This is a genomic window from Halopiger djelfimassiliensis, from assembly GCF_000455365.1.
Lineage (GTDB): Archaea > Halobacteriota > Halobacteria > Halobacteriales > Natrialbaceae > Halopiger_B > Halopiger_B djelfimassiliensis.
Genome location: NZ_HG315685.1, coordinates 717,794 through 811,573, shown reverse-complemented (window position 1 = coordinate 811,573; position 93,780 = coordinate 717,794). Strand labels below are relative to the sequence as shown.

Sequence of the window (93,780 nt, the reverse complement as noted above, 5' to 3'; positions counted from 1 at the left end):
TTCGACCATGTGCCAGGCCTCGGTGACGTCGGCCTTTCCTTCGCTGATCTCCTTGCCACACTCCTTGCTGACGATCTCGCCGAGTTCCTCGTGGCGCTCGCGCAGCTCGTGGTAAATATCCCACAGGTACTCCGCGCGATCGATATACGAGAGGTCGCGCCACTCCTCGAACGCGTCCTCGGCCGCCTCGAGGGCGGCGTCGACGTCGGCTTCGGTCCCGCGCTGGAACTCCGCCAGCGGTTCCCCCGTCGCCGGGTTCTCGCTCTCGAACGTTTCCGAGCCGGTACCCTCAGTCCATTCACCGTTGATGTAGTGGAGGTTGACTCCACTGTCTGTCGATCGACTCACGTTCGAACCTTCTCCTGACGGGCATATAATTGTTCATCTTTGCCGTAGCTTCCTCGAGCGGTGAAATCGAATATCGGCAGAAATTATTTGATATATTCATACTATCTGGGCCGGTCGATGAGACAGCCTCGGACACCGACCATCGGCTCCAAAAGCGTCCAATATCCTCGAGAAGCATATTTTGCCTGTATCAGAGTAACTGCTCCGGGAGGCATTTACACATGTACAGCTGTAACGTGTCTGGCCGATATTGGTTTGATATATTCAAACTACGTTTTGATGGTCGTTGGACGACCTAAATGTAACGATCCCAATTCGCCGAACGACACCGGCGAAATCGACCGACGCGATCGGTCACCGGCACTTGTTCTCCGAAGCTCTGACACTTGATATCAGCCATGGAAAATTTTATCATGGTCTACGATTGACTACGGCTTATGTCTGAGTTCGGGATATTATCCCTCGTACCACCGCTGTTGGCGATCACGCTAGCGGTCGCAACGAGACGAATCATTCTCTCGTTATTCATCAGCATCTGGGTCGGGGGGGTTATCTACACCGGCGGACTCGGTATTGGCCAGACGTTCGACTGGATCATCGCGTCCATCATCGCCGAAGATGGATTCAACGCGGAGATCCTCGTTTTCACCCTGTTGCTCGGATCGGGCGTCGCGCTGATCTGGCGACTCGGCGGCGCTATTGCCGTTCGAGAGTGGGGGAGTAAGCACCTTCGGACCAGGCGGATGACGGCGACGATGACCTGGATCCTCGGGCTTGTCCTCTTTTTCGACGACTACGCCAACACGGCGATCGTCGGCAACACGATGCGGGAAACAGCGGACAGGATGCGCATCTCGCGCGAAAAACTCTCCTACATCGTGGACTCGACGGCCGCGCCCGTCGCGACGATCGGCATTTCGGGGTGGGTTGCGTTTCAGCTGTCGATCGTCAGAGACGCGTTTGACAGTCTCGAAACTGATCCGGGCGTCGAGACACCGGACGCGTTCTTCGTCTACCTCCAGTCGATCCCGTACAACGTCTACGCCATTCTCGCGATCGTCATGGTCGGCGTCATCGTCGTCACCCAGCGAGATTACGGCGAGATGCTCGCGGCCGAACACCGCGCCCGAACGACGGGGAAGGTCAACGACGACGACGCGGAACCGCTTCAGGAGGTCGAAGGCAACCTCAGCGATCCGATCACCACGCGGCCGATGCTTCGGACGTTCGTCCTCCCGATCGTCGTCCTCGTCATCGTCACGATCACCAGCGCGGTCTGGACCGGCTACGACGGACAGGCGGTGCTCGAGCCGCTGTCCAATCAGGAGTTCGGTACGTTCCTCGAGGAAGCGACGTCCGTCGCCGGCAACGGGAAGTGGACGACCGCGCTCGTCTGGGGTTCGTTCTCGATGGTCGCGACGGCGTTTACGCTCGGGATCGTATACGACCTGTGTGACCTCGATGAGGGTGTCGACGCGATCCTCGAGGGGTTCGACCTCATGCTGACCGCGGTGACGATCCTCATTCTCGCGTGGTCGATCAGCACCGCCGCCCAGGCGCTCGGAACCGGAGACTACGTTGCGACGCTCGTCGAAGGCACGATTCCGGTCGCGTTGTTCCCGCTGGTCGTCTTTTTCACCGCGACGTTCATCTCGTTCACGATGGGATCGTCGTGGGCGACGATGAGTCTGCTGACGCCCACCGCGATCTCGGTCGCGTTCAACCTCACCGGGGATTTCACCCTCGCGCCCGTCGTCGTGGGCACGGTGTTTTCCGGAGCCATCTTCGGCGACCACACGTCGCCGATCTCCGACACGACCGTCCTCTCATCGACGTTTACCGGTGCCGACCTCGTCGACCACGTTCGAACGCAGGCCTACTACGCGACCACCGTCGCCGCCGTCGTCATCGTCTGTTATCTGCTGTACGGCTTTGCCGGCGTTGGACCGCTGGTTTTCCTGCCGGTCGGACTCGTCTTGCTCGTCGGGCTGGTGTATGCCCTCTCGGAACTCGACGCTGCCAGACGGGGCATCGACCTGGATGAATTCCGGCGCGAGACAGCGTTCCCCGATCAGGACATCGAGTCAGATCCTTCCAACGCACCGGAAAGCACCGACTGACGACCATCGCCGTCCGGTTCGCGCTTCTCGAGCCGCTTTTCGCTGTCCCGGTTTCCGAACCGGCCGTTCGCGCCGATGAGAAGCGCCGACGGCACGGATGTCGGGAAGGGGAGATCCTAAGTACCTGGTTTACGAGGACAACGTATGGACGTCAGTCGAGCAGTAATCGAGCGTTTGACGAGCAACGGGATCGATACGATGTTCGGGATTCCGGGCAAGCAAACGCTCCCACTGAACGAAGCGATCGGTGCTCGAGACGACATCCGATTCGTGGTCGCACGCCACGAAACGGCGGTTTCTCACCAAGCGTGGGGGTACGCCGAGACCAGCGGCACGCCCGCGGCGACGGCCGTGGTTCCCGGTCCGGGGGACATGAACGCGATGAACGGGCTGAAAAACGCGCTCAACGACTGTACGCCGCTCGTCCACATCGCCGTCGAGACCGAACCCGAGATCCGCGGCGGCGACGGGATCCACGAGACGCCGCCGGACACCTACGACAACGTCGTGAAGGCGAATCTGCTCGTCGAACGGCCGGAGAGTACGGCCGCCGTCGTCGAGGAAGCGATCGCCATCGCGGAGACGCCGCCGAAGGGACCGGTCCGGATCGGCATTCCGAAGAACTTTCTCTCGATGGACGTCCCACTCGCGACGCCCGGCGAGTACAGCCGAACGCACGTCGACGGCGTCGCCGACGCGGACATCGAGGACGCCGCCGCGTTGCTGGCCGGAGCCGACCGGCCGGTGATCGTCGCCGGTGGCGGCGTCCGCGCCGCGAACGCGAGCGATTCGCTGCGACAGGTCGCCGCTCGACTCGAGGCACCCGTCGTCACGACCTACAAGGGCAAGGGCGTGCTTCCCGACGACCCCGCCGAGTACGTGGCCGGGACGCTCTCGGGGAGCGCGTCCCCGGAACTACTGGAGTGTCTCGCCGACTCCGACGCCGCGCTCGCGGTCGGCACGGACTTCGACGCGGTCGCGACCCGGGCCTGGAGCGTCGACCTCCCCGACGACCTCGTCCACGTGACCCTCGACGCCGACGACCTCGGGAACGGCTACGACCCCACGGTCGGGATCGTCGCCGATGCCGGGCCGGCGCTCTCGGCGCTCGAGACCGCACTCGCCGACTATGACAACCCGGACCGCGACGGGACGGACCGTGCGCGGGCGGTCCGGGAAGCGACGAGCGACCGCGTCGAGGACCTGCGCGTCTCGTCGTCGCCGCTTACGTCGGTGAGTGCGCTCGAGACGGTTCGGAAAGCGATCCCGGACGACGCGGTCGTCGCCGTCGACGCCGGTGGCTTTCGCGTCTGGGCGCTCAACGTGTTCGAAGCCGCCGGGCCGCGGTCGTACGTCAATCCGGGTTCGTGGGCGACGATGGGGACCGGACTCCCGTCGGGGATCGGCGCACAACTGGCCAACCCCGACGAGGACGTCGTCGTGCTCACCGGCGACGGCGGGCTCATGATGTGTATCCACGAACTCCACACCGCTGTCGCGGAGGACCTCCCGATAACCGTCGTCGTCTTCGCCAACGAGGATTACGCGATCATCAGCGATCAGGCCGGCCGGGACTACGAACTCGCCGAAGGCGAATACAACTGGAGCGACGCGCCGATCTCGTTCACGGCGCTTGCGGGGAGTATGGGCATGCGAACCGAACGCGCCGAAGCACCCGCCGAAATCGAATCGACGCTCGCGGATGCCGTCGCGGCCGAGGAACCGATCCTCGTCGAAATCCCGACCGATCCGGCCGAACCGCAAGCGAGCGACTGGATGAGCGAATAAGGCGCTTTCGCTACCTGTTTTTGGGTTTACCGGTCGCAACCGGGTTCAAAAGACTCGTCTCGTCGATGCCGGTTCCGCGTTCAGTTCGGCGTGGTATCGAGTTCGGCGACGGTGACGCCGGTTTCGTTCTCGATCGTAACCCGGTAGCCACAGTAGGTAAACTCGACGCAGAAATCGCCGTTCGCCGCCGATTCGACGAGTCGCTCCAGGGCATCGGGATCGATGATGTCGTACAGGGGGGGTAACGCCGTCGGATCGGTTCCCTCGAGGGACGCGACTCTGTTGACGATCATAGCAGTACAGCCGTATTCTACACATGGCTCTTCGCAGCTCATCTCTCTACCGAACCACCGGTGTCCAGCTAGTAAATTGTTTCCCTATATAGAGGACAAATTACATAATAATATCCGAAAGTGCATCTAGTGTACAGATATAGGTAGAACTTCCTGTGTATATTAGCTGAAATTGGCCGTATGTCTGATGATATCGGTCAGTCTCGATCGGGAACGCGGTTGCGAACTGGATTTCCCGGACTCGTGCTCTGACTCGGACAGCCGACTCGACGCTCTTTTTGTCCGATAAAATATCATTCGAGAACCGCCTGAGAGGTTCGTTCGAGACGGGACAAAAGCGGTTCCAGCAGTGATCGGTTGAGAGTATAGACAGAGTACAGAGGGATACCGATTGGAATCCGTTCCTAGGAAATATGGGACGGACACTGCCCCTATAGCCGAAGTAATCCTCGTGATTCAGAGTTAGGGATTCGAATACGGAGCTCCGCCTATCGGTACTATCGGGCGGTTTGTGGGACCAACCCCAGTCAGTGCCGGCAGAAACACCTCTATTGAGTATATATCTAGTCGCATAGTACAGGTAGCTGGAATTCGACAGTGATTTCTGTCACGCTGACTCGAGCGATTCGATCCCCGCCGGACTCGGCGCGGTTCTCCCGGAGCCGTCGGGTTGCCGTATATTTAAGGGGGAACTGCACACTATTCGGTGACATCACAACCGATGTCGCCCACTGCCCCGTCGCTTTCGGGATCCTGCAAGCTCCTCCCTGCACCGAGCGGAACCCTCCTCGAGACCGTCGCCGACGAGTACGCCGCCCTCGCCGACGAGTACGGCCCCCGAAACGTCCTCGTCCTGAAACGGCACCCGTCGGGCCTCGAGACGGTGGCCGAGGCGCTGGCCGATGCTCGGACGGCGACCGACACGCCCCGGTCGCCGCGGGTCGAATCCCTGCCGGAACACGCCTCGAAGGTGCTCGAGGAACACGATCCGACGCTGGATCGACTCGAGTACGAGGAACGGATCGAACTCATCTCGCTCGTGATCGACGGTGCGAGCCGCGAGGTTCCGGACTACCTCGAGCGGGCCGCGGCACACGAAAGTTTCGGCCGCGATGTCGGGCAGTTGTTGCTCGATGCGACCCGCCAGCGGCTCCGACTCGAAGATCTCCGGGCGCAAGGCCGTGATCCCCACGAGTGTCTCGCCTTCCTCTACGCGATGAACGACCGGTTTCACGCGGAACTCTCCGATCGCGGGTTCGTCGAACGGGCGGACGTGATCCCGCGGGCCGTCGACCTGCTCGAGGCAAACGCCGACGGGCTTCAAAGCCGTGTGACGGCCTCGTTCGACGCCGTTCTCGCCCTCGAGTTCGAGGAGTTCCGTCGGCTCGACCGACGGTACCTCGCGACGCTCACCGCCGACGCCGACCTGGTCTGTCTCGGCGAACGCCACGCCAGCGTCGAACGCACACGAGTCGAGCCAGGGTGTGTCGAGGATATCGCCGAACGCGCGGGGCTCGACGCCGAATCCCTCGAGCGTTCCCCGTCCCCGGCCGGGACCGGGCCGCCCCACCGCGGGATCACGCGGTTTCTCGCGACCGGAGCCACGGATGCGATCGGGACGGCCGACGCGGCCGGCCGGCAGACCGGGACGGCACGTCGAATCCGAACCGACACCGCCCGCGAACAGCGCCGGGCCGTGGCGACCGAGATCCAGTCGCTGCGGGAACGACGCGGCTGGTCGTACGACGACATCGCCGTCGCGGTCCCGCGGGTCGAACGGATCCCCGAAACCAGAACGCGGCTCCGGGAGGCCGGTATCCCGACGGCGACGGTCGGAACCCCCTCGCTCGCCGAGGATCCCGCCGTCAACGAACTCTACGCGTTCGTCACCCTCCAGTGGGCTCGAGAGCGGACGGGGACCGAGACGGACCGTGCCGACGAGGCGAGTCGTCCCGGTCACGTCGACGACCGCGAGGCCTCCCGGACTCATCTCAGCGCTCGCGTCGACGAGTTCTCGCCCGCGTTGCTCGAGGCGTGTGCCGACTCGAGCGTGGCTCGCTCGCTCCGGGAGTGGATCCGGCGAACGGACCTCAAGGGACGGATCGCACGTGAGGAGGCGTGGGTCGATGCCAGAGAGCAGTACGAGAGCGTCCGGCGGGTGCTCGAGATCGCCCGGTTCGTCGAGGAGACGGACCTCGTCGGGCCTGACTGGCGGGGACTGCGCCGGATGCTTCGGCGGACGATCCGGTACGACGCGCCGTACGTGCACGCGGTCGAAGCCCAACCGCCGACCGGCGGGGTCGCGGTGTGTGCCGTCGACGACCTCAAGTACGACTCCCGGGAGGCGGTCTTTCTGCTCGACCTGATCGACGATGCCTATCCGGGCGAACAGTTTCTCACCCAGTTGTTCCCGACGGCGTGGCTCCGGGAGATGCCGACCTACCCCGCCGTCACCGACCCGTCGCCGGCCGAAATCACCGAAACGTTCGCGACGGTCTCGCCCGCCGACGTCGGCGATCCGTTCGAGACCTACCACGCCCAGCGGTCGCGGCGACGGCTCGCGCTCGGCGCTCGTGCGGCCGAGAGCGTCCTCTACTGCTGTTCGTACGAGCGCGGGTCCGGCGGCCTGCGCCGGAGCTACGACGAGTCACGGTACCTGAAACTGATCGCGGCGACGGACGGCCTTTCGCTCGTCGACGTCGACGCCCGCTCCGGGGCGCGGATTCACGGCGAGACGAACGCGCTCGAGGCCCTGCTCGACCAGCCCCGCGGCGAACTCGAGCGCGTCCTCCGTGAAGCGAGTACGGGCGGGACGGCGAACCTCGCGACGACGGAGGAACTGTTCGAGGAAATCGCCGTCGTTCTCGCCGAGGGGGATATCGACGACGACCTCGCCGAGGCGGTCCGCTCGCAGTTCGAGTTCGCCGCCGGGGAGGTGGTGCGGAATGACTGACGCCACGGAGCGGTCCCCGGAATCCGCCGCCGGACGGTCGGTCTCCGTCGACGGCCTCGCGACCTACCTCCGTTGTCCGCGCCGGTACGAGTTCGCACACGTCCACGAACTCGAGGGCAGCGACGACTCGGACGTGACCGCCGATCGCGCCGACCTCCTGCGGCGGGCCATCTGTGCGGCGCTGCGAAGCGGCGAAACCGACGTCGACGGTCTCTTCGCGGTGGGTCGAGAACGCCTGTCAGCGCTGTGGGACGACCACGACGAGCGGTTTCACTCCCGCGCGCAACGGCGACACGAGCGACGCGTCCTCGAGGCGACGCTGCGGGCGTATCTCGAGCGCGTCGGCGTCGAACACGCCGCGGGGATCGAGCGGCTGGCGGCGGACGCGACCGACGCGGAACCGGTCGGCCCGTCGCTCTCGGTTTCGAGTACGGTTTCGGTCCCCGAGAACACCGACCCCGTTCCGGTCGAGGCGACCGTCGACTACCTCTACGTCGACGGGTCGTCTTTCGTGGGCGTTCGGTTCGTGCCGACCCTCGCGCCGCTCGGTCTCCTGCGGTACCGGTCCGACTGGGACGGCGACGTCGCCGATCTCTTTACCGATCACTTCGACGCTGATGCGGACGTCTTCGAGCCGGGCGCGGTCAGCGCACTCCTCGAGACGGCCGTCGTCCTCGAGGGCCTCCGTGCCCGTCGGGACCGCCTCGGTCTCGAGGACCGGACCTGTCGATACCTTCGTATTCCACTCGCCGATCGATCGAAGGCGACGGTCAACTGGATCCGCGGGACCGTCGAGACGAGCCTCGAGGTGATGGATCTGACCGACGTGTACGTCGACCACCTGACGTACGGCATGACACACGAACACCGAAACGAGACGGTCGACGATCGACTCGCCGACGTCCTCGGGAGGCTGGTCACGGGATCGTTCGATCCGTCGGACCGGTGGGACCGGATCGAATCGCACGCCTGTCCGTCCTGTGAGTACACCGTCTGCTGTCAGGAGTACATCGCCCGGGAGGTGGCGTTCGATGGATAACGACGACGGCCGCCTTGCCGGGCGATCGGATCGCGACCCCGACGGGGATCGCCTCGACCCAACCGAAAGTCAGCGGGCCGTCATCGACAGCAGGGCGGCCTGTACCTCCGTCGACGCCGGCGCGGGAACCGGCAAGACGACGACGATGCTCATGCGGATCGAACGCGCCATCGAGCGCGGCGCGGTCGAGCCGGACGACGTACTGGTGTTGACGTTCGCGAACGAGGCCGCCGGCAGCATCCGCGACGCGGTGTCCGAGCGCCTCGATCCGGACGCCGCCGCGGCGATCGACGTCTACACCTACCACTCCTTTTGCTATCGGCTGGTCCGCGAGTACGCCTACTACCTCGGGTACTCTCCCGAGTTCGACGTCGTCACCCGGCGAAGACGCCGCCGGATCGTCGGGCGGCTCCTCGCGGAGAACGACTACGGCTTCGCGGCCGCGTGGCCCCGCGGCGACGGCTCGGCCGCCGATCTCACCGACGCAGTCGATCGGTTCATCCGGACGATGAGCCGGGAGGGGATCGGTCCCGACCGGCTCAGGGAAGCACTCCCCGCGGTTCGAACCCTCGAGTTGTGCACCGAGTTCGTCCTCTGGCTCGAGCGAACGGCCGCCGAGGACCTGTCGTTCGAGAACGAGGCGCTGCGATACTTCAACGATGACGACCACCTCACGGCAGCCCGGGAGTCGCTGGTCGAGTACGGGAAACTCCTTTCGTACTGTCGCGAAAAGATCGCGGAGGCACCCGACCCGTTTCGAAACGACGACGTGGTGTGCGATATCGACCGCTACCTCCGGGTGCTCCAGACGTGCGTGACGAACACGATCGAGACGCTCTCGCTCGAGGAGCCGACCACGAAACACCTGCCGCGTGCCCTGTTTGGCAACGAGATCAGGGGTGCGACGACGGGACGGATCGAACAGAGCCCGCTCGGGCGGTTGAAACACTACGTCGAGTTCCTCCGACTCGCGCGCCACTACACCGACGTATACGCGGACTATCACGACACTCTCGAGCGCGAACGGACGCTGGATTTCGACGAACTGGTGCGGACGGCGACCGATCTGGTTACCGACGAGGGGGTCGCGGCCGAGATCACCGACCAGTGGCAGCAGGTGTACTGCGACGAGTTTCAGGACACCGACGAGACCCAGTTTACCCTGCTTACCGAACTCACGGACGGTCCCGACCGGCCGGACTTGCTCGCGATCGGCGACAAGGACCAGGCCATCTACGGCTGGCGCGGCACCGATCGTGAGGGGCTCGATCGACTCGCCGACGCCTACGACGACCACGAGTCGATCGAACTCGAACTCAACTTCCGGTCGCGACAGGAGATCCTCGAGCTGACGAACCACTGCGAGTACGGCTCCCAGTCCTCGAAGACGCTCCGTGAAAACGAGCGAACCCGGGGCGAGTACGCCGTCGGCAGCGACGGGATCGAACCGTCGCTGCCCGATCGAGTCATCAAAATCGAAAGCGACGATATCGACCGCTCGACGGCAAAACAGGTCTCGACGACCGTCTCGCGGCTGCTCAACGGCGAGGCGGAGAACGTCCCCCAGCGGACGGTAGCGGACATCGCGGTCATCGTCCGAACCAACCGCCACGCACAGGCGGTCGCGGACGAACTTCGGGAACGGCGGATCCCCTACGAGGTCTCGGGATCACCGCGCGGCGAGGTGTCGCCCGGAATACGGACGGTCCTGTCGTATCTCCGCGTACTCGTCGATCCGGACGCCGACGCCCACCTCCGGCGCGTACTGCTGTACCGGTATCGGTTCTCGGAGGCGGATCTCGAGACGCTTCAGCGTCGACCCGAATCGCTGTTCGATGCGGTGTTCGACGTCGATCCCGAAACGCTCGAGAACCCCACACGACTCGAGCGAGCGCGCGATCACCTCGACGAGCTTACGACGCTGCAGGCGAGCGTGCCCCTCTCGGGTTTCCTCCGGCGGTTCCGGGAGGTGACGCGTCTCGAGTGGTTTCTCACGGGCGAGGAGCGGCCGGAACTCGACCGGCTCGAACGGTTCGTCGAGAGCTACGAGCCCGACGCCGTCGTCCGGACGCTGACCGGTGAGTTCGTCGATGCGCTCGAGCGGACACTGAGGGGTGATGGAAACGAGCGCACGCGGGGCACCCGATCGTCGGACTGCGTGGACGTGATGACCGTCCATCAGGCGAAAGGGCTCGAGTTCGATACGGTACTGGTCCCGTATCTCTCCGACGAGGAGTGGTGCGTCGAGACCGACTACGCCGATCGCGCGCGGTATCGGTTGCTCGCCGCGACGCTGTCGAGCGAGGTCGATTCGCCGCTGTGTGCGGATCTGGCCGCCGATACCCTCGGCGAGGAGTGGCGGGTTCTCCACGTCGCGCTCACCCGGGCTGCGAATCACCTGTTCGTCTTCGGTGCCGAGTACGACTACGACGGAGCGGCGGACGAACTCGGGGCCTCGACGGCCGACGCGTGTCTCGCGGACGAGATCGAGTGGTCGGTCACCGGCCAGCGGATGGAGCTGTGGTCGTCCCTCCGGGGGAGCTTCGAGCGGGTTCGGGAAACGTATCCCGAAACCGTCGTCGATCGGACCGCGGAACTCGAACGCGCCACCGCCACCGGTTCGGGGACGATCACCTACGACGCCGGGGCCGTCGATCGGCCGGCCGAATCCCTCGGGGCGAAGGCGGCGGTCGAAACCGTCCATCGGCTCGGGCGGTTGCTCCGTACCGAAACCTTGCTGCCCGCTGCCGACGCGGCGAGCCACGGCGCGTTCGAGGGGGCGGACTCCGTGGGTCCGGTTCCGGCCGAGCGCCGCCTCTCGACGCTGACGACCGAAACCGTCCGGTTTCCCATCGAGACGCTCTCGGCCGCGACCGACCTCCCGGTCGCGATGCGACACAGCTACACGGCGATGGAAACCCACGCCACGTGCCCGCGAAAACACTACCTCGATCACGTCGTCCGAGCGGTCGACGATCCGACGGGCACGGGTGGCCGCTCGAGCACAATCGGCGCCGGATCGCGGCTCGTCGGGACCGTCTTCCACGCCGTCGCCGAGGAGGCGTTCTACCGGGGGTATCGAACCCGTGAGGCGTGGCACGAGGCCGCGCAGCGACAGCTTACGGCGCGGAACTGCCGCGAGCACCGCGAGGCCGTCCTCGGCTGCATCGACCGGTTCTTCGAAGCGACTGCCCCCGGATTCGACCAGCCCGTCGCCGACTGGGAACCCCTCGCGGCCGAACTGTCGTTCTCGCTGGCGGACGTCACCGGCGTGGCGGGCGACGTCGTCGGCGTTATCGATTCGGTTCGGCGGACGCCGGCCGGGGAACTCGTCGTCCTCGACTACAAGACGACCGCCGAGCGAATCGCGCCGGCCGATGCGACGCAGCTTTCGCTGTACTTGCAGGCGTTCGAACGGCAGTTCGATGCTGCCGAGCCGATTTCGAGGGCGGGATACGTCTACGTCGGCGACGGTACCGGTCCGTGCGTGTCCCTGTTCGATCCCGACGAACTGCCGTCGTGGGCGTCGGTCCTCGAGACGCTCACCGCGGTCGACGATCCCTCGTACGACGAGACGACGCCGGGCGAACACTGCCGGTACTGTCCACACCGGTCGCTCGGCTGTGGACCCGACGAGTACGCCGGCCCGGTCGACGACGGGGTCGGCGACGGCTGACGCCCGACGGCCGTCGAACGCCCATCCTTTATTTTCGGGCGCACCAACGGGCAGCTATGATCGAGGCGACGCTCTGTTTTCCGCTGCGAGGCGACGGCGGCGACACGGGCGGATCCGTTGCCGACTGTAACGAAGTATTGTTGATCGAGAAACGCCGCGGACTCGGCGAAGGGTTGTACAACGGTCCCGGCGGCAAACTCGAGCCCGGCGAAACGCCCCGCGAGTGTGCCGTCCGCGAGACGCAAGAGGAGGTCGGACTCGAGATCGCACCGACGGATCTCGAGAAGGCGGGCGAGCTCACGTTTTTGCTCGACGGAGAGTGTCACACGTCCTGTCACGTCTACCGAACCGAAACGTTCGCCGGTGAACCCACCACCTCCGACGAGGCGCGGCCGGAGTGGTTCGAAATCGACGCCGTTCCCTACGACCGGATGTGGGAGGACGATCGACTCTGGCTACCACGCGTTCTCGAGGGGGAGACGGTCGTCGGCGAGTTCGAATTCGAGGGCGGCGAACCGCTAGACGAGGCCACGTTCGTCGACTACGATCTCGAGTGCGGCGTTTCGTTCGAGGCGACCACGGCGGAGTGAAAGCCGACGTTCACCCGTGTGAACGTTGGTTACGATCGCGTTCGATCGAAACGGACAAAAAAGCCTACATCACTTTCACCGGAAGCGATGAATAGGTATGTCCGAGGCGAGACCGACTCGCAGACGGCTTCTCGAGGTCGGTAGTGCTGCGTTGCTGACCGCCGTTGCTGGATGCACGCTGCCGTCGGCCAACTCTGACGGTTCTGGCCGGACTCCGTCGACTGCTGCGGCGGACAGTCCGTATGCGGCGGTCTATCGGGACGCGATCGATTCGGTGGTGCTCGTCGAAACCGGACAGGGGCAGGGAACTGGGTTCGTCTTCGACGAGACACACGTCGTCACGAACGCCCACGTCGCCGGCCAAGCATCGACGACGGCGATCCGTTTCAACGGAGGACACTGGAGCGATGGCGACGTCGTCGGAACGGACCCCCACAGCGACCTGGCCGCGATCGCGGTCGACGACGTTCCGTCGGAAGCGACCCCGTTGCCGTTCGTCGACGGGACGGTCGCGATCGGACAGGAAGTCGTGGCTATCGGCAACCCGTTTAACCTCAATGGCACGGTCACGACGGGAATCGTCAGCGGAACCGATCGGTCGATTCCGGCCCCGACGGGCTACCGGATTCCGGACGCGATCCAGACCGACGCCGCGGTCAACCCGGGTAACAGCGGCGGCCCGTTGATGACCCTCGACGGCCGCGTCGCGGCCGTGATCAACTCCGGCGGCGGCGACAACATCGCCTTTGGCATCTCGGCGGCGCTGACACAGCGCGTCGTCCCCGAACTCATCGAAACCGGGTCGTACGACCACGCCTACTTGGGTATCTCGTTCACCGACGTCACACCCGCGATCGCGCAGGCACACGACCTCGAGGACCCGCGGGGGCTCCTCGTCGTCGAAGCGACGCGGGGTGGGCCCGCCGATGGCGTCTTGCAACCCACCAACGACGTTCGCCTCATCGACGGCAAACGCGTTCAGGTCGGCGGGGACATTCTGCTGGCCATCGACGGAACCGAGATCACGACGTCGGAGGATCTGGGGAGTCACCTCGCGTTACAGGCACGACCCGGAGAGACCGTCGAACTGACCGTGCTCCGTGACGGGAGCGAACGCACCGTCGAACTCGAGTTGGGGACGCGTCCCGCGTAGGGACTGCGTCGGCGGTTTCGATTCGCTCCCGGACACAGTGGATATACAAACGTGGTTCCCGTACTCGCAACGATGGCGCTTCTCGGAAACAAGTGGTTGTGGCTGTCCGTTCTGGGGGTTTTCCTGTCCGGTGGATTAATACTCGTCGCCGTCGGGTATCTCGGGTTACTCGTGTACTCGGGGCTGGTCAGCGAGACACCGATCGTGACGCTCTTGCTCGATATCGCGATCCCCGTTGTCGTGGGTATCGCCGTCCTGGTCGCACTGTTAGCGGTGTCGTGTGTCGGGTTGCTCTGGGTGCTGGTCCGAAACGCGTCGCTCCCGCGAAACGACCGGATCGCAACGATCGCGGAGCGACTCGAACGCGAGTACCCGCCGCTACGAAGCGTCGGGCTGTCGGAACTGTTCACGCCGCCGGAACCGTCGGCGGAAGAGCAGGCCGAACGAGCGCTCGCGGAGTTGAAACAGCAGTACGTCGACGGCGAAATCACCGAACGGGAGTTCGAACGGAAGGTCGACCGACTCGTCGCGAACGATTCGATCGACGAAGCGCGCGCGGCCCACGAACGGAACCGAATGCTGGACGACCGGCCGAATCAGGACTGAGAGGGTCGCTTTCGGCACGCACGCGATTGCGATCACCGTGTTGACCCAAAACGGACTTCGGGAACGGGCGACCCGACGGCACGACCGTCGTTCCGTCGCCGATCAGGGCGTCAGTACGACTTTGCCGGAACTCTTGCGATCCTCGATGTACTGGTGGGCCTCGGCCGCGTCCTCGAGTGCGAACGATTCGCCGAGGATCACTTCGAGATCGCCGCTGGTCAGTCCCTCCGTGAGGTCGGGGACGGCCTGCATGACCGTGCTCGGATCGTGCGTGGACGCCTGTCCGAGATGGAACCCTTTGACGGTCTTGTTCTCGAACAGTAGCCGTCGGTTCTCCACCTCGGCGGGAACGCCGCTTGCGACGCCGTAAGTGACCATCCGGCCGAAGTGGGCCATCGCGTCGAGACTGCGCTCGAAGACGTCGTCGCCGACGCTCTCGAGGACGAGGTCGACCCCCTCGCCGTCGGTCTCCTCGTCGACGACCTCGCGGAAGTCCGTCTCGGTGTAGTTGATCGGGTGGTCACAGCCCAGATCCGCGGCGAGGTCGAGTTTTTCCTGCGTGCTCGCGGTGCCGAAGACCTCCGCGCCGGCGTTCGAGGCGAGTTGGACGGCGGCCGTCCCGACCCCACCCGCGGCGGCCTGAATCAGGACGGTCTCACCTTCCTCGAGGCCGCCCCACTCGAACAGACAGGAGTGTGCCGTGAGGAACTGCACCGGGAAGCCGGCCGCTTCCTCGAAGCTCATCCCCTCCGGGATGGGGAAAAGCAACTGGGCGTTCGCAACGGTGTACTCGGCGTATCCGCCGGTATCGAGCATCGCGACGACTCGGTCCCCCTCGTCGAGGTCGACCCCCTCGCCGGTCGCGTCGATCGTCCCCGCGGCTTCCATGCCGGGAACGTAGGGCGCGTCGGGACCGCCCGGATAGACGCCACGGCGCTGCATGATGTCCGCGAAGTTGATCCCCGCCGCTTCGATCTCGATGCGGACCTCGCCCGCGCCGGGTTCGGGCAGTTCCGCGTCGGTTACCTCGAGTTGCTCGCTGTCGCCGTATTCGGCAACTTCGATCGTACGCATATTCCCCCTAACGTGTGCGAGTCGCATAAGGCTGCGAGAACCGGAAACAACACTCCAGAGGTTTTCGATCCGCTTCGAGTCAGCCGTCCGACCTTCGCATGGTTTAAGACCGCGCTGACTGCATGTCGTACCAATGAGCGACGAGAGCCAGGAACTCGGCATCACCGAGTCGAAATCACACAAACCCGGCGACTGGTACGCCGAGGTCGTCCAGAAGGCCGGCCTCGCGGATTACGCCCCCATGGGCGGGTTCATCGTCACGAAGCCACGCGGATACGCGCTCTGGGAGCGCATTCAGGACGCACTGGACGGCTGGTTCAAAGACACCGGCGTCCAGAACGCGTACTTCCCGATGTTCATCCCCGAAAGCTACCTCGAGCGCGAGAAGGACATCGTCGAGGGGTTCGACCCCGAGGTCGCGTGGGTGACCCAGGGCGGCCACGACGAACTCGAGGAGCGACTCGCGGTACGGCCCACCAGCGAATCGATCATCGCGCCGTTTATGTCACAGTGGGTCCGCAGCCACCGGGATCTCCCCTTGCGGTTGAACCAGTGGTGTTCCGTGGTTCGGTGGGAGGCGACCGAGACCAAGCCGTTCTTCCGGACCAAGGAGTTCATGTGGCAGGAAGGCCACACCGCCCACGCCACCGACGAGGAAGCCTGGGAGGAGGTCTGGACCCGTCTGAGCCAGTACGAACGCGTCTACGAGGAGGTGCTTGCGATCCCGGTGTTGCGCGGCAAAAAGCCCGAACACGACAAGTTCCCGGGCGCGGATACGACCACGACGGTCGAAGCGCTGATGCCCGACGGAAAGTCGGTCCAGGGGGGGACCAGCCACCACCTCGGCCAGAGCTTCGCCGAGGCGTTCGACATCACCTTCGTCGACGAGGACGAAAAAGAGCGCACCGCCTACACCACCTCGTGGGGCCTCTCGTGGCGGGCACTCGGCGCGCTCATCATGACTCACTCCGACGATCAGGGACTCGTCCTGCCGCCGACGATCGCACCCACGCAGGTCGTCATCGTCCCCATCTGGCAGGAGGACACGAAAGAGGACGTCCTCGAGTACTCCGCGGGGATCGCCGACGATCTCGAGGACGCCGGCTTCCGCGTCGAACTCGACGACCGCGACGAGCGCAATCCCGGCTTCAAGTTCAACGAACACGAACTCAACGGCGTGCCGCTGCGTCTCGAGATCGGGCCTAACGAGGTCGACGACGAGGAGATCACGCTGGTCCACCGCCCCGACAACGAGCAGTCGGTCGCGGACCGCGACGGGATCGTCGACACTGTCGACGACCACCTCGAGACGATCTTCGACAAACTGTACGATGCGGCCGCGGAAACGCTCGATGAGAACGTTCGAGAAGCCCACAGCCCGGAGGAAATCCTCGGGACGCTTGGCAAACACGGCGGCTACGTGAAGACCCCGTGGTGTGGCGACGAGGCCTGTGAAACGGCCATCAAGGAGAAAATCGCCGCCGAGATCGTCATGCAACCCCTCGAGGACGAGGGCGGCCAAACTGCCGGCGAGGTTCCCGAACCCGACCACGACGAGTGTGGCGTCTGTGGCGATCCCGCCGACGAGATCGCGTACTTCGCGAAGTCGTACTAGGGGTTCGAGGTCACCGGTTTTCGGGATTCGATTACGGGTTCTCGGCTCGCTTTCGGTTCAACGCGAGAACCATCTGTCGGTAGTAGCACGGCTCACGGTAGCGGTTATCACTCGAACCTAATCGTTTAACCCCAGATTGCTTATCAGTGGCGACGAAACGAATACTTGGTGTTCACTCTGGTGAAGTGAGCACTGCGTGCCTCTGACAATTCTGCCCGTCACCGTAGCTCCGCCGCGAGCGTTCGGGTGCCCCGAACTCGGTCGCTCGCGGACCCACTCCCCCACTGTTGCCGTCGACTCTCACTGTTGCTACCGGTCGGTGACCAATCCATTATATCCATATATATGTGTTTATAATACCCTTAGCCATTATGGATCACCCTCTTATAGTTGTTCTCGCTATCGTGGACCATGTCACAGCCACACATGTCATCCACCGAGCGTTCGCAGGGGCTCGCCGACCCCGACGACGCGCGGTCGAACTGTGGCGTCGGCGTCGTTATGGATCTCGACGGGGAACCGGGCCACGACGTCGTCGCCGACGGGCTCGAACTGCTTCGAAACCTCGAGCACCGCGGAACGACCGGGGCGGAAAAAGACACCGGCGACGGGGCCGGGATCATGCTCCAGACGCCCGACTCGTTCTTCCGCGACGTGCTCGAGACCGAACTGCCGGACGTCTACGCCGTCGGCTCGCTCTTTCTCCCGCAGGACGATACGAGCCGCGAGACGATCGTCTCGATCGTCGAATCGACCCTCGAGACGTACGAACTGGAGGTGCTCGAGTGGCGGTCGGTGCCGACGAACAACGACGGTCTCGGGACGACGGCCGTCGAGTCCGAACCCGTCGTCCAGCAGATCGCCGTAGCCCCCGTCGACGACGTCACCGGCGATGACTTCGACCGCCGCCTCTACGTCGCTCGCCGCGCGCTCGAGAGCGCCGTCGAGAAACGCGCCCGCGAAGACGACGATCTCGACGGGATCGGTCGGTTCTACGTCTGCTCGCTCGACTCGAAGACGGTCGTCTACAAGGGGTTGCTCAAGGGCGAGCAGCTTCCCGCCTACTACCCGGATCTGACCGACGAGCGCCTCGAATCGACCTTCGTGATGGTCCACGAGCGGTTCTCGACGAACACGCTCGGTGCCTGGCACCTCGCGCATCCGTACCGGAACGTCATCCACAACGGCGAGTTCAACACTATTCGGGGCAACGTCAACTGGATGCGCGCCCGCGAAACCGATCTCGAGAGCGACGTTCTGGGGGATCTCGAGGCCGTCAAGCCGATCATCGACGACCCCGAGCAGTCCGACACCGCAAGCGTCGATAACGCTCTGGAACTCCTGTTGCAGGACGGCCGCGACCTCGCTCATGCCCTGCGGATGCTCGTCCCCGAGGCCTGGCGCGGCGACGACGAGATGGACCCGGACCGCAAGGACTGGTACGACTTCCACGCCTCGCTGGTCGAGCCCTGGGACGGCCCCGCGCTGGTCGCGGCGACCGACGGGGAACGGGTCGGGGCCGTCCTCGACCGCAACGGCCTGCGCCCGTGCCGGTACGACGTGACGACGGACAACCGACTGATCATGGCCAGCGAAGCCGGCGCGCTCGAGACCGAGCCCGGTGAAATCGAAACCCGGGGGCGTCTCGAGCCGGGGCAACTGTTCCTCGCCGACCCGAACGAAGGCCGGGTCATCCCGGACGCGGAAGTCTTCGACGACCTCACCGACGACCGTTACGGCGAGTGGGTCGAGCAGGAACAGGTCCACCTCGACGAAATCCGGCCGACCGACGACGGCTCCCCGCAGCGGGAGGTCCCCGCCCTGCGGGACTACCAGGCTGCGTTCGGGTACACTCACGACGAACTCGAGAACCTGATCGAGCCGATGACTCAGAAGGGGAAAGACCCCGTCGGCTCGATGGGCGACGACACGCCGCTGTCGGTGCTGACGGAGTTCAACCGGCCGCTGTTTTCCTACTTCAAGCAACTGTTCGCGCAGGTCACGAACCCGCCGCTGGATTACATCCGCGAGGAACAGGTCACCTCGATGGAGTCGCGGCTGGGCTACCAGCGCAACCTGCTCGACGAATCGCCGGCCCACGCCCGCCAACTCGTGCTCGACTCGCCGGTTTTGACCGATGCCGAACTCGAGGCGATCCGCGAGTGTACGGTCAACGATATTACCGCGGCGACGGTCGACATCACCTACGAGCCGACCAGCGACGAACCGGGGGTGGACCTCGAGGCCGCAATCGAACGCGTCCGGGCCGACGCTGTCGACGCCATCGAAGACGGCCACGACGTCCTCGTCCTCTCGGACCGGAACGTCGACGAGGACCGGGTCGCGATCCCGAGCCTGCTCGCGACCGGCGGCGTCCATCACCACCTCGTGCGAAACGGATTGCGCAACCACGTCGGGCTGGTCGTCGAGTCCGCCGACCCGCGGACCGTTCACCACTTCGCGACGCTGATCGGCTACGGTGCCGGCGCGGTCAACCCGTACCTCGCCTACCGGACGATAGCGGACCTTACCGCCGGTCCCGACGGGGCCGACACCGAGGTCGCAATCGACGCCTACGTCGGCGCTATCGAGGATGGGATCCGCAAGACGATGGCCAAAATGGGCATCTCGACGGTCGAGAGCTATCAGGGTGCACAGATCTTCGAGGCCGTCGGCCTCGATTCGGATCTGGTCGCGGCGTACTTCGAGGGGACGGAAAACCGCACCGAGGGCATCGGCCTCGCCGAGATCGAGCACGACCTCCGCGAACGTCACGCAACCGCCTTCGGCGACGCCGACGACGCGGCTCTCGACCGGCACGGCGAGTTCGAACACCGGTCGGACGGCGTCCACCACCAGTGGAACCCCGAGACGGTCGGGACGCTCCAGCAGGCCGTCCGCTCGAACGATTACGAGCGCTACCGTGAGTTCGCCGACGCGATCAACGACCAGAACCGGACCCTCCAGACCCTGCGGGGTCTCCTCGAGTTCGACGCCGACCGCGATCCGGTCCCGATCGAGGAGGTCGAACCGATCGCGGACATCGTCGAGCGGTTCTCCACCGCGGCGATGTCGCTTGGATCGCTCTCGCCCGAGGCCCACGAGAACAACTCGATCGCGATGAACCGGATCGGCGGCAAGTCAAACTCCGGCGAGGGCGGCGAACCGCCCGAACGGTTCGGAACGGAACGGGAGTGTACCGTCAAGCAGGTCGCTTCCGGCCGGTTCGGCGTCACCTCGACGTACCTCGCCAACGCCGAGGAACTCCAGATCAAGATGGCTCAGGGATCGAAGCCCGGCGAGGGGGGCCACCTGCCGGGCTCGAAGGTCAACGAGATGATCGCCCACGTTCGCAAGTCCACGCCGGGCGTGGGGTTGATCTCCCCGCCGCCGCTGCACGATATCTACTCGATCGAGGACCTCAAGCAGTTGATCTTCGACCTGAAGGCCGCAAACGAGGACGCCGACATCAACGTCAAACTGGTCTCGGAGGCCGGCATCGGCACGGTCGCCGCGGGCGTCGCCAAAGCAAACGCCGACGTGGTCCATATCTCGGGTCACTCCGGAGGAACGGGCGCGTCGCCGCGTACCTCGATCAAAAACGCCGGTCTCCCGTGGGAACTGGGGCTGGCCGAGGCCACTCAGATGCTCCGTGCGACCGGCCTTCGGGACCGCATCCGCGTCTCCGCCGATGGCGGTCTGAAGACCGGCCGTGACGTGGCCGTCGCCGCCCTGCTTGGAGCCGAGGAGTACGTCTTTGGCACCGCCTCGCTCGTGAGCAGCGGCTGTGTGATGGCCCGACAGTGCCACAAGAATACCTGCCCGGTCGGCGTCGCCACCCAGCGTGAGGACTTACGGAAGCGATTCCCCGGGGAACCCGAGCACGTCATCAACTACATGACCTTCATCGCGCAGGAACTGCGCGAGATCATGGCCGATCTCGGCTTCCGTACCCTCGACGACATGGTCGGCCGGGTCGACGTTCTGGCACAGCGCGACGACGTCGACCATCCGAAAGCCCGCACTGTCGACCTTTCGGCGGTGCTCGCCGAACCCGACGGCGACGTTCGCCGGAAGCTCCGCGAGCAAGACCACGAACTCGAGGATCAACTCGACCGCGATCTCATCGAGGCCGCGGCCGACGCTATCGAGGAACAGGAGCCGGTGATGCTCTCGGCCGCAGTCAGCAACGTCGATCGCGCGGTCGGTGCCATGCTTTCGAACCGGATTACCAGCCGGTACGGCGAGCCCGGCCTCCCCGAAGATACGATCACCGTCGACTTCGAGGGGACCGCCGGCCAGAGCTTCGGCGCGTTCCTCGCAAGCGGCGTCTCCATGCACCTAGACGGCAGCGCCAACGACTACGTCGGAAAGGGGCTCTCCGGCGGCAAGCTCGCGATCCGCACGCCCGAGACGGCCGCCTACGAGCCGACCGAGAACGTCTCCATCGGCAACGTCGCACTCTACGGCGCGACCGGCGGCCAACTGTACGTCAACGGGGTGGCCGGCGAACGCTTCGCCGTCCGCAACTCCGGGGCCAAGGCCGTCGTCGAGGGCGTCGGCGATCACGGCTGTGAGTACATGACCGGCGGCGTCGTCGCCGTGCTCGGCGAGACCGGCACGAACTTCGCCGCAGGTATGAGCGGCGGCGTCGCCTACGTTTACGACCCCGACGACGAGTTCGAGGCCAGGGCCAACACCGGGATGGTCTCGCTCCACGAGGACCTCGAAGAGAAAGACAGGGAGATGCTACGACGGCTCGTCGAGAACCACGTCGCCTACACGGGCTCCGAACGCGGGCAACTGCTGCTCGAGAACTGGGACCGCGCGCTCGAGTGTTTCGTGAAGGTCATGCCCGAGGCCTATTCGGCGGCGATCACCGAACAGGACTCCGACGACGTCCGCAACGAACTCCCGGGAACGCCGGAGACCGCCATTGGCACCGAATCGACGAACTTCGTCGCGAGCGACGACTGAGTCGGGTCTGCTGTTTTTCAGTCGGCCGTTCGTTCTGGACCTAGACCCCGATATCGGCCCGCCGATCCCGACGGACCTACCAAAGCGATGTGGACGATCGGGCCGCTGGCCGTGGGCCGGCACACCCCGTCACCGGAACCACAAAGACGACCCAGCTAGTCGCTTCGGGTCACCGTGGGCACCATTGGATTAGACAGCTCTAAAAATCCTATTCGATAGTAACAACTTTATGCTTTGGTGATTCACTGTGGAGTGTCTACGGATCAATGAACGTCATACGAGATAGACCCGACACGCTGGCGGAAACCAGCAGCCGTCCTGATTTCAAAACACCACCTCTCAGTGTCGTCGTAACGCGACAGGAGGGCCAGTTATGACCGGACTCTTGCTTCTCGGCGGACTGTCCAGTACACTCGGCTTTACGCTCGAGGAAGCGATCGACATCCTGCTCGTCTCGCTGCGCGACGGCTTCGTGCAGGTGAGCGCGTTCGTCGCGGCCACCGTTCTCATCTTCAGTTACGTCCAGTACCGCACGGGTGGGCGGATCGTCACCTACCTCGAAAACAACGAACGCATGCAGCCGCTTGCAGGTGCGTTACTCGGCCTTACGCCCGGCTGTGGCGGGGCGATCATTGCAATGCCCCTCTACATTCGGGGGACGGTCAGTTTCGGTACGGTCGTCGCCGCGCTCGTGGCGACGGCGGGCGACTCGGCGTTCGTCATCCTCGCGCTCGCGCCCGAAGCCGCGCTGTACGCCTACGGGATGGCGTTCGCCGCGGCCGTCGTGTTCGGGTACGCGATCGACCGCTGGGGGCTCGGCGTCGGTCGCGTCGACGATGCGGTCAGCCAGATCGGACGGCCGATGACCGACGGCGGGCTCGCGACGACGAGCGTCGCCAGCGGCGGCCCGAGTCTCCCCGAGTACGGTGACGAGTGTCACTGCAACGATCACACCCACACCGCCGATGACGGCGGCGTCATGACGACGATCAGCCACGGCGTCCACGTCCTCTGGTGGGTCGTCGCCGCAGCCGGGCTGGTCGCGGGCGTACTGTACCTCGTCCGCGGCGCGCCCGAGGTTTCGCTGGAGGTCGGTCCGACGTTCTTCGGACTGTTCACCGTCTCCGGGCTCGTCGGGACGAGCGCCTCGTTTTACCTCCACTTCGTCGGCCGCCGGTTCATCGGCGAGGGCGAGGTCGGTCGCATCCGCGACGACTTCACGAGCACCTACGAGACGTTCCAGCACGCCGCGATGGAAACCAGCATGGTCACCGTCTGGGTTATCGCGGCCTACCTCATCTACGAGTACGGCATCCTCATCACCGGGGTCGAGATCGCCACCGTCGCCGCTGCCGTGGGCGTTCTCGCACCGATCGGTGGCGCACTCCTCGGTCTTATCCCGGGCTGTGCGCCCCAGATCGTGTTCGCACAGATCTACGCCCACGGCGGTATCCCCTTCTCCGCGTTGACCGCAAACGCCATCAGTCAGGACGGCGACGCGCTCTTCCCGCTGCTGGCCTTCGACATGAAAGCCGCCATCGTCGCCACCATCTACACGACCATCCCCGCTTTGATCGCGGGCGTGGCGCTCCACTACGTCTGGCCGTACGCACAGTTCGGCTTCGGAGTACTCTGAGAAGGTTCGAGCGAGTCACGTCCCCATAGACCGTCCCGAGCACGCGGTAACCACAGTCTCTTGTGCGACCGAGATAGCGGGAGAACGACGCGGCTGTATCCGTCCGCGACGTGATCGGACGAACCCGTACACGGAACACAGCACACACTGAGTAGCGGTGAGGGTTCCACTCGGAACGGACACGTTCGGTACGCAACGAGAAGAGACAGCGTCGACGTCGAGAACAGCGGGCGGCTGTTCACTGCAGGAGCTCGACCGTCGATCCGTGACCACGACCCTGACTGACCACGTGGGACACCGTGACGACGCGTCCGGGTATCTACCACGGGGAGCGTGACACCTAGCACGATCGTTCCCGTTCGTGGTCACGGTCTATCGCATCGTGTTTCGTTTCGCTGATTGATCACCTCCGTGCTGCAACTGGTCATTCGGTACATACTAACTTAATCTTTAGCCCTGTCTAAAGATTGGCCGGTACGGAAAACGGGATCGCCCACCGGCTCCGGGGGATACCCCCCTACTCCCGGCCGAGCGTGTGAAACTCTTCGTTGGGACGCATATCTGCGAACATCGCCATCCGGTTGCTCAGGTTGTAAAAGGCCGTCACGGCCGCGATGTCCCAGATAGCTTCCTCGCTGAACCCCGCCTCGCGCAACGCTTCGAGGTCCGCCGGCTCGAGTTCGGTCGGCCGCTCGGTGAGTGTCACCGCGACGTCGAGCATCGTCCGGTGGGCCTCGCTGATATCCGCGGTGCGGTAGTTCGCGACCAACTGGTCGGCCAGCGTCGGATCCTCGGCGTAGATTCGAACGAGCGCCCCGTGAGCGACGTTACAGTAGTAACAGTGGTTGACGCCCGAGACCGCGACGACGATCATCTCGATCTCCTCGCGCTCGAGGGCCGTGTCCTCGACGAGCGCGTCGTGATACTGGAAGAACGCCCGGAAATGGGAGGGTTTGTACGCGAACGCGGCGAAGACGTTCGGCGTAAACCCGGACCGTTCCGTCTCTTCCTCGATTCGGTCCTGAAGGTCGTCGGGGAGGTCCTCGAACGCCGGCACGGGAAACCGGCCCATCGCGTCGTCGCTGAGTTCGGGATCGGTGCGTGACTCGGCGTCGGAACCGGAGTCGGACATACGTCCGAGTTCGCGAGCCGGCGTAATAATTCAGTGGTCCGGGTCGGCGGATGGATCGTCGACGACGCCGCCGGCGTCGACCGCCGCTTCGACGACGGTTTCGGCCGCCGGCACCGCGAGCAAGTGGGCCGGACAGTCGCAGTCGGAGGCTCCGAACTCGGCGACCGGCTCCCCGGGAAGCCGGCCGGCCAGTTCACACTCCCGGTCGGCGTCGGGAAACGTGACGACCGACTCGAGGCTCGTGGCGGAGTGACCGAGCACGTAATCGATGTGCCAGTGCCGGACGTCCCGCTCGCCGCACGCGAGTTCGCGGTGCCGGTCGACCCGTGCGAAGCCACCGGGGCCGAACGCACTCCCGACGTAGGCGTACGCCCCGGCGGGAAACGCGCGGTCGCCCAGTGCGCCGACCTCGATCGTCGTCGATCGCGCCACGTCCAGCACGAGAACGTAGGTTCCGCTCATACGTGGGGTTCGGTTTCGCCCCCGCAAAAGGGACCCCGGTTTCGGTCGCAGAAGCGATGTCGTTCGAGGACCGCACTCCTCGAGACGCTGGAACGACCGGATTCAGCGGGTGCGTTACTCGTCGCGGTTCCGACTCCCGGTCGGATCGCGCTCGTGGACGTGCCGACGGGTGCTCATGTCCTCGTCCCGACGGTGCCGGGCTCGCTCGTCGCTCGAGCCCCGATCGGACGTCGACCCTTCGGTCCAGTCACCCTGTTCGGATCGCCGTCCCTGCTGGCGGTACTGGAGTCCGCCGCCGGACTGCTGTCGCGGCGTCCCGTCGGTGTCCTGCTGGCCTTCGGAACCCCACCGATCACGCTGTTCCTGCTGGCCCTGTTGCTGCTGGTGGCGTCGACCTTGCTGCTGGCCACCGTGTTGCTGCTGGCCGCGCCCCTCGAACCCTTGACTTCGCTGGTGTCGTCCGGACGGAGGCTGGCCCTGTCGCCGCTGGTTCTGCTGGCCGCCCTGCGTTCCGCGCTGTCCCTGCTGGCCGCCGCGATCGGACTGCTGGCGCTGTCCCTGTTGTTGTTCGCGGTGTTGCTGGATCTCGCCTCGCGGCCATCGCTCCTGCACGCCGCGTCGCTCCCCGCCTTGCTGGCTGTACTCCTGCTGTCCTTGCTGGTGACGCTGGCCCTGCTGTCCTTGCTGGTGACGCTGGCCCTGCTGTCCTTGCTGGTGACGCTGGCCCTGCTGTCCTTGCTGGTGACGCTGGCCCTGCTGTCCTTGCTGGTGACGCTGGCCCTGCTGTCCTTGCTGGTGACGCTGGCCCTGCTGACCGCCGTGTTCCTGTTGTCGGCTTTCCCATCCTCGTCGCTGGCGCTGTTGGCCCTGCTGGCTTCGCTGTTGCCGTTGTTGTCCCTGCTGCCCGTGGCCGTACTCTCGTCGAGCCTCGCCGCCGTACTCGAGGTTCGCTTCTTCGGTGGCGTCCGTGCCGAAGTCGCGTTGCTGACTACGACCGCCCTGTTGCCCGCGCTGGCCTCGCTCTTGCCCACCGCGGTGGTGTTCGCGGCCGCCTTCGCCGCGACGGCTCCCCGAACCCATGCCTTCGGTCGTTCCTCGCTGTCCCCGTGACCCGCGTTCACGGCGCTGTCCGCGATCGCCGCTGTCGCTTCCTCGCTGGCTCAACGTTCCGCGCAGCCAGCCGCGTTGCTGGTCGCTTTCTCCCCCCTGTTCTCCGCGGTCGCTCGAGCGCTCGGTGTCCCGATTCCGTTCGTGCTCGCGTTCACGTGTCCGTCGGCTCTCGTTGCGGTCGTTCATGGCTGGAAACTGTGAGTGGTGAATCGACTGTGGAACAGTCGTCGCGCTATGCGTTCGATTACGGCACCGTGTGACCGTTCCAGCGCCGGACGCTACACCGAAGGGCAAGATAAAACATGAGCGCGCGTTAGCGTGCAGACGGCCCAGCCCGTTGCCACCGGAGATAACGTCCCGCCACGGGAGCGTCCCACGGATCAGGGACGATACTGTCGCTCCCGACGCGTTCCGCCCCGGCTCTCGAGGTCGTAGACCTGACTGGCGTCCGTCGACGGGCCGAACGCGAAAAGGCCGCGAGCGGGCTCGTACTCGTAGGTTACCCACTGGGGCAGAAACTGCGCCCCGATCAGTTTGCGGATGCTGAGCTGTTTGAGGCGAGCGTCCGGCGTCAGTCGGTCGGTCAATCGGAGATCGACGATCCCGTCGAACGCGTACTGGGTGTCCGGATCGCCGTTCGCCGTCACACAGGCAACGATCGGCACGTACCGGGCCTTACAGACGGTCGCGCGAACGTCGGTGACGAAGTTGTGGACGATGTGCCCGTCCAGAAGCGCCTCGAGTTCGTCCAGCGAGTCGATCGCCACCAGCCCGGTTTCGGTCATCTCGAGGTCGTCCAGCGCCCCGTCGAGGCTGTTTGCGACCTCCCTGACGTCGCTCGGGTCACGGACCGGCACGAGCGCGTCCGCGGCGGCTTCGCCGACGAACGTCGTCCATTCGTTTCTGGTCTCGAGGAATCCGTCCCGGTCGTCGAGCCGGTGGGTGAAACAGTCGATGACGCACAGCCGATCGTTCTCGAGGGCCGGAAGGACGTTCCAGCCGTTCTCGAAGAACCGCTCGAGCGTGCTCGTCGGCGGATTCGCGTACGCGACGATCACCGCGGGTTCGCCCCGCTCGAGCGCACGCCAGACGAGTTCCGTCATGAGTTCGCTCCGACGGGTCCCTTCGTCGCCGGACAACAGGACGAACGAATCGGCCGGGACGCCGTTCGGGATGAGAGAATCCAGCGGTTCGACCCCCGTTACGATGCGCTTGTAGGCGTCCGGATCGGGCATCTCCGAATCGGCTTCGGCGGCCTCCCGGCAGGCCGTCGAACAGAACCGCCCGCTTTCCGTCTCCGCCGGCTCTTCCGAGATCGGGTAGTGGCAGTGGTCACATTCGAGCGGATACTCCTGTGTTCGCTCCGTCCACAGTTGCTCCGTCATGACAGCGCGCCCTACCACGACGGGTAAAAAGAATCCCGTTCTCGAGCATCGTGACTGTTCGGCACGGAAACCGATCGGGCGGTCCCGTGTCGCATCGACCCGTGGGTTCGCCACCGTTTTCTCCCCGACCCTCGAGAACTGAGACGACCCATGGACAGCGCACTCGTCATCGGCGGAACGCGGTTTATCGGCCGCCACCTCGTCGAGGAGTTGCTCGCGCACGACTACGCGGTGACGATCTTCAACCGAGGGACCCACGACAACCCGTTCGAAGACGACGATCGCGTCGAACACGTCGAGGGCGACCGGACGAACGACGCCGCGCTCGAGGCCGCCGCGACCACGGTCGACCCGGATGCGGTCTTCGACTGCGTCGCCTACCGGCCCAAAGACGTCCGCGAAGCGACCCGAATCTTCGCGGACTGTGACGCGTACGTGTACATCTCCAGCGGCGCGGCGTACGGTCGCGAGGAGATCCCCAAACGGGAGGACGAAACCCCGCTCGAACCCTGTACGGCCGAGCAGGCGGTCGACGACACCCCCGAGACGTACGGCAACCGGAAAGCCGAGGGCGACCGCGCGGTGTTTGCGGCCGCCGAGGACGGCATCGACGCGATGTCCGTCCGGCCCCCGATCGTCTACGGCCCCCACGACTACACCGAACGGCTGGACTTCTGGATCGACCGCGTGAACCGCTTCGACCGCGTCATGGTGCCGGGCGACGGCACCAACGTCTGGCACCGCGTCTACGTCGAGGACGTCGCGAGCGCGCTGCGGATCGTCGCCGAACGCGGCGAGCCGGGCGAGGCCTACAACGCGGGCGACCGCCGTCTCGTCACGCTCGAGGAGATGCTCGCGTTGATCGCCGACTGTCTGGAGACGCCGGTCGACGTCGTTCACGCCGGCCCCCGCGAACTCGCGGCCGGCGGGATCGATCCCGACGACTACGTGCTCTACCGGGAGTACCCCCACATCATGGCAACCGAGAAGCTCACGGCGCTTGGCTGGGAGTCGACCCCGCTCGAGGACGCCATGGCGCGCTCGGTCGAGGCCCACCTCGAGAGCGACCGCGACGGCAGCGAACACGGACCGGACCGGGAGGACGAAGAGCGCGTGCTCGGCGTTCTCGATACGATCTGACCGCCACAGCGGCGGTTCTCGAGTCGCTGCCGGTGAGGTAGCGGAGGAAACCGTCGCTCCAACGGCCGGCGACGAGGAAAAACACGTATATTTCACTGGTGAGTCAGATGAGGTATGTTCGAGAAGTCGAAGTGGATTCGACTGCCGCGAAACGTCGTCGTCGGGAATGGCGTTCGATCGGCGGTCGTCGAGGTCGTCGACGACCTTCACTTGCAGGGTCGGCCGCTGTTCGTCACGAGTCCCACCCCGAAGGAGATCGCCGCGGACCCGATCGCGGCCGATTTCGAAGCCGCCGGCATCGACCCCGCGATCGTCACGGTCGAGTCCGCGTCGTTCGACGCCGTCGAGGCCGTCATCGAGGCCGCGGAAGCCGAGGAAGCGTCGTACCTCGTGGGTATCGGCGGTGGCAAGGCGATCGATATCACGAAGATGGCGAGCGATCATCTGAACGCCGGGTTCCTCTCGGTGCCGACGGCCGCAAGCCACGACGGCATTCTCAGCAATCGCGGCTCGGTCCCTGACGGCGATACGCGCCACAGCGTCGCCGCCGAACCGCCGCTCGCGGTCGTCGCCGACACGGAGATTCTGGCCGAGGCCCCGTGGGAGCTGACGACCGCCGGCTGTGCGGACATCATCTCGAACTACACCGCGGTCATGGACTGGCGGCTCGCGCAGCGGCTGAAAGACGTCGAATACTCCGAGTACGCCGCCGCGCTCTCGGAGATGACCGCCGAGATCCTCGTCGACAACGCCGACGTGATCCGACCCGGGCTGCAGGAGTCGGCCTGGGTCGTCACCAAGGCGCTGATGTCCTCCGGCGTCGCGATGAGCATCGCCGGATCCTCCCGACCGGCCAGCGGAGCCGAACACCTCTTCTCACACCAACTCGATCGCTTAGCGCCCGGCGCGGCCCTGCACGGCCACCAGGTCGGCGTCGGCTCGATCATGACCGCCTACCTCCACGGCGGCGACCGGGGCATCTGGCGTGACATCCGCGACGCGCTGGCGAGCATCGACGCGCCGACGACCGCGGCGGAACTGGGTCTCGACGACGAGACCGTGATCGAGGCGCTAACGACCTGTCACGAGATCCGCGATCGATACACGATCCTGGGCAACGGGATGAACGAACGGGCCGCTCGAGACGTGGCGACGAAAACGGGCGTGATCGGCTGAGAGCGACCGCCGATCCGTCAGCCCAGATCGGCCCGGTTGAACCGCCACAGACCGAGCACGGCCGGCACGACGAGCCAGGCGACGAGGATGGCGAGGGCGACTTCGGGCGCGAGGTAGGCCGGGGCCGAGGGGTCCACGTTCGCCATGAACGTCCCGATGTCGCTCGGCACGACGAGCGGGAAGGCTTTTCTGAAGGCGATCGTCGGACTGAGCATGCGGAGAAACTCGAACAGGTGATCGGAGAGCCCTAGCTCGAGCCGATTGTTCAGCACGTACTCGAGCGCGGTGACGATCGAAAGGGTCGGAAGGAGCATCATGATATTACTGACGATGTAGAATCCGATCGAGCCGGCCATCGCCCGCGACCGCGACCCCGTCGCCGCGGAGATGCTGATCGCGACCGAGACGTGCGCTAGCGTCAAGAGGACGGTCAGACCGGCGACGCCGGCGAAGACGGTCGGTTCGAGCGACGGGTACCAGAGAACCGCCGTCACCGCGCCCACGCCGAACGCAACGAGGATCACACTGGCACCGACGGCCCCCCGGGAGAGGTACTTCCCGAGGACGACGTCCCGTCGCGTGTTCGGAAGCGAAAGCAGGTACCTGATACTTCCAGACTCCCGTTCGCCGGCGATCGCGAGATACACCATCATGAGCGCGATGATCGGAATAAACGGCAGTCCGATGGTGGAGAGGTTCGACAACTGATAGACGACGTTCGGTTCCGACGTTCCGCCCCGTCCGAGGTAGAAGACAAACACCACGAGCAGCGCGTACAGCACGCTGACGATCCAGACGCTCTTCGACCGTCGGACGTCGAGGAAGTCCTTTTTCGCCACGGAGAGGACGCTCATGCCGACACCCCCGTCTCGACGTCGGCGAGACCGGCGTCGACGTCACCCTCGCCCGACTGCTCGCCGTTCGTGTAGGTGTTGAACAGCCGTTCGAGGGAGGTGTCCTCGGAAACGATGTCGAGGACGGTCGTCGCCGCACCGACCTGGGTCACGACGTCGTACTTTACGGGCGTCGTGGCACAGGAGACCGTGATCGTCGATCCGTCGACGGTCACCGAGTGGACGCCCTCGTGGTTCTCGAGGTCGGCCACGAGCGCGTCGGGGACGCGCTCGACGTCCAGCGAGATCGAGGCGTCGAAGTCGAGGTTCTCCCGCAGCGCGTCGAGGGTCCCGGTCGCGACGAGTCGGCCGTCGTTCATGATCCCGACGCGGTCGCAGACTGCCTCGACCTCGCCGAGGATGTGGCTCGAGAAGAACACGGACGTGCCGCGGTCGGCTTCGGCGGTGATGATCTCGCGCATTTCCTGCATCCCCGTGGGGTCGAGCCCCGACGACGGTTCGTCGAGGATCAAGAGGTCGGGATCCCCGACCAGCGCCATCGCGAACCCGAGCCGCTGGGCCATCCCCTTCGAGTAGCCGCCGGCCGATCGCGCCGCGGCCTCGGGTTCGAGGCCGACCCGTTCGAGGAGTTCGTCCGGATCGTCGTCGCTGTCTTTGTTGTCGATGAACCATTCGAGGTGTTCGCGGCCGGTCAGCCGTTCGTACAACGTCGCGCCTTCGGGGAGGACGCCGATGCGAGAGCGGATCGTTTGCGGCTCTCGCTGGACGTCGTGACCGAGCACCGTCGCGGAACCCTCGGTCGGGCGGACGAAATCGAGCAACAGGTTGATCGTCGTCGACTTCCCGGCCCCGTTGGGACCGAGGAACCCGAACACCTCTCCCTCTTCGACGGTCAGGTCAAGGTCGTCGACGGCGATGACGTCCTCGCCGTATCGTTTGGTCAGGGCAGTCGTTTCGATAGCGGGCATACGTGAGATAGCCCTGCCGCGGCAAATATAAGTCCTGCTGAAATTAAATCATAAAAATACTTGTAGATTGAAAGGATGTCGACGGCGGTCCGGACCGATCAAACGTGTTCGTCGAGGAAATCGGCGATCGCCGAGTAGGCCTCGATGCGATTCTCGAGCTTCGAGAAGCCGTGGCCCTCGTCCTCGAAAATCAGTTTCCGGACGGGGACGCCCTGCCGTTCGGCCTTCTCGGCGATCTGCTCGGCCTCGCCGACCGGCACGCGGGGGTCGTTCTCGCCGTGGAGAACGAACAGCGGCGCGTCGATGTTTTCGATGTTGTTGATCGGCGAAACCTCCTCGAGGAACTCGCGGTCCTCGGCGAGCGAGCCGTACTCGGCCTCGCGGAGTTCGCGCCGCCAGTCGCCGGTGTTCTCGAGGAAGGTGACGAAGTTGGCGATGCCGACGACGTCGATCCCGGCCGCCCAGAGGTCCGGATACTCGGTCAGCGCGGCGAGCACCATGAACCCGCCGTAGGAGCCGCCCTTAGCGGCGATCCGGTCGGGGTCGACCGCGGGGTGGTCCTGCAGCCACTCGACGCAAGCCCTGACGTCGGCGACCGAGTCCATCCGCTTCTCGACGTCGTCGAGCGACGCGTATTCGGCCCCGTACCCCGACGATCCCCGCACGTTCGGTTCGAAGTAGGCGTAGCCCCGATCGAGGAAGTACTGCTTGACGCTCGAGAACGACGGGCGGCGCTGGCTCTCGGGGCCGCCGTGGATGTCGACGATCACGGGCGTGTTTCCGGGCTCGTGATCGTCGGGGAGGGTGAAGAAGCCGGGCACCGAAAGGCCAGCGTGGGACTCCTCGGGAGTCCCACGAGCGGACGGGCTACGCCCGTCAACGCCGAAGCTCTCGACGTGGACCAGTTCCGATTCGTCGAACGATTCCGGCGGAATGCCGGCCGTCGGCGCGTCGGTCCACCGTTCGGCCTCGCCGGTTTCGACGTCGACGACGAAGACGTTCGTGTTCACCGCGTCGCCGGTCGTCGACAGCGCGAACCGCTCGGCGTCGGGGCCGAAACTCACGCCGCCGGAGACGCCGCCCGGCAGGTCGGGTTCGGGGAACGTCTCGAACGCGGTCGGATCGGCCGCGTCGAACTCCCCGACGGTCACCTCGGTGTACCCCTCGACGTTTTCCGAGTAGACGAACCGGCCGGTCTCGTCGTCCAGCGCGATGCCGTCGACGTTCCACTCGCCGTCGACGACGGGCTCGAGGTCGCCCGTCTCGAGGTCGAGATAGGCGAGATAGAGCGTGTCCGCCTCGCCCTCGTCGGTGACGAGATAGATCCCGTCGCCGTCGGGTGCCCAGTTTGCGCTTTGGTAGCGAACGTCGCCATCGTGGGGCGTGAGGTGCTCGAGCGATTCGGTCTCGAGGTCGAGCACGTACAGGTCCTGATCGAAGTTCGAGTAGGCCTGCGAGACCAGCAGCCGGGAGTCGTCGGGGCTCCAGCCCGACAGCGTGAGCCAGCCGTCGCCCTCGTAGACGAGCCGAGCGTCGTCGCCGGTTTCCTCGCGGCCCTGAACGTAGATGTCGAACACCGCCTCGTCGCGTCGGTTCGAGGTGAACGCGAACCGGTCGCCGTCGTGGCTCCAGCCGCCCCAGCGGTGTTTGGCGTCGGGCATCGCCGTCAGGTTCTCGATCACGCCGGTCTCGGCGTCGAGACGGTGGAGTTGCGCCCGCTCGTTGCCGCCCTCGTCCATGCCGAAGATCAGCTCCGGCCGTTCCGGCGACCACGAGGCGAAGGTCACCCGCTCGTCGTAGAAGGTCCGCTGTTCCGGCCACTCGCGCGGCCCCGCGAGCGTCCAGACCTGTGCCGTTCCGGTCGTGTTCATCAGAAACGAGAGGCGCTCGCCGTCGGGGCCGAACGACGCGCCGTAGGCGCTTCGAATGTTGAGATAGCGTTCGATATCGTAGCTACCCATACCAGCAGCGTCTCGGCTCGAGCCGGTAGTCGTTTGGGTTCCGGAGAACGACGGGCGTCGCGGAGACAACAGCGATGGCACGGTCCCTGCCTCGAGTCCCGAATCCGCCCGCCGGGCCGGCGTGGGCCGACCATCGGGCCGCGGGATCGTGGCGGGAGCGTGGGGTTACTCGCGATTACCGTTCAAGCTGCTCTCGTCGCCGTTCCAGTTTCGATCGGCGTCGTTCACGCCGGGTTCGTCGCGTCCGTCGTCGGGTTCGTCGTCGTTCCCGTCGTCAGTCTCGCTTACGACCGATCCGGGGGCGACCCGACAGCCGCAGGGACCGGCGACGGCGTCGATCGGACCGATGACCGAGACGTTCGCCACGGGCTGGCCGCATCTGGGACACGCCGGCAACGTCGGCGATTCGCCCTCGCCGGACTCGGGATCGTCGCTCATCGGATCACCCGTGTGGCGGCGCTGATTCGGCCGGACTCCGGCGGCGTGGCTGCTCGAGGAAGGCGATACGACTGCCGTGCGGGACGTTTATATCCCGGTAGAATGTACGCAATCATGGCTTCAAGCCGGGATGGCTTGGAAGCCACGCCTCGGGTGTTTGGGCACCCGGGGCATTTCGGCGCAGCCCCCTGCGTCGGATCGGAGGCGTCGCTTCCATCACTAATTGTCGCCGCGAGATGGCTTATAACTAACTACTACCGCGTGGAACGAGCGGGAGCGGTCGATCGGCGACGGCCGTTCCGGCCGCGGACTGGCTCGAATTCGAAGGTCGTGTTCTCGAGAGAGCCGCCACGAAACGGACTGGAGAGGGCCGAAAAGAGTCAGCCGAGGACGTACTCGAGGGCGGGGTAGCGCTCGATGAGTTGCTGGCCGCCGATCTCGTACCGTTCGATGTAGGCATCAAGGCCGAGGATGCGGCCGGCACCGAAGGCGGCGACGGCGAGGAACACGAGCATGTACGCGAAGTCGCCGTTGATCACGCCGTGGGCGACGTCCCAGTTCCCGAAGTAGAACAGGGCCATCATGAACGCGCCGAAGAACGCCGCGAGGCGGACGAACGCGCCGACGAGCAGTCCGAGACCGATGAACAGTTCGCCCCACGGGACGGCGACGTTCGCGAACTCGACGAACCACGGCGTCGCGGCCATCCAGGCGAACGCGTCCGCAAGCGGGTTGCCGTTGGTCGCCGCGACGTTAGCGAGGTAGCCGCCCGAACTGAACGGTTCGGCCGCGACGAGTTTCGTGAACCCGGAATAGGCGAACGCCCATCCCATCATGAGTCTAAGAGCGAGGACGAACCAGACGGAGAGGCTGTGTGCGCGGCCGCCGACCGTGTAGCCGCCGATCGTGCTTTCGAACGTGTTGCGAGCGTCGTGGGAGAGTGTGGATGCAGTCATGGTGAAGGAAAGAACTTCCTACTCCTCTAGAGGACGAGCGAGTATATAGCGCTATTTGAACAGGTGATAGCATGGATCTCGATACGTTATCGGAATATAGGTGGCGGTCACTGGTCGCGTGTGCACTCGGGCGCACGATAGAACGGAGCACACGAGGGCCGGGGGAGGTCCACCGAACGGAACAGCAAACGATACACCGCTGGGATCGACAGCAAGCAGCCATGCCACTCATCGCGGAGTTCGATATCAGTTGTGAGCATCTCCCGTTCGTCGGGGTTGCCGGAACGGTTCCGGAGGCGACGCTGCTTCTCGACCTGCAGTTCAACCACGGCGAACTCCCGCTTTTCATCCTCTCCGTAACCGACGGGGACCGGGACCTGATCGAGCAAGCGTTCGCGGATGCCGGTGAGGTCGGCGAGTACACCGTGGTCGGCAAGGCCGGTGACACCCGCCGGTATCAGGTTCGACCCGGCCGGAGTCTGGAGGAACACCTCGGCCCGCACCTCGACGAGCTGTCGGGATTGAAAGCGCTCGCCACGACCGACTCGATCATCGATCGGATCGAAGTGCTTCCAACCGGGTGGCGACAGACCGGTTGGTTCGCCACGCGAACTGCGTTCGATGCGTTCCGCGAGTTCTGGCAGCGAAACGGTGGGTTTCGACTACGCCGGCTCACGAGAGAGGGGGAGCCGAAACCGCCCGGTGACGGGCTGACGGACTGCCAGCGGGAGGCGCTCCGGACGGCCTACGAACTCGGCTACTTCGATATCCCCCGACAGGCCTCCCTCGAGGAGATTGCGGCGGAGTTAGACATTTCCGCGTCGTCCGTCTCGGAGCGACTGCGGCGCGCCCAGACCCAACTCATCGAAGAGACGGTCGCAACGACGTGGCCGTCACTGCCGGACTGATGGGCCACTTCGGCCGCCGACTTAAAGCGCCGGACGATTGAGAGACAGCAATACCCCGGGCTGGTGCCAATCGATGGGTCCAACGATGCAGACAGCTACGTCACCCGATGGCACCAGTATCGCCTTCCAACGGCACGGCGACGGCCCGCCGCTCGTTCTGTTACACGGCGCATCGGCAACGCGGCACACGTGGCAGCCGCTCCGGAGCCACCTCGCAGACGCGTTCACGCTCGTCGTTCCCGACCGACGAGGCCGGGGTGGGAGCGGCGATGCCGACGCCTACGCCCTCGAGCGGGAGGTCGAGGACCTGTGTGCGCTCCTCGACGAGATCGACGGCGATCCGACGGTGTTCGGACACTCGTTCGGCGGGCTCGTTGCGCTGGCAGCCGCCGACCGGCGGGCCGTCGATCGTCTCGTCCTCTACGAGCCGCCGGTCCTGACCAGCGACGGCGAGGGTGACCTCGCCGATCGGATGCAGGCCCGACTCGACGCCGGGCGGCGGGAAGCCGCCATGAAACTGTTCTACCGGGAGGGTGCCGGCATTCCAGCCCCCGAGGAGTTACCGATCTGGCCCGACCGCGTCCACTTCGATCTGGTCGAAACCGTCATCCGGGAAAACCGCGCCGTCGAGACGTACGAGCTTCCCGAGGACCACGCCATCGACACCCCGACGCGTCTCCTGACGGGCGAACGCGGTCCCGAGGAGCTGCGGGATGCCGTTCGGTCGCTTCACGCACGACTCCCACGGAGCGAACTCGTCGAACTCGATGATGTCGGTCACGTTGGCATTCAGTCGGCACCCGACGAGGTCGCTGCCGCGGTTCGGGCGTTCTGTCGCCGGAACGAGACGCGATAGCGCACGTTCCGGCCTGTCGGGCCGGGCTGAACGCAGTCTCGAGAACCGGAGTAAAAACGGCGGTGTCGCCGGTGACCTGCCGGAAACGACCCCGAGGAACGAGCCGCGTTCGATACCGGGACGCCCGCCACACTCCCGCTGTAATCGACGCATATCGGGCTAACCGCACCCTACACCGGTGCCGGAACCCGTGGGCGCTTCGTGCAGCGATCGTGCGGCGTCGCTTCTCGTGGTCGATCGTACGCAGTGTCGCGCCACAGTGGGCCGTTAACAAAGCCGAACGGACCACAACTCCCCGACGATGCCAGACGAGGCGGCGACACGCGACCGACGGGGTTCCGTTGGCCTTCTCCTTGCGACGATTCTGGTCGTGATCATGGCGGTCGGGCTCACGCTCGCCGCCGTCGCTCCCGAGTTCGTGACCGACGCGACCGACGATCCGCTCGAGACGAGCGGCGAGGGCGACGGGACCGTCCCCGACTCGGCGGGCGACGACTCGAACGCGGGGTCCTCGAGCGATGCGGACACCGAACCGACCCGGTCCGACCTCGAAGAAGAGAGCGACTCCGACGGTGACCAGAGCGGTACCGAGGACGCCGAAGACGCTGAGGGGACGGACGAACGCAGCGATGAGGACGACGGCGATGAAAACGGGGCTGGCAACGAGGAGACGGAAGAGACGGACGATAGCGAAGACGAGGAGACGGAAGCGGAGAACAGCGAGGGTGCAGAAGACGACGCTGACGAACCCGAAGCGGACGGCGAGGACGAGGACGACAGTGACGGTGCCGACGACGAACAGGAAGCGGACGACGAGACGGCTCTCCTCGAGCGGGTCGGATCGCTCCTCGAAGACGACGAGCGCGATGCGTGAGACCGTGACCGTCGCCGATCGTCGAATCGGGGCTCGAGCGGGGCCGGAGTGCCGATCGATTCACAGCCATACTCCCTCGTTTCCCGGACCGACGGCGGGGCGAAACGGTCGTCGAACGCGGCCCGGATCGTTGCATCGATCCCAATACCGACTTGCGACGCGGAAGACCGGTCGCGTTCGGCTGTGTGGTGTCGATGCTGAGCGATCACCATCCGCTGCGTGTTCGACCGGTGTCCGACGACCATAACAAAGGGGACGGACCGCGTTCGGTGGATCCGAATGAGAGACAGCACACTCCCGCTGGCGTCGGCTCCGTCGGCGCGAGCGGGCGCGGCAATCCTGCTATTGCTCGCCGTTGCCGTCGCTGCGACGGTCACGGCCGCGGGGGGACTCGGCGGAACGGTGACAGAAATGACAAGCCCGAACGATCAGCACGACCGCGAGACGCTGCCCGTAACGACCACGTGTGAGAACGAGACGAACGCCGTCACCGTCGGGAATCCGACCGACGAACCGGTCACCCTGTCGGTAGCGTGGACCGACGAACAGCCGTCGATCCGACTCCAGAGCGAGGACTCGAGCGACATCTCGCTCCGGACTGAAAGCACGACGACGACGACCGACGGAGAGACGGAACAGGTCACGAACCACACGCTCACGACCGAACTCGACGCGACCGAACGCGTGACTATCGTCGGACTCGCGGACGGAACCTACGAGCTTTCGGCGACCGCAGACGGGACGGAGACGCCGCTCGAGCGCTCCGAACTGACCCTCGAGTGCGAAGGTTCCGGGGCCGACGCGGAGCCGACGACGATCACTGTTCGGACGGCCGACGGGGTTGACGACGGGTAGGACGCGAGACCGGCGTCGAAACCGGTGACCCCCAGCCGATGGGGTATACGGCGTAATTCGAACGCCGTGTGACGACGGGGCGACAGCCTCACGCTTCGGGGCCGTGTTCGGTGACTCGCGGTGTCTGGATTCTCAAGGTATTGTGTTATGTTGCCATACACCATGATTGATGCTGAGGTGGGACCGATGGCAGAAACCACAGTCGACCCGAAACGGCTCGTCAACGAGTACGTAGAGATCTGGAACACGAAGGACTTCTCGAGGCTGTCCGACGTCGTCGACGAATCGTTCACGTTTACGTCCCCGACCAGTGGCACGATAGCGGGGCGTGAGAACGTCCGGGCGTACGCCGAAGAGGTCGAAGACGCGTTTTCGGACTTTCGGATAACCGTCAACGAAATGGTCGCCGGCGAGAACGTGGTCATAGCGGAAAGCACGCTTGCGGGGACCCACGAGGGGGAGTTCGACGGCATTCCACCGACCAACGAGACCTTCGAGATCCGGGATATGGCGAGGTTCGTCGTCGAAGACGACAAGATACAGGAAGAGCGTGTCGTTTTCGATCGACACGACTTCTTCGATCAGCTCGGTCTTCTCGAGGACTAACGCCGTCCTCGTTCGTCGTCTCCTCGGATTTCCGACGGGCGGCGGACTCGCTGTTGCCACAGCCGCATTCCGGGACCGCGGAATCGGCTGTCGCTAACCGAAAGAAGTGATTTTTTATCCCACCGCTGCGTCCCGACGGCATATGCGCGTCGCGTTCGTCTCGTCCGAAACGGTCCACCACCGCGACACCGAGACGAACCGGCGACTCCGGACCATCGTCGAACTCCTTCGGGATCAGGATCACGACGTTCACGTGTTCTGTCCCCAGTTCTGGGACGGCGAGCGGTCGATACTCGAGCGAAACGGCATCACCTACCACGGCGTCTCCGTCGGGGCCGAGGCCCGGCCGTCGTTTCTGGTACGGCTTCCGTTCGTGCTCGCGGCCGCGAGACCCGACGTCGTCCACGTCGGCGAGAGTCCGCCGGCGGAGGTGATCGCGGCGAGTTGGGGGGCGACGCTCGCCCGCGTCCCGATGGTGCTCGAGTGGTACGGCGACGAGGGGATCACCAACGACCGGTGGACCAGTTGGGCGGCAAAGCGTCCCGACCGGATCATCAGCCCCTCGGAACTGGTCGCCACGTGGGTGTGCGAACTCGGCGTCGGAACCGACGCCGTCGACGTCGTGCCGAACCCGATCGATATCGAGCGGGTCCGGGACGTTCCGCCCGGCGACTCCGTCGACGTAATCTACGCCCGACAGCTCGACGAGGGGGCGAACCTCGAGAGTCTGTTACTGGCGCTGGCCGAACACCGAGATCGCGACTGGAGCGCGACCGTGATCGGCGACGGACCCGAACGCGACGAGTACGAGCAACTGGCGAGCGATCTCCGGATCGACGACCGGATCACCTTCGCCGGCGAACTCCCGCTCGAGGAACGGATCGCCGCCTACCGCGGCGCACACGTCTTCGCCCAGACGGCAGAACACTGCGTGTTCCCCACCGAGATGCTGTGGGCGCTGGCCGCGGGCTGTGTCGGCGTCGTCGAGTATCACGCCGACTCGAGCGCCCACGAGCTCGTCGAGGGCTGGGACCGCGGGTTCCGGACCACGAGCGAGGCGGAACTCGCCGACGCTATCCTGGAAGCCGGCGAACTCGAGCACCGCGAGTACGACGATCGGTTTGCCGAGTACGACCTCACGGATGTCCGGGACCGGTATCTCGAGACGTATCGGACGCTTCGGGAGTCGTCGGGGCTGTTTTGACTATAGTAGGCACTGCAAGTCACTGCACACCCGATCGCACGACGGCTGTGCGATCGGTGTGTAAATCGTTGCAGTTGTTACTATAGCGGTCGGACCCCGCGGATACATATATAAGCGTTCGCGAGTGTCATCACTCATGAACGACGAGTGTGACTTCTGTCGGATCGTCGCCGGCGAGAAATCCGCTCACGTCCTGTACGAGGACGAACGGACCGTCGCCGTTCTCGACCAGCATCCGGCCGTGACCGGCCACAGTCTCGTCGTCCCGCGCAGTCACGAAGAGGAGGTGCTGACGATCGACGAGGCGACGACGACGGCCGTCTTCGAGACGCTCCGATGCGTCGCGGACGCCTTGGAGACCGCGCTCGATCCGGACGGCTTCAGCGTCTTTCACACGAGCGGGCCGCTGGTCGGAACGGTCGAGCACGCCCACGTCCACCTCGTGCCGCGGTTTGCCGACGACGACGTGACGCTGTCGCTTTCGCGAGACCGGCTCGACCCCGACGACGCGGCGGAGCTGACGGCTCGCGTTCGGGACGCGCTGTGACCCGGCTACGTTCCGTCGTCCGCGGCGGTCAGAGATCGAACTTCGACGCGGCGGTTTCCATGTCCTTGTCGCCGCGTCCCGAGAGGTTCACGAGGATCGTCTCGTGCTCGTCAGTTTCCGCGAGTTGTATCGCGCGGGCGACGGCGTGACTGGATTCGAGCGCCGGGATGATCCCTTCGGTCTCGCTCAGTTCTCGGAAGGCCGCGAGCGCTTCGTCGTCGGTGATGCCGGTGTACTCACAGCGGCCGACGGCACGGAACATGGCGTGTTCGGGACCGACACCGGGGTAGTCGAGTCCCGCCGAAACCGAGTGGACGTCCACGTCGTCGTCGATCACGCGCGTTTTCATCCCGTGGATGACCTCGTCTTTGCCCGTCGAAAGCGGCGCGGCGTGTCGGCTCGAGTCCGTCCCCTCGCCGCCGCCCTCCGCGCCGTAGAAGGCCACGTCGTCGTCCCGGAACGCGTGAAAAAGCCCGATCGCGTTCGAGCCGCCGCCGACGCAGGCGACCGCCGCATCGGGCAGGTCGTCGGTCCGGTCCCGGAACTGCTCGCGTGCTTCCGCGCCGATGACGCTCTGGAAGTCCCGGACCATTCGCGGGAACGGGTCCGGGCCGACCACGCTGCCGACCAGATAGTGCGTCTTCTCGACGTTCTCGGCGAAGTCCTCGAGCGCGGCGTCGACGGCGTCGGCCAGCCCCTTGCCGCCGCGGGTTACCTCGTTGACCTCGGCCCCCAGCAGCCGCATCCGGAAGACGTTCATCGCCTGCCGTTCGGCGTCTTTCTTCCCCATGTAGATCTCCGTCTCGAGGCCGAGCAGAGCCCCGACCATCGCGGTTGCGACGCCGTGCTGGCCGGCTCCGGTTTCGGCGATAAGCCGGTCGCGTCCGGATCGTTTTGCAAGCAGCGCCTGCCCGAGACAGTTGTTGATCTTGTGTGCGCCGCCGTGGAGCAGGTCCTCGCGCTTGAGGTAGATGTCGGTGTCGTACCGCTCGCTCAGGTTGCTCGCGTAGTACAGCGGCGTCGGGCGGCCGGCGAACTCCTCGCGCAGGTCGCGTAACTCGTCGCGAAACGCGTCGGTGTCAGCGACCTCGTCGTAGGCGGTCGCGAGTTGCTCGAGTGGTTCGTGCAGTGGTTCCGGAACGTGTCTCCCGCCGTACCCCTCGAACTCTCCGTTGGACATACGTCCGGGCTGTAGCGCGTTCACTGTAAAGTATGTTCCGCGGGGGTGGGCGGGCAACGCCGAGTACGGTAGTATCCACCCGTCGGTGGGACGCAGTCGGAGCCGCGTTATCGATTGCGGATTCCGCCGTCCGGTCCGTCCTCGAGCAACGGATGGTTCTCCTCGCCGAGATCGATACCCGGTATCCGCACCGCCGTCGATGGTGTTCGACCGGTTCGATTCGATCGCGGCCGACGTTGCCGACCGGAACGCCATCGAGTGGGACCGCGGCTGAGGGGGCACCCGTTCCGTCACCGGCAAGCCCGACACCTACCCGCCTCGACGTGATACGCTGCGTATGGTCGACGAAACGAACGACTCCGGCGAGGACGACCGGGGGAACGATCCCGGCATCCACCTCGAGCGAGCGCGCGACCACCTCCAGCGGGCGAGCGACGCGGCCGACCGGCCGATCCAGACGCAGGTCGACTCGCTCACCGAGGGGCTGTTCGAAGAGCAGGACGGTCACCGAACGGACGACGAGCCGGGACCGAAGGCCGATCGGATCGGGGAAGTCGCGGAAAAGCTCGACGGACTGGCTGCCGAGACGTCGTCGGCGATCGCGACCGAGCACATCGTCGCCGCTCGGGATCGGTGTCTCGAGTTTCTCGAGGAAGGCGGTGCCGAGGATCGGGACGGCGAATGAGGAGACGGTCCGGCTCAGCGATCGACGCTCCCGAGCACGATGTCGAGGCTTCCAAGCGACGCGATCAGGTCGGGGATGTATTCCCCTTCTGCCATCTCCGGCAGCGCCGAGAGGTTGTGATAACACGGGCTGCGGATCTTGAACCGGGCCGGCGTGTTCGTCCCGTCCGAGCGGACGTAGATCCCCAGTTCCCCCTTCGCGGACTCGACGGCGCGGTAGGTTTCGGTGTCGGCGTCGGGCTTTAACGTCCGCGGAACGTTGCTCTGGACCGTGCGTTCGTCCTCGGGCCAGTCCTCGAGCAAGTCCAGACATTGCTCGATGATCTTCGCGGATTCCTCGACTTCCTGCAGTCGGACGAGCACCCGCGCGTGGTTGTCACAGCCGTCTTCCGTGACGACGTCCCAGTCCAGCTGTTCGTAGTAGCCGTAGGGATCGTCGCGCCGGAGGTCGTAGTCGATCCCCGAACCGCGGGCGACCGGACCCGTACAGCCGTAGGATTTGGCCACGTCGGGCTCTAAGATGCCGGTTTCGACCGTTCGAACCTGAAAGATTTCGTTGCCGACGATGAGGTCGTGGTACTCGTCCATCTTCGCCGGGAGTTCGTCGAGAAAGTCCCGACACTTCTCGAAGAACTCCTCGCGGGGCGCGGGCAGGTCCCAGGCGACACCGCCCAGCCGGAAGTAGTAGAACATCATCCGCTGGCCGGTCAGGTCCTCGAGGATGTCCTGCACGACCTCGCGGTCGCGGAAGGCGTACTGGAAGATCGCCGTGAACTCGCCGTAGACGTCGAGCGCGAAGGTGCCGAGCGCGAGGAAGTGACCGAGCATTCGACCGAATTCGGTCGCCATCGTCCGCAGGACCTGCGCGTACTCGGGGACTTCCAGATCCGCGAGGTCCTCGATGGCCCGGGCGACCGCCCACTCGTTTGGCAGGTTCGCGGTGTAGTCCCACCGGTTCGAGTAGGGGATGATCTGGTAGCGGTAGGTTCCCTGCTGGCACATCTGTTCCTCACAGCGGTGCAGGTAGCCGACGTCGGGATCGACGTCGGCGACGGTCTCCCCGTCGAGGATCGTCCGGAGGTGTAACACGCCGTGGGTCGCCGGGTGGTGGGGGCCGATGTTCAACAGCATCGTATCCGACTCCGACTCGCGGTGATCCGGCTGCAGCGGGTTCGCGTGTTCGGCGTACCGGACGACCTGTGGCTTGTCCGGATCGTAATCCAGCGCGAGCGGATGGCCCTGCCACGATTCGGGCAGGAGGATCCGTCGAAGGTCGGGATGGCCCTCGTACTCGATGCCGACGAGATCGTAGGCCTCGCGTTCGTGCCAATCGGCCGTCCTGAAGACCGGTTCGGCCGTTTGACAGACTGGGTCGTTCGTCGGGAGTTGCACGACCAGCGACAGTTCGTGCGTTCGCCGGTCGTACTTCGTCACGTGGAGGATCGACTCGTAGCGGTCCTCGTACTCCTGTGGGGTGATACACGAGAGGTGATCGAACCCCGCCTCGTCCCGAAGCAGCGTCAGTACCTCCTGTACGTCGTCCGGCCGGATCACGAACGCCGGCGCGTTCTCGTGCTCGTCGCGACGGAGGATATACTCCGACAGGAGCGACTCGAGTTCGGCCTCGTCGACGCCGTCCTCCCGGAGGTGGTCGTATTCGGGCTCGATGCTTGGCCGTTCGCGCTGTGGTGTCTCACTCATTGGAGTGCCTCGTCGCGTCGAACGACGGTGGACGCGTTTCGGTGGCCGTACAACTGTCGTGGAAATGAGGGTTTTGCCGGGTTCCAGTGACTGTCTGCGTGGCCGGAACGATCGGGTGTCACCGGATCGTGATAGTCCGGCCGTCGCCACGGCCGACCTCGAGCGCACGATCGCGATGGTGGCGTCGAACTACGACGCTCCCTCGTCGGCGTCGTCGGTATCGGACTCGTCATCGGAACGGGACGCGGCGTCGCTGTCCTCGTCGGGGTCGACCTTCATCTCCGAAGCGTCCTCGTCGGGCGTCTCCTCGGGTTCGGTCGCGTCGGTCTGGGTCGGCTGGGCCTGTTTCGGGCTCGGCCCGGCGGCTTCGCTCGCTTCTTCGGCCATGGCCGCATCAGAAAGGTTGATGTCGGTTTCGTCGTCGGCGTTTCGTCGGGGATCTTCCACGTCCGCGTCGAGGCCGGGCTTCGAACGCGGCTCCTCGGGGACGTCGGGTTCGTCGTCCGCGACGAACTCGACCCGGGACCCCGAACCCTCTTCGTCGCCGAGGTCCGCGTCGTCCGGAACGTCGCCCGTTTCGTCGATGTCGACGGCGTCCGGACGCCCGGTCGCGGTCACGGCCTCGTCGGACGCCGCTTTGTCGTCGGTTCCGCCCTCGATCCCCTCGGTACTCGGCTCGAACGCCCCGGACTCGTCGTCGCTCGAGCGGCGTTTGCGGAGGCCGTACCGGAGCAACCCGGCTCCGGCGATCCCGACGGGGATCGATCGAAGCCGTCCGTTCAGCATCGATCGCAGCGCGGACAGGAGCAAGACGCCGCCGCCCACGAGCGGGAGCATCCCGCCTTTCGCGCCGTTCGAGAGGGGCGAGACGGCCTCCGCCGGCGTCCGCTCCTCGAGTTCGTCGAGCGACTCGTCGATCGGAACGCGGTCGTGGTTATGTTGGTCCGTCATCAGTGGTACCGAGCGATTACACTCGTGACTCGTAGGGCAGCCGGACGGTTGAAGCTTGGACCGGCAGGTGACTACCCGCGAGTGCGGCCGACCGATAGGGGCTCGTTTCAGGCGGTACTATCGGGGTCCCACTCGAATCGGTCCGGATCCTGCGTCGCCAGCGCGGTCCGGACCGCCGCGACGTTTTCCGGCACGTCGTGGACCCGAACGATGTCGGCACCGCGGTCGGCCGCGAGCGCGCTCGCGGCGACGGTCGCTTCGAGCCGTTCGCCGGCCTCGCGGCCGACGTGTTCGAACATCGATTTGTGGGAGTGGCCGACGAGGACGGGACAGCCGAGCGCCCGGAACTCGTCGATCCGGTCGAGCAGTTCGAAGCTCTCCCGGGCCGACTTGCCGAACCCGAGACCGGGGTCGACGACGATCCGGTCGCGGTCGAGACCCGCCTTCTCGGCGAGCAGAATCCGTTCCGAGAGCTGATCGATCACGTCCTCGACGACGTCGTCGTACGTGACCGACCGGCCGGGAACGACGGGCGCGTCGATGCTGTGCATCACGATCAGTCCCGCGTCGTGTTCGGCCGCGACGAACCGCATCTCCGGGTCCTCGAGCCCCGAGACGTCGTTGATGATGTCAGCGCCGGCCTCGAGCGCGGCCTCTGCGACGGCGGCTTTTCGCGTGTCGATCGAGATGGGAACGTCGAGGGACTCGATCCGTTCGATCACGGGGACGACGCGGTCGATCTCCGCCTCGACCGGGACGGGATCCGCACCGGGGCGAGTCGATTCGCCGCCGATATCGAGTACGTCGACGCCGGCCGAAACCATCGCCTCCGCGCGGGCGACGGCGTCCTCGACGGCGTCGTACTCGCCGCCGTCGTGGAAGCTGTCGGGGGTGACGTTCAGGATCCCCATCACCGCCGTGCGATCGTCCCACGGGTACCGAGGGCCGGGTTGGACATCCGAATCGGCCGGTGACGTCTCGAGCGAGAGCGTCTCTCGCAGCTCCCGGGCGACGGCGGCCAGTCCGTCGGTCGAGGTCTCGAGCGCCGCCGCGAGGTCGTCGAACTGGGCGAGCGTCCCCATTACCACGACGTCGACCGTCTCGTCGTCGCGGTGTCGATCCGCTCCCGAGATCGCACACTCGCCGCCGAGCCGCAGCAGTTCTTCCTTCAGGGCGGTCGCCCGACGGCGTTGCAGGTTCGTCTTGACGACGCGGTGGACGGCGTCGTTCCGAAGCCGCGAAACGCCGTCGTCCGCGACGTTGGCGTCCTCGAGGGTCTCGCGCGCGTCGTCGCGGTCGCGGATCCGTTTCGGAATCCCGTCGGTGGTCCAGCGCGACCGCGCTTCGGCGACGGCAAACAGCGAGCCGGTCACGAGCACGCAGTCGTCCGGCGCGGCGTCCTCGAGCGCGATCGCGAGCGCGTCCTGAACGGCATCGGCCGTTCGAACGTCGCCGACGCCGGAATCGGCGAAGACGTCGGCGAGGACGGCCGGATCCTCGGCACGGTCGAGGGACGGCTCGGCCGCGAGCACCGAATCGGGCGTCGGCAGCGCCGCGGCCATCTCGCGGTGGTTCTTGTCGTGCATCGCCCCGAAGACGACCCGGAGGCGGTCGTACTCGTAGGAACCGAGCGTCTCCGCGAGGCGCTCGCAAGCGCCGGGGTTGTGCGCGCCGTCCAACACGACCAGCGGATCGGTGTCGATCACCTCGAACCGACCCGGCCAGTGGGCGCTTCGCAGCCCGCGGGTCAGGTCCTCGTCGGAGACGTCGGCGACCTGTCGTGCGAGTACTGCAGCGATCCCCGCGTTCTCGGCCTGATGAGCACCGGGTAACGGAATCCGCGTCTCGAGGTGCCATTCCGGCGCGTCGATTTCGACGGCGGCCTCGGTGTGGTTCGTTCGCCCCCGGTACGCGACGCGGACGTCCGGTCCGTCGTCGCCGGAGGCAGTCCCGTCAGCCGTCCCGACCGTAACGACATCGCCAGCTACCTCGCGAACCGCCTCGAGCGCGGGACCGGTGACGCCGGTCACGAGCGCCGCATCGTCGGGGGCGACGTGTGCCTTGTCGCGGGCGATTTCGGCCACGGTGTCGCCGAGGATGCCCGTGTGCTCGAGCGTGACGCTCGTGACCGCGCTGGCGACCGGGTCGACGACGCTCGTGGCGTCGTACTTCCCGCCGATGCCGACCTCGAGGACGGCGACGTCGACATCCTCGCGGCCGAAGTGCCACAACGCCATCCCCGTCATCGTCTCGAAAAACGTGGGTGACTCCCCGTCGGCCCCCCGTTCCGTGAGGTAGCCGTGGACCGTCTCGGCGTACTCGCGGACGGCCGAACGGGGGATCTTTCGTCCGTCGACACGGACCCGCTCGCGGAGATCTTCGAGATGTGGCGAGGTGTAGAGTCCGACCGAAAGGCCGGCTTCCCGAAGCGTTCGTTCGAGCATCCGCGCCGTGCTTCCCTTGCCGTTCGAGCCAGCCACCTGAACGAAATCGACACCCTCGTGTGGGTTCTCGAGGTGGGCGAGGAGCCGCGCCGTCGACTCCGTCCCCGGTTTCGGGCGAAAGCGCCGGAGCCCGAGGAGAAAATCCGCCGCCTCGTGATACTTCATACCCGAACCAACGAGTCCGACCGCTTTAGGGTGTCGGACTCGGCGTTCTCTCACCGCCGGCACGAACCGCCGGCTGGCGGTGCTAACACCTTCGGGAAAAGACCGACCCGGACGGAGCGCCACCGTTCGTTCACGGGATTTAGGGCCACCTAAATCCGGAACGGAGGTCACGGATGCCATACACTGACTTCGATACCGAACGAACGTACGACGACGACCGATTTACCGCACGAACCGTCCTCGAGACCGACCGGATGAAGGTCGTCTGCGGGTACTTCGAGCCGGGGCAGTTCATCCCGGTCCACGCGCCGGGAAGCGACGTCGCGATCTGCGTCCAGTCCGGTTCCGGCAGCGTTCGAGACGGCGACGACGAGCACGCCGTCTCGCCCGGAGATGTCGTCGTCGTCGAAGCCGACGTCGACCGCGGCGTGCGGGCCGACGACGACGAACGGCTCGAAGCCCTGCTGGTCACCAGCCCGCCGCCGACTGACGCCGAACACGACCCCGTCCGCGAGGGATTGAAACGGGGGGTCTTCGATCCTACCGGCCCGTAAACCGACCGCCGTTCCACCCGCCGAGGCGAGCGCGCAGCCCCGCCTCGAGTTTCCAGACGGCGACGAGCACGAGGGCGTAGGGGCCGAACAGGAGGAGGTAAACGGGGCTGCCGGTCGTCAGGAAGACCTCGTAGACCAGCGCGTACAGAACGGGGGTAAACAGGACCGTCGGCGTCACGATCCCCTCACCGAGCACCGCCGCGAGCGGAACCGCGGTGACGGCGACGGTAAACAGGAAGACGACGACTGCGGTGACGGTGGGATCGATGCCGGTTCGAACCACCAGCAGCGTCGTCGCGAGGCCGACGAGACAGGCGGCTCCGCCGCCGATCAGTCTCCGGGACCGACGCGAGAGGGGCAGCGTCGGGAGGTTCCGGAGCCGCCCGTCGCCGATACCATACCCCCGTCGGACGGCGAACTCGACGACGCCCACGAACGACAGCAGGGCCAGCCAAACGTACCACGCGGTCGCGTAGCTCGAGACGTACGTCGGACCGTCGACGACGACGTACTCGCCCAACCGGCCCCACTCCGGCATCGGGGACCGCACCTCGAGCACGACCGTTCCAGCGAACACGGCGATCCAGCCGACCGCGGGCGTCAGCAACCGCGTGTACGCCGAGACGAACACCGGGAGGAATCCGAGGACGACCGTCATCGTCACGAGCACGGCGATCCAGCCGGTCGATTCGAGGGCCGGATAGTCGCCGCGTGCGTACAGCGCGAGGACGGTGCCGGCGTTCACGAGACCGCCGAGCGCCGCGATTCCGAGCGCTGTAGATGAGCGTCGCATGGCCGTTCGGAGGTTACTCCGGGCGTGGCTCAGCCAGCCCGGCCGCATCGGCGTCGGACGCGTCGCGCGTAACCTCGAGGAACGCGTCCTCGAGGCTCCGGGCGTCGCCCGTCTCGGCCCGGGATTTCAGCGTCTCGGGATCGCCCTCCGCGACGAGTTCGCCCCGGTGGAGGACGCCGATCTCGTCGGCCAGTTCGTCGACGACAGGCAGGATGTGCGTCGAGAGGAAGACCGTCATCTCCCGGTCCGCGAGGTCGGCGATGGTTTCCCGCATCGTCCGGGCGGCGCGGGGATCGAGGCCGCTCGTCGGCTCGTCGAGGAAGGCGACGGCCGGTTCGTGCAACACCGCCTGAATGACGCCGACCTTCTGTCGCATCCCCTTCGAGTAGTCCTCGATCCGCCTGTCGGCGTCCTCGAGCAGATCGAACCGCTCGAGCAGCGACTCGATGCGTTCGGCCGCCGCGTCCTCCGGCAGTTCCCGGAGGCCGGCGGCGTACTCGAGCTGTTCCCGACCGGTGAGTTCGTCGTAGACCGGCGGTTCCTCCGGCAGGTAGCCGATGTTGGGGGTGACCGCCTCCCGATCGGTGATCGGGTGGCCGGCGACGCGGGCCGTGCCGGCGGTCGGGTTCGTCAGCGTCGTCAGCATTCGCATCGTGGTCGTCTTTCCCGCGCCGTTCGGGCCGAGAAACCCGTACACCGTGCCGCGATCGACCGTCATCGTCAGCGACGAGACGGCGGTCGTCTCGCCGTATCGTTTCGTCAGGCCGTCGGTTTCGATAGCGGGGACGTCGGCGGAGGTCATACGCGTTCTTCCGCGCGGGTATAATTAAGTCTGTGTCATGTGTTCCGATGCCGACGAAGCGGACGGTCTCGCACCGATCTTTGCTACAGGGTCCGCGTTCCGCTGTCGACAGCCGCCCGGGAGAGCATGACAGAATCCAAACGACTTACTATAAGGCCCTCCCGAATCGGAGTATGAGCCCTGTCTCCCCCCGCACTCGGCAGCCGAGCCGAGGTGAGTATCGATGACCTGGACTCCCATGGTCGTCGCCGAAACGGAGTTCCGGCGGACCGCTCGAGCGATCGCCGGGGATTCGACGAAACTTGTTATGCTGGCGTCGGTCGCCGTCTTTACGCTGGGACCGATGACGCTCCTCGGGCTGTTTTTCCTCCCGCGGATGGGAGCGGAGGCCGCTGCCGGACCGATCCCCACCGACGTTGCCGAGACGGTCACCGCCGCCGTCACCGGCGGGACGGCGCTCGTGTGGGTGTTTCTGGTCTTTATGACGCTCATGCGAACGGTTACGACGGTTGCGGACATCGACGAACCCGACTTCCTGTTGGTGTCGACGTCCGTCCGAAACGCCGTCGTCGGCGTCGTCGCAGCCGAAATCCTGTCATTCGGACTCTTCCTGATCCCGCTCACGACGGTCTTTGCGGCCGCGTTCGCGTACGGCGCGGGAACGGTCCTCCCGGTCGTCATCGTCCCCGTGACGGTCGCCCTCGTTTTGGCTACCGCCATCCCCGTCGGGTTCGTCGTCGGCGTCTGGGTTCGACACCTGCTTACCGTCTACGAACCGATCGCCCGATTTCGGACGCTGCTTTTCGCCGCGTTCTGGATCGTCTACTTCGGCGCGATCATCACCGGCGGGTTCGACGCGGCCATGGAGACGTTGTACACCCGGTTACAGTCCAGTCCGCTCGGCTGGCCCGGTCACCTGCTGTTGCTCGGCGTCCCCGGGATCGATCCCCTGCCCGCCGGAATCGTGGGCGGCGTCGTCGGGTCGGTACTCGTCTTCGGGGCCGCGTTCGCCATTGCCGTTCCGTCGGCCCGCCATCACTGGTTCGCCGATCCAGCCCGAGTCGACGACGAGGAACACGATCCCGAGGAGGAGGCAGCGTCCGATCGGCTGGGCGGGCTCCTTTCGGGAACGGTCTCGCGGCCGGTTCGAACGATGACGGTGACCGCGATCCGCCGAACGAAACGCGCCCCCATACGGCTGGCGTACGTCGGCTATCCGATACTCGGAACGCTCTGGTTCGGCAAAGAAATCGTGGAAACCGGAACCGTACCGTCGGCTCTCGCCGTTCTGATCTGTCTGTACGTCGTCTGGGCCGCCGGAGCCACGTTCACGCTCAACCCGCTCGGCGACTTCGGGCCGGCCCTGCCCGCGGTCGTCACCTCCTCGATCACCGGCCGGCAGGCCGTCCGGGGTCGAATACTCGCCGGTGCGCTCGTCGGCGTTCCGCTCGCGATCGTCGTCTCGCTGGCCGTGGGGGTTCTCAGTCCGCTCTCGCTCGAGCGAACTGGCCTGTTGGTCGTCGGAACGACCGTGGGAGCGGTCGCGACGCCGGCACTTGCAACCGGCATCGGGTCCGCGTTCCCCCGGTTTGGCAGCGTCAGCGTCACCAACAACCGCGAGGCGGTGATGCCGAGTAAAACCGCGTTCCTCGTGTACACCCTCGCTATCGCGTTCCCGGCGGCGGCCGCCGTCGTGGTGTCCCTCGACGCTCCCGAACTGATCGCCGGGGCGGTCGCAGCCGCATCGGCGTGGGCGCTGGGAGCCGAGGTCGCCGTCTCCCCCGATGCGATCGCTATCGTGGCCTGGACCGTTCTGGTGCTCGGCCTCCTCGCACCGCCGGTTTCCTACCGCTACGCCGTCGAACGGTTCGACTGGTACACGCTCGACTGACAGCGACGCCAGCGCTCCATTGCGTTCTGTACGGGGACCACTGTAAAGCGATGCAATCGATCGAGAGAACGAACTCGAAGCGAGCTATCCGATCAGATCGACCGCCGGCACTCAGTCCGAACGGCCCCACTCGGCGGCACGCTTGGGGCGGTCGGTAATCGACCGGACGTCGATCGGTTCGTCTTTCGCCTCGAGCGCCTCGAGGGCGGCCGACGCGCTGGCGAGCGTCGAGAAGTAGGTGACGTCCTCCTCGACGGCGACCTCGAGCAGGTCGCGGTCCCGCGAGACGATGAGGTCGACGGTTCCTTCACGGACGGCCTGGACGAGGTCGACCGCCTCGCAGAGGTCGAAGTACTCGGTGTAGCCCTCGACCAGTTCGTCGGCCTCGGGGGTTCCCGGATCGGGGAACTCGTCGGCCGAGAGGTCGACGATGGCGGTGCCGGAGTCGGGGATCGGCTTGCCCGTCGCGTCCTGTGCCTTGTCGTAGGCTTTGCCGAAGCTGTCGGCGCTTCCCATGACCTCGCCGGTGGACTTCATCTCCGGGCCGAGACGCGGGTCCGAACCCGGCAGGCGGTCGAACGGCAGGACGACCTCCTTGATCGACGTCTGCTCGGGGATCTGCTCTTCGACGTCGAGATCGGAAAGCGTGTTGCCGGCCATGACCTTCGCGGCAATCTTGGCGATCGGGACGCCCGTGGCCTTCGAGATGAACGGGACGGTACGCGAGGAGCGCGGGTTCGCCTCGAGGACGTAGACCTCGCCGTCGCGCACTGCGAGCTGGACGTTGAGCAGTCCGACGGTGTCGAGCGCCGTCGCGATGTCCTCGGTCACCTCGCGAACGCGCTCGAGGACGTCGTCGTCGAGCGAGCGCGGCGGGATCATACAGGCAGAGTCGCCGGAGTGGACGCCGGCGGCCTCGACGTGCTCCATCACGCCGCCGATGAGGACGTCCTCGCCGTCCGCCACGGCGTCGACGTCCAGTTCCACGGCGTCCTCGAGGAAGTCGTCGATCAGAATGGGCTTGTCCGGGCTGACGCGAACGGCTTCCTCGATGTAGCGCTCGAGTTCCGCGTCGTCGTAGACGACGTCCATCGCGCGGCCGCCGAGCACGTAGGACGGACGCACGAGGACCGGGTAGCCGATCTCGTGGGCGAGTTCCATGGCTTCGGCCTTGCTGTGGGCGGCACCGCCGTCGGGCTGGGCGATGCCAAGCTCGTCCATGAGCGCGTTAAAGCGGTCGCGATCCTCCGCGAGGTCCATCGCCTCGACGGACGTGCCCATGATCTCACAGTCGAGACCACGACGGTCGAGTTCCGCCTCGAGCGGGTCGCCGATGTTGACCGACGTCTGACCGCCGAACTGGACCATCACGCCGTCGGCACCGGTCGCCTCGGCGACGTCGGCGACCTCCTCGGCCGTGATCGGCTCGAAGAACAGCCCGTCGGAGGTGTCGTAGTCCGTCGAGACCGTTTCGGGGTTGTTGTTGACGACGTGGGCGTCGATGCCGAGTTCGCGCAGCGCACGGACCGCGTGGACCGAACAGTAGTCGAACTCGACGCCCTGTCCGATGCGGATCGGGCCGCCGCCGACGACGATCACGCTCTCGACGTCGGGATCGATCTCGAGTTCGCCCGCGGCCGCGGGCTCGTCGAACCGGCCGGCCTCGAATTCGGACTGGCGGGCGGAGTAGTAGTACGGCGTTTCGGCCTCGAACTCGCCGGCACAGGTGTCGACCTGTTTGTACGACCGCCCGGGGACCTCCTGTTCGACCGTCTCGACGTCCGTTCCGGCAGTCGCCGCGATCGACGCGTTGGTACGGCCGGCGATGGCGGCCTCGGTGAAATCGTCCTCCTGTGCGGCACGGGTCGACTCGGCGATGCGTTTGTACCGCTCGGTGTACCACTCGAAGATGCCCGTCAGTTCGACGACCTCCGCCACGCTATAGCCGCGCTCGAAGGCCTCGAACATGGCGTAGGGACGGTCCGGCGACGGCCGTTGGAGATACTGCGTCTCGAGTTCCGCGTCGCTGACCTCGTCCCAGTCGACGTCGGGGTCGTACTCGCTCGAGCGCAGGGCCTTCAACAGCGACTCCTCGAAGGTGCGGCCGATGGCCATCGCTTCGCCGGTCGACTTCATCGCCGTCGTCAGTTCGAAATCGACGTCGTCGAACTTGTCCTTGGGCCAGCGGGGCACCTTCGTCACCACGTAGTCGATCGCGGGCTCGAACGCCGCCGTGGTCTCGCCCGTGATCTCGTTTTCGATCTCGTGAAGGCGCTTGCCCAGCGCGACCTTCGCGGTCACGCGGGCGATCGGATAGCCGGTCGCCTTCGAGGCCAGCGCCGACGAACGGGAGACACGCGGGTTGACCTCGACGACGCGGTACTCGCCGCCGGGAGTCCCGTCGTCGTGCCAAGCGAACTGGATGTTACAGCCGCCCTGAATGCCGAGTTCGCGGATGACATCGAGCGCGGCGGTACGCATCTCCTGGTGGCCCTCGTCGGGGACGATCTGGGAGGGCGTGACGACCGTCGACTCCCCGGTGTGGATGCCCATCGGGTCGATGTTCTCCATGTTACAGATGATGATACAGGAGTCGTCGGCGTCGCGCATGACCTCGTACTCGTACTCGACCCAGCCCGCGATGGACTCGGTGATGAGCACCTCGTTGTTCCGGGAGAGACGCAGTCCCTTGCGGACGCGTTCGACGAGCTCGTCGAACTCGTGGACGACGCCCGATCCCGAGCCGCCGAGCGTGTAGGTCGTGCGGGCGATGACGGGGAGTCCGCCGACCTCGTCGACGGCCTCCTGGACGCGGTCTTTCAGGTCTGCCTCCGTTAGCTCGGTGACCGACTCGCCCTCCTCGAGCGAGATGGTCGTCGACCCGGGGACCGGCTGGCCGATCTTTTCCATGCGCTGGCGGAAGAGATCACGGTCCTCGGTCGCGTAGATCGTATCGAGCGGCGTTCCCATGATGTCGACGTCGTACTCGTCGAGGATGCCCTCCTCGGCGAGTTCGGCGGTGACGTTCAGCCCGGTCTGGCCGCCGAGGCCGGCGATAACGCCGTCGGGGTTTTCCTTGCGGATGATTTCGGCGATGGCGTCGGTCGTGATCGGCTCGATGTAGACCTCGTCGGCCATCTCCGGATCGGTCATGATCGTCGCGGGGTTCGAGTTGACGAGGACGACGCGTGCGCCTTCCTCCCGAAGCGCACGACAGGCCTGGGCCCCCGAATAGTCGAACTCGGCGGCCTGCCCGATCTGGATCGGTCCGCTCCCGATGAGCAAGATCGTGCGCCCGTCCCCTGTGGCGGCGTCGTCGGTATCGTAGTTCGTGCTCATTGGTCTTGTTCATCCGGAGTTCGCACATCGTAATAAGCCCCACGATGCAATACGAATCTCGAAATCCCATTTCGAATTTCGAACCTCGGCCGGCAAGCGACGGGCGACCGACGGCTGTTCGTACGGCGTTGACACTCACGCCCTGATCAAATCGCCACACCGCATCCGCTGCTGGACCGGTCGAAGCCGACGGCTCGCGCCCGTACGTATGTCTAGGAACGACGACCCGAGGACTCTCACCGAGGACGCTCTCATGGCACGGACCCCCGGTATCTCCCGTTACCGTGTGTTCTCCGCTCGGTGCCGGGACCGCTCTCGAGCGAGAGTAGCAGCCGTGAAAGCCGCGGAAAAGCCGCCGTGGAGAGCTATACTGGGCGGTCGTGCTCGCTCTCGAAGTCCCGCTGGCGCCGGTACTGCTCGACGAACTCGGAGACGTCGAACTCGAGCATCTGTGTCTCGAACTCGCTTACGGCATCGTCGTCGTCGGCGTGGCTGATCGCGTGTTCCATCAGTTCGACGACGAGTTCGACGACGATTTCGTGGAGCCGTCGGGCGTCGAAGTCGGTGACCCACACCAGCGTGTAGCCGACCGCCCCGTCGTCGCTCGCGTCGAAGGCGACGACCCGGTCGGGGAACTCCTCGAGGACGACGCCCATGAGGTGTGGCGTACCGAACTCCTCGAACTCGTCGTCGGTATCGATGGTCTCCCGGAGCACCGCCACGAGCGATTCGGGGAAAAACCGCGACGGCGGGTGGACGTCGGTGACGACGGCGTGGCGTGTGCCACAGGCACAGGTGTACTCGCGCATCCCCAGATCGATCTCGTGAGGATCGAGCGTCTCCCCACAGGGGAGCTCGAGACGCCGTTCGTCGCCGGAACCCGGCACGCGGGGCGCTGCCATTGGTCGGGGTTCGGTCGGCGCGGGCATAAGGGCGACGACTTGCGGGCTCGTCGTCGCTCTCGATCAACGCTCGGGACGGAGACACGAGCGCCCCGTGCCCGACCGCAAAACCGTCGGCTGTCGGCTCAGGGCCAGTCGTCGCGGACCGGTTCGGCGTCGTCGTCCTCGGACTCGACGGTGGTCGCCAGCACCCAGTCGGCCGCGTCGGCGGCCTCCTCGACCGGGAGGTACTCCCAGTCGACCTCGTCGGCGAGCTGTTCGTCCTCGTCGTCGGCGCCGATGAAGACGTACCGTTCGGTATCGAACTGGTCTTTGACGCCTTCGAGGCTCTCGGCTTTGCCCCGCGGACCCGAGAAGAAGTCCTGCCGAATGCGGTTCTTGCGCGTGAAGTTCGTTACGACGTAGGTCGGTTTCTCGGAGATGACGCCGATGTACTCGGACCATCCTCTGGCGTCTTCGAAGACGCTCTCTGGGGAGGCGAGTTCTTTCAGCGCCTCGAGTTCGAACGCCAGGGTCATGTCGCTACCGCCGTTCATACTGCATCGAAGACGTGCACCGGGGAAAACGGCTTCGATACATCCGACACGGCGGGAACCCGGCCTAGACGCGATCGACCCGGTAGTACTCGGTGAAGACGATCACGTCCCCCGCCTCGAGGTCGGTTCCGGGGGACAGGACCGATCGCTCCGCTTCGACGACGGCGTAAAACTCCTCCAGTGTGTCCGTCTCGAGTTGATCGACGTGACGAACGCTCGCGGTCGGCTCGACCGACTCGACGCGTCGCAGCGTCAGCGGCTGTCTCAGTCCCTCGTTTGCGGACAGTTCACTGGAACCCATGTGTGTTGGTATCACTAGCCACATATTTACTTAAACGTTTCGTCGGTCGCTCGCGGCGACGGACGGAGGAGCCGTCGTTTTCCGGCGGTGTGGAGCCACGTGTTGGCCCGGTTTTCCGGACCAAACACGAGCGCGGCCGAGGCGTCAAGTTGATAGCGCGAGAGTCCTTCGGCTTAGCCTGACTATGCCGTCCGCACTCGCCACGGCCGGGGTCGGTTCCGCCGTCGGCCTCGAGTCCGCAGACGCGTTGCTCGCCCCTACGGTCCTCGGTATGCGGTCGACGGACGCGCTGGCGTGGATCGCGATCGGGGCGTTCTTCCTCGCGCTCGTCCTCCAGTGGCGGGGCGCTATCGATCCCGCCCGCTATCTCGCCGCGGCCGCCTGGGTCGTCTTCGGCGTCTTCTGGCTGACGATGGTTCCGTACTACTACTACGACGTTCAGAGCCCTATCGAGACGCTTCTCGCGCTTGCGGCCCTGCCGCTCTGTACTTACACCGGCTATCTCCTGTACCGGGGCCGGGAGTCGCTGCTTTTGCTCTCGAAAGCCGTCGCCTGTATGGGGCTGATCTACCTGCCCGCGGAGACGATTCCCTTCGTCCGCACGTGGCTGATCGAGACGACCGCGGCCCAGACCCACTACGGAATGGAGCTGCTGGGCTACAGCCCCGGACTCGAGGTCGGCTCGAACGGCTACGAGAGCAAGTTCGCCTTCGATCCGAACGAAACAGTGACCGGCCGGACGACCTACATCGTCCTCGCCTGTACCGGCATCGGCAGCATGGCCATCTTCGGCGGACTGATCGCCGCGGTGAAGGCCCCGATCCGGCGCAAACTGACCGCGTTTGCCCTGTCGATCGGTATCATCTGGTTTCTCAACCTCGTGCGCAACGTCTTCATCGGGCTGGCCTCGCCGTGGGGCTGGTTCCAGCAGGATCGGCTCGTCTGGTTCATGACGACCTACATGGGTGCCGAAGCCAACCGGGTCTCCTTCCTCGTCGCGCACAACTACGTCGCCCAGTCGCTGTCGATCGTCGCGCTCGTCGGGATCACCTACCTCGTCGTCAAAATCCTCCCCGAAGTGCTCGCCCCCCTCGAGGACGTCCTCTTTATCCTGACCGGCACCGAGTACGACCTCTTCGAAGCCCTCGGAAAGGAAGAAGTGCGGGCGGATGGTGGCTCTAGCGAACAGTGACCGCCGATTCCGACGACGAAACCACACCCGTCGATCTCCCGGTGACACCGCGGAACCGCGCCGTCTTCGTCCCGGGCGCGGACGCGCTGGTCGTCGCCGACGTCCACCTCGGCCGTGCCGCGGCCTCGAACGTCGATGCACCGCTCGACGACGGGGACGCCGTTCGCCGACGACTCGAGCCCCTGCTCGGGGAGACCGACCCGCAAACGGTCGTCGTTGCCGGGGACCTGTTACACTCGTTCCAGCGGGTTCCCCGGGGACTGGAGGACGACCTGTCCGCGCTGGAGTCGGTCGTCGCCGAGGCCGGCGCGTCGCTTGTCGTTACTCCGGGGAACCACGATACGATGTTGTCGTCGGTGTTCGACGGCGAGACGGCCGCCGAGTACCGCCTCGCCGACGGCGAGACGGTCGTCTGCCACGGTCACGAGCCGCCGACGACGGACGCAACGCGGTACCTCGTCGGGCACGACCACCCCGCGCTGTCGGTCGAGGGGCGCAAACTCCCCTGTTTTCTCTACGGACCGAACGCGTACGACGGCGCGGACGTGGTGATGCTCCCGGCGTTTACGCAACTCGCGGGCGGCGCGACGGTCAACGGCATGCGCGCCCGCGATTTCCAGTCGCCGCTCGTCGAGGACGCGGACGCGTTCCACCCGGCGGTGTGGGACGACTCGAGCGGCGAGACGCTGTGGTTTCCGCCGCTGGGGGAGTGTCGGCGACTGTTGTGATCGGTCCCGACACGACGCTCGACCTGCTCGAGGACGGCCGACGTCCCTGCGTTTTCTTGTATCCGTCCAGTGATCTCGGGTCGCCGTCTGAGTCACCCCGACAGGTCCTCGAGCACCGCTTTCGCCGCGTCCCGGCCGCTGGCCATCGCCCCCTGAATCGACGACCACCGGGTGTAGTCGCCGGCGAGATAGACCGCCCCAGACGGCTCCCGTGTGTCGGGCAGCCGCTCGTGGATTCCCGGCGGCTGGTCGAACTGCGCGAACGGGATTCGGTCGGTGTGGACCGCCTCGAGGGCGTCGAACCGTCGCTCGGGATACCACGACTCGAGCGAGCGTCGCGTCCGCGCCGCAAGCTCGGCGTCGCTCGCGTCGAGATCGCCGAGGTAGGTCGCGCTGAGCAGCGTCGTTCCGTCGGGAGCGTACTCGGGAGCGACCGCGCTGTGGGGGACGACGTGGTTCGGTCCCGCGTCGTCGACCGCGTTGAGCAGGAGCCGCCGGCCGGTCCCGAGGGACGCCCTCGCCGGCAGTTCGTAATACTGCGTGACACACGCCCGTCCGTCGGTCGGGATCGACTCGACGGCGGTCAGTTCGCGGGCGGCCGGGGGATCGGTCGCGACGACGACCGCGTCCGCTTCGATTGCTTCGTCGTCTGCCGTAACGACCGGACCATCGCTCGAGACGGCGGTAACGTCGACGCCGGTTTCGATGGTCCCGCCGGCTTCGCGCGCCCGCGTTTCGAGGTGGGCCGGTATCGCACCCATGCCCGCGGCCGGAACGGCCGTCTCGCCCGCCGCGAGCGTCCGGAAGGTGTACTCGAAGATCCGCTTGGAGGTCGACAGCGACCGATCGAGGGTGATCCCGCCGTAGAACGGCGCGACGACGGTCTCGACGAACGTCTCCGAGAACCCGCGATCCAGAAGGAAGCGCTCGATCGACTCGTCCGGCCCCGAAAAGAGGGTCTCGGGGTCGGTCCGACGAAGTGCCAGCCAGCGGCGACCAAGCCGGACGGCGTCGCCGATCGAAACGTCGGGACTCGAGAGGGTCGCCGGCAGCGCACGCGGGTTCCGGCGCGGATCCGCGAGTACCGATCGACGACCCTCGCGGGCGACGACGGCCCCCGGCGCGAACCGCCGCAACTCGAGCGACTCGAGATCGAGTTCCCGCCGCACCGCGGGGTAGGCAGTAAACAGGACCTGAAACCCCCGATCGAATCGATAGCCGTCCCGCTCTTCCGTCCGGACGCGGCCGCCGACGGTGTCGCGGCGCTCGAGGAGCGTCGCGTCGACACCGCCGACGGCGAGGTGTCGCGTCGCGACGAGGCCGGCCAGTCCGCCGCCGACGACGATGACCCGTGGCGTCGATGACATACGGGTTCGTTCGGTGGGTGCGGGGAAAGCGGTAGCCCTAACAGTGATCACCTGTCCGCAATCACCCTGAGGGCGATCCCGGCGAGGATGACGAGTACCCCGATCGCGGTCGCGATCGGCGGAATCGGAACGAACAGCAAGCCGATGCCGACGAGAATGAGGATCGTCGAAATCCTGACCATGTTATCGAATCGACCGGGTGATAGGTATCGCTACCGCCGGCATTGCCAGCCGATATGGGGGTCCCCACGGCTCCCCGAACGACGAACACGTCAGACGGTAGTTATAAGCGCGGGCTCGGCGACGTCACGCCATGGTCGACGCGACCGTTACGCCGATCGAACGCGGGACGATCACCGCCGACGTCAACAACGTTCTCGAGGGGGCGGTTCTCGGGACGGCGGACGAGCCGAACCCGGATACCGTCATGGACGACAGCCCGGTCTACAATCTCGTCATCGAGCACCCCGAGGGGACCATCCTCTGGGATACCGGCTCCCACCCCGAGGCCGACGCGGGCCACTGGCCCGGGGAGCTGTACGCCGCCTTCGAACACACCGGCCTGCGACCGCTCGCGGACGATCTCGAGGCGGCCGGGTACGCCCTCGAGAACGTCGACTACGTGATCCAGAGCCACCTCCACCTCGACCACGCCGGCGGACTCGCCGCCTTCGCGGGCACCGACGTCCCCGTGTTCGTCCACGAGCGCGAGCTCAAACACGCCTACTACAGCGCGAAAACCGACGCGGGCGATGTCGCCTATCTGGCCGGCGACTTCGACCACGACCTCAACTGGCGGCTCGTCCACGGCGACCGCGAGTACGCGTTCGAGGGCCTCGAACTCCTGCACCTGCCGGGGCATACGCCCGGCCTCCTCGGCGTGCGACTCGATCTCGACGACGCCGGAACCGTCGTCATCGTCGGCGATCTGGCGTACACGCGAGCGAACTACGAAAACGAGCGCCCGATGGGCGGCGGGTTGCTCTGGAGCAAGCGGGCGTGGATCGACAGCGTGCGCTCGGTCGCTGACCTCGAGCGCCGCCACGACGCCACCGTCATCTGCGGCCACGACGCGACGGACCTCGAGCGACTGCGGTACCTCCACGACTGAGGGGTTATCCGCGGCACCCGGCGTCGATCGTCGGCGCGAGTCCGTCGAGGTCGGCCTCGGGTTCGAGCAGCCGATACTCGTCGCCCTCGCGTTCGACGATTCCCTCGTGTCGAAGGTGATCGAGATGGGCGTAGGCCTCGCCCGGCCCGTGGACGATGTGGATTCCCTCGAGGTCCCCGAACAGGTGCGCGCTGACCGTCCACGGATCGGCGGGGCCGTGGTTCCGGAGAACCGCCAGCACGTTCGCGGTGCGGTCGCGATGGTGGTCGGCGATCGTTCGTGCGCGGCCGGTCGGATCGTCGATCGGATCGCGGTGCCCGGGCCAGACGCGGTCGTAGTCGCGCTCGGCGATCGTCTCGAGCGTCGTGAGGTACTTCTCGAGCGGGCGCTCGACCCGGACGTCGGCACCGCCGACGTTCGGCGTGTAGACCGGGAGGATGGCGTCACCGACGAACGCTTCGTCGCCGCCGTCGATCTCGAAACAGCACAGCCCCGCCGCGTGGCCGGGCGCATGGACGGTCTCGAGTCGGCGGCCGCCGACCTCGAGGGTCGTCCCGTCCTCGATCGGCGTCACGTCGGCGGGGTCGCCCTCGATGTGGGCCGTCGCGTCGAGAAACGACAGCAGTTCCGCCTGTGCGTCGTCGGGGACCCCCCACGAGTCGAGATACTCGCGGCGGCGCTGCTCGAGGGCGTCGACCGCGTCGGCATCCTGCTCGACGAGCGGCGCGTCGGCTCCGTGGACGTAGACAGTCGCGTCGCTTGCCGCCTGAATCTCGCCCGCGAGTCCCGAATGGTCGACGTGAAAGTGCGTGAGAACGATGTCGTCGACGTCCGCGAACTCGTAGCCGCGCTCGGTCAACCCCTCTCGAAGCTCGTCGCGAACGTCGGCGGTCGCGATTCCGGTATCGACGAGCGCGAGGTCGTCGCCGTCGGCGAGCACGTACGCGTTGTTTCGCCCCTCGAACTCGTCGTTTCCCAGCGTGATCCGGTCCATATCGGGTACCCAGTCGGCGGCCGCTATTAACTCGCCGGGTAGCGGAACGGGACGACTCGAGGCGTTCGAGGACCCGAACCCGCGGGAGCGATCACCCCTCGAGTTCGGCCCGCAGCAACTGGTTGACGTCGCCGGGGTCGGCGCTGCCGCCGGTCTTTTGCATGACCTGTCCGACGAGGAAGTTGATCGCGCCGTCGTCGCCGGACTGGTAGTCCTCGACCGCGCCGGGGTTCTCGTCGATCGCCTCGACGACGGCCTGCTGGACCTCGTCCTCGCCGGTCTTGCCGAGGCCTTCCTCGGCGACGACCTCGTCCGGCGTCCGGCCGTCGTCGAGCATCGATCGCAGGACGGTCTCGCGGGCGTTCTTGGCCGTGATCTCGTCCTCGGCGACGAGCTCGACGAGCCGCGTCACTTCCTCGAGACGGCCTTCGATCTCCGTGATGTCGATGTCGCGGTAGTTGAGTTCGCCCAGCAGGTTGTCCGCGACCCACGTCGCCGCGAGGTCCGGATCGAATTCGCCGGCGACGTCCTCGTAGAAGTCGGCGACCTGTTTGGTCGAGGTGAGCTTGGAGGCGGCCTCCTCGCTCAGCCCGTACTCCGACTCGAACCGCTCGCGGCGGGCGGCCGGAAGCTCCGGAATCGAGATCTCCTCCTTCCAGCCGGAGACCCGTAGCGGCGGCAGGTCGGCTTCCTCGAAGTACCGGTAATCCTTTTCTTCCTCCTTCGAGCGCATCGAGACGGTGATCCCGCGGGACTCGTCCCAGTGGCGGGTCTCCTGTTCGACCGCGCGGCCGCGCTGGATGGCGTTTTTCTGGCGAGTCTCCTCGTAGGCCAGCGCCTTCTGTGCGCCCTTGTGACTCGAGATGTTCTTGACCTCCGTTCGGTTCGCGGCCTCGAGCGCCGATTGGCCGATCTCGTCGGTGTCGCCGTCGATCTCCGCCTCGGGAATGATCGAGAGGTTGGCGTCGATCCGCAGGCTGCCGTCGCGTTCGGCGTCGAAGACGCCCAGATACTCGAGCACTTCCTCGAGTTCGGCGAGGAACGCCCGGACCTCGTCGGGGCTGCGGAAGTCCGGAGCCGTGACGATCTCCATCAGCGGCGTGCCGGCGCGGTTGTAGTCGACGAGGGTGTATTCGGCAGAATCGATGCCGCCACCGCCGCCGACGTGCTGGAGGCTGCCGGGGTCTTCCTCGAGATGGGCGCGCTCGATCGTCACCGTTCGGCGCTCGCCCTCGACGGAGATCTCGAGGTCGCCGTCCTGACAGATCGGCTCGTCGTACTGGGTGATCTGGAAGTTCTTGGGCAGGTCGGGGTAGTAGTAGTTCTTGCGGTGGAACCGGGTTTCCTCGGGGATGTCGGCGTCGATGGCCTTGCCGATCTTGACCGCGGCCTCGACGGCGGCCTCGTTGAGGATCGGCAGCGCCCCCGGGAGGCCGAGACAGACCGGGCAGACGTGGTCGTTTGGCTCGTCGGTCGGCGCGGTCGAACAGCCACAGAAGATCTTCGTGTCGGTCTCCAGCTGGACGTGGACCTCGAGGCCGATGACGGTCACGAGGTCGCCCTGCTGGACGGTCTGGGCAGTCATTGGACCTCGATTCGGGCTGGGTGGGGTAAAACGTAACGGGACGGAGCCGTCGGTCGCAGTCGAACGATCGTTTCCCTCGGTGGAGGGCAACGGAGCGGACCCTCCCGCGTGGCCGTCGGACGCTGGGCCGCGACGAGGACGGCGAGGTGGCGGGAATCCGAACTGCGACGGAGCGGATGCGTCGGAGACGGCCCCGTTGTCCTCACTCGCCGGTCCCGGCTGCGACGGCCAGCCGACACCCGACGGCGGCGACGACGGCGACGACCGCTCGGCCGCCGATCCCCAGTGACACGCCGGCAAGCGATACGAGCGTGGTCGCCAGCGTAAACAGGACGACGACGGGCAACACCCAACTGACCGTCAGCAGCCACGGCTCGGCCAGCGCGGCGAACCGGCCGGTGCCAGCGCGAAACTCAGCGAGTGCCTCCCCACGTAGCAGCCAGCCGACGATCGCGACGAACGCGAAGAGGCCGACCGTCAACAGCAGATCCGCGAGCGTGCCGGAGACGAACTCGAAGATCGGCCCCGCAAGCGCCAGCCCGCTCCCGGTCACCGCGAGCAGAACCGAGACCAGCACCGTCGCCCTGCGTCGTGGGACGTCGAACCGGTCGATGAGCGTCGCGACCAGCGTTTCGAGCAGATTGATCCCGCTGGTCACCGCGGCCATCAGGACGGTGGCGAAGAAGGCCGTGGCGACGGCGGTTCCCCCCGGCAGCGACGCGAACGCCGGCGCGAGCGAGACGAACAGCGCACCCGGGCCGCCCTGACCGGGGTCGATACCCTGAGAGAACAACAGCGGGATGACGACCAGTCCGGCGAGGACGCCGATAAACACGTTCGAGACCGCGATGACGAGCGTGTCCCGCGGGAGCGAGACGTCCTCGTCGAGATAGGAGGCGTAGGTCAGCATCGCTCCGGTACCCAGCGAGAGGGTAAACAGCGCCTGCCCCGCCGCCGGTCCGAGAACGCTCGAGAAGTTGGCAGCGAGGTAGTCGGCGTCGAAGCTGAGATAGAACGCGTAGCCGGCGGCGGTGTTCGGCTGTGTGGCCGTCCACACCGCGAGACAGCCCAGAAGGATCACGACCGCCGGAAGCATTACTTTCGAGGCGCGCTCGATGCCACGGCTGACGCCGAAGCCGACGATCGTGGCGACGATACCGAGAAAGAGCAGGTGAAAGGCCACTGCCTGAAGGCCGTAGCTGATCGTTCCGAAGTACTGCTGTGGCTGCCCGAAGTACGCTCCGGTCGGCGAGGCCAGCATGTAGCGGAGGATCCATCCGCCGACCACCGAGTAAAACGAGAGGATCACGAGCGCCGTGATGACGTTGAACGTGCCAAGGGCCGATCCCCAGCGAGAGGTGAGAAGCGAGCGAAACGTCCCGATGGGGGTCTGGCGGCCGCGGCGGCCGAGGACGAACTCGGCGAGCAGTCCCGGAACGCCGACGCCGATGACGATGAGCGAGTACACGAGGAGGAACGCGCTGCCACCGTTGCCGGCGGTCAGCCACGGGAACCGCCAGATGTTCCCGAGACCGGCTGCACTACCGATCGCGGCGAGAACGAACCCGACGTTCGATACCCATGTTTCACGAGTAGTCATTTATGTACAATTCTGTTCGATGACGTTGTGATAAGTCGGTGTTGATTCGGCGCTCCGTTCCCCTCGAGAAATCGTCAGTTGGCTCCCGACTCGCCTTCGAGAACCTTCGATGGGATCGTCTTCGACGTATCGCCGCCCTTCGCGTTCGAACGCGGGAGCGCCCGTTGTCGGCCGGGACGAGGCGGCGGTCGACGAACTCGAGGGCCGGCTCGAGTGAGATCGACACACTCGAGGGTCCGGTTCGGTCCACAACACGGTACGACGACGTTACGACCGAGAAGAACGGCATTATGCGCCGAAGTATACCGTTACGACGCGGCGAGCCGGCGGCATTTCGTCAACGGTCTCCCGGCTTTTTGACCGCCGCTGTCGAACGCATAGTTGATTCGGTGTATGTTACCATCCAACGCAAAGTCGTACTGGAAGCAATATCGGTCGGTCCCGATCGTGTACCGGATCGGTGCGGCGTTTATCCTCGGCTCCGTCGTCGGGCTGGTCGTCGGCGAACCCGTTACGGTACTCGAGCCGCTGGGCGACATCTTCGTCCGGCTGCTGAGCATGATCGTCATTCCGATCGTCGTCTTCACGCTGTTGATGGGGATCAGGCGGATCTCGCCGGCGCAGCTGGGGCGGATCGGCGGCGAGGTGATCGCGCTGTACGCCGTGATGTCCGCGATCGCGGTGTTCATCGGGCTGGCGGTCGCAAACCTCGTGAACCCGGGGACGGGCCTGACCCTGGCCGAGGACGTAGAGTTCGATCCGGCCGATACGCCCGACTTCGTGGAGGTCATCGTCGGGATCGTCCCGGAGAACCCGATCGGTGCGATGGCCGAGGGCGACGTCCTCGCGACGATCTTCTTCGTCATCGTCTTCGGACTCGCGCTCCTGATGCTCGAGGAGACCACCGACGACGAGGCGGTCCGTTCGGGCGTCGAGTCGATCTTCAACATCGTCGAGGCGGGCACCGAGGCGCTGTTCAAACTCGTCTGGGGGATCATGGAGTACGGCGTCATCGGCGTCTTCGCGCTCATGGCCGCCGTCTTCGGCGAAGCGGGTATCGACGCGATCGTCCCGTTCGCGCTGTTGATCGCGACCCTGCTCGCCGCCATCCTGCTCCACATCGGGATCGTCTACCTCGGCGGGCTGATCATCGCGCTCACACGGCAGTCCCCGGTCGCGTTCCTCGCGGGTTCGAAGGACGCGATCGTAACTGCCCTTTCGATCCGCTCCTCGAGCGGAACGCTCCCGGTGACGATGGCCAACGCCGAGGAGAACCTCCGGATCGACGAGAGCGTCTACGGCTTTTCCCTCCCGCTTGGCGCGACGATCAACATGGACGGGACGGCGATGTATCAGGGCGTCGTGGCCGTCTTCGCCGCGAACCTCGTCGGCGTACAGCTAACCATCGTCGAGCAGGTGACGGTCGTCCTCATCGCCGTGCTCGCGAGCATCGGGGCCGGCGGGGTTCCCGGGACCGGCCTGATCATGCTGACGCTGGTGTTGACCCAGCTCGGCCTCCCGCTGGAAGTGGTCGGGTTCGTCGCGGGCGTCGATCCGATCCTCGACCGGCTCCGGACGATGACGAACGTGACCGGCGATCTGGCCGTCACCACGGTCGTCGCCCACTGGAACGATGCGATCGACTTCGGTGGTGGCTCGTGGGTCGATCCGACCCGAGGGCTCGAGATGGGTGACACCGCAACGGGCGATGACTGACCCGCCGGCGATCGTCGGTCGAAGATCCAGTCGACCGTGACGCTGCCCGTCGACCCGTTGCTGGCAGGTCGAGAGAGACACGTTCCCGGGACGATCTTCCGTGGGCTCGAGTCCTAGTCGAACGCAGCAGCGACGAGCAGCGGGAAGACGAGCGTCGCTTCGGCTTCGATCTGGGTGTAATTCTTCTCGGCGTCCTTGATCTTCCCCCACGAGACGGCCTCGTTCGGCGGTGCACCCGACAGCGAGCCGTCACCCTCCATGCCCGTCGAGATGTAGACGACGTAGTCGGCCCCGCCGCGGAACAGGTTCGTCATGATCGCGTGGTGTTTCGGCACGCCGCCGCCGAGCGCAATGAGGCCAGTCGTCTCGGCCAGCATGCCGTCTTCGATCAGCGAATCGTAGTCGTCTAAGATCTCGATGCCGACCTCCGAGTCGTACCCCTGCCGGTAGTAGTACAGGAAGTTCCCGACTTCGGCGTCGGTCAACGCCGGACAGTAGACGGGAACGTCGTTGTCCGCGGCCTGTTTCAGGACCGAATCCTCGTCGTCGAGCGTCTCGCCGAGTTCGCGAGCGAAGGCCGTCGGCGTCCTGATTTTCTCTTCGGCGAAGAAGTCATCGAAGAAGTCATAGAGGTACTCCTCGAGCCAGACGTAGCGATCGGAGGGAACGAAGATGTTGCCGAGACGATTGATTCCGCGCTCGCGGAGGGCGGCTTCGTCGGCGTCCCACTCGCCCATTTTGAACGGCTTGGCCGTCTTGATGACGTCCTCGGTGAGCGACCCGGAGGTGGTGATCAACACGTCGACGTACCCCTCGCGGACGAGCGCGGCGACGACCTCGCGCAGCCCCGAGGAGATAATGTTCGAGGTGCAGGTCAGATAGATCGTCGCGTCTTCCGCTTGCATCCGCTCTGCGATGTCGATCGCCTCCGCAAGCTGGGTCGCCTGGAAGCCGGTCGTCTCGTAGGACTCGAGCAGGTCCCGAAAGTCGAACTCGCCGCGGAAATCGTAGCCGCGGACGTCCGCCGTCGATAGCTCTTCCTCGCTGCCCGGTACGACGTGCTCGCGGGACTCGTCGTCGGTCATACCCGTACTACTCGATCAACGCTTTGAATGAATCGAGATCGATCGCAGCATGAGAGGGAATGGCTTGGGCTCCCGAAACCGGGAGCATCGTCCCGTCAGTGGCGTTATCTTGCCGCTTCGAGTTCCTCGAGCGCCTCGGGGTTCTCGATGCTGCTCATGTCCCCGAGGTCCTCGCCGGTGTAGGCGGCCTCGATGGCTCGCCGGATGATCTTGCCCGACTGGGTTTTGGGGAACTCGTCGACGAACAGGACTTCGCGCGGGCGGAACGGCTTGCCCAGTTCCTCGCCGACCTGTGCGCGCAACTCCTCGCGCAACTCGTCGGATTCCTCGTACTCGTCCTCGAGGATGACGTAGGTGACGACGGCCGTGCCGGTGGTTTCGTCGGGCGCGCCGACGGCGGCGGCCTGATTGACCGCCTCGTGGTCGATGAGCGCCCCTTCGACTTCGGCCGGGCCGACCTTTCGCCCGGCGACGTTGAGCGCGTCGTCGGCCCGGCCATGGAGGAACCAGAAGCCGTCCGCGTCCTTCTGTGCCCAGTCGCCGTGGTTCCACATGTCGTCGAAGGTCGACCAGTACTCCTCGAGGTACCGCTCGTCGCCGGACCACAGCGACTTCGTCATCGACGGACAGGAGTCACGCGCGACGAGGAACCCACGCTCGTTGTCCGCTTTGACGGAGTTACCCTCGTGGTCGACGACGTCGATGTCCATCCCGAGCCCGGGGCCGCCGAGCGTACAGGGTTTCAGCGGTTCGGTCGGCATCGGCATCAGGAAACAGCCACAGATCTCGGTCCCGCCGGAGATGTTGATGATCGGGCACTCGCCGTTGCCGACGTGCTCGTAGAACCACCGCCAGCTTTCGGGGTCCCACGGTTCGCCCGTCGAGCCGAGGATGCGCAGCGAGGAGAGGTCGTGACCCTCGAGCCACTCGTCGCCGTGTTTTCGCAGGGCGCGAATCGCGGTCGGCGAGATGCCGAACTGGGTGAGTTTGTGGCGGTCGATCATCTCCCAGAACCGGTCGGGTTCGGGGTGGTCGGGCGCGCCCTCGTACATGAAGACCGTCCCGCCGAACGTGTGGGTCCCGATGAGCGTCCACGGCCCCATCATCCAGCCGATGTCGCTGACCCAGAAAAACCGGTCCGCGGGTTTGAGATCCATCCCGAAGTGGACCTCCTTTGCACACTGGACTTGCACGCCCGCGTGGGTGTGGACGATCCCCTTCGGTTTGCCCGTCGTCCCCGACGAGTACAGCAACATCGACTCCTGATCGCTCGGCAGGGATTTCGTCTCGTACTCGTCGTCACGCGTTCCGACGGCTTCGGCCCACCACTCGTCGCGATCGTCGGTCCAGGGGATCTCGTGTTCGTTTTTCGGATCGCTGGCTCCGAGTCGGTCGAAGACGATCGTGTGCTCGACGTACCCCGCTTCCTCGATCGCCTCGTCGGCCGCGGACTTGAGAAAGACCGGATCGCCGCGGCGGTAGAACCCGTCGCCCGTGAACAGCACCGAACACTCCGAATCCGCGATCCGGGTCGCGGCCGCGTCGACGCCGAACCCCGAGAAGATCGGCACGGCGATCGCGCCGACCTTGAAACAGCCATAGAGGATCGAGACGACCTCGGGCACCATCGGCATGTAGAGCCCGACCGTATCGCCCGTCCCGATACCGCGTTGCTCGAGGGCGTTGGCGACCTTGTTCGACTGCCGGCGGAGTTCGTGATAGGTTACCTCGCGGATCTCGCCGTCTTCACCCTCCCAGATGGTCGCGACCTTGTTCCGGCGCTCGTCGTCGACGGCGGCGTGGCGGTCGACGACGTTGTGGGCGACGTTGAGTTCGCCGCCGGGATACCAGTCGGTGAACTGCGGTCCCTCGCTGTCGTCTCGGATCTCGTCGTACTCCTCGTAGAACTCGATGTCGAGGTAGTCGACGAGTTCGTCCCAGAACCAGTCGACGCCTGACTGCTCGACGCCCTCGAGGTCGGTCGTCGTTCGCTCGATGAGGTCATCGTAGTCGTCGATGCCGTACTCCCGCATGAACGCGGCGACGTTCGTCGATTCGACGAACTCCGAGTCCGGTTCGTGGACGATCTCGTCGACGTCCTCGAGGCTCGGCTCGGTCGTGTTCTCGGACATAGTCACTCGTAGGTAAGAGTCATACCACCATCAAACAACAGGTCGCCGCCGTCGAGGTGCCGACCCAGATCCGAGAACCCGAGCAGGAAGAGGTTGGCGACGTCGACCGGTTCCATCATCTCTTTGACGCGGGACTGGCCGAGCATGACGTCCTCGATCACCTCGTCGACGCTGATGCCGCGTTGCTCGGCGGTGTCCTCGAGTTGATCGGTCACCAGCGGCGTCTTCACGTAGCCGGTGCTGACTGAGAACGAGCGGATCTTTCCCTCACCCTCCGCCGCGATCGACTGAGTGAGTCCGCGCAGACCGAACTTCGAGACGTTGTAGGCGACTTTGTCGCTCGTGACGTAGTGGCCGTGAACCGAGCCCATGTTGCCGACACAGCCCTCCCCGTCCTCGGTCTCGCGGAAGTGTGGAATGCACAGCTTCGAGAGGTACAGCGGCGCGCGGAGCATGATCCGATGCATGGTATCGTACGTGTCCATCGGAAAGTCCTCGATCGAGTCGATGTGTTGCATCCCCGCGATGTTCGCGAGGTACTTGACATCCCCCAGCTCCGCGGCCTCGTCGACGATCCGCTCGAGATCGTCGTCGGCCGTGAGATCGCCGGGAACCGACTCGATCTCCCCCTCGAGGTCGAGGTCCTCGCCGCGGTCGACCGTCCCCGTAAGTCCGTCCTCGTCGATGTCAGTTGCCGCGACGGTAAGCCCGTTGCCAGCGGCGGCAAGCGCCGTCGCCCGGCCGATACCGGATCCGGCACCCGTCACGAGACAGACGTTCCGGCCGGTAAAGGAATCGTCGTCGAACGTGTGGATTTCGTCACGCGTTACCGACGGTGGTGTTACGTGTTCCTCGGACATACTCACAGCATCCGGGAGAACACGCTAAAACACGGACGTTAACATATCAAGCTCGGCGCGGGTGGCTGTCTCGAAACTGCCGGTAGAGCGGCCAGAACGGATTCACAGTGGACTTCGGTGAACATTCACGTCGGTCGTATAATGTGAACAATTAATACCGTGTGTGTCCCCACCTAACAGGCAATGATCGACCTCGATATCGACATGCGGCAGTACGACTGCCCGTTTATCGATACGACCGACGACGTCGATATCGCGTTCTCGGCCGTCCAGTGGCAACTCGATACCGGCGACGAGCAACTCGAGACGCGTCTCATCGCGAACGGAGAGTCGATCGGCGCGCTGGAGGACGGACTCCACGCGCTTCGGGACCATCCGAACATGAACGAGTGTTACATCCTCTCCAAGCGGGAGAACGTCGCCCAGATCGGCACGACGATCGAGCAGACGAACGCGATGCAGACGATTCAGGGAAACGACGGCTACATCACCGGCCCGTTCCGGATCGAGGACGGCCGGGAACGGTGGCACGTCGGATTCGACGACGACGACGACGAGGACCGCGCGCTCGCCGAACTCGAGCGGCACAACGACTACAACGTCGACGGACGCGACCAGTTCGGTCCGACGGCGTTGTTCGATCTCCTCGAAAACTCCGGGAGCGCGATGTCACTGCTCGAGGGCTGTCGCTCCCTGACCGAAACCGAACGGGAGACGTTCGAGGTCGCCTCCCACAAGGGGTACTACGAAACGCCCCGCGAGACGACGCTCGAGGAACTGGCCGACCACTTCGACGTCTCCAAAACGGCCGTCTCGATGACCCTGCGTCGGAGCGAGCGAAAGGTCCTGAAGGCAGCGCTGACGGCGCTGAAGGGGTTAAACGAGGGTGACGCGATCTAGGGCCGCAACAGCCTCCGATTACGCCTGTGGATCCCGATCGGCAGCGAGCCCCGTCGACAGCAGCCGGCGGAGAAGGACGACGACGCCGTTCCTGAGTCCGCTGGCGAAGATCGCCTGTTCGTTCTGGGTCCCGTCGGCGTCGGGATAGTAGGAGCCGATCAGGAGCGCTTCACGATCGACGAGCACGATCCGGCTGATCGCAACCTCGGTGTCGGACGACTGCCCGGTGAGCCAGTCGAGTTCGGTCTCGAAGACCCGAGACATCGGGAGTTCCGCCTCGAGCCGCGCGGTGATCGTCTCGGACTGTCCGCCGAGGAGGATCGAAACCTCACGCTCCTGTGCCTCGTGAAGACCGTCGAACAGCGCGTCGGAGAGAATCCCCTCGTCGACGACCAGCAATCCGATCTCGAACTCCGCCTCGTCGACGAGCTGGAGCGTCCGGGACTCGATCGCCTCGTGGCCGTTCAGCGACCACACTTCCTGAAGTTGCTCGTCGTCCGCACCGGAATCGCGGTAGTCGGTGTTCTCGAGGTAGGTCTGAAGCGTCTCGATCCGGTTGTCGTACTTCTGGTGGAGCGTCTGCGTCGCCTCCTCGATTCCGACGGACCGAAACGTCTGCGGGGTCGAATGTTGTACTTCCACCAGCCCCTGCGATTCCAAGACGCGAACGGCATCGTAGACTCGGGTTCGCGGAACGTCCGAGAGTTCGTGAATGTCTTTGGCCGTTCCTTCGTGGATTTTTGTAAGTGCAATAAAACATCGGGCTTCGTACTCTTGAAGGCCGAGATCCTGCAGCAGACTGATCGCTTCCGCGGTAGTTTCGTCTTGTGACATGCCCAACCACTAGTCCGGTATCCGAACACGCCTAGTCGGACGTGAAGCGGGAAAAGGATTCGTGTCTCGTCCGAATCGATGAGACGGGTCGTCTGGCAGTGCGAACCGTTCGTTCGTCCGAAACGCATTCACTCAGATAATCACACAAACTATTTGAGTCCGTGGGAAGAAAGCCGGAGTGGCGCGTCCCGTTACGGCCCAACCACGACGGGACACGCCGCTTTACCACTTCCTGAGCCAAGCGAAGCCACTGGCTGACTGGGTCGCCAGAATACGATGTCGTCCCAGCGGACGTGGCCGACTGCGAGTACCGTTACACGAGCTCCGGCAACTTCTCCCGGTGCTGATCGAGATACTCGAGAACCGGTCTGATCTCGTCGAATCGGGGACCTTTCGTTACCGTCCCGCTCCCTGCGCCCCACTCGATATACCCGTAATCGGCCAGTTTTGGGAGGTGAACGTGTTGCATCCGGATCGCCGTCCGGTCCGCCCGCGAACCGCTCGCTCGGGCCGTGACGTCCTGCGGGTTGTGCTCGAGCAGGTCGATCAACAACCGCCGACGATGGACGTCCGACAACGCGTCAAATATGTTGTCAATCATTTGGTACCAGTTGATCTAGTTAGTCGGTCCGATTACTTAACAACGTCACATTTTCACGATCAGCCGTTGTTTTGATTAACCGAGTGACGGCCCCTCGAGCGGCTGTCGTGTCGCGCGGAGAAATATCGGCCGATCGATAGGATTCTCCGCGCAGGTCGCCTCGGGACCGACCGTTACCCACCTCCACCACCCTGCATGAGCAGCTGGATCTCCTCGTTTTCCGCGAGCGACTCGGGATCGCCGCTGTCGACGATCTCGCCGCGTTCGATCACGTACATCCGATCGACCAGCTCCGGCACGTGACTCGCGTTCGACTCCGCGACCAGCACCGAGATATCCCGGTCGATGATCTCGCGGATGTACCGTTTGAGGTTCTCGACGACGACCGGAGCGAGCCCCTCGAGCGGTTCGTCGAGGATGAGCAGCTCCGGACGAAGGGCGAGCGCGCGACCGATCGCGGTCATCTTCCCTTGTCCGCCGCTCAGGTTCTGGACCTCGGCGTCGCGGCGATCCTCGAGTTCGGTAAAGAGATCGAAGATGTCCGCGACGACGGCGTCCTCGTCCTCGATCCCGCGGGAGTCGCCGGCCGTCCAGATCGGAAGCCGAAAGTTCTCCTCGACGGTCATGCCCGTAAAGAGGTCCCGGTTCTCCGGCTGGTAGCCGATTCCCTGTCTGGGGATCAGTTCGGGCCGTATCTCGAGCAGTTCCTCCCCCTTGAACCGGATCGAACCGCTGGTAACGGGTGTCAGCCCCATGATCGCGCGGAACGTCGACGTCTTGCCCGCGCCGTTGCGTCCGACCAGCGCGACCGCCTCGCCGTGTCCGACCTCGAGGTCGAGACCGTGTGTGACCTCGAATCCCTCGACGACCGCCGACAGGTCCGAAACCGCGAGCAGGGGATCGCTCGCGCTCATTCGTCGACCCCCAGCAGGACCCGCCGCAGTTCCGCATCGGTCTCGAGCAGGTCGGGGTCGCCCTCCCGGAAGACTCGCCCTTCGTGCAGGACGACGAGCCGATCGGCGTACTCCCTGACCAGATCCATGTCGTGTTCGATCGTCACCGTGGTTACCGAGTCGGCCTCGCTGGCCTCGGCGATCGTCTCGATGACGTACTCCTTCTCGCGGGTGGCGACGCCCGACGTGGGTTCGTCGAGCAGCAGGTACTCGGGAGCCAGCCCGAACGACATCGCGACGTCGAGCAGTTTTCGATCGCCATGGGGTAACGTCTCGGCGACCTCGTCCTCGATGTCCTCGAGACGGAACTGCTCGAGAAGTTCGTCGACCGTTCGTTCGACGTCTTCGTGGCCGTCGTCGACGGACCGCATGTGTAGCGTCCTGTCGTACCGAGAGAGAACGGCGATGCGGACGTTCTCCCGGACGGTCATCTCCTCGAAGACGTGGACGATCTGAAAGCTCCTGACGAGGCCGGCCCTGACGCGGTCTGCGGGAGCCATGTCGGTGATGTCCTCCTCGACGATCCCGCCGTCGGCTTGCCGGTGGACGACGACCGATCCTCGGTCGGGCGTGAGCAGGCCGGTCAACAGATCGACGAGCGTGGTCTTTCCAGCGCCGTTCGGCCCCACGATGAATACCGTCTCTCCCTCGGTGGTTCCGAACTGCAGCGATACGTCGTCCGTGGCGCGGAGTTCGCCGAACTCCTTGCGAAGGTTGCGTGCTTCGAGCATCTCAGTTCACTCCGAAGAGGATGATTCGAGCGGTGGTTATCGCGCGAGACGCTCCCCGTCGGATCGACGAGACGACGGCGCTGACGTCCCGTCGGACGAGGCTGGGATCGTTCCGGCGTCGCTCGAGTCCGGCCCCGATCTTCGGCACCGATCCGAGGATTCCCTGTGGCAGGAAGACGACGACGGCGAGCAACACGATCCCGGTGAGCGCGTGGTCGTACTCGACGTAGAACCGCGAGAGGTTCAGCAGGTACACGAGGACGATCCCGCCCACGATCGGACCGACGAGGGTGTTGACGCCGCCGAGGATCGCCATGAACAGGATCTCGCCGGAGACGAAGACGTACAGCGTCGGCTCCGGCCGCACGTGAAGCTGAAGCAATCCGAACAGGCCGCCGGCGAGGCCGCCGTACAGTCCCGAGATCGTCACCGCGATCCAGACGTACTTCTCGACGGGAATCCCGATGAACCTGGCCCGCGTTCGGTTCTGACCGATCGCGTCCAGCGCCCGGCCGAACGGCGAGTTGACGAGCCGCCACATCGCCAGCAGGGAGACGATCACGAGCCCGACCGTGACGTAGTACAGGACGATATCGTACGCCGTCGTCCCCAACTCGAGCCCGAACAGCGTCGGCGGGTTCAGGCCGTCGGGACGGACGCGAAGCCCGTCGCTGTAGTTGAAGTAGGCGCTCTGTATGACGAACGCGAACAGAACCTGGTTGAACGCGAGCGTCAACAGCGCGAAGTAGATGTCGAGATAGCCCGCGACGAAGTAGCCGACCAAAAGCGCGATCGCCGTCGCCACGACGACGGCCCCGAGAAGCAACACGAAGCCGCTCGAGACGTCGTAGTGGGAGGCAAGCACCGCGGTCGCATAGGCACCGGCACCGAAAAACGCCGCGTGGCCGAACGAGACGAGTTGGGTGTGGCGCAACAGCAGGTTCAGTCCGACCGCGGCGAGCCCGAACAGGATCCCCTGATGGAACGTCGCAAACGAAAGCGGCGTCACTCGAGCGATGTCGGGCACCGCAAGGAGAGCGACGAGTCCGACGGCCGCAAGGACCGCTCGATTCCGGGAGAGGACCATCCCGTCCATCAGCCGAACGTGGGTTTCGCCGTCGCGTTCGACGAAGAACCGGCTCATTCGATCTCACCCCACGTCCCGTAGAGCCCTTCGGGGTTGACCAGCAAGACGAGCACCATCAGGATAAACGGGGCCGCCAGCTCGAGTTGCGGGTAGTACGGCGTCACGACCCGGCTGGTAACGCCGACCAGAAGCGCACCCACGAACGCCCCTTTCAGACTGCCGAGGCCGCCGATGACGATCACGACGAACGAGAGCACCAGCGGATCCAGCCCCATCTCGAGGTAGGCCGAGCTGGGGCCGATGCTGACCATCGCACCGCCGAAGCCGGCGAAAAACGCCCCCAGCGCGAACACGAGCGTAAACAGGCGGTCGGTGCTGACGCCGATCGCGGTCGCCATCTCGCGGTTGATGGCGGTTGCGCGCACGATACGGCCGGTCTTCGTCCGGTCGAAGAACCAGACGAGCCAGCCGAATACCGCCAGTCCGACGACGATTACGATGACGTTGTACGAGGGGTAGTCGATCCCGACGAGTTCCGTCGTCGGAATCGCGTTGAGTTCGCGAAAGACGCCAGTTCGGGCCGGCTCGTGGTCCCCCCAGACGAACTTCATGACGTCGACGAACAGCAACAACAACGCGTAGGTCAACAGGAGCTGGTAGACCTCGTCGCGGTCGTAAATTCGCCTGACGAAGGCCGTCTCGATGGCGGCCCCGACCGGAACCAGGACGGCGGCGGCCGCGAGCGCGCCGGCGAGCACGACGAGTCCGAAAAGGACCGCCGTGAGCGTCCCGGTCGGTTCGGCGACGAGACCGGACAGGTAGCCGACGACGCTGAAGACGACGAACGCCCCAAGGGCGTACAGTTCGCCGTGGGCGAGGTTGAGCACGCCCAGCACGCCGAAGATGATCGTCAGTCCCGACGCGATCATAAACAGGATACAGCCGTAGTAGAGGCCGTTGAGGACGTGAATCCATAGCGAATCGAGCATGGTTATGGTGGCGTCCGCGGTTCGATGTCGGCTGCTGTACTCGGGTGTCGGTCACGCCGCTGCCGGGCGACCGACGTGGTGTCGTGTCTGGAGGCGGAGATGCTCACCACCCCCGGATCCAGTCGCGGGATGTTTCGGCCGGCGGCGGCGATACCTGTTGGGGGGCGAACGCTTCGACGGATTCGAGGACCGCGGCGTCGAACTCGTTCGACCAGGACAGTTCGCCGAAGTGGGCGTTCGAATAGCCCTGATGATCCGGACCGATCATGTGGTAGCCGGCCGGCGTGAAAAAGCCGTGATTCTCGAGCGTCGCCGCGATCTCGTCCTGTTCCGGCCAGCGGCCGAGAAGCCCGACGGCCCGCTCGGCGGCCGTCGCCCACGCCGTAACGGCACCGTAGCCGCTCATGAAGTGTGCCGTCGGGACGACGCCGTACTCGGACCGGACTTCCTCGAGTAACTCCGCAGCGGGGGACCACCGATCGGTGGGTGGCTGGTCCCAGTAGAAGTTTCGCGATCCGGAGTAGATCGGCCCCTGAACGAGGTCCTCGCTCATGTCGTTTGCCGACCCGTAGAGGACCGTCCCGACCAGTGCCGCTGTATTGTCGAACAGGTTGTTCGCCTGTGCCTGCTCGAGCAACAGCGTCGCGTCCCCGCCCCACGCGCTCGAGAAGACGACGTCGGGCGATTCGCTGTTGACTTCGGTGATGTGGGCGGACATGTCGTCGGTTCCGAGCTCGGGGAAACCGCTGTAGACCTCGTCGGCACCGGTCATCCGTTCGATCCCGAGCGAAAAGAGGTCCATCTCGTCCTGACCGAACGCGTAGTTCGGGTTGATGCCGGCGTACGTGTTGATCTCGTCTTCACCGAGGAGCTCGACCGCCTGCGTGACGGCCGCCAGCGCCTCCATCACGTCGTGGTTCTGGAAGCGAAACGAGTAGGTCACGTCCGTGAACTCCTCCTCGTACAGCGTCGTCACCGTGCCGTCGGTCGCGACGTTGACGACCCCCTGATCCTCGATTTCGGGGACCATCTCCTCGTGACCGCCGCTGGAGATCGGCCCGAACGTAACGTCCTTGCCCCGGTCGACGAACTGCCGGTAGTTGTCGAGGTGTTCCTCGCCCTCGTTGACGACCTCGAGATCGATCTCGCGGCCGGCGACGCCGCCGTTCTCGTTGATTCGACGGACCGCCGTCTCGGCACCGTACTGGGCCTGAACGCCCAGTACCGCCGGTGCTCCTTCGGTAAACGTCTGTAAGCCAGCGTCGATCGGTTCGTCGGGAACGTCGGCGTCGCCGGCCGCGTCGTCCTCGTCCTGTAACAGTTCCGCACAGCCGGCGAGCGCGACGGCGACCGCCGAGCCACCGGTGGCCGCCAGCAGTGTTCGCCGATCCAATCCCCCTGAGTCGGTGCCTGCGGTCGGGTCGGTACTCATAGCGCGAATGCACCATCCAGTGGCCTGTTCGCCACACATGTGGTATGCTGTAGCACACAAAGTAGCCGGACGTGTACATGTTAACGCCGTGCAATTCCGGGGGCAACGCGACCGCGCTACTTGCCAGAACGATTAGTTGTGTCTGACGTACGTTTATGTAGACAGAACGGTCCCTAGGACGTATGTCGAACAACCGCGTCGAGCAGCTCGAATCGACGGTGTCGGAACTCGAGTCGACGGTAGAGGGACTGACGAGCGAGCTCATCGAAGCGAAGGAGCGAATCCGGGTCCTCGAGGCCGAACTCGACGCCGACACGCCGACGCGCGTGCCGGATCGGCGAAACGAAGAGGCCGGAACGGAAACGACGGACGAGAACGAACCACCGGAAGCGGCACCCGACGAAGTCGCGGAAGCCGCGGCCGACGCCGACGTCGAGGTCGACGGGCAGGACGCCGCGGCCGGCGACGAAGCGGAAGACTCAGGTAGCGACGACATTATTGTCGCATAACCGCACGGCGACGCCGCGGTCCCGACCGGCGAACCGTTCGCCCCGCGGGCGCGGCGTCGGCGATTCGACGGACGTACGGAGGCCTCGAGAAGAGAATGTACATCAAGGCAGTCGTTCTGGATAACTTCAAGAGCTTCGGTCGGAAGACGAAGATCCCGTTCTACGAGGACTTTACGGTCGTCACCGGCCCGAACGGCTCCGGCAAGTCGAACATCATCGACGCCGTTCTCTTCGCGCTCGGACTCGCCCGAACCCGCGGCATCCGCGCGGAGAAATTGACCGATCTCATCTACAACCCCGGTCACGAGGACGGCACCAGTTCCGGCGGGCCGCGGGAGGCTACCGTCGAGGTCATTCTCGACAACGCCGACCGAACCCTCGACCGCTCGCAGGTCGTCAACGCCGCCGGCAGCGAGGACGTCGGGGACATCGACGAGATACGGATCCGCCGGCGCGTCAAGGAAACCGAAGACAACTACTACTCCTACTACTATCTGAACGACCGCTCGGTCAACCTCTCGGACATTCAGGACCTGCTGGCCCAGGCCGGCGTCACCCCGGAGGGGTACAACGTCGTCATGCAGGGCGACGTCACCGAGATCATCAACATGACGCCCCACGCCCGCCGGGAGATCATCGACGAAATCGCGGGCGTCGCGGAGTTCGACGCCAAGAAGGAAGACGCCTTCGAGGAACTCGAGGTCGTCGAGGAGCGGATCGACGAGGCCGAACTCCGCATCGAGGAGAAACGCGACCGACTCGCCCAACTCGAGGACGAACGACAGACGGCCCTCCGCTATCGTCGGCTTCGCCGGGAAAAAGAGGAGTACGAGGGCTACAAGAAGGCCAGCGAACTCGAGGAGAAACGCGAGGCGTTAGCCGCGGCCGAAACGACGGCCGGCGAACTCGAGTCCGAACTGCAGGAACTCCAGCGGGAACTCGACGAGCGCCAGGGGAAAGTCGTCCGCCTGCAGGAGGATCTCGAGGACATCAACGCCGAGATCGAACGCAAGGGCGAGGACGAACAGCTCCGGATCAAAAGCGAAATCGAGGAGATCAAAGGCGATATCTCGCGACTCGAGGACAGGATCGAGGCCAGCGAAACGCAGATCGAAGACGCCGAGTCCGATCGACGCGAGGCCTTCGTTCAGATCGACCGCAAGCAGGAACAGATCGAGGACCTCGAGGACGAGATGCGCGAGCACAAACTCGAGAAGGCCTCGCTCAAAAGCGAAATTCAGGAACGGGAGACCGAGCGCGAAGCGCTCGAGGCCGAAATCGAGGCCGTCGACACCGAGTTCGACGAACTCAAGGAGGAGCTGGCCGAGCGAAAGGACGACCTCGAAGCGGCCAAAACCGAGAAAAACGACCTCCAGCGCGAGCAGGACCGGCTGCTCGATGAGGCCCGCCGGCGCTCGAACGCGATCAGCGAGACGGAGGCGACGATCGAGGAGAAACGCGACGAACTCCCCGAACTCGAGCGCAGGCGCAGCGACCTCGAGCGGGAACTCGAGAAGGCACGGCGAAACCGCGAGAACATCGCCGACGTCGTCGACGACCTCAAAGCCGAGAAACGACGCGTCCAGTCCGATATCGACGAGCTGGACGACGAGATCCAGGCGAAACAGCAGGAGTACGCCGAACTCGAGGCCAACGCCGGCGAAAGCGGCGACTCCTCGTTCGGTCGCGCGGTGACGACCATCCTCAACTCGGGGATCGACGGCGTCCACGGCGCGGTCGCCCAACTGGGTACCGTGGCGGGCGAGTACGCCGTCGCCTGTGAGACCGCCGCGGGCGGCCGGCTCGCGAACGTGGTCGTCGACGACGACGTGGTCGGCCAGCAGTGTATCGAACACCTCAAATCCCGGAACGCGGGCCGGGCGACGTTCCTGCCGCTTACCGATATGAGCCGGCGGCGGCTCCCCAACGCGCCCAGCGATCCCGGCGTCGTCGACTTCGCGTACAACCTCGTCGACTTCGACGACCAGTACGCCGGGGTCTTCTCCTACGTCCTCGGCGATACGCTCGTCGTCGAGGACATCGAGACCGCCCGCTCGTACATGGGCGACTACCGGATGGTCACGCTGGACGGCGACCTCGTCGAGAAAAGCGGCGCGATGACCGGCGGCTCCGGCAGCGGCTCGCGGTACTCCTTTACCGGCGGCGGCGAGGGCCAACTCGAGCGCGTCGCCAAACAGATCACCGAGTTACAGGAAGAGCGCGACTCCCTGCGCGAGGATCTGCGGGACGTCGAGCAACGGCTCGACGACGCCCGCGACCGCAAGACCGACGCCGCCGACGAGGTCCGCTCGATCGAAAGCGAGATCGAGAGCCTCGCGGAAAAGCGCGAGTCGATCGAAAACGAGATCGAGCGCCTCGAGCGCGAACTCGAGGAACTGCGCGAGGAACGCGAGTCGGTCGACGAACGGATGAACGAGATCGCCGAACGTATCGACGAGCAGACGGCCGCGATCGAGGAGATCGAAGCCGACATCGACGATCTCGAGGGCGAACTCGAGGACTCGAAGATCCCGGAACTCACCGCCCAGATCGAGGAGCTAGAGGCCGAAATCGACGAACGCGAGGACGCGATCGACGAGATCGACGGCACGCTCAACGAACTCGAACTCGAGAAGGAGTACGCCGAAGACGCCATCGAGGACCTTCACGACGAGATCGAGGCCGCACAAAACCGCAAAGCCGAGCACGAAGAGCAGATCGAGGAGTGCGAGGCGACGATCCACGAGAAGGAGGCCGAACTCGAGTCGAAACGCGAGGCCGTCGAAGAACTCGAAGAGGAGCTGGCGGCGCTCAAGGACGACCGCAGCGACCTCAAAGCGGAACTCGCCGACGCCAGGACGAAACGCGACCAGCAACAGGATCGGGTCAACGCCGTCGAGAGCAAACTCGAGGACAAACGCGAGCGCATCAGCGATCTCGAGTGGGAGATCGAGAGCCTCGAGTCGGAGGTCGGCGACTACGATCCCGAAGACGTGCCGGATCACGACACTGTCGTCGAGATGATCGACCTCCTGCAGGCCGATATGGAGGCGATGGAACCCGTGAACATGCTCGCGATCGACGAGTACGACGAGGTCCGGAGCGATCTCGAGGAACTCGAGGCGGGCAAGGAGACGCTCGTGGAGGAAGCCGAGGGGATCCGTGACCGGATCGAGCAGTACGAAACCCAGAAAAAGCAAACGTTCATGGACGCCTACGAGGCGATCTCCGCACACTTTACCGAAATCTTCGAACAGCTCTCGGAGGGGACCGGCTCGCTCCATCTCGAGAACGAAGACGATCCGTTCGACGGCGGCCTGACGATGAAAGCCCAGCCGGGAGACAAGCCGATCCAGCGGCTGGACGCGATGTCCGGCGGCGAGAAGTCGTTGACGGCGCTTGCGTTTATCTTCGCGATCCAGCGACACAATCCGGCCCCGTTCTACGCGTTAGACGAGGTCGACGCCTTCCTCGACGCCGTCAACGCCGAACGGATCGGCGAGATGGTCGAAGAGCTCGCGGAGGAGGCCCAGTTCGTCGTCGTCTCGCACCGCTCGGCGATGCTCGATCGCTCCCAGCGGGCGATCGGCGTCACGATGCAACAGGACAACGTGAGCGCGGTGACCGGGATCGACCTGAGCAGCGAGGAGGTGCCGGCCGATGACTAGCGAGGAGCGACCGTCACGCGTTCCCCGCCGGTCGGGCGACAAAGAACACGACCCTCGAGCCGACGGTGACGACGATACGCGGGATCGCGACGACTTCTACCGCGAGGTTCGAGCCGACGGCGGCGACGACATCCCGCTGAACATCGCCGGCCACGAGGACCGCGAACGGCCCGGAGACGACTCGCGGTCGAGCGACGGAGCCGACCGCACGGAGGCGGAGACGGTCCTCGAGTTTTCGGACTCGGAGGCCGCCGCCGGGACCGACGCGGAGGGCGAGGGCGACGGTGACGAGGAGGAAATCGGCGACGAGGAGGTCGAACCCGTCGAACTCCTCGTCCAGCTCGCGAAAGACGGCGAGATCGACCCCTGGGATATCGACGTCGTCCGGGTCACCGACAAGTTCCTCGAGGCGCTCGACGACGTGGACCTGCGAACGTCGGGTCGAGCGCTGTTTTACGCGAGCGTCCTGTTGCGGATGAAAAGCGACGAGCTGTTCGCGGTGGACGAACCCGAAGAGGAAGAACTACCGCCGTGGGAAGCGCCGTTTGCCGACGAGGGAGCGGTTGACGGCGGGGCGGGAGCCGAGGGTGACGGCGACCATCCGCCGGGGTTCGATCCCGTCGAGAGCCTCGAGGCCGAGATGGAACGCCGACTCGAGCGCAAACACGCCCGCGGCAAGCCCGAGACGCTGGACGAACTGGTACGCGAACTCCGCAGCGCCGAGCGCGATAGCTGGTGGAAGGAATCCCGCAGCTACGACACGAGCGACTCCCCGAGGGGCTACGATCGGGGCGTGCAGGAGTTGAGCTACCACGCCGAGGACCAGTTCCGCGTCGACGACGAACCGACCAGCGACGACGTCACGCACACGACCCACGAGGAGGACATCGAGACGGTCATCGACGACGTCGAAACCGTCCTAGACGAGCACTACGAGAACGGCCGCGACGAGGTGCTGTACGCCGAGATCGACGACGCCGGCGGCTCGCGCGTGATGACGTATCTGGCGCTGTTGTTCCTCGCCCATCGCGGCCGGATCGCGCTCGAGCAGGACGAACTGTTCGGCGACCTCTGGGTCCAGCGGGCGACGCTCGACGCGGAACCGGAAGAGGCGATCGCGGATTGATCGCCGCGTTTTCGGGACGTTCGGGCCCGCTATCGGGAACTATTCGGTGTCGGAGTTCGCGCCGGCGGCAGCGCTAGTTTCGTCGTCGGAGTCGGGGAGGTAGTGCTCGCGGTGGACGATCGTTTCGTCGTCGCCGTCGAGTTCGACCACCGCGATCTTCTCGTCGCCGATTTCGGCTTCGAGATCCGTCTCCGAAAACCAGCCCTTCGCGCCCTCGAGTTCGAGAATATCGTCGACCGAGCCGTCTTCGGTGACGACCGTGGCGTCGTACTCCCCGGCAGCGTCACCGTCGCCGCCCCGAAACTCCCAGCCGTTTTCTACCAAGTCGGCCGGATTGAGGGGATTCAGGCTGTGGGTAACGTCGTCGATCGCGTCCAGATCCTCGTCCGCGGCCGCCTCGAGATAGGCGTCGATCACCGCGGTTAGTTCGGACTCGAGTGAGTCACGATCGTTGCCGTCGGCCGACTCGGCGGTCCGCTCTCGGTCCGGGTCGTCGCCGTCGTCACTGCCGGGGGAACTGCGGTCCAGACAGCCGGCCAGAGCGAGCCCCACCGCGGCGACGCCGCCGTGAAGGACGCGTCGTCTGCCGACGCCGGGGGCGACACTGGGTCGATCGTCGTCGGGCTGTCGCGGAGGTCGCGTCGTCCGTTGTGACATACTCGGATACTCGAGCAGGAGTATAGTTAGTGTTTCTACAGTAATATCCGGAATATCGTGACTGTTGTCCCCGTTCCAGTCGTCGTACCGAGCGGAAACGGCCGGACGAAAAGGTTATCCCCCGCTCGAAAGAGTACTCGAACGAATGACACGACCGAACCCCCGCCCGAGCGTCGCTCGCGGACTTCGGCGGGTCGCGGATCACGTCGGTTTCACGCTGTTTTGGGGCTGGATCCTCGTCTCGCTGTTTTACGTGCCGGTGTGGCTGGGCTACTGGTGGGTCGGCGTTCTCCTGTTGGTGTTCGGATTCGTCGTCTGCTGGCAGGCGGCAAACGCGGCGACGGACCCGGTGTACACGATCGGCACCAAACGTGAGGTTCGGACCGGCCGCGTCGAATCCGATGGCGTCGACTGCGACGAGTGTGGGCGCTCGGCCGCCGGCGGTGAGTACCGCCGTTACGAGCGCCGGCGTGTCCTGTTCGGGAGTACGATCGCAGTCCTCGAGTCCGGTGAGAACGTCTACTGCGAACAGTGTTCGGTCAGTCCGCGCGACTGGATGAACGGAAGTGACGACGCCACCGAATCGACGGAAGACGACCGGTTCGACCTCGAGTCGGAACGATCGTAACTTTCGAATCCGCTGTAAATCGCCTCGGGGTCAAGCCCCGAGGCTTTCGCGTGGACTCCCGTTCTATGCCTCAACAGAGGCAGGGGGTACGTACTCCCCACTCACGTTCAGCGTCCCGCGATTCAAGCGCACATCTACGGGTGCGCCTCCATCGTCTGCGTTTTGCCGACGACGGAGATACTGCAAACCGATGTTTTTTGAGGCGTTGTAGTCGGCGTGGTTCTCATACCCACACTGCTGACATTCGAACGACTCCCCGTTACGGTTATCGTCGTGGGTAAACCCACACGTCGAGCAACGCTTCGACGTGTTGCGGGGATCAATCTGTACGGCTTCGATACCGTGTTCTTTGGCTTTGTATTCAACGTACTCGTAGAGGCGTCGGAACGTCCAGACGTGTTGCCACGTCGCCTCGGGGATATTCTCCCGAATGTGGGTCAAGTCCTCAAACACGATATGCGAACAGTCGTTCTCGACGGCCTCCTCGATGAGTTCGTTCGCCACCGTGTGCAGGTGTATCTCGAAGCGTCCATACTCGTTCTGTCTGACTGACTCGATGTTTTCGTGGGCGTGGCGAGAGCCACATTGCTGAAGCGAGGCACGACGCTTCTCGTACTCTCGTCGCCAATGGTTGAACTCGTCAGCCGACCAGAATCGCCCCGTCGAAGCAACGGCGAGGTTGTTCATGCCCAAATCCACACCAAGGACTGTTCTGTACTTGGATTCGGATTCAGACGTTTCCTCGTCTGCTTCGCCCTTCCGCATCGAGGCGTGGAGATACCAGTCACCGTCGCGGTACTGCAAGTGTGCCATCCGAAACTCGAAGTCCTCGTCGGAGATGTATTTGGTCGGCGGTGTCTCCGAGTCGTCGGGAAGGATGTAATCGCACTCAACGCGCCCGTCTACGGTCGAAAGGGAAACGTGGTCGCGGTGGAACGTCGCACTCCGTTTGTCGTAGACTGCGCTGTCGGCAGAAAAGTGTGGTTGCGACGTGTTCTCGCCACGTTCGAGACGCGAGACTCCGCTTTTGATGGCCTCGACCGCCCTACGAATCCCTTTCTGGACGAGATTCGCGGTAAGGTCGGTTTCGTCGCGGAGTCGGTCGTAGAGGGCACGTTCGGCTTTGGCTTTCGAGGTGACGTGGTATCCGTCGTCGCCGTGCCAGCACCATTCGCTCGCGGTGTTGGCACAGTGTTTGAACTGCTCGACTGTCTCTCGAAGGGAGTCGTCGGCTCCTTCGGGAGTGTTGAGTTTGATGACGGCGGTACGACGGTATTCCACCTTTTTTCACAGATACTGTCAGCGTTACTTATATATTTGGGAGTCGGCCTGCCATCGTAGCGTGGTTTGTGTCATCTGGTGTCGGCTTCCTCCCCGATCTCAAGGGTCGGGGCATCCGCCTCGTACCGCCTGTGAAACCACCCACCGCGGAGCGAGTCGTCGGCAAGCGGACCGGCACGTGTGAGACGGTCGCGTTCTCGATATGCTGCGTCCTCGAGACGGAGATGGGACCGTGAGCTGCTCGTTTCCGCCAACGGCTATAAGGGATCCGGGTTGGATTCCGTAACGGAGAGCATGGAGACCGGGACACGAACGACACACGATATCGAACCCGAGACGGAGACGGACGCAACGGCATTCTGGCGGCACGCGTTCACGTCACTCATCGAGACGTTCCCCGAGCCGGCGTTCATCGTCGACGAGTCAGGTCACATCACGGACTGGAACGACGGTGCGGAACGCCTCACCGGCTACCCGGCGGAGCAGGTCGTCGGTCAACACGCGTACGATGTCTTCGGAACCGAGGGTCAGGATGAAACGCTCGCCGAGGAAGTCATCCGGACCGGACGGGTCATCCGCGAGGACGAAATCCGGTCCGCGGAAACGGCCGGGGGAGAACTAAGCCACGCTCGAGCACTGGGGATTCCGATCACGACGCCGGACGGCGACGTCGTCGGAGCCGTCGAGGTCCTGATGCGAGTGACGGAACTCATCGAACAGCGGCATCGGATCCAACACCTCCAAGAGCAGATGAGCGACGAGGTCGAAAGCGCGGTCGGGGAACTCCACGAGTCGACGACGGAGGTCGCCGAGAGCTCACGGGAAATCGGCGACCTCGCGGAGGAACAATCCGAGAGTCTCGCTGACGTTCAGGACGAAGTGTCGACGTTCAGCGCGACCGTCGAGGAGATCGCATCCAGCGCGGAGGAAGTCAGCAGTCAGAGCGAACAGGCGCGATCCCTCTCCGAGGAGTCGGTCGAGACGGCACAGGAGACCCTCGAGGCGATGGACGATGTCGCAACGGAGGCAGACAGCGTCGCGACGGATGCGACCGAGCTAGCCGAGCGAATCGACGAGATCGACGACATCGTCGAGGTCATCGACGATATCGCCGATCAAACCAACCTGCTGGCACTCAACGCCAACATCGAGGCGGCCCACAGCGATGCATCAAGCGACGGGTTTGCGGTCGTCGCGAACGAGATCAAAAGCCTCGCCGAACAGTCGAAAGAGCGCGCCGACGAGATCGAGCGGATCATCAGGGAGGTCCGCGAAACCACGCTCGAGACGGTCGACAACGTGGAGACGACGAACGAAGCGATCGGGAACGTCGTCTCCGATATCGAAACCGTTGTGGAGAATCAGCGGGCGATCCTCGCTGCCATCGAGGATACCGACGAGGGAATCTCCGAGATCGCCACTGCGACCGACGAACAGGCCGCGAGCGCGGAAGAGATCGCGACGATGGTCGATTCGGTCGCCGAACGCGGGGAAGCGGTCGCGGGGTCAATACAGAATATCGCCGCCGCAACCGAACAACAGGCGACGATGGTCGAAAACATCGAAACGAGTATCGAGGCCCTCGAGCGGGACATCGACGACGTTCTCGACTAACACTCCCGCCACGAGTCACGGATGCGGCAAGCAGCAGTCGAGCCGTTTCGACCCGAGCGGCCCGTTTCGGTGTTTCGGAATCCGTTAGTCGAGGTAGTCGCCAGCCAGCAGATCGACGCGCTCGAGCGTCTCCTCGGGGATCGCCTCCCGGGGCGTGTTGATCGTTCCCTCGAGGGCGGACCAGGCCTCGCTGTGGAAGTCCTCGGGCATCGTTCGGATGGCGCGTTCGATGACCCGATTGATCGCTTCCTGGTTCGCTTCGGCGTTCTCGAGCACTTCCTGAAGGGTGACCTCGTTGTCCGCCTTCCAGACGTCGTAGTCGGTGACGCCGGCGACGGTGGCGTAGCTCAGTTCGGCCTCGCGGGCGAGTTTGGCCTCCGGAATGGCCGTCATGCCGACGACGTCCCAGCCCTGCTCGCGGTAGAACTCGCTTTCGGCCCGGGTGGAGTACTGAGGGCCTTCGATGCAGACGTAGGTGCCACCGTTCTCGGTCTTCGTGTCGTCGTCGGTGGCTTCCGCGGCCGCGGTCGCGAGGTGATCGACCATCGCGGGACAGTACGGGTTTGCAAAGCCCATGTGGACGACCATCCCGTCGCCGAAGAAAGTGGGCGACCGGTGTTTGGTGCGGTCGAAGATCTGGTCGGGGACCACGAGCGTCCGGGGCGGCAGGTCCTCGCGCAGGCTGCCGACCGCGTTCGTGGCGATGACCCGGTCGACGCCGACCGACTTGAGCGCGTAGATGTTCGCACGGTACTGGGCGTCGGTAGGCGTGTGCTGGTGGTCTTCGCCGTGTCGCGGGAGAAACGCGACGTCGTTCCCGCCGAGTTCGCCGAGCGTAACCGCCTCGCTCGGGTCGCCGTACGGCGTCGAGATCGATTCCGTCCGGGTGTTCTCGAGTGGCAGTGCCTCGTAGATACCGCTCCCGCCGATGACGCCGATGGTCATGCGGGGACGTGGGGAAGGCAGTACCGTAAACGATCGGGTTCGTCCCGTTCCGCGACCGGATTATTGGTTGTCGATATCACATCTCACGAGCGATCAAGTAGGCCGAGTGAGACTATGGGCGTATGTCCTCCGCCGGAGCGTCGAACGAGAGTGATCTCACGGAGGGATCGCTCGTTCGGCCCATGTTCAGGTTGGCGTGGCCGCTCGTGGCCATCCAACTGTTGCAGGTCGCCTACAACGTGGGTGATACCTTCTGGCTCGGCGCGCTCTCGTCCGACGCCGTTGGTGCCGTGAGCATCGCGTTTCCCCTGCTGTTCTTGTTGATCGCGGTCGGGGGCGGCTTCACCACCGCTGGGGCGATCCTGATCGCCCAACACACCGGTGCCGAGAGCGGCGACGACGGACTGATCGCCGGCCAGACCCTGTCGTTCGTCTCGCTGGTCGCGATCGGGCTCGGCATCCTCGGCTATTTCGCGACCGAACCGATGCTGGCGGCGTTACCGGCAAACCCGGACACCGACGCCGCGATCATCCCGCTCGCCGCCGACTACCTGCGGGTGTTCTTCCTCGGGCTGCCGTTCGTGTTCGGCTTTTTCGTCTTCGTCGCGCTGATGCGTGGCTACGGCAACACCCGCGCGCCGATGCGGGTGATGTTCGTCAGCGTCGTCATCAACCTCCTCATCGATCCCTTGCTCATCTTCGGCGTCGGCCCGCTGCCGCAACTCGAGGTCGCGGGTGCTGCGGTCGCGACCGTCATCTCCCGTGGGATCGCGACGGGGATCGGCTTCTACCTGCTGTACTACACCGGCGTCGGTCCAGCGATCCGTCCGGAACACCTCCGGCCGCGACTCGAGTACGCCATCGAAATCACGCGACTGGGCGTCCCGACGGCCCTCGAGCAGTCGATGACGGCGCTTGCGCTGGTCGCGATGACGGCGATCGTCGTGACCTTCCCCCGGGAAGTCGTCGCGGCCTACGGGCTGGGGAACCGCCTGATCTCGCTTGCGTTCCTGCCGGCGGCGGGGATGGGACAGGCGACGGACTCGATCGTCGGTCAGAACCTCGGGGCCGGCAAGGCCGACCGGGCAGCGACGGCAGTGTGGATCGCGGCAGGGGCCATCGCGGCGATCATGTTCGTCGCCGGGCTACTCGCGTTCCTCTTTCCGGAGCCGTTCGTCTCGGTGTTCATCACGGCGGAGACGGCGGGCCGGGCGGCGACGATCGACTACGGGGTGACCTACCTCCGGTTTGCCGCGGTCGCGTTCGTCTTCATGGGCGTCCTGCAGGTCGTTCAGGGTGCGTTCCGGGGAGCCGGTAACACGAAAACCGCGCTCGCGTTCGCCGTGCTCGGACTCTGGGTCGTCCGCGTCCCGCTTGCTTCCTATCTGATCTTCGTCGCCGGGTGGGGGACGACCGGGATCTGGACCGGCGTGATCGTCGGCGATATCGTCGGCTGTCTCGCCGCCATATCGTGGTTTACCCGCGGAACCTGGAAGGAATCGATCGTCGACGAAGACGCCGACGGGATATCGGAAGGGGCGGCCGAGACCGCCGACGCCGAGCCGACGACCGACTAGCGGTTCGACTCGCGATCGTACGGTGAAGCGGTGGCCGCGACGATCGAATCAACAGTGCCGTTCGATCGTCGCTCGCAGCCGTTCCTCGAGCGAATCGCCGTTGTCGTGCCGGAGCGACACCTGATCGTGTCGCTCGTCGGCGTCGAAGTGTTCGGACAGCAGGCCGCCGCGGCGATCCACTTCGAGCAGCAGATCGAAGCCGTCGCCCTCCGGCAGCGGCACGACCTCGAGTTCGTCCAGTTCGCCGGCGAACGGACCCGACCGGGGGACGAACTCGAGTTCCTGGACGAACCGTCGGTCCGCGAACAGCGACTCCGTGGCCTCGCAGGTCGCCGTTCGGAGGGTAAAGCCGATCGACTCGAGGGCGTCGAACAGTTCCCGACGGAGCGGATCGGGTTCGATCTCGACGGGGTCGCGGTCGTCCGGGTCGACCGCCCAATCGATGTCGAGGCCGGTGTCGATCCAGACGTCCGTTCGCCCCGCCGTGACGGGCGTGTGATACGGGACGTCGATCGACACGGTAAACGATCGATCCTCGTCGGGCTCGATCGTAAACGAGTCCGCGATGCGAAACGAATCGATCGTCGCCGTTCGCCGGCTCTCGTCGGTCTCGTATCGTGTCTCGAGCGCGAAGTGAACCGCCTCGGGGATTGACCCCGAGGCTTCCCGTGGATTAGTCGGACACTCCCGCGACACCATTGGTCTGATACCCTCGAACGGTGTCGTGGGTCACGGTCGGGGCGTCCACGGCCCCCGATGCCTGCCGTCGCACCTTCCTGACTTGGGGAAGGCTGTTGAGAGCAGGCACATTCCAGTCCTGATGCTTCTCGATGCCTTTCACGGCGATATTGACGCTTGCACCACGGTCAGAGTGGTCTTGATGCCCACAGTCCCGACACTTGAACCGCTTTTTGTTGCGGTTCGCACGCTCCGTATGCCCACACATCGGACACCGTTGGCTCGTGTACTCGGGGTTAATCCACGCGGTTGGGATGCCCTCGAACGCCGCCTTGTACGACGTATAGAACTGAAGGGCGTGGAACGGGAGGTGGTGCAAGCGTCGGTTCATCCGGGTGCCGTAGTCGATACTGTCCCGCATCTCTTTGAGGTCTTCAAAGACGATACACGGTTTCTCGAACTGACGGCTCCACTCCACGATGTGTCGAGACACCTTGTGGAGTCTATCGCGGACGAACCGTTCCTCACGCCCTTCGAGCGTGTCGTGGATGCTGTCTTTCCCCGCGTTCTGGACGCGCTTTCGCATCGTGAAGTAGCGGTGGCGCTCGAACTTGATTTCGGGGAAGTCGATGACCAGCGTGTCCTCGACACCAGCCTTGGAGAGTGCGGTCAGGGCTACGTTGTCTTCGTTCACGTCCACGCCGATGACCGTTCGTGAGTCGTGCTTGTCTCGGACGGTCTGCTCGGTGTTGGTGACATTGACGTGCAACTCGGCGTTCCCGTCGTGGAACAGGGCTTCTGCCGTCCCGATCTTCCACTCGTCACTTTCGAGGGCAGTCTTGAGAATGTCGAGGTGGGCGTCGTTGCCGTCGAGTACGCCCGTGACGTGTTTGTACGGTTTCGCGCTGATACGGAACGCCACGTCGCCGTCGTCGGTGAGCGACAGGTTGTACCCTTCCTCGTAGTTCGCACGAAGCGGGTACGCGCCGTCCTTGATGTGGCTTGGTTGGCCGAAGTCGTCGTACTCGTAGTAGTTCTCCATCGCGCCGAGTGCTTTGGCGACGACGCGCTGAGTCGTGTTTTTTACGAGGTCGGCGTCGTCAGCCACGCGGTCGGGGATGGCGTCCCAGTCCACGCCTTGTTTGGCGAGGCGGATGGTTTCGTTGTACACCGAGCGTGCTTCAAGGGTGGCGTTGTACAGCAGGTTCTCGTTGTCACTCTGGATGTCGAGTTGGAAACCCAGCGTCTTGACGAGAGCCTGTGCGTCGGTCATTCTTCGTCTTGTTCGGTGGGTTCCGAGGTTCGGATGACTTTCACGTCCGCGCCACGCCAGCGTTTTGGGACGGTGACGTGGGCGCTGTTCCCGAACGGCTTGACCTCACCGTCGAGGACTTCTTCGCCGTCGATTTCAAAGCGGTTCGCCATACTGAAGTATATCCTTTGTATATACTTAACTGTGTCGGTCACGTGTCTCCAATATGGGTGAGAAGCGGTCGGACCACACGGTGTACAACGTCAACTACCACTTCGTGTGGTGTCCGAAATCAAGCAAAGCGAAGCTTTGCGTACCTCGCGGGATCTTCGATCCCGCTTAGTACCGCCACGCGATTCTCGAACCAATCGATGACTCGCTGGAAGCGATTTTCCGCGACGTGTG

The 93,780-nt window shown here is 65.1% G+C and carries 77 protein-coding genes and 1 pseudogene; 35 read left to right on the top strand and 43 right to left on the bottom strand.

The window, feature by feature from the left end:
- Window positions 1–348, bottom strand: a 348-nt coding sequence (locus tag TX80_RS19745) for an aldehyde dehydrogenase family protein (protein ID WP_230198703.1), incomplete at its 3' end; no start/stop codon positions are given.
- Between the two features lie 437 nt (window positions 349–785).
- Between TX80_RS19745 and TX80_RS09790 the strand changes: the two genes are divergently transcribed.
- Together TX80_RS09790 and TX80_RS09785 are read left to right on the top strand one after the other, a co-directional pair.
- On the top strand, window positions 786–2,468 hold the full coding sequence (locus TX80_RS09790; protein WP_049922919.1) for a Na+/H+ antiporter NhaC family protein: 1,683 nt from the start codon (window positions 786–788) through the stop codon (window positions 2,466–2,468).
- 144 nt (window positions 2,469–2,612) lie between these two features.
- A complete protein-coding gene (locus TX80_RS09785) occupies window positions 2,613–4,256 on the top strand; it encodes a thiamine pyrophosphate-binding protein (RefSeq protein ID WP_049922918.1) in 1,644 nt (547 codons plus the stop codon).
- 80 nt (window positions 4,257–4,336) lie between these two features.
- Here the strand turns inward: TX80_RS09785 and TX80_RS09780 are convergent, their stop codons facing one another.
- Complete coding sequence (locus tag TX80_RS09780) at window positions 4,337–4,549, bottom strand: HalOD1 output domain-containing protein (RefSeq protein WP_230198702.1); 213 nt, start codon at window positions 4,547–4,549, stop codon at window positions 4,337–4,339.
- A 721-nt stretch (window positions 4,550–5,270) separates the two neighbouring features.
- Between TX80_RS09780 and TX80_RS09775 the strand changes: the two genes are divergently transcribed.
- The 6 genes from TX80_RS09775 (at window position 5,271) to TX80_RS09750 (ending at window position 14,566) form a co-directional block, all read left to right on the top strand.
- Window positions 5,271–7,502: a hypothetical protein gene (locus TX80_RS09775; protein ID WP_049922916.1), complete on the top strand. Its 2,232-nt coding sequence runs from the start codon at window positions 5,271–5,273 to the stop codon at window positions 7,500–7,502.
- Window positions 7,495–8,541: a PD-(D/E)XK nuclease family protein gene (locus tag TX80_RS09770; RefSeq protein WP_049922915.1), complete on the top strand. Its 1,047-nt coding sequence runs from the start codon at window positions 7,495–7,497 to the stop codon at window positions 8,539–8,541. Before TX80_RS09775 ends, TX80_RS09770 begins: the two co-directional genes overlap by 8 nt.
- Window positions 8,534–12,217 carry an ATP-dependent DNA helicase gene (locus TX80_RS09765; RefSeq protein ID WP_049922914.1) on the top strand — a complete coding sequence of 1,228 codons (3,684 nt, stop codon included), beginning with the start codon at window positions 8,534–8,536 and terminating at the stop codon, window positions 12,215–12,217. The genes TX80_RS09770 and TX80_RS09765 overlap by 8 nt, the downstream gene beginning before the upstream one ends.
- A gap of 56 nt (window positions 12,218–12,273) precedes the next feature.
- Entirely contained in the window at window positions 12,274–12,807 is a 534-nt protein-coding gene (locus TX80_RS09760) for an 8-oxo-dGTP diphosphatase (protein WP_049922913.1), read from the top strand.
- 97 nt (window positions 12,808–12,904) lie between these two features.
- Window positions 12,905–13,960 carry a S1C family serine protease gene (locus TX80_RS09755; RefSeq protein ID WP_049922912.1) on the top strand — a complete coding sequence of 352 codons (1,056 nt, stop codon included), beginning with the start codon at window positions 12,905–12,907 and terminating at the stop codon, window positions 13,958–13,960.
- Window positions 13,961–14,032: 72 nt separating this feature from the next.
- Complete coding sequence (locus tag TX80_RS09750) at window positions 14,033–14,566, top strand: SHOCT domain-containing protein (RefSeq protein ID WP_049923213.1); 534 nt, start codon at window positions 14,033–14,035, stop codon at window positions 14,564–14,566.
- Between the two features lie 102 nt (window positions 14,567–14,668).
- Here the strand turns inward: TX80_RS09750 and TX80_RS09745 are convergent, their stop codons facing one another.
- A complete protein-coding gene (locus TX80_RS09745) occupies window positions 14,669–15,640 on the bottom strand; it encodes a quinone oxidoreductase family protein (RefSeq protein WP_049922911.1) in 972 nt (323 codons plus the stop codon).
- A gap of 133 nt (window positions 15,641–15,773) precedes the next feature.
- Between TX80_RS09745 and proS the strand changes: the two genes are divergently transcribed.
- The 3 genes from proS (at window position 15,774) to TX80_RS09730 (ending at window position 23,868) form a co-directional block, all read left to right on the top strand.
- Entirely contained in the window at window positions 15,774–17,255 is a 1,482-nt protein-coding gene (gene proS, locus TX80_RS09740) for a proline--tRNA ligase (RefSeq protein ID WP_049922910.1), read from the top strand.
- Between the two features lie 411 nt (window positions 17,256–17,666).
- Window positions 17,667–22,232: a glutamate synthase large subunit gene (gene gltB, locus TX80_RS09735; protein WP_049922909.1), complete on the top strand. Its 4,566-nt coding sequence runs from the start codon at window positions 17,667–17,669 to the stop codon at window positions 22,230–22,232.
- Window positions 22,233–22,605: 373 nt separating this feature from the next.
- Window positions 22,606–23,868 (top strand): putative manganese transporter, encoded by a 1,263-nt coding sequence (locus tag TX80_RS09730; RefSeq protein WP_049922908.1) that lies wholly within the window; start codon window positions 22,606–22,608, stop codon window positions 23,866–23,868.
- Between the two features lie 517 nt (window positions 23,869–24,385).
- Here TX80_RS09730 and TX80_RS09725 read toward each other — a convergent pair.
- The 4 genes from TX80_RS09725 to TX80_RS09710 form a co-directional block, all read right to left on the bottom strand.
- Complete coding sequence (locus TX80_RS09725) at window positions 24,386–25,000, bottom strand: peroxidase-related enzyme (protein ID WP_049922907.1); 615 nt, start codon at window positions 24,998–25,000, stop codon at window positions 24,386–24,388.
- Window positions 25,001–25,030: 30 nt separating this feature from the next.
- On the bottom strand, window positions 25,031–25,462 hold the full coding sequence (locus TX80_RS09720; RefSeq protein WP_049922906.1) for a GIY-YIG nuclease family protein: 432 nt from the start codon (window positions 25,460–25,462) through the stop codon (window positions 25,031–25,033).
- 114 nt (window positions 25,463–25,576) lie between these two features.
- Window positions 25,577–26,758: a hypothetical protein gene (locus TX80_RS19740; RefSeq protein WP_230198701.1), complete on the bottom strand. Its 1,182-nt coding sequence runs from the start codon at window positions 26,756–26,758 to the stop codon at window positions 25,577–25,579.
- Between the two features lie 194 nt (window positions 26,759–26,952).
- A complete protein-coding gene (locus TX80_RS09710) occupies window positions 26,953–27,957 on the bottom strand; it encodes an RAD55 family ATPase (protein WP_049922904.1) in 1,005 nt (334 codons plus the stop codon).
- A gap of 150 nt (window positions 27,958–28,107) precedes the next feature.
- Here TX80_RS09710 and TX80_RS09705 point away from each other — a divergent pair, with 150 nt between their 5' ends.
- Both TX80_RS09705 and TX80_RS09700 read left to right on the top strand, forming a co-directional pair.
- Complete coding sequence (locus TX80_RS09705) at window positions 28,108–29,097, top strand: NAD-dependent epimerase/dehydratase family protein (protein WP_049922903.1); 990 nt, start codon at window positions 28,108–28,110, stop codon at window positions 29,095–29,097.
- A gap of 114 nt (window positions 29,098–29,211) precedes the next feature.
- Entirely contained in the window at window positions 29,212–30,273 is a 1,062-nt protein-coding gene (locus TX80_RS09700; protein WP_049922902.1) for an NAD(P)-dependent glycerol-1-phosphate dehydrogenase, read from the top strand.
- A gap of 17 nt (window positions 30,274–30,290) precedes the next feature.
- Here the strand turns inward: TX80_RS09700 and TX80_RS09695 are convergent, their stop codons facing one another.
- The 5 genes from TX80_RS09695 to TX80_RS09675 form a co-directional block, all read right to left on the bottom strand.
- Window positions 30,291–31,127 carry an ABC transporter permease gene (locus TX80_RS09695; RefSeq protein WP_049922901.1) on the bottom strand — a complete coding sequence of 279 codons (837 nt, stop codon included), beginning with the start codon at window positions 31,125–31,127 and terminating at the stop codon, window positions 30,291–30,293.
- Complete coding sequence (locus TX80_RS09690) at window positions 31,124–32,095, bottom strand: ABC transporter ATP-binding protein (RefSeq protein ID WP_049922900.1); 972 nt, start codon at window positions 32,093–32,095, stop codon at window positions 31,124–31,126. Before TX80_RS09690 ends, TX80_RS09695 begins: the two co-directional genes overlap by 4 nt.
- Before the next feature lie 98 nt (window positions 32,096–32,193).
- The gene (locus TX80_RS09685) at window positions 32,194–34,056 is read right to left on the bottom strand and encodes a S9 family peptidase (protein WP_049922899.1); all 1,863 of its coding nucleotides are present in this window, start codon (window positions 34,054–34,056) and stop codon (window positions 32,194–32,196) included.
- A gap of 165 nt (window positions 34,057–34,221) precedes the next feature.
- Window positions 34,222–34,494, bottom strand: a complete 273-nt coding sequence (locus TX80_RS09680) for a hypothetical protein (RefSeq protein WP_049922898.1) — start codon at window positions 34,492–34,494, stop codon at window positions 34,222–34,224.
- Window positions 34,495–34,874: 380 nt separating this feature from the next.
- Complete coding sequence (locus TX80_RS09675) at window positions 34,875–35,450, bottom strand: DoxX family protein (RefSeq protein WP_049922897.1); 576 nt, start codon at window positions 35,448–35,450, stop codon at window positions 34,875–34,877.
- Between the two features lie 221 nt (window positions 35,451–35,671).
- Here TX80_RS09675 and TX80_RS09670 point away from each other — a divergent pair, with 221 nt between their 5' ends.
- From TX80_RS09670 to TX80_RS09640, 7 genes are all read left to right on the top strand, one after another.
- Window positions 35,672–36,358: a helix-turn-helix domain-containing protein gene (locus tag TX80_RS09670; RefSeq protein ID WP_049922896.1), complete on the top strand. Its 687-nt coding sequence runs from the start codon at window positions 35,672–35,674 to the stop codon at window positions 36,356–36,358.
- A gap of 85 nt (window positions 36,359–36,443) precedes the next feature.
- Entirely contained in the window at window positions 36,444–37,214 is a 771-nt protein-coding gene (locus TX80_RS09665; protein ID WP_049922895.1) for an alpha/beta fold hydrolase, read from the top strand.
- 301 nt (window positions 37,215–37,515) lie between these two features.
- Complete coding sequence (locus TX80_RS09660) at window positions 37,516–38,088, top strand: hypothetical protein (RefSeq protein ID WP_049922894.1); 573 nt, start codon at window positions 37,516–37,518, stop codon at window positions 38,086–38,088.
- A gap of 279 nt (window positions 38,089–38,367) precedes the next feature.
- Window positions 38,368–38,943: a hypothetical protein gene (locus TX80_RS09655; protein WP_154658616.1), complete on the top strand. Its 576-nt coding sequence runs from the start codon at window positions 38,368–38,370 to the stop codon at window positions 38,941–38,943.
- 186 nt (window positions 38,944–39,129) lie between these two features.
- Complete coding sequence (locus tag TX80_RS09650; RefSeq protein ID WP_049922892.1) at window positions 39,130–39,549, top strand: ester cyclase; 420 nt, start codon at window positions 39,130–39,132, stop codon at window positions 39,547–39,549.
- 142 nt (window positions 39,550–39,691) lie between these two features.
- Window positions 39,692–40,753 carry a glycosyltransferase family 4 protein gene (locus TX80_RS09645; protein ID WP_049922891.1) on the top strand — a complete coding sequence of 354 codons (1,062 nt, stop codon included), beginning with the start codon at window positions 39,692–39,694 and terminating at the stop codon, window positions 40,751–40,753.
- A 136-nt stretch (window positions 40,754–40,889) separates the two neighbouring features.
- A complete protein-coding gene (locus tag TX80_RS09640; RefSeq protein ID WP_049922890.1) occupies window positions 40,890–41,300 on the top strand; it encodes an HIT family protein in 411 nt (136 codons plus the stop codon).
- A gap of 28 nt (window positions 41,301–41,328) precedes the next feature.
- Here the strand turns inward: TX80_RS09640 and trpB are convergent, their stop codons facing one another.
- Window positions 41,329–42,480: a tryptophan synthase subunit beta gene (trpB, locus tag TX80_RS09635; RefSeq protein WP_049922889.1), complete on the bottom strand. Its 1,152-nt coding sequence runs from the start codon at window positions 42,478–42,480 to the stop codon at window positions 41,329–41,331.
- Between the two features lie 337 nt (window positions 42,481–42,817).
- On the opposite strand from trpB, the gene TX80_RS09630 reads away from it, so the two are divergent.
- Window positions 42,818–43,165: a DUF7553 family protein gene (locus TX80_RS09630; RefSeq protein ID WP_230198700.1), complete on the top strand. Its 348-nt coding sequence runs from the start codon at window positions 42,818–42,820 to the stop codon at window positions 43,163–43,165.
- Between the two features lie 14 nt (window positions 43,166–43,179).
- Here the strand turns inward: TX80_RS09630 and TX80_RS09625 are convergent, their stop codons facing one another.
- From TX80_RS09625 to folP, 3 genes are all read right to left on the bottom strand, one after another.
- Window positions 43,180–44,865, bottom strand: coding sequence for an NADH-quinone oxidoreductase subunit D (locus TX80_RS09625; RefSeq protein ID WP_049922888.1), 1,686 nt, complete (start codon window positions 44,863–44,865; stop codon window positions 43,180–43,182).
- A 189-nt stretch (window positions 44,866–45,054) separates the two neighbouring features.
- Window positions 45,055–45,816, bottom strand: coding sequence for a hypothetical protein (locus TX80_RS09620; protein WP_049922887.1), 762 nt, complete (start codon window positions 45,814–45,816; stop codon window positions 45,055–45,057).
- A gap of 107 nt (window positions 45,817–45,923) precedes the next feature.
- Window positions 45,924–48,425: a dihydropteroate synthase gene (gene folP, locus TX80_RS09615; RefSeq protein WP_049922886.1), complete on the bottom strand. Its 2,502-nt coding sequence runs from the start codon at window positions 48,423–48,425 to the stop codon at window positions 45,924–45,926.
- Between the two features lie 173 nt (window positions 48,426–48,598).
- On the opposite strand from folP, the gene TX80_RS09610 reads away from it, so the two are divergent.
- Window positions 48,599–48,979 (top strand): cupin domain-containing protein, encoded by a 381-nt coding sequence (locus TX80_RS09610; protein ID WP_049922885.1) that lies wholly within the window; start codon window positions 48,599–48,601, stop codon window positions 48,977–48,979.
- On the opposite strand, the gene TX80_RS09605 is transcribed toward TX80_RS09610, so the two are convergent.
- Both TX80_RS09605 and TX80_RS09600 read right to left on the bottom strand, forming a co-directional pair.
- A complete protein-coding gene (locus TX80_RS09605) occupies window positions 48,966–49,772 on the bottom strand; it encodes a hypothetical protein (RefSeq protein ID WP_049922884.1) in 807 nt (268 codons plus the stop codon). The genes TX80_RS09610 and TX80_RS09605 overlap by 14 nt on opposite strands.
- Before the next feature lie 13 nt (window positions 49,773–49,785).
- The gene (locus tag TX80_RS09600) at window positions 49,786–50,574 is read right to left on the bottom strand and encodes an ABC transporter ATP-binding protein (protein ID WP_049922883.1); all 789 of its coding nucleotides are present in this window, start codon (window positions 50,572–50,574) and stop codon (window positions 49,786–49,788) included.
- Between the two features lie 223 nt (window positions 50,575–50,797).
- On the opposite strand from TX80_RS09600, the gene TX80_RS09595 reads away from it, so the two are divergent.
- A complete protein-coding gene (locus TX80_RS09595) occupies window positions 50,798–52,465 on the top strand; it encodes a hypothetical protein (RefSeq protein ID WP_049922882.1) in 1,668 nt (555 codons plus the stop codon).
- Window positions 52,466–52,576: 111 nt separating this feature from the next.
- Here TX80_RS09595 and carB read toward each other — a convergent pair whose 3' ends face one another.
- From carB to TX80_RS09575, 4 genes are all read right to left on the bottom strand, one after another.
- A complete protein-coding gene (gene carB / locus TX80_RS09590; protein ID WP_049922881.1) occupies window positions 52,577–55,804 on the bottom strand; it encodes a carbamoyl-phosphate synthase large subunit in 3,228 nt (1,075 codons plus the stop codon).
- Window positions 55,805–56,169: 365 nt separating this feature from the next.
- On the bottom strand, window positions 56,170–56,706 hold the full coding sequence (locus tag TX80_RS09585) for a DUF5815 family protein (protein ID WP_049922880.1): 537 nt from the start codon (window positions 56,704–56,706) through the stop codon (window positions 56,170–56,172).
- Window positions 56,707–56,831: 125 nt separating this feature from the next.
- Window positions 56,832–57,242, bottom strand: coding sequence for a DUF7124 domain-containing protein (locus tag TX80_RS09580; RefSeq protein WP_049922879.1), 411 nt, complete (start codon window positions 57,240–57,242; stop codon window positions 56,832–56,834).
- A gap of 64 nt (window positions 57,243–57,306) precedes the next feature.
- On the bottom strand, window positions 57,307–57,543 hold the full coding sequence (locus tag TX80_RS09575; RefSeq protein WP_049922878.1) for a hypothetical protein: 237 nt from the start codon (window positions 57,541–57,543) through the stop codon (window positions 57,307–57,309).
- Between the two features lie 184 nt (window positions 57,544–57,727).
- On the opposite strand from TX80_RS09575, the gene artA reads away from it, so the two are divergent.
- Window positions 57,728–58,735: an archaeosortase A gene (gene artA / locus TX80_RS09570; protein WP_049922877.1), complete on the top strand. Its 1,008-nt coding sequence runs from the start codon at window positions 57,728–57,730 to the stop codon at window positions 58,733–58,735.
- Window positions 58,732–59,463 (top strand): metallophosphoesterase, encoded by a 732-nt coding sequence (locus TX80_RS09565; protein WP_049922876.1) that lies wholly within the window; start codon window positions 58,732–58,734, stop codon window positions 59,461–59,463. Before artA ends, TX80_RS09565 begins: the two co-directional genes overlap by 4 nt.
- Window positions 59,464–59,555: 92 nt before the next feature.
- On the opposite strand, the gene TX80_RS09560 is transcribed toward TX80_RS09565, so the two are convergent.
- Both TX80_RS09560 and TX80_RS09555 read right to left on the bottom strand, forming a co-directional pair.
- Entirely contained in the window at window positions 59,556–60,830 is a 1,275-nt protein-coding gene (locus TX80_RS09560; protein WP_049922875.1) for an NAD(P)/FAD-dependent oxidoreductase, read from the bottom strand.
- Between the two features lie 47 nt (window positions 60,831–60,877).
- Window positions 60,878–61,012: a hypothetical protein gene (locus TX80_RS09555; RefSeq protein ID WP_049922874.1), complete on the bottom strand. Its 135-nt coding sequence runs from the start codon at window positions 61,010–61,012 to the stop codon at window positions 60,878–60,880.
- Between the two features lie 131 nt (window positions 61,013–61,143).
- Here TX80_RS09555 and TX80_RS09550 point away from each other — a divergent pair, with 131 nt between their 5' ends.
- Window positions 61,144–61,941, top strand: coding sequence for an N-acyl homoserine lactonase family protein (locus TX80_RS09550; protein ID WP_049922873.1), 798 nt, complete (start codon window positions 61,144–61,146; stop codon window positions 61,939–61,941).
- Window positions 61,942–61,945: 4 nt separating this feature from the next.
- On the opposite strand, the gene TX80_RS09545 is transcribed toward TX80_RS09550, so the two are convergent.
- The 3 genes from TX80_RS09545 to TX80_RS09535 all read right to left on the bottom strand — a co-directional run bounded on the left by TX80_RS09545 (window position 61,946) and on the right by TX80_RS09535 (window position 66,120).
- The gene (locus TX80_RS09545) at window positions 61,946–62,935 is read right to left on the bottom strand and encodes an MBL fold metallo-hydrolase (protein ID WP_049922872.1); all 990 of its coding nucleotides are present in this window, start codon (window positions 62,933–62,935) and stop codon (window positions 61,946–61,948) included.
- 91 nt (window positions 62,936–63,026) lie between these two features.
- Entirely contained in the window at window positions 63,027–64,520 is a 1,494-nt protein-coding gene (gatB, locus tag TX80_RS09540; protein WP_049922871.1) for an Asp-tRNA(Asn)/Glu-tRNA(Gln) amidotransferase subunit GatB, read from the bottom strand.
- A gap of 202 nt (window positions 64,521–64,722) precedes the next feature.
- Complete coding sequence (locus TX80_RS09535; RefSeq protein WP_049922870.1) at window positions 64,723–66,120, bottom strand: sodium-dependent transporter; 1,398 nt, start codon at window positions 66,118–66,120, stop codon at window positions 64,723–64,725.
- 393 nt (window positions 66,121–66,513) lie between these two features.
- Between TX80_RS09535 and TX80_RS09530 the strand changes: the two genes are divergently transcribed.
- A complete protein-coding gene (locus TX80_RS09530) occupies window positions 66,514–67,836 on the top strand; it encodes a dicarboxylate/amino acid:cation symporter (RefSeq protein WP_049922869.1) in 1,323 nt (440 codons plus the stop codon).
- Between the two features lie 113 nt (window positions 67,837–67,949).
- On the opposite strand, the gene TX80_RS09525 is transcribed toward TX80_RS09530, so the two are convergent.
- The 3 genes from TX80_RS09525 to TX80_RS09515 form a co-directional block, all read right to left on the bottom strand.
- Window positions 67,950–68,921 (bottom strand): deoxyhypusine synthase, encoded by a 972-nt coding sequence (locus TX80_RS09525; RefSeq protein WP_049922868.1) that lies wholly within the window; start codon window positions 68,919–68,921, stop codon window positions 67,950–67,952.
- Window positions 68,922–69,025: 104 nt separating this feature from the next.
- Window positions 69,026–71,053: an AMP-binding protein gene (locus TX80_RS09520; protein WP_049922867.1), complete on the bottom strand. Its 2,028-nt coding sequence runs from the start codon at window positions 71,051–71,053 to the stop codon at window positions 69,026–69,028.
- Window positions 71,054–71,055: 2 nt separating this feature from the next.
- A complete protein-coding gene (locus tag TX80_RS09515) occupies window positions 71,056–71,913 on the bottom strand; it encodes an SDR family oxidoreductase (protein ID WP_049922866.1) in 858 nt (285 codons plus the stop codon).
- A gap of 183 nt (window positions 71,914–72,096) precedes the next feature.
- On the opposite strand from TX80_RS09515, the gene TX80_RS09510 reads away from it, so the two are divergent.
- On the top strand, window positions 72,097–72,813 hold the full coding sequence (locus TX80_RS09510) for a helix-turn-helix domain-containing protein (protein WP_049922865.1): 717 nt from the start codon (window positions 72,097–72,099) through the stop codon (window positions 72,811–72,813).
- An 18-nt stretch (window positions 72,814–72,831) separates the two neighbouring features.
- Here TX80_RS09510 and TX80_RS09505 read toward each other — a convergent pair whose 3' ends face one another.
- The 7 genes from TX80_RS09505 to TX80_RS09475 form a co-directional block, all read right to left on the bottom strand.
- The gene (locus TX80_RS09505; protein WP_049922864.1) at window positions 72,832–73,647 is read right to left on the bottom strand and encodes a TrmB family transcriptional regulator; all 816 of its coding nucleotides are present in this window, start codon (window positions 73,645–73,647) and stop codon (window positions 72,832–72,834) included.
- A 313-nt stretch (window positions 73,648–73,960) separates the two neighbouring features.
- Complete coding sequence (locus tag TX80_RS09500; protein ID WP_049922863.1) at window positions 73,961–74,248, bottom strand: helix-turn-helix transcriptional regulator; 288 nt, start codon at window positions 74,246–74,248, stop codon at window positions 73,961–73,963.
- A gap of 173 nt (window positions 74,249–74,421) precedes the next feature.
- Window positions 74,422–75,162 (bottom strand): ABC transporter ATP-binding protein, encoded by a 741-nt coding sequence (locus TX80_RS09495; RefSeq protein WP_049922862.1) that lies wholly within the window; start codon window positions 75,160–75,162, stop codon window positions 74,422–74,424.
- A complete protein-coding gene (locus TX80_RS09490) occupies window positions 75,159–75,932 on the bottom strand; it encodes an ABC transporter ATP-binding protein (protein ID WP_049922861.1) in 774 nt (257 codons plus the stop codon). The genes TX80_RS09495 and TX80_RS09490 overlap by 4 nt, the downstream gene beginning before the upstream one ends.
- Window position 75,933: 1 nt before the next feature.
- Window positions 75,934–77,076 (bottom strand): branched-chain amino acid ABC transporter permease, encoded by a 1,143-nt coding sequence (locus tag TX80_RS09485; protein ID WP_049922860.1) that lies wholly within the window; start codon window positions 77,074–77,076, stop codon window positions 75,934–75,936.
- Window positions 77,073–78,008: a branched-chain amino acid ABC transporter permease gene (locus TX80_RS09480; RefSeq protein ID WP_049922859.1), complete on the bottom strand. Its 936-nt coding sequence runs from the start codon at window positions 78,006–78,008 to the stop codon at window positions 77,073–77,075. Before TX80_RS09480 ends, TX80_RS09485 begins: the two co-directional genes overlap by 4 nt.
- Before the next feature lie 103 nt (window positions 78,009–78,111).
- Window positions 78,112–79,440 carry an ABC transporter substrate-binding protein gene (locus TX80_RS09475; RefSeq protein ID WP_049922858.1) on the bottom strand — a complete coding sequence of 443 codons (1,329 nt, stop codon included), beginning with the start codon at window positions 79,438–79,440 and terminating at the stop codon, window positions 78,112–78,114.
- Window positions 79,441–79,622: 182 nt separating this feature from the next.
- Here TX80_RS09475 and TX80_RS09470 point away from each other — a divergent pair, with 182 nt between their 5' ends.
- The 3 genes from TX80_RS09470 to TX80_RS09460 all read left to right on the top strand — a co-directional run bounded on the left by TX80_RS09470 (window position 79,623) and on the right by TX80_RS09460 (window position 84,743).
- Window positions 79,623–79,949 (top strand): DUF7518 family protein, encoded by a 327-nt coding sequence (locus tag TX80_RS09470; RefSeq protein ID WP_049922857.1) that lies wholly within the window; start codon window positions 79,623–79,625, stop codon window positions 79,947–79,949.
- A gap of 95 nt (window positions 79,950–80,044) precedes the next feature.
- Window positions 80,045–83,617: a chromosome segregation protein SMC gene (gene smc, locus TX80_RS09465; RefSeq protein ID WP_049922856.1), complete on the top strand. Its 3,573-nt coding sequence runs from the start codon at window positions 80,045–80,047 to the stop codon at window positions 83,615–83,617.
- Window positions 83,610–84,743 carry a segregation and condensation protein A gene (locus TX80_RS09460; protein WP_049922855.1) on the top strand — a complete coding sequence of 378 codons (1,134 nt, stop codon included), beginning with the start codon at window positions 83,610–83,612 and terminating at the stop codon, window positions 84,741–84,743. The genes smc and TX80_RS09460 overlap by 8 nt, the downstream gene beginning before the upstream one ends.
- 39 nt (window positions 84,744–84,782) lie before the next feature.
- Here the strand turns inward: TX80_RS09460 and TX80_RS09455 are convergent, their stop codons facing one another.
- On the bottom strand, window positions 84,783–85,400 hold the full coding sequence (locus TX80_RS09455; RefSeq protein WP_049922854.1) for a hypothetical protein: 618 nt from the start codon (window positions 85,398–85,400) through the stop codon (window positions 84,783–84,785).
- A gap of 145 nt (window positions 85,401–85,545) precedes the next feature.
- Between TX80_RS09455 and TX80_RS09450 the strand changes: the two genes are divergently transcribed.
- Window positions 85,546–86,028, top strand: coding sequence for a hypothetical protein (locus TX80_RS09450; protein WP_049922853.1), 483 nt, complete (start codon window positions 85,546–85,548; stop codon window positions 86,026–86,028).
- 63 nt (window positions 86,029–86,091) lie between these two features.
- On the opposite strand, the gene TX80_RS09445 is transcribed toward TX80_RS09450, so the two are convergent.
- The gene (locus tag TX80_RS09445) at window positions 86,092–87,309 is read right to left on the bottom strand and encodes an RNA-guided endonuclease InsQ/TnpB family protein (protein WP_049922852.1); all 1,218 of its coding nucleotides are present in this window, start codon (window positions 87,307–87,309) and stop codon (window positions 86,092–86,094) included.
- Between the two features lie 294 nt (window positions 87,310–87,603).
- Between TX80_RS09445 and TX80_RS09440 the strand changes: the two genes are divergently transcribed.
- Complete coding sequence (locus TX80_RS09440) at window positions 87,604–88,923, top strand: methyl-accepting chemotaxis protein (RefSeq protein ID WP_049922851.1); 1,320 nt, start codon at window positions 87,604–87,606, stop codon at window positions 88,921–88,923.
- An 84-nt stretch (window positions 88,924–89,007) separates the two neighbouring features.
- Here TX80_RS09440 and mtnP read toward each other — a convergent pair whose 3' ends face one another.
- Window positions 89,008–89,868, bottom strand: coding sequence for an S-methyl-5'-thioadenosine phosphorylase (gene mtnP, locus TX80_RS09435; protein WP_049922850.1), 861 nt, complete (start codon window positions 89,866–89,868; stop codon window positions 89,008–89,010).
- 122 nt (window positions 89,869–89,990) lie between these two features.
- Between mtnP and TX80_RS09430 the strand changes: the two genes are divergently transcribed.
- The gene (locus TX80_RS09430; protein WP_049922849.1) at window positions 89,991–91,445 is read left to right on the top strand and encodes an MATE family efflux transporter; all 1,455 of its coding nucleotides are present in this window, start codon (window positions 89,991–89,993) and stop codon (window positions 91,443–91,445) included.
- A gap of 48 nt (window positions 91,446–91,493) precedes the next feature.
- Here the strand turns inward: TX80_RS09430 and TX80_RS09425 are convergent, their stop codons facing one another.
- The 3 genes from TX80_RS09425 to TX80_RS18620 are packed head-to-tail and all read right to left on the bottom strand — an operon-like array spanning window position 91,494 to window position 93,548.
- Window positions 91,494–92,144, bottom strand: a complete 651-nt coding sequence (locus TX80_RS09425) for a sporulation protein (RefSeq protein WP_081661529.1) — start codon at window positions 92,142–92,144, stop codon at window positions 91,494–91,496.
- Window positions 92,119–93,396 carry an RNA-guided endonuclease InsQ/TnpB family protein gene (locus tag TX80_RS09420; protein ID WP_049922848.1) on the bottom strand — a complete coding sequence of 426 codons (1,278 nt, stop codon included), beginning with the start codon at window positions 93,394–93,396 and terminating at the stop codon, window positions 92,119–92,121. Before TX80_RS09420 ends, TX80_RS09425 begins: the two co-directional genes overlap by 26 nt.
- Window positions 93,393–93,548: a DUF2080 family transposase-associated protein gene (locus tag TX80_RS18620; protein ID WP_081661527.1), complete on the bottom strand. Its 156-nt coding sequence runs from the start codon at window positions 93,546–93,548 to the stop codon at window positions 93,393–93,395. The genes TX80_RS09420 and TX80_RS18620 overlap by 4 nt, the downstream gene beginning before the upstream one ends.
- Before the next feature lie 53 nt (window positions 93,549–93,601).
- On the opposite strand from TX80_RS18620, the pseudogene TX80_RS18615 reads away from it, so the two are divergent.
- A pseudogene (locus tag TX80_RS18615) lies at window positions 93,602–93,780 on the top strand (IS200/IS605 family transposase); the annotation flags it as partial.

What these genes read in the sequence shown, in the direction of transcription:
- TX80_RS09485 (WP_049922860.1), bottom strand. Translation starts at nt 77,076, where the DNA reads ATGAGCCGGTTCTTCGTCGAACGCGACGGCGAAACCCACGTTCGGCTG.
- TX80_RS09475 (WP_049922858.1), bottom strand. Translation starts at nt 79,440, where the DNA reads ATGAGTACCGACCCGACCGCAGGCACCGACTCAGGGGGATTGGATCGG.
- TX80_RS09660 (WP_049922894.1), top strand. Translation starts at nt 37,516, where the DNA reads ATGCCAGACGAGGCGGCGACACGCGACCGACGGGGTTCCGTTGGCCTT.
- artA (WP_049922877.1), top strand. Translation starts at nt 57,728, where the DNA reads ATGCCGTCCGCACTCGCCACGGCCGGGGTCGGTTCCGCCGTCGGCCTC.
- TX80_RS09535 (WP_049922870.1), bottom strand. Translation starts at nt 66,120, where the DNA reads ATGACTACTCGTGAAACATGGGTATCGAACGTCGGGTTCGTTCTCGCC.
- TX80_RS09705 (WP_049922903.1), top strand. Translation starts at nt 28,108, where the DNA reads ATGGACAGCGCACTCGTCATCGGCGGAACGCGGTTTATCGGCCGCCAC.
- TX80_RS09525 (WP_049922868.1), bottom strand. Translation starts at nt 68,921, where the DNA reads ATGACCGACGACGAGTCCCGCGAGCACGTCGTACCGGGCAGCGAGGAA.
- TX80_RS09695 (WP_049922901.1), bottom strand. Translation starts at nt 31,127, where the DNA reads ATGAGCGTCCTCTCCGTGGCGAAAAAGGACTTCCTCGACGTCCGACGG.
- TX80_RS09610 (WP_049922885.1), top strand. Translation starts at nt 48,599, where the DNA reads ATGCCATACACTGACTTCGATACCGAACGAACGTACGACGACGACCGA.
- TX80_RS09510 (WP_049922865.1), top strand. Translation starts at nt 72,097, where the DNA reads ATGATCGACCTCGATATCGACATGCGGCAGTACGACTGCCCGTTTATC.
- TX80_RS09675 (WP_049922897.1), bottom strand. Translation starts at nt 35,450, where the DNA reads ATGACTGCATCCACACTCTCCCACGACGCTCGCAACACGTTCGAAAGC.
- TX80_RS09480 (WP_049922859.1), bottom strand. Translation starts at nt 78,008, where the DNA reads ATGCTCGATTCGCTATGGATTCACGTCCTCAACGGCCTCTACTACGGC.
- TX80_RS09750 (WP_049923213.1), top strand. Translation starts at nt 14,033, where the DNA reads ATGGCGCTTCTCGGAAACAAGTGGTTGTGGCTGTCCGTTCTGGGGGTT.
- TX80_RS09720 (WP_049922906.1), bottom strand. Translation starts at nt 25,462, where the DNA reads ATGAGCGGAACCTACGTTCTCGTGCTGGACGTGGCGCGATCGACGACG.
- TX80_RS09420 (WP_049922848.1), bottom strand. Translation starts at nt 93,396, where the DNA reads ATGACCGACGCACAGGCTCTCGTCAAGACGCTGGGTTTCCAACTCGAC.
- TX80_RS09685 (WP_049922899.1), bottom strand. Translation starts at nt 34,056, where the DNA reads ATGGGTAGCTACGATATCGAACGCTATCTCAACATTCGAAGCGCCTAC.
- TX80_RS09665 (WP_049922895.1), top strand. Translation starts at nt 36,444, where the DNA reads ATGCAGACAGCTACGTCACCCGATGGCACCAGTATCGCCTTCCAACGG.
- TX80_RS09775 (WP_049922916.1), top strand. Translation starts at nt 5,271, where the DNA reads ATGTCGCCCACTGCCCCGTCGCTTTCGGGATCCTGCAAGCTCCTCCCT.
- TX80_RS09670 (WP_049922896.1), top strand. Translation starts at nt 35,672, where the DNA reads ATGCCACTCATCGCGGAGTTCGATATCAGTTGTGAGCATCTCCCGTTC.
- TX80_RS19740 (WP_230198701.1), bottom strand. Translation starts at nt 26,758, where the DNA reads ATGAACGACCGCAACGAGAGCCGACGGACACGTGAACGCGAGCACGAA.
- TX80_RS09585 (WP_049922880.1), bottom strand. Translation starts at nt 56,706, where the DNA reads ATGGCAGCGCCCCGCGTGCCGGGTTCCGGCGACGAACGGCGTCTCGAG.
- TX80_RS09730 (WP_049922908.1), top strand. Translation starts at nt 22,606, where the DNA reads ATGACCGGACTCTTGCTTCTCGGCGGACTGTCCAGTACACTCGGCTTT.
- TX80_RS09620 (WP_049922887.1), bottom strand. Translation starts at nt 45,816, where the DNA reads ATGACGGACCAACATAACCACGACCGCGTTCCGATCGACGAGTCGCTC.
- mtnP (WP_049922850.1), bottom strand. Translation starts at nt 89,868, where the DNA reads ATGACCATCGGCGTCATCGGCGGGAGCGGTATCTACGAGGCACTGCCA.
- TX80_RS09680 (WP_049922898.1), bottom strand. Translation starts at nt 34,494, where the DNA reads ATGAGCGACGATCCCGAGTCCGGCGAGGGCGAATCGCCGACGTTGCCG.
- TX80_RS09490 (WP_049922861.1), bottom strand. Translation starts at nt 75,932, where the DNA reads ATGCTCGAAGCACGCAACCTTCGCAAGGAGTTCGGCGAACTCCGCGCC.
- TX80_RS09575 (WP_049922878.1), bottom strand. Translation starts at nt 57,543, where the DNA reads ATGGGTTCCAGTGAACTGTCCGCAAACGAGGGACTGAGACAGCCGCTG.
- TX80_RS09640 (WP_049922890.1), top strand. Translation starts at nt 40,890, where the DNA reads ATGAACGACGAGTGTGACTTCTGTCGGATCGTCGCCGGCGAGAAATCC.
- TX80_RS09545 (WP_049922872.1), bottom strand. Translation starts at nt 62,935, where the DNA reads ATGGACCGGATCACGCTGGGAAACGACGAGTTCGAGGGGCGAAACAAC.
- TX80_RS09505 (WP_049922864.1), bottom strand. Translation starts at nt 73,647, where the DNA reads ATGTCACAAGACGAAACTACCGCGGAAGCGATCAGTCTGCTGCAGGAT.
- TX80_RS09600 (WP_049922883.1), bottom strand. Translation starts at nt 50,574, where the DNA reads ATGACCTCCGCCGACGTCCCCGCTATCGAAACCGACGGCCTGACGAAA.
- TX80_RS09470 (WP_049922857.1), top strand. Translation starts at nt 79,623, where the DNA reads ATGTCGAACAACCGCGTCGAGCAGCTCGAATCGACGGTGTCGGAACTC.
- TX80_RS18620 (WP_081661527.1), bottom strand. Translation starts at nt 93,548, where the DNA reads ATGGCGAACCGCTTTGAAATCGACGGCGAAGAAGTCCTCGACGGTGAG.
- TX80_RS09425 (WP_081661529.1), bottom strand. Translation starts at nt 92,144, where the DNA reads ATGGTGTCGCGGGAGTGTCCGACTAATCCACGGGAAGCCTCGGGGTCA.
- TX80_RS09625 (WP_049922888.1), bottom strand. Translation starts at nt 44,865, where the DNA reads ATGAGTGAGACACCACAGCGCGAACGGCCAAGCATCGAGCCCGAATAC.
- gatB (WP_049922871.1), bottom strand. Translation starts at nt 64,520, where the DNA reads ATGACTGCCCAGACCGTCCAGCAGGGCGACCTCGTGACCGTCATCGGC.
- TX80_RS09655 (WP_154658616.1), top strand. Translation starts at nt 38,368, where the DNA reads ATGAGAGACAGCACACTCCCGCTGGCGTCGGCTCCGTCGGCGCGAGCG.
- gltB (WP_049922909.1), top strand. Translation starts at nt 17,667, where the DNA reads ATGTCACAGCCACACATGTCATCCACCGAGCGTTCGCAGGGGCTCGCC.
- smc (WP_049922856.1), top strand. Translation starts at nt 80,045, where the DNA reads ATGTACATCAAGGCAGTCGTTCTGGATAACTTCAAGAGCTTCGGTCGG.
- TX80_RS09645 (WP_049922891.1), top strand. Translation starts at nt 39,692, where the DNA reads ATGCGCGTCGCGTTCGTCTCGTCCGAAACGGTCCACCACCGCGACACC.
- TX80_RS09700 (WP_049922902.1), top strand. Translation starts at nt 29,212, where the DNA reads ATGTTCGAGAAGTCGAAGTGGATTCGACTGCCGCGAAACGTCGTCGTC.
- TX80_RS09440 (WP_049922851.1), top strand. Translation starts at nt 87,604, where the DNA reads ATGGAGACCGGGACACGAACGACACACGATATCGAACCCGAGACGGAG.
- TX80_RS09755 (WP_049922912.1), top strand. Translation starts at nt 12,905, where the DNA reads ATGTCCGAGGCGAGACCGACTCGCAGACGGCTTCTCGAGGTCGGTAGT.
- TX80_RS09450 (WP_049922853.1), top strand. Translation starts at nt 85,546, where the DNA reads ATGACACGACCGAACCCCCGCCCGAGCGTCGCTCGCGGACTTCGGCGG.
- trpB (WP_049922889.1), bottom strand. Translation starts at nt 42,480, where the DNA reads ATGTCCAACGGAGAGTTCGAGGGGTACGGCGGGAGACACGTTCCGGAA.
- TX80_RS09595 (WP_049922882.1), top strand. Translation starts at nt 50,798, where the DNA reads ATGACCTGGACTCCCATGGTCGTCGCCGAAACGGAGTTCCGGCGGACC.
- TX80_RS09725 (WP_049922907.1), bottom strand. Translation starts at nt 25,000, where the DNA reads ATGTCCGACTCCGGTTCCGACGCCGAGTCACGCACCGATCCCGAACTC.
- proS (WP_049922910.1), top strand. Translation starts at nt 15,774, where the DNA reads ATGAGCGACGAGAGCCAGGAACTCGGCATCACCGAGTCGAAATCACAC.
- TX80_RS09580 (WP_049922879.1), bottom strand. Translation starts at nt 57,242, where the DNA reads ATGAACGGCGGTAGCGACATGACCCTGGCGTTCGAACTCGAGGCGCTG.
- TX80_RS09710 (WP_049922904.1), bottom strand. Translation starts at nt 27,957, where the DNA reads ATGACGGAGCAACTGTGGACGGAGCGAACACAGGAGTATCCGCTCGAA.
- TX80_RS09790 (WP_049922919.1), top strand. Translation starts at nt 786, where the DNA reads ATGTCTGAGTTCGGGATATTATCCCTCGTACCACCGCTGTTGGCGATC.
- TX80_RS09560 (WP_049922875.1), bottom strand. Translation starts at nt 60,830, where the DNA reads ATGTCATCGACGCCACGGGTCATCGTCGTCGGCGGCGGACTGGCCGGC.
- TX80_RS09555 (WP_049922874.1), bottom strand. Translation starts at nt 61,012, where the DNA reads ATGGTCAGGATTTCGACGATCCTCATTCTCGTCGGCATCGGCTTGCTG.
- TX80_RS09430 (WP_049922849.1), top strand. Translation starts at nt 89,991, where the DNA reads ATGTCCTCCGCCGGAGCGTCGAACGAGAGTGATCTCACGGAGGGATCG.
- carB (WP_049922881.1), bottom strand. Translation starts at nt 55,804, where the DNA reads ATGAGCACGAACTACGATACCGACGACGCCGCCACAGGGGACGGGCGC.
- TX80_RS09550 (WP_049922873.1), top strand. Translation starts at nt 61,144, where the DNA reads ATGGTCGACGCGACCGTTACGCCGATCGAACGCGGGACGATCACCGCC.
- TX80_RS09455 (WP_049922854.1), bottom strand. Translation starts at nt 85,400, where the DNA reads ATGTCACAACGGACGACGCGACCTCCGCGACAGCCCGACGACGATCGA.
- TX80_RS09650 (WP_049922892.1), top strand. Translation starts at nt 39,130, where the DNA reads ATGGCAGAAACCACAGTCGACCCGAAACGGCTCGTCAACGAGTACGTA.
- TX80_RS09500 (WP_049922863.1), bottom strand. Translation starts at nt 74,248, where the DNA reads ATGATTGACAACATATTTGACGCGTTGTCGGACGTCCATCGTCGGCGG.
- TX80_RS09515 (WP_049922866.1), bottom strand. Translation starts at nt 71,913, where the DNA reads ATGTCCGAGGAACACGTAACACCACCGTCGGTAACGCGTGACGAAATC.
- folP (WP_049922886.1), bottom strand. Translation starts at nt 48,425, where the DNA reads ATGAAGTATCACGAGGCGGCGGATTTTCTCCTCGGGCTCCGGCGCTTT.
- TX80_RS09495 (WP_049922862.1), bottom strand. Translation starts at nt 75,162, where the DNA reads ATGAGCGCGAGCGATCCCCTGCTCGCGGTTTCGGACCTGTCGGCGGTC.
- TX80_RS09745 (WP_049922911.1), bottom strand. Translation starts at nt 15,640, where the DNA reads ATGCGTACGATCGAAGTTGCCGAATACGGCGACAGCGAGCAACTCGAG.
- TX80_RS09460 (WP_049922855.1), top strand. Translation starts at nt 83,610, where the DNA reads ATGACTAGCGAGGAGCGACCGTCACGCGTTCCCCGCCGGTCGGGCGAC.
- TX80_RS09765 (WP_049922914.1), top strand. Translation starts at nt 8,534, where the DNA reads ATGGATAACGACGACGGCCGCCTTGCCGGGCGATCGGATCGCGACCCC.
- TX80_RS09690 (WP_049922900.1), bottom strand. Translation starts at nt 32,095, where the DNA reads ATGCCCGCTATCGAAACGACTGCCCTGACCAAACGATACGGCGAGGAC.
- TX80_RS09780 (WP_230198702.1), bottom strand. Translation starts at nt 4,549, where the DNA reads ATGATCGTCAACAGAGTCGCGTCCCTCGAGGGAACCGATCCGACGGCG.
- TX80_RS09520 (WP_049922867.1), bottom strand. Translation starts at nt 71,053, where the DNA reads ATGTCCGAGAACACGACCGAGCCGAGCCTCGAGGACGTCGACGAGATC.
- TX80_RS09785 (WP_049922918.1), top strand. Translation starts at nt 2,613, where the DNA reads ATGGACGTCAGTCGAGCAGTAATCGAGCGTTTGACGAGCAACGGGATC.
- TX80_RS09605 (WP_049922884.1), bottom strand. Translation starts at nt 49,772, where the DNA reads ATGCGACGCTCATCTACAGCGCTCGGAATCGCGGCGCTCGGCGGTCTC.
- TX80_RS09530 (WP_049922869.1), top strand. Translation starts at nt 66,514, where the DNA reads ATGTTACCATCCAACGCAAAGTCGTACTGGAAGCAATATCGGTCGGTC.
- TX80_RS09630 (WP_230198700.1), top strand. Translation starts at nt 42,818, where the DNA reads ATGGTCGACGAAACGAACGACTCCGGCGAGGACGACCGGGGGAACGAT.
- TX80_RS09770 (WP_049922915.1), top strand. Translation starts at nt 7,495, where the DNA reads ATGACTGACGCCACGGAGCGGTCCCCGGAATCCGCCGCCGGACGGTCG.
- TX80_RS09760 (WP_049922913.1), top strand. Translation starts at nt 12,274, where the DNA reads ATGATCGAGGCGACGCTCTGTTTTCCGCTGCGAGGCGACGGCGGCGAC.